This is a genomic window from Mesorhizobium helmanticense, assembly GCF_003034915.1.
In the GTDB taxonomy this organism is placed as follows: Bacteria; Pseudomonadota; Alphaproteobacteria; order Rhizobiales; family Rhizobiaceae; genus Mesorhizobium; species Mesorhizobium helmanticense.
Genome location: NZ_PZJX01000026.1, coordinates 55,040 through 170,382 on the forward strand (window position 1 = coordinate 55,040; position 115,343 = coordinate 170,382).

Genomic DNA, 115,343 nt, shown 5'->3' on the forward strand with positions numbered 1-115,343 from the left:
CTCTTCCATGAATGCCTTTCTGGCCTCGCCGCCGATTGTCGATGCAAGGGTGGGCGGATTTGGGCGCGGACGCAGCGTCGTGCGGGCGCTGGCAACCGGCAGCGACGCCGAGGCGGCGACAATCATGCAGGCCGAAGGCGTCGACGTGGTGTTCGAGCCGGCGCAGTTTTATGGCAATCGGTTTCCGATTCCTGTTGTCTCGTGGATTCCTGATTTCCAGCACCGACGCCTGCCACACCTATTCTCGCGCTCCATGTGGTGGCGCCGCGACTTGGGATTCCGTCTGCAGACATCGGGCAGGCGCATCATCCTTTTGTCGAGCGATGACGCCAGGCGAGACTGCGAGACGTATTATCCTGCAGCACGCGGCAAGACGGCCGTGGTCCGGTTTGCGATCGATCTCGATCCGGCCCCGCATGTCGCACGGCAAGCCGATGTGATCGCGCGCTATGAGCTTCCGGAACGCTATTTCTACCTGCCGAACCAATTCTGGTCGCATAAGAATCATGCGATCGTGATCAAGGCGTTGGCGCACATCGCGGCGAATGGCGGCCTTGAGAAGGTCGCGCCGGTGATCCTGACAGGACGAACCGACAATCCGTACAATCCCCAACATTTCGAACAACTGATGGCCAGCGCCAGGGAGGCCGGCGTGTCGAGTCATTTCCGTCACCTGGGCCTTGTGCCTTACGAGGATGTGTTCGGCCTCAACGCCGCTTCCGATGCTCTCATCAATCCTTCGCTGTTCGAAGGCTGGTCAACCACGGTCGAGGAGGCCAAGGCGCTCGGCACAAGGATGCTTCTGTCGGATATCGGCCTTCACAGGGAACAGGCGCCTAACGCGACGTTCTTTCCTACCGGCGATAGCGCGGCGTTAGCGTCCGCCATGCTCACCGTCTCTCAGGGGCCGGCGCTAGTGCGTGAGACGGCCGAAAAGCTTCGCGCCGATCATGCCGCGCGCCGCCAGATCTATGCGGATGCGCTTCTTGACGCATTTCAGCGCGCCGCTGCGCGTCGCTGATTGCCCTCGGTCATGATCTAACCGTCCAGGCCCCTGCCGACAGTCGCTTTTCACGGCTATAGTTGGATATGGTCCTTTTCGAGCTCACCCTTGTTCTCCTGCTCATCGCCGTCGCGCTGACGGGACTGTCGCGGCGTCTGGAGATTCCCTATCCCTCCCTGCTGGCCTTGGCTGGGGTCGGGATTGCCTTCGTGCCTGGTGCGCCGACGATCGAGATCGACCCGGAACTGGCGCTTGCCCTGTTCATCGCGCCGGTGCTTCTGGATGCTGCATATGACACCTCGTTGCGCGACCTGAAGCGCTACCGGCTGTCGCTGGCGCTGCTGGCGCTTGGCGCCGTTGTCTTCACCACTGCGGTCGTTGCGGTCGTTGGCTGGAAGATGGCCGGTCTACCGATCGCGGCTGCCATCGCCCTTGGCGCCATCGTGGCGCCGCCGGATGCGGTGGCGGCATCTGCTGTGCTCGGGCAATTCAAGGTGCCGCACCGCATCACCGCCATCCTGCAAGGCGAAAGCCTGCTCAACGACGCCACCGCGCTGTTGATCTACCGGATCGCGGTGACAGCAGCGCTCGGCCCGATTCTGTTGAGCAGCGCTGTACCAACGATCCTGCTGTCGACGATCGGCAGCCTTGCTGCCGGTTATGTGCTTGGACGGCTCTCGCTGCTGACGCTCACTCGTATCGAGGATGCGGCCAGCAGCACGGTGGTGCAATTCGCCGGAACATTCGGGGTCTGGATCCTGGCTGACAGGCTCGGCCTTTCCGCCATCATCACCATCGTCGTCTATGCCATGACGATCGCGCGCACAGCACCGCGCCTGATGTCGGCCAGAAGACGGGTCAGCACCTATTCGGTCTGGGAGTCGGCGGTGTTCGTGCTCAACGTGCTGGCCTTCGTGCTGATGGGCCTGCAGGCACGCTCGATCCTCGGCAGGCTCTCCGGCGAAGGGCAGGGCGAGGCCTTTGTCTTTGCTGCAACGGTGCTGGTGGTGGTCGTCGTGGCGCGCCTCGTCTGGGTGACGAGTTACGTTGCGATCATAAGATGGTTTGCCCGCTTTGACGGCGAAGACAAAAGGCGGGATTTGCCGACGTTTGGCGGCGCCATGCTTGTCGGTTGGTGCGGCATGCGGGGGCTGGTGACGCTGGTGGTGGCCATTGCCCTGCCGGCGGACTTCCCCGGCCGCGATCCGATCGTGCTTGCCGCCTTCGCGGTGGTTCTGGGCACGCTGGTGCTGCAAGGGATGACACTGAAGCCGCTGCTGCGCTGGCTCAACTTCGATCCGGACACGACAGTCGATCGCGAAGTGGCGCAAGCGCGCGTTGTCATCATGGAGGCGGCCCTCAAAGTGTTGAGCGGCAAGACGTCGAATGCGGCTGCCGCCGTGCGCGAGCAATATACGGCCCAACGCGCGATTGCCGAAAACCCTGAGAACGCGCAGGCGGCAACGGAGTACGACCGGCTGCGCCTCTATGCCATCAACAGCCAGCGCGACGCCCTGGAGGAACTGCGCCGCAACGGGACGATCGGCGACGAGGCCTATCACCGGTTGGAGGAAGAGATCGACTGGTCGGAACTGGCGGCTTCGCCGGCGGGGCGGTTCCAGCCGCTGACGACTTAAAGCGCAGACAATCCGCCTCTTGGCCCAGCCCGCCATTTGCCCGGTGCATTGCGTCGTTATCGCCTAACCGCTACAGCCATCAGGAAATTGAGCCGGGTAAGCAATGAAGCTGGTCAGCTACAACATCCAGTACGGGTTCGGCAGCGATGGGCGCTATGACCTCGCGCGCTGTGCCAAGGTGGTTGCCGGCGCCGACATCATCGCGCTGCAGGAGGTTGAACGACACTGGCTGCGCACAAATGAAGACGACCAGCCGGCGCTTCTTTGCCAACTGCTGCCCGGCTACCACTGGGTCTATGGGCCGGGCTTCGACATGGATGCCAGCGAACAGCGTGATGGCCGCATCGTCAACCGGCGGCGGCAATTCGGCACGATGATCCTGTCGAAGCTGCCGATCGCCTGGTCGCGCCTGCATACGTTGCCCATGCGCCGCACGCTGCGTCCGCTCAACACCCGCAACGCCGCGCTTGAATGCATGATCCGCACGCCGGCCGGCCCTGTACGTTTCTTCTCGCTGCATCTGGCGCATATCGCCGCCGAGGAGCGGCTGGAGCAGATCGACTATCTGCTTGCCGAGCATCGCCGGTCGTCGCTTGAAGGTGGACCGTGGAGCGGTGTCGACGACGAGCCCGCGCGCAACTGGAGCAATGGCGAACCGGCGCCGGAAAACCCGCTGGCGGCGATCTGGATGGGCGACTTCAACATGGAGCCGGACAGCGCCGAATACCGGCGCATCGCCGGCGGTACGCCATACCACCGAGGCGCGGCCTACCTCGACGGCTTCGTCGATGCCGCCGCCGTCGCCCGGGAGCCGGCGGCGGACTTCCATACCCATGAGAAGATCATCGAAGGCAAGTTGGCAAAGCGCCGGCTCGACCATTGCTTCGTCGGCGGCATGTTTGCTGGACGCGTGCGCTCGGTCAGTGCCGATATCGGTGAAATCGTCTCGGACCATTTTCCGCTGCGGATCGACATCGACTTGGAAACGCCGCTCGCATTGCCTGGCGGCGGATGAGCTTGAAATGACGCTTTTCGTCTTCCTCGCGGTGCTCGCCGCCGCAGCCATGCACGCGATCTGGAACGCGCTGGTCAAGGTCCATCTCGACCGCTTCCTGTCGATCACGCTGATGACGCTCGGCATGGGCGCGGCGGCGCTGGTGGCATTGCCCTTTGTCGAGGTGCCGCAAGCACAGGTGTGGCCATATATCATCGCCTCGGTGATCTTCCACATGGGCTACAGGACGTTCCTGATCGGCGCCTACAAGGCCGGCGATTTCGCCCAGACCTATCCGCTGGCGCGCGGTACCGCGCCGCTGCTGACGGCTCTCGGCGGCATTGTGGTCGTTGCCGAGCTTCCGGCGCCGCTGGCCATTCTCGGCATTGTTCTTCTGTCGGCCGGCACACTGGTGCTGTCGTTTCGCGGCGGCGCGCATCTGGAGCGGCTGAACCTGCGCGCCGTCGGCTTTGCGCTGGGGACATCGATCTTCATCGCCAGTTATACACTGTCCGACGGCAGCGGCGCGCGGCTGGCAGCGACGGCCTCGAGCTATGCGGCATGGCTGTTCGTCTGCGATGCGCTGGGGGCGCTGGTGCTGTGTGTCATCTTCCGCGGGCCGCAGGCGCTGCCGGTGCTGGCGCGCGACTGGAAGGCGGGAGCGTATACCGGCGTGCTCAGCGGCGCTGCCTACTGGATCGTGATGTGGGCGATGACCAAGGCGCCGATCGCCTCGGTGGCCTCGCTGCGCGAGACATCGATCCTGTTCGCCATGATGATCTCGGTGTTCGCGCTTGGCGAGAAGATGACGGCATGGCGTGGCGCGGCCGTACTCAGCATCGTTGCCGGCGTCGTGGCGCTCAGGCTTGGCTGAGCATGATCCCGAAAAGTTGCAGACTTTTCGGAAAAAGATCATGCGTAAAAAAGCCGCCAATACTTCAGCCGAGCACCGTCATCACCTGGCCGCGCCTTTCCGGGCTGAAGCGGATGACGACGATGATGCAGACGGCGACCACGCCGGCAAAAAGGGCCAACGCGTATCCGTAGCTGCTGCCGGGGCTCTCGGCGATGCCCGCCTGATACGGACCGCCATAGGACGCCGCAAGGTTGCCGGCCTGGTAGATGAAGCCGGGCAAGGTCGCACGCACGGCGCCGGGCGAAAGCTCGTTGAGATGGACCGGGATGACGCCCCAGGCGCCCTGGACCGCGACCTGCATGACAAAGGCGCCGATGGCCAGCATGAAGGGGGTGGTGCTGTAAGCCCACAATGGAATCGACGGCAAGGCGATCAGGCAAGCGATGGTGATCGCATTGACGCGGCCGATCTTCTCGGAAAGCGCGCCGAACGCCAGGCCGCCGACGATGGCGCCGATGTTGGCGACGATGGTGATCCAGCTCACCGTATGGGGATCGAAGCCGTGCTGCTTCTTCAGGAAGGTTGGATAGAGATCCTGCGTGCCATGGCTGAAGAAATTGAAGAACATCATCAGCACGACGGCATAGAGGGCGACGCCCCAGTGCTTCTGCAGCGTTTCGAGGAGCCCTGGTCTGGCCGCCTTCCGGGCATCGACGAATGCCGGCGATTCCGGCACATGCGAGCGGATGAACAGGACGATCAGAGCCGGCACGAAGCTGAGCAGGAACATGGCGCGCCAGCCGATCGTGTAGCCAGCGATCGTGTGCTGATAGAGCAGCCCGTAGACCACTGCCGCCAGCAGGTAGCCGGCCGGGTAGCCGCATTGCAGGATCCCCGAAACCATGCCGCGCGCGCTGGGCGGGATGGATTCCATGGCCAGCGAGCTGCCAAGCCCCCACTCACCGCCCATGGCGATGCCGAACAAGGCGCGCAGCGCCAGGAAGATGCCGAGATTGGGCGAGAAAGCGGCCAGCGCGCCGATCACCGAATAGCTGACGATGTTGAGCATGAGGATGGGCTTGCGCCCATATTTGTCGGCAAGCATGCCGAAGAAGAATGCGCCGATGAAGCGGGTCGCCAGGGTCAGGAACAGCGCCTTGGAGACCGCCGGTACGTCGGTCCGAAATTCAGCTGCAATATCGGTGAGCAGGAATGTCAGAAGGAAGAAATCGAAGGCGTCGAGCGTCCAGCCCAGAAACGACGCCAGGACGGTTTTCTTCTGCTGAGAATTGAGGTTCAAGGCGTTGCTCCTTTGCCACCCGGAGGCACGATATGTCGCCCGGTTCGCAAAAGAGAACGGCCTGTCAGCCGGTTTTCGATAAACCGGCGGTCACTTTTCCGTAAGATCGAGATCGAACACCATCAGCCCATCGGTGCCGCCTTCGAGCGCCGCGACCAGTCGTGCGCCGGCCCGCTGATGCGCTTCGTGCACGAGATAGGCATCGCGTGCCGCGCTGTCGCGAAAGTCGATGGTGAAGCCGTGGCCGAAGCCGCGTGCGAACGGCTCGGGGCTGACATTGGCGCTGAACTCGACCTCGGCCATGCCTGAGATCACCGAGCGCAGTGCTTCGAGGTCGGCATGGATCGCCGCGCGCTCGGCGTCGGGAACGTCGTTGCGGAATCTGACGAAGACACAATGCCTGATCATTTTTCTACTCCCTACACTGCGCAGCGCATGACCCTGAAAACCGGAATCGGTTTTCGGAAAGGATCATGCGCAAAATCAAAGTGCTACAGCGTCGTTTGCGCGTCCATAGGACGCGCGGCGCAGTAGTTGCCTGAGAAGACCGCCGGCGGCAGCGGCTCGCGGCCGAGGATCAGGTCGGCGCCCTTTTCGCCGACCATGATCGTTGGCGCATTGGTGTTGGAGGAAGGGATGCGCGGCATCACCGAGGTGTCGCAAACCCGCAAGCCCTCGATGCCGCGCAACCTGAGATCGGGCGTCACCACGGCCATATCGTCGTGGCCCATGCGGCAGGTGCCGACAGGGTGGTGATCGGTCTTGGAGCTGCGGCAGGCATAGTCGAACAGCTCCTCGCCGCTCTGCAGGGCAGGGGCCGGCAGCACTTCGCGCAACACGTAAGGGGCAAGCGCCTTCTGCCGCATGATCTCGCGCGCCAGCCTTAGCCCCTTGATCGACATGTCGCGGTCGTAAGGGTCCGACCAGTAGTTCGGGTCGATCAGAGGATGGTCGGCCGGGTCGGCGCTTTTCAGCCGCACCGTGCCGCGCGAGCGCGGGCGCAGGAACGCCGAGTTCAACGTCACGCCGGGATTCCTCAGCTTCTCGACGCCGGCCTCGATGCCGGAGCCGAGGCCGAGATGGAACTGGATGTCGGGCGAGGCAGCAGTCGGATCGGCGTACCAGAAGCCGCCGGTCTCAAACAGGCTGGAGGCGACCGGGCCTTTCTTCAGCAGCAGATACTGCAGGCCGGCCCAGGCGGTCCGGTGCAGCTTGGCGTAGTTGTCATAGGTGTGGTCGCCGGTGCATTCGGCGATGACAAACAGGTCGAGATGGTCCTGCATGTTGGAACCGACGCCGGGTAGGTCATGGACCGGCGTCACGCCAACCGATTTCAGGTGGTCGGCCGGGCCGATGCCGGATTGCATCAGCAGCTTCGGCGAGCCGATGGCGCCGGACGAGATGATCACTTCGCGTTCGGCGCGCAGGATTTTCTTCTCGCCGCCCGGCCTGTCGACGATCTCGACACCGATGGCGCGGCCTTTCTCGATGACGATGCGCGTCACCAGAACATCTGTTCTGACAGTCAGATTCTTGCGCGCGCGGATCGGCCTGAGATAGGCGACCGAAGCGGAGGAGCGTTTGGCGTCCTTCTGCGTCAATTGATAATAGCCGACGCCTTCCTGGCTGATACCATTGAAATCCGGGTTGAAGGGGATGCCCATCTCCTGGCCGGCGCGGAAATAGGCCTCGCAGATCGGCAGCGGCGCAATCGGATTGGAGACGCCGAGCGGACCCTGGTCGCCATGAAAATCGTTGGCGTAACGCTGGTTGTTCTCGGCGCGCTTGAAATAGGGCAGCACGTCGCGATAGCCCCAGCCGGCAAGGCCTTCCTCCTTCTACCAGGCGTCGTAGTCGCGGGCGTTGCCGCGCGTGTAGATCTGGGCGTTGATCGAGGAGCCGCCGCCGATGACCTTGGCCTGCGTGTACCAGAAGACGCGGTCCTTCATGTGCTTTTGCGGCACCGTCGACCAGCCCCAGGAGGCGATGCCCTTGGTCATCTTGGCGAAGCCGGCCGGCATATGGATCAGCGGATGCCAGTCCTTGCCGCCGGCTTCGAGCAGCAGCACGGAGTTCGAGGGATCCTCGCTTAGCCGGTTGGCGAGAACGCAACCGGCCGGGCCGGCGCCAACGATGATGTAGTCGGTCATGGCGTCACCTGTTCACAGCCTCGGCACGGACAGCGCGCCGTCGACATTGATGATCGATCCCGTCGAAAAGCCGAGTTTCCCGCTGGCGAGTGCCGCGACCACGGCGCCGACATCGTAAGCCTCACCCCAGCGCCTGGCCGGCACCAGCCCGTCATCGATCAGTGCGTCATATTTGGCAGTGACGCCCGAGGTCATGTCGGTGCGGATAATGCCTGGCCGTACTTCGAATACGCCAATATTTTCGGCTGCGAGCCTGAGCGCCAGGTTCTTCACCCACATCGAAAGCCCGGCCTTGGAAATGCAGTAGTCCGACCGTTCCGGCGAAGCCATTTCGGCGCTGACCGAGGTGACCGTGATGATCGATTTCGCATGATCGCTTGACGTGGCAAGCATTGCCTTGGCGACGGCCTGGCTGAGGAAGACGGTGCCGCGCAGATTGATGCCCAGCGTGCGGTCGAAATTCTCTGGCTTCAGCTCCAGCAGGTCGCCGCGCACGACCGCGCCGACGCCGGCATTGCTGACCAGACAGTCGATGCGGCCGAAGGCGCGCATGGCGGCACCGATAAGCGTTGTGTGATCGGAAAGGTTGGCAATATCACAGCGATGGTAGGCGAACGCTGCACCACGCGTCGTGATGTTCTCTATAAGCCGTTTGGCGGGGTCGTCGGCAAGATCGGCGACCATGATGTCGAAGCCGGCATCCGCGAGCGCCTCGGCGCAGGCCAGCCCAATGCCGCGCGCGCCGCCGGTGACGATGGCCGCCGGGCGGGTCATGCGACAAGCTCCGTCTTGCGGATATGGTCGGCGACGCGCAGTGCTTGCGCGGCGATCGACAAGGCCGGGTTCACAGCCGCCGAGTTCGGCAGAAAGCTCCCGTCGACGACGAACAAGTTCTTATGGTCGAACGAGCGGCAGAACGGATCGAGCGGCGACGTCGCCGGATCGTCGCCCATCTTCACCGTGCCGCACTGGTGCGAAGGCGTGCGCTTGTCGAAGGCGCGAGAGAGCACGATCGGGTAACCGCAGGCGCGAAAATTCTCGCGCATCACCTTGGTCAGCCCGTCGAGCGACTGCATGTTGGAGCGCCGCCATTGCATGACGATGTCCTTGCCGTCGACCATGATGCGGCTTTCCGGATCGGGCAGGTCCTCGCACATCAGGTACCAGTCGACAGCATGGCCGGCCATGAAATCGAGCGCGAATTTGGGTGCGAATTTGACATTGGCCTTGAGGATGTTGCCGTCGATCTTGCCGAGAAGCTGGACGTTGCCGAGCGGCTTGCCGCCCTTGCCGTCGGACAGATAATAGTCGTTCAGCATCAGCGTCTTCTGGTAGACGGCATCATTCCTGCGGCGCGGATCGATCGCCAGCATGGCGCTCGAATTGTGGTTCATGAAGTTACGGCCGACCTGGTCGGAGTGGTTGGCGAGGCCCTTGCCGCTTCCCTTGCCGTTGTTGGGCGAGGGCGAGCGCAACAGGATGACAGCGGAATTGACCGCGCCGGCCGAAAGGATAACCAGCTTCGGCGATACTTTCTTCAGCGCTCCACTCTGGCGGTAGTGTACGGCGGCAACGTTCTTGCCGTCCGCCGAGGCTTCGAGATACTCGACATAGGCGCCGGTCTCGAGCCGGATGTTGGTGTCTGTCAGCGCCGCCGTGAGTGGCCCTGACTGTGCGTCGATCTTGCCCGTGCCGGTGTTAGGGAAAGCATCCCAGCCCGTCTTGCCGTCCTTCAGCCAGGCTTCGATGTCGACGCCGAGCGGCAATGACGCCGGATGCAGGCCAAGGCCTTTCAGCTCGGCGCGAGCGCGGGCAATGGGTGCCTCGTCGGGAACCGGCTTGAACGCATAGGGAATAGAGTGGAACGGCTCGGTCGGATCCTCGCCGAGCGCGCCACGGACGCGAAACAATTGTTCGGCCTTCGAATACCAGGGCTCGAACTCGTCATAGGAAAACGGCCAGGCCGGCGACACGCCGCCGAAATGTTCCATGGCGAAGAAATCTTCACGGCGGTAACGGATCAGCACGGCGCCGTAGAACTTCGAATTGCCGCCGACATAGTAATAATTGCCGGGGTTGAAGGCGGCACCTCCGGCCTCGCGCCACATCTCCTTTGGCCGGTAGTGGCCGTCGACGAAGATGGCGCGGGTGTCGCGCGTATGCGGTGTCGCCGGCAGCTTCTCGCCACGCTCCAGCATCAGGATCGAAGCGCCGCTGCCGGCCAGGCCCGAGGCGATCGTGGCGCCGCCGATGCCGGAGCCGATGATGACGATGTCCGGGTTGCTCATGGCGCTAAAGGATGCGGTTCTCGGTCGCCGGGTCGAAGAACACCGCCTTGGTCAGGTTGAAGGCGAGCGGCGTCATCGTTCCCGGCTGGATCTTGGCGTCGGCGCGCAGCCGCGCCACCACGGCCTTGCCGCCGAGATTGGTGACGGCGAAAGTGTCGGAGCCGGCCGGCTCGATCACCTCGATATGGCAGTCGGCGGTGGCGATGTTCGAGGCGTTGCGCTCGGCCCCTTCCGGATCGGTCAGCGCTTCGGGGCGGACACCGAAGATGACCGGCTTGCCCTGGAATGCCGAGAGGCCTGCCGGCGGTTTGGCGAGCGGCAGCGAGATCGGCTCGCGCCCGTCGCGCTGCAGCACCACCGACAGTCCGCCGCCATTGCCGCCGATCGTCGCCGGCACCAGGTTCATCGCCGGAGAGCCCATGAAGTCGGCGACGAAGATATTGGTCGGATTGTTGTAGATCTCGGCCGGCGTGCCGAACTGCTGCACCTCGCCGTCGCGCATCACTGCGATCTTGGTGGCCAGCGTCATCGCCTCGATCTGGTCATGGGTAACATAGACGATCGTGGTGCCGGTGGTGGCGTGCAGGCGCTTGATCTCGATGCGCATGTCGACACGCAGCTTGGCGTCGAGATTGGACAAAGGTTCGTCGAACAGAAACAGCTTGGGGTCGCGTACCAGCGCGCGGCCCATGGCGACGCGCTGGCGCTGGCCGCCGGAAAGCTGGCTCGGCTTGCGCTGCAAGAGGTGGCCGATCTGCAGCACCTTGGCCACCTTGTCGATCGCCTTCTGGCGTTCGGCAGCGGGTACGCCGCGCATCTCCATGCCGAAGGCGATGTTTCCGGCCACCGTCATGTTCGGATAGAGCGCATAGCTCTGGAACACCATGGCGATGTCGCGCTTCGACGGATGCAGATCGTTAATCGTGCGGCCATCGACGCGGATCTCGCCTTCGGTGATGGTTTCCAGACCGGCGATGGTGTTGAGCAAGGTCGACTTGCCGCAGCCGGACGGACCGACCAGCACGAGGAAGCCGCCCTTTTCGAGATCGACGTCGATGCCTTTCAGGATCTCGACCGATCCGAACCGCTTCTTCAGCCCATCAATTTCCAGAAAAGCCATCCGATTATCCTTTGACGGCGCCGGCCATCAGGCCGCGCACGAAGTAGCGGCCAGCGAGCACGTAGACGAGGAGGGTCGGCAGTGCCGCGATCATCGCGGCCGCCATGTTGACGTTGTATTCGACGACGCCGGTCGAGGTGTTGACGACGTTGTTCAGCGCCACCGTCATCGGCATGGAGTCGCCGGTGCCGGCATAGGCGGAGGCGAACAGGAAGTCGTTCCAGATGTTGGTGAACTGGTAGATCACGGTGACGACGAAGATAGGCATCGAGTTCGGCAGCATGATGCGCCGGAAGATCTGGAAGAAGGAGGCGCCATCGACCTGCGCCGCCTTGATCAGTTCGGTCGGGAACGCTTCGTAGTAGTTGCGGAAGAACAGCGTGGTAAAGCCAAGGCCGTAGACGACGTGGACGAAGACCAGGTTGACGGTCGGATTGCCCAGCCCGAACGTCAGTCCGGTGGCATTCTGCAGCGTCACGCCAAAACGGCCGAGGCTGCCGAGGATCGTCGCCATCGGCAACAGCACCGACTGGAACGGGATGAAGCAGGCAAACAGCATCAGCCCGAACACCAGCGTGTGGCCGCGGAAGCGCCATTTGGTCAGGACATAGCCGTTGAGCGCGCCGAGCAGCGTCGAGATCAGCACCGCAGGAACCACCATCTTGATGGAGTTCCAGAAATAGCCCTTGATGCCGGCGCAGGTCAGGCCGACGCAGGTCTCGCCCCACGCTTTCAGCCATGGCTCGAAGGTCGGCGCCCTGGGCAAGGACAGCATGTTGCCGTTCTGGATCTCATCCATGGTCTTGAACGAGGTCACCAGCATGACGAACAGCGGCATCAGGTAGAACAGCGCGAACAGCGCCAGGAGCCCGTAGATGACGATGCGGTTCAGGGTCTTGGTGTTGGTGCCGCCGGTATCCTGGCGAGCGGTCGTGGTGACGACGCTCATCGCGGCTTCTCCCTGAGCTCGGAATAGAGATAGGGGACGATGATCGCGGTGATGGTCATCAGCATGATCACGGCGCTGGCCGAGCCGACGGCCATCTCGTTGCGCTTGAAAGTGTACTCATACATGAAGTTGGACGGCAGCCAGGCCGAGCCGCCCGGGCCGCCGCTGGTGAGTGCTACGACCAGATCGTAGGACTTGATGGCAAGGTGCGCGAGCACGATGAAGGCCGAGAGGAACACCGGCCTGAGCAACGGGATGACGATGCGGCGGTACAGCTGGAAAGTGGTGGCGCCATCGATCTGCGCCGCCTTCATGATCTCGCCGTCGATGCCGCGCAGGCCGGCCAGGAACATCGCCATGATGAAGCCGGAGGCCTGCCAGACGCCGGCGATGACCACCGTGTAGATGACGAAATCCTTGTTCTTGATCCAGTCGAAATGGAAGCTCGTCCAGCCCCATTGATGCAACGTCTGCTCGAGGCCGAGACCGGGGTCGAGGAACCATTTCCAGGCAACACCGGTGACGATGAAGGACAGCGCCATCGGGTAGAGATAGATAGGCCTCAGCATGCCTTCGCCGCGGATCTTCTGATCGAGCAGGATCGCCAGGAACAGGCCGAGCGCCAGGCAGATGAAGATGTAGAGAAAGCCGAAGATGCCCATGTTGGTGATCGAGGTGTACCAGCTCGACGGCGGATCGCTCTCGAAGGTCCAGCGCCAGAGCCGCTGATAGGCGCGCGGCCCGGTGATCGCGTAGGACGGGAAGGTCTTGGAATTGGTAAAGGACAGATAGATCGTCCACAGGATGAAGCCGTAGACGAAGACGATGGTGGCGGCGAAACTCGGCGCCAGCACGATCTTCGGCAAGGCGTCCTGCAGGCGCGAGCGCACCGAGGCGCTCGGGCGGCTGTCATGCTCCGGCGTCAGCGTCATACTGGTTTCAGCAACAGTGCTCATCGGTTCATCCCGTTTCGTGCGCCTGTCCCGGCGAGGCCAGGGACAGGATAGCGCAAGCGGAGCCCTGGGATCGCGGATTGGCCGGCACATAAGTGCGCAGACCAGGACAGCCGCCACCATGCCCCAAGGGAGGCCTTCCCCACTGGCGGGGAAGGCCTGTGACGTGGCGAACGCTTACTTGGCGTCGTCGATCGCCTTGACCAATTCGGTCACGGCTTCGTCCGAGGTCTTGATCTGACCATGGACGAATTTCGAGACGACGTCCTTGTAGGCATTGGCAACCGCCGGAGGCGCGCCATAGCCTTGCGCCAGCGAGCCGAACAGCGTGCCGCCTTCATTGGCGGCCTTCAGGTCGGCCATGCCCTTTTTTCCGCAAGCGTCGAAGTCGGTGTCAGGCACGTCGGTGCGGGCCGGAACCGAACCCTTGACGACGTTGAAGGCCGACTGGAAGCTCTTCGACAGCGTGGCGGTGGCGAGTGCCACCTGGGCGGCCTTGCGGTCGTCCGGGACGTTGAACATGCCGAACATGTCGGAGTTGTAGATCACGCTGCCATCGGTGCCGGGGAAGCGATAGCAGAGGAAGTCGGTGCCCGGGGCCTTCTTGGCGGCGTTGAATTCGCCCTTGGCCCAGTCACCCATGACCTGCACCAGCGCATCGCCCTTGATGACCATGGCGGTGGCGAGGTTCCAGTCGCGGCCCGAGAAGTTCGGGTCGACATAGGTGACCAGCTTGGCGAGGTTGTCGAACGACTTCTTCATCGTGTCGGACTTCAAGGATTCCTCGTCGAGGTCGTTGAAGGCCTTCTTGTAGAACTCGGGTCCGCCGGTCGACAGCACGACCGAGTCGAACATGGTGGCTTCCTGCCAGTTCTGGCCGCCGAGAGCGAGCGGGATGACGCCAGCCGCCTTGGCCTTGTCGAGCAGTGCCACGAAATCGTCGAAGGTCTTCGGCTCGGTGCCGCCGATCTTGTCCATCACCGCCTTGTTGATCCACAGCCAGTTGACCGAGTGGACGTTGACCGGAGCCGCGACCCACTTGCCGTCATAGACCGAGAACTTCTGCAGGGCCACTGGGACGGACTTGTCCCAGCCTTCCTTTACCGCCGTCTCGGTCAGGTCGCCCATTACGCCGGCGGCGGCATAATCGAGCACGGTGTAGCCGAGCATCTGTGAGGCCGTCGGATAGTTGCCGGCCGCGACCATTGCCTTCAGCGCGGTCATGGCGGCGTCACCGCCGCCGCCGGCCACCGGCACGTCCTTCCAGGCATAACCTTCCTTGGACAGATCCTCCTTGAGCACGTTTAGGGCAGCCGCTTCGCCGCCCGACGTCCACCAGTGCAGCATCTGCACTTCCTTGACGTCCTCGGCATGGGCCGCGAAGGCAAGGCCCGATGCGAGAGCCGTTCCGATAAGCAGTTTGCGCAACATGTACTTCCTCCCTTGTTGCATTACACGACCGGCGGATGTCCGCCGGGTACTTCCCAACTCAGCCGAGCCACCATCCGGTGCGCTGGCCGCGATGAAACTGGATCGTCTTTTCCTCGGTATAGTCCTCGACGGCGCGTTTGCCGAGTTCGCGTCCGAGACCGGACTGCTTGTAGCCCCCGAAAGGCAATTCGGGATAACCTTCCATGAACGTGTTCACCCAAACGGTTCCCGAACGCACATTCCGCGCCACCGACATGCAGGTGTCGATGCTGGCGCTCCACACGCCCGCCGACAAACCATAGGGCGTGTTGTTGGCGATGCGCAACGCCTCTTCAATCGATTCAAAGGTGAGCACGGAGAGCACCGGACCGAACACTTCCTCGCGCGCGATGGCCATGTCCTCGGTCACGCCACGGATGATGGTCGGGTCGAGGTATTGGCCGGCGTTGGACGTCAACTGCTTGCCGCCGCTGTAGATATCGCTGCCGTCGCTTGCGGCCGCCGTTACATAGCCAGCTACCTTGGCCAGATGGTCCGGCGAGATCATCGCGCCGACCTTGGTGCGGTCGTCCAGCGGATCACCCACGGTCACCTTGGCGGCGAGCGCCTTGACGGCACCGAGGAAGTCGTCGGCAATCGCCTCATGCACGATCAGCCGGCTGCCGGCATTGCAGCATTCGCCGGCGTTGAAGAAGCCGCCGAACACCGCCGCGTCGGCGGCGGCTTCGAGGTCGGCATCGGGAAAGACGATCTGGCCGTTCTTGCCGCCGAGTTCCATCGAGACCTTCTTCAGCGATTGCGCGGCTGAGGCCATCGTCATTTTGCCGACACGGGTGGAGCCGGTGAACGACACCATCTCGACCAGGGGATGGCTGACCATCGGCGCACCGACATCACTGCCCAAACCAGCGAGGATGTTGACGACGCCATCGGGCAAGCCCGCCTGCATCAGGATGTCGCCAAGCACGAAGGTCGAGGCAGACGTCATTTCGCTCGGCTTGACGACGGCCGTGCAGCCGGCGGCGAGCGCGAAGGGCAGTTTCTGGCTGACGATCAGGAACGGGAAATTCCACGGCGTGATGATCGAGACGACGCCGATCGGCTCGCGCAGCACAACGCCCAGCATGGCGTCGCCAAGATTGGCGTAGGAGTCGCCGGAGAGCGTGCGGGCGAGCGATGCGGCATAGCGCCAGATGTCGACGGCGCCGCCGATCTCGCCACGCGCCTGGGCGATCGGCTTGCCGGACTCCAGCGCATCGAGCCGGGCGATCTCCTCCAGCCGGGCTTCGATCAGGTCCGCCGCCTTGAGCAGGATCGTGGCGCGCTCGCCCGCTTTCATACGCGGCCATGGGCCGGTCTCGAATGCCTTGTGGGCGGCGATCACCGCAGCCTCGACATCCGCCTCGCCAGCCTGCGCATAGCGCGAAACAGTGAAGCCGTGGCCGGGACTCTTGCGCTCCAAAGTACGACCGTCGCGGGCGTCGACATGCTTGCCGTCGATCAGCAGCCGGTAGCTCTTCGGCGCTGTGGATGCCTCGGCGGGCATGGCGATGTTGAGGGGCAAGTTCATGTGATTTCTAGATTCCGCCTGTTGCTCTAAGATCTTGAAAACGCTGGTTTCTGCTTGGTCTTGAAAGCGCCGACGCCGGCCTTGAGGTCACCGGTCATGGCGATGAAGCCGCTGGCCAGCGCTTCCGTCGCGGCGGCACTTTCCTCGCCTTCCGCGACCGCAATCATCAGCTTGGCAGCCTCGGTCGCCAGTGGCCCGCGCTCGGCGATTTTTTCTCCCCACGCCTCGGCTTCGGCGCGTGCCTTGCCGGCCTCCATCACGCGGTCAACGATGCCCAGGGCGAGCGCCTCCGAGGCGAGAAAGACCTCGCCGCCGAGCGTCATGCGGCGCACGATCTGGGCGCCGAAGCGGCGCACCGCACGCTGCGTGCCGGACCAGCCGGGGACGACGCCGATCGAGGTTTCGGGAAAGCCGAGTTTGACCTGCGCTTCGGCGAGGCGAAAATCGCAAGCGGCCGCCAGTTCCAGTCCACCGCCCAGCGCATGGCCGGACAGCACGGCAATGGTCGGCTGCCTGAGCCGCGCCAGCCGGTCGAAGACACGGTGGCCATAGCGCACCCATTGCGCCTGGAAATCGGCGGCGCTCATTTGAGCCCAGGCCTCGACATCGCCGCCGGCGCAAAAGCCCTTGCCTTCACCGCAGAGCAACACGACACGCACGCCATCCGCGGCTTCGGCCTCGTCGAGTGCCGCCTCCAACGCTCGCAGCATCGGAATGTCGAGGGCGTTGAATTTCTCCGGGCGGCGCAGCGTGACGATGCCGATGGCGCCGTCTATCTCGAAGGTGACAAGAGGCTCAGCCATGCGCGCCTCCAAGCGAGGCGCCGCCATTCAACGACAGGCCTATAGGCCGGTCCCGATAGAGCGCGTCAGGCGTTACTTTCAGGTCGTTGGCGACACCGAGCGGGATCTCGGCCTGCGCCAGCACGTCACGCTCGAGGTCGATGCCGGGTGCGAGTTCCGTCACCATCAGCCCATCCGGTGTCAGCTTCATCACGCAGCGTTCGGTGACGTAGGTGATGTCCTGTCCTTGGGCGACGGCGCGCTTGCCGGAGAAGGAGATGTGCTCGACCTCGCCGACCACCTTCTTGACCTTGCCTTCGTGGTCGATACGAATGCCGCCATCGGCCAGCGACAGCTTGGCGCCGGCATTGAAGAAGCCGGAGAAGACGATCTTTTTAGCCCGCGCGGTGATGTCGACGAAGCCGCCGGCGCCGGCGGTGACATGCGGCCTGGCCGAGAGCTTCGACACATTGACCGAGCCGTGGCGATCGATCTGCAGGAACGACAGCAGCGAGGCGTCGAAACCGCCGGCCTGGAAATAGATGAACTGGTGCGGCGAAGGCATGAAGGCATCGGCATTCGACGAGCAACCGAATTTGAAATCGAGCAGCGGCACGCCGCCGACGGCACCCTGTTCGATCACCCAGGTGACCTTGCCGTGCTGGCCTTCCTCGAGAAGGATGCGCGGCACGTTGGCCGAGATGCCGAAGCCGATGTTGACGGCCATGCCGTCGGCAAGCTCCATGGCGACGCGGCGGGCGATCACCTTCTGCACGTTCATCTCGGCATTGCGGAAGCTCGACAGCGGCCGGAAGATCTCGCCCGAGATTGCCGGGTCATAAGGGGTCAGCGTCGTCTGCAACTGGTCGGGCGCGACCACGATGTGGTCGACCAGCACGCCGGGCACGCGCACGTCATGCGGCTTCAGCGTGCCGTTCTCGACGACGCGCTTGACCTGCGCAATGACGATGCCGCCATTGTTGCAGGCGGCGAGCGCCTGTTCCAGCCCGCCGAGATAGGCGCCCTCATGCTCATAGGTCAGGTTGCCGCGCTCGTCGGCCGTCGTGGCGCGGATGATCGAAACATGCGGCACGATCGAGCGGAAATAGAGCCATTCCTCGCCGTCGAACTGTTGCACGGACACGATCGGCTCGCTGGCGGCGTCGTTCATGGCGCAGCCCTGGTGACGCGGGTCGGCGAAGGTGTCGAGGCCGACCTTGGTCAAAACGCCGGGCCGCTTGGCGGCGGCCTCGCGGTGCATGTCGAACAGGATGCCGGACGGCACGTTATAGGCGGCGACCGAATTGTCGCCGATCATCCGCCAGATCAGCGGCGGTTCCGAAGAGGAGGGGCCGGAGGGATAGGATCCACATAGTGTGCGCTTCAACAGGCCGGGCTTGGCCAGATGATCGATACCTTTAATGCCGTACATGTCGCCGGCAGCGATCGGGTGCAGCGTCGTGATACCCTTCGGATGGCCCTCCGCATCGAAGCGTTCGCCGATGGCGGCAAGCACCGCGTCCGGGCAGCCGAGGCCGCTCGACGAGGACACCGAGACGACCATACCGTCCTTGATCAAGCTGGCGGCCTGCGCTGCGGAGACGAGCTTGCTCATGCCGCGTCTCCCTTACGCCGATCGGGACCACAGCTGTCCCTGACCACGAGGTTGACCGCGCCGATATGGTCCTCGGCGCGCGTGGTGCGCGACTGGATCATCTTCAGCATGACATGGGCGGCGCGCTCGCCAAGGCCTGCCGAATCCACCGCAACGCTGGTCAGCGCCGGCATGTAATGCTGTGCCTCGATCACGTCGTCGAAGCCGACGACGGCGAAATCCGCTCCGGGTTCCAGTCCGCGCTTGCGCAGCGCCAGCATGACGCCGAAGGCGACCGCATCGTTGAAGCACAATGCCGCGGTCGGCGGTTCGGTCATGGCGAGCGCCGTTTCCAGGCAGGCAATGCCGCCCTTGCGGCTGGTCTCGCCCTCGACGACGATCGTATCGCGTTTGGCGATGCCGAGCGCCTCGCACGCTTCGCGAAAACCACCGAGACGCTCGTGATAGACGACCAGATCGGACGAGCCGCCGAAGAAAGCCAGCCGGCGATGGCCCTTGCGGATCAGATGGGCGGTGGCGAGCCAGGCGCCGCGATGATTGTCGGGCGCGATCACGGGGATGCGGCTTTCAGGCAAGCGGCGCATGGCGAAGACGACCGGAAGGCCCACGCTCTCCAGCCGCCGGAAGGCGCCCGGCGTAGTGCCGCGCGCCGGCGAGACGATGAGACCGGCGACGCCCTGTTCCATCAGCGATTTCAGCACTTCTTCCTGGCGCACCGGGTTCTCGGCCGTGTTGGCGATGAAGGGGACGATGCCGGCCGACTGGAAGACGCGTTCCATGCCGACAGCCATTTCGGCAAAAAAGGGGTTGGTCAGGTCGTTGATGACCATGCCGATGACATTGGAATGGGCCTTGCGCAGATTGGCGGCGCCGCGGTTGTAGACATAACCGACATCCTCGATCGCCTTGCGTACCTTGACCGCGGTCTCAGGCCGGATCAGCCCGCTGCCCTGGAGCACGAGCGACACGGTCGACTTGGACACGCCCGCCTCGCGGGCAATGTCGAGTATCGTCGCCTTGGCCCTGCTGGCCATCCAGATGCATCCTCCCGCTATTTTTCTTGATCGAATTTATTGGAACGTTCTAATCCCTGCGGCGGATTTGAGTCAACCGGGATTTTCCTGACTTCAAAAAATTGACGCACGGCAACTAAAAATGCGCTGCCACCCAAGGCTTGCTGTGCTGCGACGCAGCACTGGGCATTGGTGGGGTCGATAATTCTAAAGGTTCTTGATTTATTGGAACGTTCCATTTATAGCGCGGTCAAGGGAGAACATCATGGATATCACCTTGCCCGGGGAGGGCGATCGCAGCAGCCGCTACCGCCTGGTCGGCCAGCCGGCGCATCCGGTCGCCGGCGCCAGGTTTTCGCGCATCGCCTATGCTGCCGCCCATGTTGTCGCCGATCCGTTTGCCATGACCGATCCGTGGTCCAGGCCGGCGATTGACTGGGAGCGCACGATGGCGTTCCGCCATCATCTGTGGCGGCTCGGCTTCCGCATCGCCGAGGCGATGGACACCTCGCAGCGCGGCATGGGTTTTGACTGGGCGAACGCCAGGGAACTGATCCGGCGCTCTATCGCCGAGGCACGCACCGTGCCGGGCGCCGATCTCGCCTCGGGCGCCGGCACCGACCATCTGGCAGCGGGTGCCGCCAGAGATCTCGATCACGTCATCGCAGCCTATGAGGAGCAGTTCGGCTTCATCGAGGGCTTGGGTGGCAAGGCGATCATGATGGCCAGCCGCGCGCTGGCCTCCGTGGCCAAGGGTCCCGAAGACTATGTCAACGTCTACGACCGCATCCTTGGCCAAGCCTCCGGCAAGGTCATCCTGCACTGGCTGGGTGACATGTTCGATCCGGCGTTGAAGGGCTACTGGGGCAGCCACGATTTCGAGCCGGCGCTCGACACAGTCGTCGCCATCATCGAACGCCATGCAAGCAAGGTCGAGGGGATCAAGATATCGCTGCTCGACGCCGACAAGGAAATCGCGCTCAGGAACCGGCTGCCGGAAGGAGTGCTCATGTTCACCGGCGACGACTTCAATTACCCTGATATGATCGCCGGCGATGGCGAAAGACACTCGCACGCGTTGCTCGGCATTTTCGACGCCATCGCGCCTGTCGCCAATGCAGCGCTGGCGAAGCTCGCCGACGGCGACCGCGCCGGCTATGACGGGCTGATGGCGCCGACAGTGCCGCTGTCGCGCAAGATCTTCGAGGCGCCGACCGAATATTACAAGGCCGGCATCGTCTTCATGGCCTGGCTGAACGGTCACCAGTCGCATTTCTCGATGGTCGGTGGCATGCAGTCGGCGCGCGGCATTCGCCACTATGCCGATGTCTTCCGCCTTGCCGACCAGGCGGGATTGTTGGCCGATCCGGAACTGGCCATTGCAAGAATGAAGAGCCTGTGCGCCGTGGCGGGCGTCTGAGCGCCATACCCGCAGGATACCCGGCCGCTGATTTTGCTCTGTTTGGCGATTTGCCTTGTCTGGGCAAATCCGTATGCGCTATGCGTCCCACGCAAGGCCCACCCGGCGTGCCGACGCCGATGGGTCTGGCTGCCGTTCTGCATAGGGATACGCCAATGAATTTCGAACTTCGGGGCAAGCGTGTTTTCGTGGCCGGGCATCGCGGCATGGTCGGCTCCGCCGTCCTGCGCAGGCTGGCTGATGAGGATTGCGAGGTCCTGACGGCATCCCGCGATGAACTCGATCTTCAGGACCAGGCCGGCGTGCGGCGCTGGATGGCCGATCGCAGACCGGACGCGGTGGTGATGGCGGCGGCCAAGGTCGGCGGCATCCTGGCGAACAACCGGCTGCCGGTCGATTTCCTGCAGGACAATCTCGTCATGCAGACCAATGTCATCGAGAGCGCCTTCCGCAACGAGGTGCAGAAATTGCTGTTTCTCGGTTCGTCCTGCATCTATCCGAAGTTCGCGGCGCAGCCGATCTCCGAGGACGCCTTGCTGACCGGTCCGCTCGAGCCCACCAACGAATGGTATGCGATCGCCAAGATCGCGGGGCTGAAACTGTGCCAGGCCTATCGGCGCCAGTACGGCGTCGACTACATTTCCGCGATGCCGACCAATCTCTACGGTCCGGGCGACAATTTCGACCTCTCCACCAGCCATGTCGTGCCGGCGCTGATGCGCAAGGCACACAAGGCCAGGCGCGCCGGCGACAAGACCCTGGAGGTCTGGGGATCGGGCACGCCGATGCGCGAATTCCTGCATGTTGACGATGCCGCCGACGCCATGGTCTGGCTTCTGAAGAATTATAGCGGCGACAGCCATGTCAATGTCGGCTCGGGCGAAGACATCACCATTGCCGAGCTGGCCCGCACCGTGCTCTCCGTCGTCGGCGCCAATGCCGTGCTTACATTCGATTCGACGAAGCCGGACGGCACGCCGCGCAAGCTGATGGACGTGTCGCGCCTGTTTGCCACCGGCTGGCGCCCGCAATATTCGCTTCGCAGCGGCTTGGAACAGACTTATGGGTGGTTTCTCCAGCATATTGAGACAGGCGATCTCCGCCTCGGGGCGGCGTGATCCTCAATCAACTCTGATTGCCGCCACCAGGGATGACGGCTTGGGTGGCCGGCTTCTGGCCATGGCCAATGCAAAGTCGCTCGCGGACGCGCTCGGATACCGTTTCGGGTTCACCTGGAAAGCCATCAGAGACAAGGAATTTCATGTCATCGACGGGGTGGAGAAGATATTCTCGGCCGAGTTCATCGAGAAATACTGGCTGGGCAAGAAAATCAAGAGATCCGATTTTGCCAGCCTCGAAAAGACCGCCTTCACACGGTCCAGGCTGGATGCTGCATCGGTAAAACGGAATTTCCGCGGCTGGATCTGCAACGAATTTCGCGTTCTGGAAGCATTTCAGGACGAGGGCGCTGAAACAATCCGACGGTCCGAGACCTTGCGAGGTTTTGGCTTTTCCGGGAATGTGAAACAGGCGCTCGACGCCGCCGACAGATGCCGCTTTCCCAGCCCGATGGCGGCACTGCATCTTCGTAGCGGCGATATCGTCCGCGGCAAGTACCGCGCAAGCCTGGGTTTTGCGAACAAGGTGGTCCCTTCCACCTTGGCCAGGTCGATCGTGTCGGAACTCTCGTCGAAGGGCCTCTCGACCCTGCTGATCGGCGAGGATCGCGCCACGCTCGAATATCTGAGATCCGAAACCGGAGCCTTGCTGACCGATGATTTCGGGGCGAGGGAATTCGACGATCCGACACTCAAGGCATTTTTTGAGATGCGGCTCATGGCGCGATGCCAGAAAATCTATGCCGGGAGCAGTGTCTTTGCGACGGTGGCGTCGGTGATGGGTGATATTCCCTCTACCGAGACAACGACATTGTTCGACAGTTCCCGAGCCGCCGAAATCATCCTCGGCGAATTGGAGGCTCATCAGTCGGACTATCATCCGCTGGAGGCCGCCTTCGGCTATCAAGCCGCTTTCCTCAATCTGGAGGACCGGATCAGTTCCGCGCGGGCGAGAGAAATTCTGGAGAAAGCCTACGGGCTCGATCCGGAAAACGATGTCTACGTTCTGAAGATAGCCGCGTCCTATTTTCGTGAAAATGACTGTCGTTCAGGCGAGGCAATTCTGAAGTCGCTCATGACCAGGGAATTTCTCGTCTCTTCTGAAATGCCTCTGAGGGCCATGAAGGTTCTAACCACCCGTCTGTGCAGCGGCCATGCCATGTCAAAGGATTTTGAACCTTTCCTTGCGGCGGGACGGGCGGGCTATCCTTTTGCCGCGGCGTGTTCGGCGCACATTCTGCATCGTGCATTTGGGGAGTTGAAACCCGCGCTGCAGATGATCGCACAATCGTTGAACACGGAACCGACAAATACATTGTTCAAGAAAATCAGAAGATCCATACGGCCAATCACCCCGCGCAAGTCCGGCCTGTTGCCGAAAGCACGGTTGCAACTCTGGAAGGCCGGGATCAGGATTTAGCCCCTTGGGTGCCCCAGCTCGCCGGGATGGACTCCACCATTCTCCCGGGATTATCTGCCAGACATGCCGATCAGCCCGCCTGAAAGCTGGGAACGACCTCGCAAGACGCTCATCATAGCGAGCATGCCGCGAAGCGGCAGCAATCTTCTTTGCAGCAAGATTTCCAGCACCGGCGTGCTGGGCAATCCAGGCGAATATTTCCGCCATTGGGATACCCCCGAGGTGACGACGGTGGCTCGCTGTCTGCTGGCGGCCAGCGAGGGCAAAAGCGAAAATGGCGTCGTCGCCTTCAAGCTGTTTCCCGAACATTTCGACAGGCTGCAAAAGGATATCCGTCTCACGGAATGGTTTCCCGATCCGGTTTGGGTCCATCTTGAAAGACGCGATCTGCTCGGCCAGGCGATTTCGCTGGCCAAGGCCATGCAGGATGGAGTGTGGACCAGTGGCGAGAATGCGGTAAAAGACGCCGAGTATACGGCCGAGAGGATAGAGGCCGCGCTTGCCAAGATCATTGCCGGCAACGGGCGCTGGTCAGCCTATTTCGCCAGAAGCGGCATCGAACCGCTGCATATCTTCTACGAAGACATCCACGATGATTTCGACAGCGTCTGCCAGCGCGTGGGCGGACTTCTGGGTCTTGGAGCTCCCGTGCCCGCGACGGCAAAGGTGGATATGCAGCGACAGCGCAACGCGCAAAGTGACGACTGGCGGCGGCGGTTTCTCGCCGAGGCCGGCGACCGGAATAGTTTCCCGGCAGTGGTCAAACCGATGGGAAATCGCGCGCGCAAGAAATCCGGATGGACGTTCTGGAGGAGGTAGGCTAGCGGTTGCACGCAATCCGAGAGGCAGCGGCAACAGACGATGCAATGAGGCTTGGACCGGATGGTGGGCGTGACAGGGTCACTCACCAATCAGCTAAACTATTGAAAAGCCTACAGAACCGGCCAGCATCTGAAAGAAACGAGTGCCGTGTGCAACGGATGTGACTCGCTATGGTCGGTGCTTGGAATTCTCCGCTTGAGTGAGCCGGCACAGCGCGGCTACGGAGTAGCGGAGCGAGAGTGGTTTCGCCGCTTTGAAGTGACAGGCTTAAGGCGAAATTGGCTGGTGTCCGTGTTGTCGTCAGCTCGCCTGGCCGTGTTGCTGTTTCTAAGTGCTCTGTTCGGTTCAGCGGCCTGGTTGTTGCAGGGCGTCGGCCATTTTTACGGCGGCGCCAACGAAGGGCGGCGCGGTTCGCTTAGACTAGAGGCACGCAGTACGAGAACAAACCTGCGGTTCTTTGCGCCAGATCAAAGAGGCTTCACCCAACGCCGCATAGTTTCGGGTCAGTAGCAAAAGGGCGGGCCCGCCAACGCGATTGCAAACGGGAGGATAAAATGATGGGTAGTGGTGTCTTGGGGGCGGCCACCGCAGTCGTGCTCCTAGCCCTGTCGGCGCTCCCCACAGCACCAGCCATTGCACAAGAGCAGGTGGCGGCCGCTGATGCAGCGAATGCGGCCGGGTTGTCGCCCGAGCCTTTGAGTGCCGACGAGATGGAGGTTCTAGTGGCACGCATCGCGCTCTATCCGGACGAGCTTGTGGCGGTGATTACGGCAGCAGCACTTTTTCCCCTGCAGATTGTCGAGGGCGCTCGGTATCTCGACAAGTACGAGAAGGACAAGAGCCTGAAGCCTAAGGAGAGCTGGGACGGTTCTGTCGTGTCGCTGTTGAACTATCCCGAAGTCGTCACAATGATGAGCGACGACCTCGAATGGACGCAAGCACTCGGGGACGCCATCGCATATCAGCAGAAGGACGTGCTGATCGCCATCCAGCAGTTGCGCGATGAGGCGGTTGCCAAGGGTGTGATCAAGACCGACGACAAGATCCAGGTGGTCGAGGAGAACGACAACGTCGTCATAAAGTCTGCCAGCCCGGAGGTGATCTACGTCCCTCAGTATCCGCCGGAGATGCTCTACGAGCCCGGCTATGCGTGGGAGCCGATCCGCTACTATCCCGAGCCGTATCCATATTACTGGTATCCAGGGGCGACGTTCTTTGCCGGAGCTGTGACAGGGGCCATCTGGGCTGCCGCCGTCGATTGGGACGACTGGGGCGTCTGGGGCGGCCGCTGGGACGGTGGCGACATCGACATCGATTGCAACAACTGCTTCAACAACCGCAACTTCAACGGCAAGGTCAACTTCAACGATGTCGACTGGAGGAATGTCGACCGCGACAAGATCAACATCGATCGCGATCAGTTGAACAAGTTCGACCGCAGCGAGATCAAGAACAAGGTCAAGGCGAACGGCGACAACGCCATCCGAGATCGCGCCAAGGATATCAAGAAGCGGGACCAGGTCGCCAACAGGGGACCGGGCAAGACGTCCGGAACCAGGGATGTCCGCAAGAGCACGCTCGACGGGCTGAAGGGCCAGGGCGGCCAAGCTGCAACCAGGCCGGCCACCAAAGCGAATGTGGATCGCCCGGCTGCCAAACCCACCGCCAACCGTCCTGCCACGACGCCGGCAAAGGCCACGCGCCCGGCTGGCAAGCCGAAACCTGCCCACAAGGTCGACAACCGGCCGAAGAAGCCGTCCGGCCTTGGCAATCCAGCTCGCGGCAAGTCGACCAAGGTTAGTTCCAACCGTGGCCACAAGTCGATGGGTGGGGGCAATCGCGGCGGCGGTGGCCACAAGCAGATCAGGCGCCCCAGTGGCGGCGGCGGTGGCGGCGGGCGCCGGCGTTAAGACAACGGGAGGATAGCGATAATGACCAGGATATTCAGCACTGCCCGTTTCATGGGCCTTCGTGAAAGCGTTTGCACCGCCGCGATCGTCTTTGGCCTCGCGCTCTCTCTGCCACCGCTCGCCTACGCGCAGGAGTCGCAGATGGCGGCGACGCCGGACGTCGCCGTCCCGGAGATCGAATCGTTTGCGGCGGCGACCGAACCGCCGGCCTTCGAAACGCCTGAGGCGGCATTGGGGGCATTCAAACAGGCGCTGGCGGCGGAGGGCAGCGACGCCGTGGCCGGTGTGCTCGGCCTCGACGCGGCAAAACTCAAGGCCGACAAGAATACCGACGATGCGCTCGCCGCGATCAGGGAGGGCGCCGCCAAGCAGTTGTCGCTCAGCGGCGAAGGTAGCCGCCGCACGGTCATGGTCGGCGAGAAGCTCTGGCCGCTGCCCTTCCCGATCGTCAAGGGCGAGGACGGCAAATGGGCCTTCGATACTTTTGACGGGCTCGAAGAGATCGTGAACCGCCGCGTCGGCGAGAATGAACTCGCGGCGATCGAGACGATGCGCGCCTATGTCGACGCGCAGGAGGACTATGCATCGCTGGATCGCGACGAGGACGGCGTCGAGGAGTTCGCGCAAAAACTCGTCAGCACGGAAGGCACGACCGACGGCATCTACTGGCCGGCCAACGACGTCAACGGCGAAAGCCCCGCCGGCGATCTCGACCAGTCCGAACTCGACGACGCCGCCAGGGGCGAAGGCTATTTCGGCTACAAGTACAAGATTCTGACCGGCCAGGGCGACCAGATAGCCGGCGGCGCTTACGACTATATCATCAACGGCAACATGATCGCCGGCTTCGGCCTCATCGCCTGGCCAGCCAAATACGGAGAGACGGGAGTGAAGACCTTCGCCGTCAACCAGCACGGTGTCATCTACGAGACCGACCTCGGCCCGGCCACCACGGCGATCGTCAAATATATCGACCGCTTCAACCCGGATGACACATGGGGGGTCGTGGCCGATTGAACGGTTCAACACTTTGGTTGCCGGTAGGTCGACTTTCCAGGGTACGCACAATGGCAGTCGCACGGCAGAATTCTTCGCCAGATGGCAAAAACCTCAGTCGCTGGCCAAACCCTCCCATCTGGAAAACGATGGACGCATTGGAGTTCGCATCAGCGTTCGGTGAACGACGAATTTTTTCATGAGGTATTTCAAGATCGTCGACTGGTCGGTTTGTCGGCTGGCGCACGAATGTTCCCCTTGGGTGTTCCACCGCAAGATCGTGCAGGCTGGCCTAATGACTTTAAACCGGATGGTGGGCGTGACAGGGATTGAACCTGTGACCCCTGCAATGTCAATGCAGTGCTCTCCCGCTGAGCTACACGCCCATCCGAAGCCGCGCATACACCATTTTTGGTCCAGCGCGTCAATAGCCCGAAAAGGGAAAGAAAACCTCGCCGTGTCGCGTCGTTGAAGGCGCGCCGAAACCCTGCGGGAAGCGCGTCAGGCGGCCTGCAGCATCTTTTCGACCTCGTTGACGAGGTCGCGCAGGTGGAACGGCTTGGACAGCACCTTGGCGTCTTTCGGCGCCTTGGAATCGGGATTGAGCGCGACGGCTGCGAAACCGGTGATGAACATGACCTTGAGGTCGGGATCGATCTCGGTGGCGCGGCGGGCGAGCTCTATGCCGTCCATCTCCGGCATGACGATATCGGTCAACAGCAGCGAGAAAGGCTCTTCGCGCAGACGCTCATAGGCGCTGGCGCCATTGTCGAAGTCGCTGACCTGGTAGCCGGCGCGCTCCAATGCCTTGACGAGGAACCGGCGCATATCGTCGTCGTCTTCCGCCAATAGAATGCGTGCCATTGTAACCCGTCCGAATCACCCGCCCGAGATTGCCGTGGGGCAAGCCCGTTAACCATCCTGTATATGAGGATGTGACGGTAAACATCAAGTGAACGAAGACAGATGCGATCCGCATTTAACAAGGTGGCCCGGATGCTGAAATGCTGGACATGCGCCCGGTGAGATGGCACTTTCCAATGATGATGCATTGGTGTTTCCGGGTTCGTTCAAATTGAAAACGGCAGCCGAGGATTTTTCGGTCGTTCCACCCTTCGAAATCCGGTCGGGCGCCGAGCAGCGCGTCCCCTTCCTCTTCAACTCGCCGCATAGCGGCCGCTACTATCCCGACCGCTTCCTGGCGATGGCGCGGCTGGACCGCAACGCCATTCGCCGGTCCGAGGATTGCTATGTCGAGGAATTGTTCGGCGGCGCCGTCGCGCTCGGCGCGCCGATGCTGGCGGCGAACTTCCCGCGTGCCTATCTCGACGTCAACCGCGAGCCGTGGGAGCTCGATCCGCGCATGTTCGCCGAACCGGTGCCCTCCTTCTGCAACATCCGCTCGGCGCGGGTGGCGGGCGGGCTGGGCACCGTGCCCAAGCTGGTGGGAGAGGGGCTCGACATCTATTCCGGCCGTTTGCCGCTGGCGGAGGCGGTCGCGCGCATCGAGGCCGTCTACAAGCCCTATCACGAGACGCTGAAACGGCTGTTGACCAGGACCCATGCGCGGTTCGGCTATGCCGTGCTGATAGACTGCCACTCGATGCCGGCAAGCATCCGGGTCGGCGACAACGGGCTGCGGCCGGACTTCATCGTCGGCGATCGTTTCGGCATCTCCGCCTCGCCGGCGTTGACCGAGACGGCGATCGGCCTGCTCATCGGCATGGGCTATACCGTCGCCCACAACAAGCCCTATGCCGGAGGCTTCATCACCGAGCATTATGGCCGCCCGGCGCGCCATCTCCATGCGCTGCAGATCGAGGTCAATCGCGGGCTCTACATGAACGAGCGGACGTTCCAGAAATCCGCCGGCTTCGACGCACTCGCCGACGATCTGGCACAATTCTCGGCCGATCTGATGGCGATGCCCGACCACCATTTCGTCGATCTTCCGCTTGCCGCAGAATGACCAAATAAAAGTTTCAAGTGCTGGTCGGGAAAGACGCCTGGTCCGCCGGATGCCGCCCTGAAAAAAAGACCGCATCGTTCGCACGACACGGTCGAAGTCTAGGGAGGAAACGCCCAAGGAGGGCATGAACAGGAAAACCTGTTCGAGAACAAATCTATTGTGCGCTGCACAAATGTCAAGCTGTCTCCCGGGTTTTTAAATCACTCTGATGTGGAAATTGCATTTCGGTGCCGCCTGCGTGACATTGAGGCAACAGTTGTCGATGCGCAAATGTCTCTGCACGCCCTTGTCTTGGCGGAAAACCGCAGGCAAATGACAGGTCCGGCATGCTGCAACGCGGGAGAATCAGTTGGACATCAGCATCGATTTCATGCGCCGCATTGCAGATGCCGCCGCCGCCGAGACCTTGCCGCGTTTCCGCAGCCAAGGCGCTGTTGTCAACAAGGAAGCAGGCAGCTTCGATCCGGTCACCGAGGCCGACCGCGAGGCCGAGCGGGTCATCCGGGCGTTGATATCGGCGGAATATCCAGATCATGGCATCCTTGGCGAGGAGCATGGCAGCGAGAACACATCCAGCCGGCATGTCTGGGTGATCGATCCGATCGACGGCACACGAGCCTTCATTTCCGGCCTGCCGGTGTGGGGAACTCTGGTCGGGCTGACGGTCGACGGCGATGCCGTTGCCGGCATGATGTCGCAACCCTTCACCGGCGAACTGTTCTACGCCAATGCTTCCGGCGCCCACTATGAGGGGCCGGGCGGACCGCGAAAACTGGCGACGCGCAAGACAACCGATCTCGCCGAGGCGACGCTGTTCACCACGACGCCGGCGCTGTTCAAGGGCGAGGCGCGCCAGCGTTACGACCGCTTCGAGACAACGGTCCGGCTCGCCCGCTACGGCACTGACTGCTACGCTTTCGCCATGGTCGCAGCGGGCAGCGTCGACATCGTCGCCGACCCCGGACTGAAACCCTATGATATCGTCGCGCTGATCCCGATCATCGAGAAGGCCGGCGGCGTCGTCACCACCTTCGACGGCGGACCGGCCGAGAAGGGCGGCGACATCGTGGCCGCGGCGACGCCGGAGCTTCATGCCGCGGCGATGGCGGCGCTGCGCGGCTAACGCCGAGGCGATTGCCAGTACTCCTGACAGCAGGATGTCAGTAGCCTTCTGCTATGGAACGATGTCACCAGAGGGAGAAAGACATGCCAACGCAATCAGCAGCCGGCCGTTCCGGCGATGGCCCGGCAGACGGCCGGACCGACTTCGATTTCTTTTTCGGCCGCTGGGACGTCAGTCATCGAAGGCTGCAAGCGCGGCTTGCGGGTAATACGAATTGGGACGAGTTCGGCGGGACATGCGATGTGCGCCGGATCCTCGGCGGTCTCGGCAATGTCGACGATAATGTCATTGAATTGCCCGGCGGCGCTTATCTTGCCGCTACGGTGCGGACCTTCGATCCAGCGACGGGACAATGGTCGATCTGGTGGATCGACGGCCGCAACCCCTCGAGCATCGATGTGCCGATGCGCGGCCGCTTCGAGGCGGGCGCCGGTACGTTCCTGTGCGACGACGTTTTCGACGGCCGCAAGATCCAGGTTCGTTTCCTCTGGTCGCGGATGACGGAAAAGTCGGCGCGCTGGGAGCAGGCTTTTTCGCCCGATGGCGGCAAGACCTGGGAAACCAACTGGATCATGGATTTCGCTAGAGCAGGATGAATTGAAATCGAGTCGGTCATCCTGCTCTAAGTTTTTGTTTTTGCGCATGATCTTGTCCGAAAAGTCTGCAACTTTTCGGGATCATGCTCTGGGCAAGCGTAAACTGATGCCGGATCGTGGCTGATCAAGCCGCGTCGTCGGTTCCGGGGATGAAGGCATCGAAGGCAGCAAGGAACTGCTCGCGGTAGAGGTCGGCTTCCTGAAGGATTTCATGGCGCGCGCCATCGATCATCAGCAAGGAGCCGAGACGCAGACGCCTGGTGTAGGCTTCCACGGCCCTGGTCGAGACGACTTGGTCGGCGCCGGCGGCGATCACCAGCAACGGAACCTGGATCCTGGCCATGAAGTCCGGATCGCTGATGATTTCGGATGCTTCCGCTGCCGCTTTCAGCCAGCGGATCGTCGGGCCGCCGAGCGCCAGTTGCGGATGGGCTTCGTAGAGCAAGGTGTTGCGTCGGTACCGCTCCGGATCCGATGTCACCTTGTTGGTGGCAAAGGGCGCGGTTTCCTTTGGCCGCGGACCCCAGGCGGCATAGAGCCGGCCAAGGCCGAGGTAACAGAACAGCGTACAGACGCGGCGAACTGTCGTTATCGATACCGGCAGGTCGGGTACGGTCAGGAATGGCGCGATCAGCACCATGCGCCGCACGCGGTTGACCATCGAGGGCGCGGCAAGCAGCGTGATCACCGCGCCGGCCGAATGCGCCAATATGTAATATGGCCCGCGGCAATCGGGTAGCACGATCTCCTCGAAGAACTGTTCCAGATCGCTGGTATAATCGAAGAAGCTCCTGACATAACCGCGCTGGCGGTCGCCGATCAGCCGCTCGGAATCGCCCTGGCCGCGCCAGTCGAGGGTGGCGACACCGAGGCCGCGCCCGGTAAGATCGCCGATGGTCTCGAAGTATTTTTCGATGCACTCGTTGCGCCCGGTCAGCACCACCACGGTGCCCTTCATCGGGCGGGTGGTGGCGGCAAACAGGCCATAGCGGATTTTCTTGCCGTCGCGTGCGGTGAAGAAGCCGCCGGACGCATTTTCCGGTATCGGATTGCCCGGAATTTCGTGGAAGAGGTCCGTCATTCGGCGCTTCGTTGTTTGCTGTCCCGGCCGATCCTGCCGAGACGTCGGCATGGTGATAGACGGCCATGCACCAAAAGCAAAGGCGTTGCGGGGAGATGGAAAGGCAACGAATGAGGCCGGAAGCAGCCTGCGGCGGGCTTCCGGCCTCTGTCGATCCGGGAGGAAGGGACGTTACACCCGGTTCGGCCTCGTCGCGGCACCGCATCCGGTTGCCGCTGTTTCTTGATCCTGGAAAACAATCTAGCTCTGCCTAGCTGAACGTCCGCCGAAGCCTCGGTTCATCTGCCGTTCATCAAGGCTCGAAACCCAGCGGTTTTTCGCCGGCAGGAAAATCTTGAAATGCTCCTGCCTGCTCCCCAAATGTCGGATGCGGCCGCCAATGTTGGGGCCGCTGGCCCACTCGAAACGCCTCAACGGGTTTCGCACCGGCCATACGCAAACCATGTTGCTCAACAGGAGAACACACCATGCGTCACGTTGATTTTTCCCCGCTTTATCGTTCGACCGTCGGCTTCGACCGGCTGTTCACCATGCTCGATTCGCTTGCGCAGCCCGACGGCGCGCAGACCTATCCGCCCTACAACATCGAGCGTACCGGTGAGGATTCCTACCGCATCTCGATGGCTGTCGCCGGTTTCTCGGACGAGGAAATCTCGATCGAGGCCCACCGCAATGTGCTGACCGTCAAGGGCGAGCGCAAGGAAGAGGGCAATGGCGAAGGTTCCGAGCTGCTCTACCGCGGTATCGCTTCGCGCGCCTTCGAGCGCCGCTTCCAGCTTGCCGACCACGTCGATGTCGTCGGCGCCACGCTGAAGAACGGCCTGCTCTTCGTCGACCTCAAGCGCAACATCCCCGAGGAGCTGAAGCCGCGCAAGATCGCGATTACCGCGTCTTCGGGCAAGGCCAAGCAGATCGAGGCCAAGACCGCTGCCTAATCGCGGTTGAGTGTAAAGTCTCTGAGAAGCGGCGCCGGAAGGCGTCGCTTCTTGTTTGCCCTGGTGCCTGTGCCACCCCCAACCGATGGTACTGGCCCTTTCACGGCAGCCCTTGCCTGATCATGAAGGGCGATGTCTGATTTTTCCCTGGTGCTGACAGGTACCGTCGCCGTCACCTTCCTGCTGGCCGGCATCGTCAAGGGGGTCACCGGCATGGGCCTGCCGACGCTGGCGATGGGACTGCTGGGCACGGTCATGCCGCCTGTCACCGCCGCCTCGCTGCTGATCGTTCCCTCCTTCGTCACCAATGTCTGGCAGTTGCTGGCCGGGCCGAGCTTCGCGTCGATCCTGCGCCGGCTCTGGCTGATGATGGCCGGCATCACAATCGGCACGCTGGCTGGCTCATGGCTGCTGGCCAGCGACAATGTCAAATGGACGACGACCGGCCTGGGTGCCGCCCTGGTGCTCTATGCCGTCTACACCTTGCTGGCGCGACAACTCAGTATTCCCTCGGGGATTGAACGCTGGTCGTCACCTGTCATCGGTTTTCTCACAGGCCTTGTCACCGGCGGCACAGGGGTCTTCGTGGTTCCAGCCGTGCCCTACATCCAGGCGCTGGGGCTGAGCCGGGACGACCTCATCCAGGCGCTCGGCCTATCGTTCACCGTGTCCACAATCGCGCTGGCCGCCGGCCTTGGCTCGCATGGAGCCTTCCGGGTCGAGCATATGGCGCTGTCGTCGCTGGCCGTCGTGCCGGCTTTGCTCGGCATGTGGCTCGGCCAACTGCTCAGGCAGCGGATCAGCCCGGCGACCTTCCGGCGCTGGTTTTTGATCCTGCTGATGCTGCTTGGCCTTGAACTGCTGGCGCGGCCTTTCCTGGCCTAGATGTGCGCGTCGCATCTGGATGGATTCATGCGGCGCGCTTTCGGTTCTTGGATTCCGTGTTTGCCGGATCATGCCGCTATCAGCGCCTCGAATTGCGCAAGGTCCTTGTCGGTTGTGGCAAAGCTGGTGACGAAGCGATAGAGCGCTTCGTCCTCACCTATATGGCCGTCGAAACCAAGCGGCCTGTGCCAGTCATAGAAGGCGGCTCCCGCCGCTTGCAACCTCTCGACCTCGGCCTTTTTCATCACCGCGAAGACCTCGTTGGCTTGTGGCAGCCAGGCCAGACTAGCGGATGAAGAATCCTCGATCGCCGCCGCAAGCCGAGCCGCCATGGCGTTGGCATGCCGAGCCGTGTCAAGCCACAGGCCATCTTTGAAATAAGCGTCGAACTGTGCCGCGACAAAACGCGATTTCGAGAACAATTGCGCTGCGCGCTTGCGCAGGAAGGCCAGTTCCCCGGCGCGGTCAAGATCGAAGAGCACGATCGCTTCGGCACACCAGCAGCCGTTCTTGGTGCCGCCGAAGGAGAGGATATCGACGCCGCGCTTCCAGGTCATTTCCGCCGGCGTCGTATCCAGCGCGACCAGCGCATTGGCAAAACGGGCGCCGTCCATATGCACCGGCACCTTGTAATGCCTGGCGATCGCCGAAATCTTGTCGATCTCGTCCAACGTGTAGACGGTACCAACCTCGGTCGACTGGGTAATCGAAACCGCCATCGGCCGTCCCCAATGGACGATTTCCGGTGCGTAACGGCCAATCGTGTTTTCCAGATTGTGCGGGTCGATCTTGCCAAGAGCACCGTCGATGGCACAGAGCCGCGAGCCGCCGCTAAAATATTCCGGCGCGCCGCATTCATCCTCGATGACATGCGATTCGCGATGGCAGAAGGAAATGCCCCCCGGTTTGTTGTAGGTGGTCAGCGACAGTGAATTGGCGGCGGTGCCGGTCGCCACGAAGAACACCGCAACCTCGCGTTCGAAAATCTCGCTGAAGCGTTGATAAACCGCCTGGTCGAGCGCACCGTCGCCATAGGCGGTGGAAAAGCCGCCGGCTGCGCCCGACAGGCCGGCAACGATATTGGGATGGGCGCCTGCCCAATTGTCGGAAGCGAAGAACATGCATCTGCCTGTGTTTTGGGGAAATCTGCATGAAGTTGACCGGTTTCACAGGCCGACCGCAAGAGGCCAGACGTCGGAAAACCGTTAAAGCCAGCCTGTCCGGCAGCCAGCGGCTGACGACTGAAGCTTACGTTTTCCTTCGCCTCCACGTAATTTTCTGTCGCCGAACGGCCAAGTTTTTTGTGAATCGGTCTTGTGCGCGTCCAGGATTTCTGTCATAAAAATTTAGGACAGTAGTGCTGTCTTATTTTGTCGCACAAATCAGGCTGGAGTGGCGTATCATTGGCCTCTCCGGCTATTGCCGCGAGCGACAGGTAGACGGTCCGGCTCTGGCCTGTACGAATACCATATGCGATGCATGCGGAAAGCCGCATGGTTCGGCAAGGATTTCGCAAGACGTGCCGCAAGGATGGAGGGGAGCCATGCGCTTCCCGACGCAAACCAGCGCCCAGAGGGCGCCGAATGGAGGACAGGATGATGACGGAATTGACGCCATCTGCGATCAACGGCCAGGCCGCGCAGACGAACGCGGCAGCCGTCAAGAATACGTCCATCACCACTGGCCTGACCAAAATTGGGCGAACCGCCAACGGCTTCGCCGCCCAGGGCCTTTACGATCCGCGCAACGAGCATGATGCCTGCGGCGTCGGCTTCATCGTCAACATGAAAGGCGTCAAGTCGCATCAGATCGTCAAGGACGGACTTGCCGTGCTTGAAAACCTGACGCATCGCGGCGCCGTCGGCGCCGATCCGCTCGTCGGCGATGGCGCCGGCGTGCTGGTGCAGCTTCCCGACCGTTTCTTCCGCGAGGAAATGGCGGCCCAGGGCATCGAACTGCCGCCAGCGGGTCAATACGGCGTCGGCCACTGGTTCATGCCGCAGGACGCGGCGCTTCGCGCCCATATCGAGGACATCATCGCCGAATCGGCGCAGTCCGAGGGACTTCCGCTGATCGGTTTCCGTGACGTACCCGTCGACAATTCGTCCCTGTCGAAGGCTCCGGATATCGTCGCGTCCGAGCCGTACCATCGGCAGGTCTTCATCGGGCGCACGACCGACATTACCGATGACGAGGAATACGAGGCCAGGCTCTATCTGCTGCGCAAGGTCATATCGGGCCGCATCTACGCCGAGAACGACAACAAGGACATCGGTTCCTACTGCGTGTCGCTGTCGGCGCGTACCATCGTCTACAAGGGGATGTTCCTGGCCTATCAGGTCGGCGCCTATTACAAGGACCTGACCGATCCGCGCTTCGAGACGGCGCTGATCCTGGTCCACCAGCGCTTTTCGACCAACACTTTCCCGTCGTGGAAGCTGGCGCATCCCTATCGCATGGTCGCCCACAATGGCGAGATCAATACCGTGCGCGGCAACAACAACTGGATGGCGGCGCGTCAGGCATCCGTCGATTCCGAACTGTTCGGCAACAACATCTCGAAGCTCTGGCCGATTTCCTATGACGGCCAGTCCGACACCGCATGCTTCGACAATGCGCTCGAATTCCTGTTCCAGGGCGGGTACAGGCTCAGCCACGCCATGATGATGCTGATCCCAGAAGCCTGGGCCGGCAACAAGCTGATGGATGCCGATCGCAAGGCCTTCTACGAATACCATGCGGCGCTGATGGAGCCGTGGGACGGGCCAGCGGCGGTTGTCTTCACCGATGGCCGCCAGATCGGCGCTACGCTCGACCGCAACGGACTTCGTCCGGCGCGCTACATCGTCACCGATGACGACCGTGTCATCATGGCTTCCGAGGCCGGCGTGCTGCCGGTGCCGGAGGAGCGGATCGTCAAGAAGTGGCGGCTGCAACCCGGCCGCATGCTTTTGATCGACCTGGAGAAGGGCCGCATCATCTCCGACGAGGAGATCAAGTCGGAGATCGCGACCAAGCACCCCTACAAGAGCTGGCTCGCCAATACGCAGCTTATCCTGGAAGATCTGAAGCCGGTCGAGCCGCGCGCGCTGCGCAAGGATGTCTCGCTGCTCGATCGCCAGCAGGCCTTCGGCTACAGCCAGGAAGACACCAAGCTTTTGATGTCGCCGATGGCGACGACCGGCCAGGAAGCGGTTGGATCGATGGGCACCGATACGCCGATTTCGGCGATGTCGGACAAGTCGAAGCTGCTCTACACCTATTTCAAGCAGAACTTCGCCCAGGTCACCAATCCGCCGATCGATCCGATCCGCGAGGAGCTGGTGATGAGCTTGGTTTCCTTCATCGGGCCGCGGCCGAACATCTTCGACCTCGTCGGCAATTCGCGCCGCAAGCGGCTCGAAGTGCGCCAGCCGATCCTGACCAATGGCGATCTCGAAAAGATCCGCTCCATCGGCCATACCGAGGATCGTTTCGACACCAAGACGATCGACATCACCTATGGCTCGAACGAGGGCGCGGCCGGCATGCAGGGCGCCATCGACCGGCTGTGCGAGCGCTCCGAGGCAGCGGTCGCCGGCGGCTACAACATCATCATCCTATCCGACCGCCAGCTCGGGCCGGACCGCATCGCCATACCGGCGCTGCTGGCGACGGCCGCGGTGCATCACCACCTGATACGCAAGGGGCTACGCACCTCGGTCGGGCTCGTGGTGGAATCCGGCGAGCCGCGCGAGGTGCATCATTTCTGCTGCCTCGCCGGCTACGGCGCCGAAGCGATCAATCCCTATCTCGCCTTCGACACGCTGCTCGACATGCACAAGCGTGGCGAATTGCCGGCCGAGGTCGACGCCTATGAAGTCGTCTCCCGCTACATCAAGTCGATCGGCAAGGGCATTCTCAAGGTGATGTCCAAGATGGGCATCTCGACCTACCAGTCCTATTGCGGCGCGCAGATATTCGACGCCATCGGACTGAAGTCGGATTTCGTGCAGCAGTATTTCACCGGCACTGCGACGCTGATCGAGGGCGTCGGGCTGGACGAGATCGCGGAAGAGACGGTCCGCCGCCACTCCGACGGTTTTGGCAACGACCCGGTGCTGCGCAACAGCCTCGAGGTCGGCGGCGAATACATGTTCCGCATGCGCGGCGAGGCGCATATGTGGTCGCCCGATGCGGTTGCCACCTTGCAGCATGCCGTGCGCCAGGGCTCGTGGGAAACCTTCAAGGAATATTCCGCCCAGATCGACAGTGCGACGGCCCGCGCCCAGACCATTCGCGGCCTGTTCAAGATCAAGCTCGCGGATGAGACCGGCCGCAAGAAGGTCGCGTTCGACGAGGTCATGCCGGCGGCCGACATCGTCAAGCGGTTCTCGACAGGGGCGATGTCCTTCGGCTCGATCTCCCGGGAGGCGCATACCACACTGGCGCGCGCCATGAATGCTATCGGCGGCAAGTCGAACACCGGCGAGGGCGGCGAAGAGGCCGACCGTTATCTGCCGCTGCCGGGCGGCGGCAAGAACCCCGAGCGCTCGGCGATCAAGCAGGTCGCCTCCGGCCGGTTCGGCGTGACGGCGGAGTATCTGGTCAATTCGGACGTGATGCAGATCAAGGTCGCGCAGGGCGCCAAGCCTGGCGAGGGCGGCCAGCTGCCCGGCCACAAGGTCGATGCGACCATCGCCAAGGTCAGGCACTCGACGCCGGGCGTCGGCCTGATCTCGCCGCCGCCGCATCACGACATCTATTCGATCGAGGATCTGGCGCAGCTCATCTACGATTTGAAGAACGTCAATCCGGCGGCGGATGTCTCGGTCAAGCTGGTGTCCGAAGTCGGCGTCGGCACCGTCGCGGCCGGCGTCGCCAAGGCGCGCGCCGACCACATCACCATATCGGGCTATGATGGCGGCACCGGCGCCTCGCCGCTGACCTCGCTCAAGCATGCCGGCAGCCCGTGGGAAATGGGCCTTGCCGAGACACACCAGACGCTGGTGCTCAACGGCTTGCGCAGCAGAGTGGCGCTGCAGGTCGACGGCGGCCTGCGCACCGGCCGCGACGTCATCATCGGCGCCCTGCTTGGCGCCGACGAGTTCGGCTTCTCGACCGCGCCGCTGATTTCGGCCGGCTGCATCATGATGCGCAAGTGTCACCTCAACACCTGTCCGGTGGGTGTGGCGACGCAGGATCCGGTGCTGCGCAAGCGCTTCAAGGGCACGCCCGAGCACGTCATCAACTTCTTCTTCTATGTGGCGGAAGAGGTGCGCGAACTGCTCGCCGAAATGGGCTTCACCCACATCGACCAGATCATCGGCGACACCGACCTGCTGCAGAAGCGCGACGTGATCGAGCACTGGAAGGCGCGCGGGCTCGATTTCGGCAAGATGTTCTTCAAGCCGGATGCGCCGCATCACGCTGTGCACTGGACCGAGCGGCAGAAGCATCCGATCGACGATGTGCTCGACCGCAAGCTGATCGAGCTGGCAAGGCCGGCGCTGGAAAGCCGGCAGCCTGTTACCATCGAGCTGCCGATCCGCAATGTCGATCGCTCGGCGGGTGCGATGCTATCGGGCGAAGTGGCCAAGCGCTTCAAGCACAAAGGGCTGCGCGAGGACACGATCTCGGTCAAGCTCACCGGCACGGCGGGGCAATCCTTCGGCGCCTTCCTGGCGCGCGGCGTCTCGTTCGATCTGATCGGCGCCGGCAACGATTATGTCGGCAAGGGCCTGTCGGGCGGGCGCATCGTCATCCGTCCGCCGGAAGAGGCCAAGATCGTCGCGGCCGAATCCATCATCGTCGGCAATACGGTGCTCTATGGAGCGACCGAGGGCGAGGCCTATTTCGCCGGCGTCGCCGGCGAGCGTTTCGCGGTGCGCAACTCTGGCGTGGCCGCCGTCGTCGAAGGCGTCGGTGACCATGGCTGCGAGTACATGACCGGCGGCATCGTCGTCGTCATCGGCCAGACCGGCCGCAACTTCGCCGCCGGCATGTCGGGTGGCGTCGCCTATGTGCTCGACGAGGCAGGCGATTTCGCCGAGCGCTGCAATATGGCGATGGTCGAGCTGGAGCCGGTTCCGGAAGAAGACGATCTGATGGAAAAGCTGCTGCATCATGGCGGCGACCTCGATCACAAGGGTCGCGTCGACGTGTCAGGCGACATGACCAGCCATGACGAGGAACGGCTCTATCAGCTGATCTCGAACCACGTCCACTATACGGGTTCGGTGCGCGGCCGCGAGATCCTCGACGACTGGACGACTTTCCGGCCGAAATTCCGCAAGATCATGCCGGTCGAATACCGCCGCGCGCTGATCGAGATGGAACGCATGCGCATGGGCGTGGCAGCGGAATAGATTTTGCGACGGCCGGGAAGCCTGGCTTCCCGGCACGGGCCTCATCAACAATCCTGACCTCGGGCTGAAGGTTGCCATGGCTGCCTCAAGAGGTTAACCGGTGCGGCGGCAAGTTAGATTTCCGGCCGCACCATCTGGACAGCAGGAACTGGACTATGGGCAAGGTAACAGGCTTTCTCGAGATCGACCGGCAGGTGCACAAGTACCAGCCGGCTTCCGACCGCATCCGGCATTTCCGCGAATTCACGCTGCCGATGTCGGACAAGGAGGTCGAGAAACAGGCCGCGCGCTGCATGGATTGCGGCATTCCGTTCTGCCATGGGCCGACCGGCTGCCCGATCCACAACCAGATCCCGGACTGGAACGACCTCGTCTACAAAGGCGACTGGGACAATGCGATCCGCAACCTGCATTCGACCAACAATTTCCCGGAATTCACCGGCCGCATCTGCCCGGCGCCTTGCGAGGAAGCCTGCACGCTGAACCTCGAGGACATCCCGGTCGCCATCAAGACCGTCGAGCAGGCGATCGCCGACAAGGCCTACGAGACCGGCCATATCAGGCCCTATCCGCCGGAGAAGAAGACGGGAAAGCGCGTCGCCGTTATCGGCTCGGGACCGGCCGGCATGGCGGCGGCCCAGCAGCTCGGCCGCGCCGGCCATGACGTGCATGTCTATGAGCGCGAGAGCCGGCCCGGCGGGCTGATGCGCTACGGCATCCCCGACTTCAAGATCGAGAAGCACTATATCGACCGGCGCATCGAGCAGATGCAGGGCGAGGGCGTCAGCTTCTACTGCGGCGTCAATGTCGGCGTCGACAAGAAGGTGGAGGAATTGCTCGCCGAATATGATGCGGTGCTCTATTGCGGCGGTTCGGAAACGCCGCGCGCCGCCGATATTCCCGGCGATGATCTTGAGGGCGTGCATGACGCGATGCCCTATCTGGTGCAGCAGAACAAGCGCGTCGGCGGCGAAGCGATCCAGTCGGTGGCGTGGCCCTCGCCCCCGATCGTCGCCGGCGGCCAGCATGTCGTCGTCGTCGGCGGCGGCGACACCGCCTCCGATTGCGTCGGCACCGCCTTCCGCCAGGGCGCCGTGCGCGTCACCCAGCTCGACATCCGCCCGCAGCCGCCGGAGAAGGAAGACAAGCTCGCGGTCTGGCCCTATTGGGCGACCAAGATGCGTACGTCATCCTCGCAAGCCGAGGGCGCGGAACGCGAATTCCAGGTAGCGACACTGGAGTTCATCGGCGAGGATGGCCAGCTGACCGGCGTCAAATGCTGCGAGGTCGATGAAAAGCGCAAGCCGATCGCCGGCACCGAATTCGTCATCCGCGCGGATCTGGCCTTCATCGCCATCGGCTTTGCCGGCCCTGCCGCGGCTGGCGTCGTGCAGGAACTGGACGGGCAGATGAAGATCGCCACCGATGCCCGCCGCTCCAGGAATGTCGAGGCCAACGACCGCGACTACAGGACCAGCGTCGAACGGCTCTACGCGGCGGGCGACGTGCGCCGTGGCCAGTCGTTGGTCGTCTGGGCGATCCGCGAGGGCCGCCAGGCGGCGCGTGCGATCGACGAGGCGCTTATGGGATCGACCGTCCTGCCACGCTGAGATCGTTTGGAAACCCTACTCCTGCGGCCATCTGCGGGCGTTTCCGCCGTATCAAGGATTGATGGCTGTCGTCTTGTCGCTTCCAGCGGCTGCCGTCGCGGGATTGACCTTGGGCGGCCAGGAAAAATCGTCGGCGCGGCCGGGCGAGGCTTTGAGGGCCTTGCCCTCGACGGCGAACTTTTCGCCGGGTCTGTCCGCCTTTTTCAGTGGGGCGGCGCCGAGAAGTTCCGAGCCGCCGTCGAGCGCCGGATCGCTGAGCAGCATCGGTACGGTTCGGTCAACTTCCATGGGCGCAGCCGCCGGCGCCTCCACGGGAGCGCCGGCCGGCGCGGCGGCGGTCGTGACGCCCCCCGGCGCACTCAGCCCCAGGATCTTCAGCAGCGGTTTTTCCGCATAGAAAGCGAGCTTGCGTTTGCCGGCCTTCGACACGTTGATGCCGTCATCGGTGCGCAGGCGCACCGCCTGGCCGTTGATATCTGGCCCGCTGATGACGAAGGCGCCGTTCTCGTCGACGAAACCGTCCCAGATGTCGACGAATTCGCCGCCGTGAGTTTCGGCCGCCGACCGGTAGATGTCGTTGAAAGCCAGCATGTCGGAGGTCATCTTCGCCACCCGGAAAGGCGGCATGCCGACCCACAGATAGGGAACCTTGGTCGACGCGATGGCCTTGCCGAGCGCCTCGGTCCGGCGCTCGTACTCCTTGGTCCAGTTCTCCGATCGCGGCTGTTCGCGCACATCGTCGACGCGCATTTGCTGACGGTCGTTGGAACCAAGCATGACGACCACGGCCGCGGGCTTTTCGGTCTCGATCAGCGATTTGATCTGTTCGGGCCAGTTGTAGACGTCGTCACGCACGAGGCCGGACGAACCATTGCCGCGGACGACGATCCTGACGCCAGCGTTTTGCGCAAAAGCGGCATCCAGCCCTTCGGCAAGGCCGCTCGCCATGAAATCGCCGACTACAAGGACAGTGCGGGCATCCGGCGCCTTCTCGACAATGGGGGTTGTTGGCTCAGCTGGTCGGCGCGACGCGGCGCGAGGTTTTCTTGCCTTCGTGGGTGGCCTGGCTCGCTGGATTTGCCGCGGTGGCGGCTCGATCCGCTCGCTCCGGCGCGGAAACAACAGATCGCGCAGCGACCAGCCACGGCTTTCTTCCTGCGCCATGGCCGGTGTGTGAAAGGCGCCGGCGATGCCCGCCACCAGGACGACAATGGCCAGAGCGAGTACCGGCACGCGACGAAGGATCACCCGGATGCGCGCAGCCGAAACCAATCACCCTCTCCATCCCTGGGCGCATGGCCCGAAAGCGGATTTCGGAAGGGCCATGCGCGCGAATTAACGTGCTACAGCGTCCTCTGCGCGTTCGAAGGGACGCACGCTGTAGACGGCTCTATTTCTGCCTGAGCCATTTGAGCACTTCCATGCTCGGATGTCCGTCCTGGGTCAAGCCGGCCTTCGCCTGGAAGGCCATGATGGCGGCTTTCGACCCGTCGCCGATCTTGCCGTCGAACTTGCCCGAATAGTAGCCGTGCTCGGAAAGCCGTTGCTGGAGCTCCTGCCTTTCCTCGAAGGAAAGCTTGGTGAAGGGCCGCTTCCAATCCTGCACAAGCCCGCCATAGCCGGCGATATCATCGGCAAGAAGCCCGACGGCAATCGCGTATTTGTCGGCATTGTTGTAGCGCTTGATGACCGAAAAATTCTTGATCATCAGGAAGGTCGGTCCACCGCGGCCGCCGGGCACCTTCAACGTCGCCTTGTCCGCGCCATTCCTGAACGGCTTGCCGTTGGCGCGCTTGACACCCAGCGCTTGCCATTGCGACAGCGACATCGATCCTTTCGGGAATTTCTTGCCGTCCGGAAGGACGACTTCATAGCCCCAGGTCTTGCCGGCCTGCCAGCCGTTCTTCCTGAGCAGATTGGCGGACGTTGCCAATGCGTCGGGAATAGAATTCCAGATATCGCGCCTGCCGTCGCCGTCCATATCGACCGCGTAGGACTGGTAGCTGGTCGGAATGAACTGGGTATGGCCCATCGCGCCTGCCCATGAGCCGACCAGATGGCTCTCGTCGATGTCGCCCCTCTGCAGGATCTTCAATGCAGCGATCAACTGGGTGCGGGCATATTTCGAGCGCCGGGGATCGGCATAGCCGAGCGTTGCCAACGAACGCACGACATTGCGGATGATATCGTCGCGCTTGAGGGTTTCGCCATAGTTCGATTCCATCGACCAGATGGCCAGCAAGACGTTGCGGTCGACGCCATACTTGGCCTCGATCCTGTCCAGCCACGGCTTCCATTTCCTGGCCATCTGCTGGCCGACGGCGATCGACTGGTCATGGACGCGGTTGTCGAAATAGTCCCAGGCGGGCGCCGTGAACTCGGGCTGAAAGCGTGCTTTCTCCAGCACCTCCGGGTCGGCATCCTTTATGCCCCTGAATGCCTGGTCGTAGACAGCGCCGGAAACGCCACTCTGCACCGCGGTTGCGCGGAAGCTGGCAACCCATTGGCGGAAACCGGCGTCGGCAAAAGCCGACCCGGCTGGCATCAGCAAGGCAAGCGAGAGGCCGGCGGCCGCCACGACGCTTGTCAGGCGCCTTGCTGCTTTGCGTAGGGACATCTTTTTCCTCCTTTTTCGTCACAGGAAGATCATTCATCGCCGAAGCCGGTTAGGATTTAGTTTACCATAGGTGCCGTTGGGAACGAAAAGACAGGTCGATGCTTTAGGGATTGCAAATTTTCATCGGATAGTCGGTAATCCCCGATTTCGGCATGAAAATGTCTGCAAGAGGTTGCCGACGAGGCTAGCAAGGATAAATGGCAGCATGAAAAGAGTTCGCAAGGCAGTTTTCCCGGTCGCCGGCCTCGGCACGCGGTTTCTCCCGGCCACCAAGGCCATCCCCAAGGAAATGCTGACCGTCGTCGACAGGCCGGTCATCCAGTATGTGGTGGACGAGGCGCGCGAAGCCGGCATCGAACATTTCATCTTCGTGACCGGCCGCAACAAGGCGGTCATCGAGGATCATTTCGACGTCCAGTTCGAACTCTATGACACGCTCGCCCAGCGCGGCAAGGACGACCAGCTCGCCCGCCTGCAACGGTTGCAGCCCGGGCCGGGGCAGACCAGCTTCACCCGCCAGCAGGTGCCGATGGGCCTCGGCCATGCCGTCTGGTGCGCGCGAGAGCTGGTCGGCGACGAGCCGTTCGCGCTGTTGTTGCCCGACATGATAATGCAGTCGGAAAAGAGCTGCATGAAGTCTATGGTCGAGCTCTACGAGGAGACCGGCAACAACATCATCGCGGTCCAGGAATGCGACCCGGCCGAAGCCCATAAATATGGCATTGTCGGCCGCGGCGAGGACACGCATCATGGGTTCCGCATCACCGAGATGGTGGAGAAGCCGAAGGCAGGCACCGCACCCTCCAATCTCTACATCAACGGACGCTACATCCTGCAGCCTGAGATATTCGGGATCCTCGAAAGCCAGGAGAAGGGCGCCGGCAACGAAATCCAGCTCACCGATGCGATGCTGAAACTGGAGAAACAGCAGCCGTTCTACGGTTACCATTATCAGGGGCGCACCTTCGATTGCGGATCGCCTGAGGGCTTTGTCGAGGCCAATGTCGCCTTCGCGCTGTGGCGCAGCGATATGAATGCGAGCATGGCGGGCGTCATCCGCACACTGCTCGACGAGTTGAAGCCGTCGGAACGCATGGGCGCTGCTTTTTAGGGCCACTCGTCGATGCCGGTCGGCTTGCCTTACCGCTGGACCTTCACGCCAAGGAATATGCTGTTGGCCGTGTAGTCGCGGCCCTCCAGGTTGCTGGTCAGCTTTTCGGTCCTGACGCGGGTGGTGAGGCCGGCATAGCGGTTCAGCCACCATGTCAGCCCGGCCTCGGCGCTCAGCGTCAGATCATGGCCGTCGGAGCCTATGTAATCACGCCAGTCCGCGCCAAGGGCGGCGTTCCCGGTCAGGTTGGCACGGATTAGCCGCTCGCCGGTGAGGCGGCCGGAATAGAGGATGTCGCCGCTTTCTCCGGCGGTCGTCGAGTCCTCGATGGTCGTCTGTCCAGTGAGACCGATTATGGTGCCGCGCTCGGGCGACCATTTGAGGTCGGCGTTCACCGTAGCGCCCGAAATCGCCTGCAGTCGGTCGTCGTCGATGGCTTCCCTGAGCCAGCCGGCCGAGAATTCGCCGGCAAGCTTCTCACCCATGTCGAGTTCGACGCCGGCCCGGGCGCCGAGCCGTGTCGAGGATCGTTCGTACCCGCTGCTATCGACGCGCTGATCATAGAGCCGGCGGCCGACCTCGACCTCGGTGAAGGGCGTGATGGCGGGAGAGATCTCGTAGCCGGTGCGCAAAGTCGTCGTGTAAAGGGTGGAATCGCGGTCCTTCTGCGACACGACGGTGCCGTCCGAAAGTTTGGCATCGCCATAGATGTCGTGGGAGACGGCACCGGTCAGCGCGAAGCGCATCTTGCCGGCGTCCTTCTCGACGGCGAGGCTGCCGTCGAGAGTCTGGCGTATCGGCTGCGAGTTGACGCCGGCAATGGCGTCGGGCGAGGAGGCCGATTCCGGCGCAATCTCGTAACCGAGCTTGGCGATGGCGCGCAGTTCATTGTCGAGGTCGACGTTGAGCGCGCCTTCGATGCGGCCGCGCGCCTCATTGATCTTCTGGCCCGAAACGGTGTTGCGGAAAATGCCGTAGCCGTCGATGGTGGCCGAATTCTCCGCCCAGTCGGAGACGGCGTTGAAGCGCAACGCCGTTTCCGACAGCAGTGCGGACTTGCCGCCATTGCTCGAATCGGCATTCGACGTGGCCGTCAGGCCCTGCTCCAGCGTCGGCCTGATCACGAAGGAGCCGAACCTGAGGCCAGTGGCGGCGAAGGGGTCGTCCTCCACCTTCTTGTCCTGGCCCTCGATCGCCTCGGTACGCTCGGCGCCGGGGTCAAGCTGCAGCCTGTCGGCGGAATCAATGGTCAGGGCGCGGCGATTGGTGTCCTGATCCGTCTCGGCGGTGTCGGTGTCATCCGTCGTGGCCGTGGTTGTTGCGTCGACGGTGGTTTTCTTTGTCTTCTTGCTGTCGGCGGCCCCGTCCTGCGCCTTGTCTTCATCGGCAGCGCGTTGCCTGGCGCTCGCCGAGCGGCGTGGCGGGACGGGGGCGGGGTTGTCGGCAAACGGGTCGTCAGCGGCCGCGGGTGGATCGAAAATACTGCCGGTCGCCGATGCCGTGCCCGTGCCATCGTCCGGTACGGCGCCGGGACTGGCCGGTTGATAGGTGGGTGCCGGCGCGTCCCCCTGGGCGGTCGCGCCGGTCGCCCGATCCTGGGAACCGGCCATGCTCATTTGTCTGGTCTTGCGCTGCTGGTCGGCCAGGATAGCCGATTCCGAAACCTCGCCGCGCAGCTCGGTCTCCTGGGCGTAAGGCAGCGTCGGCCGCAGCAAGGCAAAGACGCTGGTCGCCAGCAACAAGGCGCAGACCGCCTTGCCCTTGCGTCCTCTTTTCTTTTCGGGCTGGGCCTTGGACATTGCCACCACTGCTTGCGCCGCGCCTGCGCGCCATACTTACCGAACCGTAAATGGGGATGGTTAACGGAGGGTTGAGGTGGCGGCCGACTAACCCGGTCGCGCGCCTATGATCCAAGGGATTCACGCGCGGCGCTGCACGCATGAGGCGGCAATTCCGTTGGACAGGCGCGCGGCAAAGCGCTAATCGCATCAGCCATGCATGCGGGATCCCCAGAGAAGAAGCCGCTCGACAGGCAAGCTTCAATCGCTTCGGCGCTCAGAACGGTGGCAACCGAGCAGGCTGGTATCGCAGCACTGGCGTCCGAGCTCGAAAACGGGCTTGCCGAACCGTTCGCGCGCGCCGTCGACATGGTGTCGCGGATCGACGGCCGCGTCATCGTTACCGGCGTCGGCAAGAGTGGCCATATCGGCTCCAAGATCGCCGCGACGCTCGCTTCGACCGGCACGCCCGCCTTCTTTGTCCACCCTGCCGAAGCCAATCATGGCGACCTCGGCATGATCGCCAGCGACGACGCCATCATCGCCATGTCTTGGTCGGGCGAGAGCAGGGAACTCATGGGTATCGTCGCCTATTCCAGGCGTTTCTCGATCCCGCTGATCGCGGTCACTTCCGGGGAGACATCGGCGCTGGCGCGCGAGGCGGATGTGGTGCTTCTGCTGCCGCGTGCGCCGGAAGCCTGCCCGCACGGCCTGGCGCCGACGACATCGACACTGCTGCAACTGGTGATCGGCGATGCGCTGGCCATCGCGCTGCTCGAGGCGCGCGGTTTCACGCCCGATCATTTCCGCACCTTCCACCCCGGTGGGCAACTCGGCGCCAACCTGACACAGATCCGTGACATCATGCATGTCGGCGAGCAACTGCCGCTGGTGCCCTCCGGCACCGGAATGCAGGAGGCGATCCTCGAATTGTCGCGCAAGGGTTTTGGCTGCGTGGCGATCACCGGCGCGGACGGTGCGCTGGTCGGCATCATCACCGACGGCGACATCAGGCGCCATATCGGCGGCAATCTTCTGGCGATGAGCGTCGATCAGGTCATGACCAGGGAGCCGAAGACGGCCGGACCCGATACGCTGGTGGCGACGGCGCTGCAGACGATCAATAACTCGGCCATAACCAGCCTGATGGTGGTAGAAGGCAAGCGTCCGGTCGGGCTCGTGCACCTGCACGATCTGCTGCGCATCGGTGCGGCCTAGCTCTTTTCAGCTCAGACGGCCTCGACGGTCAGCTCCAGATCCGTATCGGCGGCGCCGGTTACGCGCACCTGCGTGCCGGCCGGCAGATCCGGGCCCGAAACGCGCCACAGCGTGTCGCCCAGGCGGATGCGGCCGCGGCCGTTCTTGATCGGCTCGGCCAGCGTCGCCATCCTGCCGACCATCTGCGCGCCGCGACGGTTGAGCAGCGGCTGGTCGGTCGGGTCATGGCGCCCGCCCATCAGTTTCTTGCCGAGATAGGCCGATATCAGCGACAAGGCGAGGAAGGCGAGAACCTGAATTTGCCAGGTCCAGAAGCCTGCGTCCCAGATAAGCAAGGAGACCGCGCCGATCAGCAGCGCGGCGATGCCAATCCACAGCATGAAGACGCCCGGCGCGACAATTTCCATCGCCAGGAGCACGAAGCCGAGAACCATCCAGTTCCAGGGACCGAGTTCGGAAATGATACGGTCGAACATGGGATCGGCCTCAATTTTCGCGTGGGCGAACCACCGGCGGGCGGGCCGCCTGCCGCTGCGTGCCGGTGGAATCCTCGCCCCTGAAGACCTCCCTGGCGATCTCGCCAATGCCGCCGAGCGTACCAATAAGCGATGAAGCTTCCATCGGCATCAATACGACCTTGCTGTTTGTGGCAGAACCGATCTTGGCCAACGCTTCGGTGTATTTCAGCGCGACGAAATAGTTGAGCGCCTGCACGTCGCCCTTGGCGATCGCCTCCGACACCACCTGTGTGGCACGAGCTTCGGCCTCGGCCGAGCGTTCGCGCGCCTCGGCGTCGCGGAAGGCGGCTTCCCTGCGGCCCTCGGCCTCCAGGATCTGCGACTGCTTGAGACCTTCGGCGTCGAGGATCTGCGCGCGCTTGTTGCGTTCGGCCATCATCTGGCGGCCCATCGATTCGACAAGATTGGCCGGCGGATTGATGTCCTTGATCTCGACGCGGGTGATCTTGATACCCCAGGGATGCGCCGCCTCGTCGACGACGCGCAACAGGCGCTCGTTGATCGCGTCGCGGTTCGACAAAAGCTCGTCGAGGTCCATCGAACCCATCACGGTGCGAATGTTGGTCATCGTCAGGTTGAGGATGGCGTTCTCGAGGCCAGAGACCTGGTAGGCGGCCTGCGCGGCGTTGAGCACCTGATAGAAGGCGACGCCGTCGACGGCGACGGTGGCGTTGTCGCGGGTGATGATTTCCTGCGTCGGAACGTCGAGCACCTGCTCCATCATGTTCATCTTGGCGCCGACACGGTCGACGAACGGCACGATGAGGTTGAGACCCGGGCTCAATGTCTTGGTGTAACGGCCGAAGCGTTCGACGGTATAATTGTAGCCTTGCGGAATTGTCTTGATGCCTTTGAAAAGCACGAGCACGACAAGAGCGACAAGAACAAGAAGCGAAATATCGAAACCACTGAAATCCATTTGGCTCTCCCTCAGACGCCTGCGCAACCAGCCGCATCAAACACTTAAGTGTGTTTCAGGAACGTTACAATCAGGTGATCGTCGATTGTGGCGCATGGCGGCACGGGCCGTCGGCTCAGCTGCTCGCTCAGACCCAGCCCGACAGTTCGCGCCGCACCATCGCCTCGATCACCGCCATCCCCTCGGCACTGTCGTTGAGACAAGGGATGTGCGCGAATTTCTGGCCGCCGGCATGATGGAAGGTTTCGGCCGCCTCGCGGCCGATCTCGTCCAGCGTCTCGATGCAATCGACGGAAAAGCCGGGGTTGACGATGGCGATCGATTTCACACCTTCCCTGGCCAGTTTCTCGACCGTCTTGTCGGTGTATGGCTGCAGCCATTCCTGGGCGCCGAAGCGCGACTGGAAGGTGGTGATCAGCTTCTTGTCGCTCCAGCCGAGCCTTTCACGCAGCAGCCGCGTCGTCTTGAGGCAGTGACAGTGATACGGATCACCCTTTTCGAAATAGGGTTTCGGAATGCCGTGATAGGAGGTTATGACCACCTCCGGTTCGAAATCGAGCCCCGCAAGATGACGCTCGATCGAACGGGCAAGCGCCTCGATATAGACCGGCTCGTCGTAATAGGGCGGCACGCTGCGGATCGCCGGGGCACGACGCATCTTCATCAGGGCGCGAAACAACTGGTCATTGGCGGTAGCGGTCGTCGTTGCCGAGTACTGCGGGTACAGCGGGAAAGAGAGAATGCGGTCGCAGCCTTGCGCGACCAGCCTCTTGGCCACGCTTTCGGTCGAAGGGTTGCCGTAACGCATCGCCCAGTCGACGACGACATCGGGCAGGTCGCGCAACGCTTCGGCCAGCTTTTCGGCCTGAGCGCGGGTATAGGTGCGCAACGGCGACTCGTTACGCTCGTGGTTCCAGATCCTGGCGTAATTGGCGCCTGATTTTTTCGGTCGCGTGGTCAGCACCAGCCCATAGAGGATCGGGTACCAGATCGCCTTGTTGAGCTCGATGACGCGCTGATCGGACAGGAACTCCCGGAGGTAGCGCCACATCGGCTTGAAATCGGTGCCGTCGGGCGTGCCAAGATTGACCAGCATGACGCCGATCTTGCCTGCCTTGACTGGCGGATGTCCGGCCGGCAGCGGGCCGAGGGCTTTTGCGGCCGTGGGATCGACAGGGCTGGAAAGCGTCATAAGGGGTCTCCGGACATCCGCGAAACTAGCGATGCCGTGCGGGTTTTCAATGCAGCGTCTGGCCGCACTTTACCTCAAGAGCAGAAAACCCGCCCGGTTTCCCAGGCGGGTGCCGTTAATTCGGATTGCCGAAGTGCTACTTGCCGGCGGTTGGAATGACCAAGGTTGTGCCGATCGGGAGATGGCGCGGCTCATAGCCCTTGTTGGCGCCGGAGATCAGTTTCCACTTGGTGCCGTCGCCATAGGCCTTCACCGCCAGATCCCAATAGGTATCGCCGGCAACGATCACATGGCTGCTTTCGGCCGGCGCGGCCTCGGCTGGCTTTGCCGGTTCGGCCGGTGCTGGAGCTGTCTCCGCAGGGGCGGGGGCCGGCGTAGCCTCTGCCGGCGCAGGCGTCGCCGGAGCTGGTGTTGTTTCTGCAGACACGCTTGGCGGCGTCGTGGCGATATCGCCAGAACCGGCCGGCAATGCAGGCATCGCCGGTTCAGCGGGTGCTGCCGGCTCCGCCGGTTTCGCCGGCGCGGCCGGAGCAGGCTCCGCCGGCTTGGCTGGTTCAGCAGCCGGCGCCGCGGGAGCAGCCGCAACGTTCGCCGCGATCTCGGTGACGCGGCCATCGAGCTTCGGCGTATAGGGCCGGTGCGTGCCAAGATAATCGGCGACCACCTGTTCGAGGCCCGGACCATAGTCGTAGGCGTTCTTGGCCTTGTCGGCGAAGATCTTGTAGCCGTCGCCGCCCTGGCGGACATAGTTGTTGGTGGCGACCAGATAATCCTTGTCCGGATTGATCGGCGTCCAGGCGCCGCCTTCCATGACCTCGACCGACTTGACGCGACCGGCATTGGGCGCGACCGATTTGTCGAACGAATATTTCAGGCCGGCAACCTGCGGGAAGCGGCCGGCGCCGTCCTCGACCTGGCTGAGGCCGCTTTCGAGCCCGGCGACCAGGTCCTTGCCGGAAATCTGGAAGGTCGCCAGCGTGTTCTGGAACGGCAGCACGGTCAGCACCTCGCCCATGGTGACGGTGCCCTGGTCGATCGAGGCGCGCAGGCCGCCGCCATTCGAGATGACGATCTCGACGCCCTGGCCCTTGACGCGGTCGAGAATGGCGTCGGAGACGAGATTGCCCATCTCGCATTCGCGGGTGCGGCAATTCTCGCGGCTGCCGTCGATCGCCTTGGTGGTCTCGGCGACTTCCTTGTTCTTCAAGGCCTCGATCGGCGCGCCGAGTTCCTTTATGCGTGCAAGCACGGCGGGATCGGGGGTGATCGACTTGTCGAGATAGATCGGATCGCCACTGGCCTGCTTGACGACGCCATTGTCGTCGAACACGACTTTGAACTCGCCGAGATATTTCGAATAGGACGCCGCCTGGACGACGGGTACCTTGTAGCCGTCCGGATTGTCGACCATCGTCGGGTAGGGGCCTTCGGCCTTCGGGTCGGTGTTGGACAGCAGTGAATGGCTGTGGCCGCCGACCACCACGTCGACACCCGGGATCTTGGCGATGACATCGCGCTCGCGCCTGTAGCCGATATGGGTGACGGCGATGATCTTGTTGACGCCTTGCGCTTTCAGCTTCTCGACCTCTGATGTGATCGACTTGACGTCGTCCTCGATGGTGATATTCGGGCCGGGGGTGGCCAGTTCCGGCGTGTCGTTGGTGACCGCGCCGATGATGCCGATCTTCTGGCCGCCGACTTCGACGACGATCGACGGTTTGACGCGGTCGCCGAGCTTGGACTGCGCATTGGCCTTCACATTGGCGCCGAGCACCGGAAACTTGATCATGTCGAGGAACGGCGCGAGCGCGGCCTCGCCATCGTCGAACTCGTGGTTGCCGAGTTCCATGGCGTCGAATTTCATCTGGTTGAGGAACTCGCCTTCGACCTTGCCCTTGTAGGTCGTGTAGAAGAGCGAGCCCTGGAAATTGTCGCCGGCGCTGAGCAGCAGCACGTTCTGGCCTTCGAGTTTCTTGCGTTCCTGGGCGATCGCCGTGATCAAGCGCCCGGCGCCGCCGATGCACTCGCCTTTGGTCTCTTCCTCGGCCGAGCAGGTCGATTCATATTTGTTGTTGCCTTCGATGCGGCTGTGCCAGTCGTTGATGTGCAGGATGTTCAGCGTGTAGTCGGCAAAGGATGCCCCGGCCGACAGGCCAAGCGTGGACGCCGACAGGGCGGCAATGGCAGCGATCTTCTTCATTATTTGTCTCCCGGGTGACCTGATCAAGCGTTTAACGCCCTTGCTTGACTGGAGCATAACAGCCAGCTTTTTCGTCATGTTCACATCGCGTTTCGGTCGATGCAAGCGGAATCGGGATCAGCTTTGCCGGCGCAAAAAAGGACGGCGAGCCAAGCTTGCCGTCCCTTTATGGAAGCAATTCAGTACAGCGCTCAGATGCGCCGCGTCAGCACGAAATTCTGTCCGCTGCCGCTGGTGCAATTGAGCTGCGAGGTGGAGATCAGCAGGCAGTTGAAGCTGATCGGCGTCTGGCGGATCAGCGAGGTGCCATGGATCTCGACCGAAGTGCCGCTGGTCATGGTGTAGCTGCCATCGGCAAGCTTCTGGCCGGTATCGGTGGCGACGGTCTTGAAGCTGCCGCCGGCAAAGGTCGACAACCCCGTGCCCTGCGCATCGATCCAGGAGCCTTCGACTCCCTTTGAAGAGATTGCCGGCGGCTCGCTCGGGCCGGTGGTGGTGCAGGCCGCCAAGGCGACGGCTGTGGCCGCGGCAATGCCGGCCGAAAGCAATTTTCGCGCGATCGTCATGAAAAACCCTCTCCTCGAGCATCGGACCGAAAATCTGTTCGATTTTCGGAAAGCACGATGCGTACATCCAAAGTGCTGGAGCGTACTTTCCAATGGACGCACATCGCTCCAGGCCGCTTCCTTCAATCGCCCGATTTCCGGGCGATTGCAAGGCGGTGCGGTATGCTCGTGGGAGCGCTATCGAACGAGGATGTTGCGGAATTGCCACGGGTCGTTTTTGTCGAGATCTTCCGGGAACAGGCCGGGGCGATTATCGAGCGGCGTCCAGTCGGTATAGTAGCCCTTGACCGGTCCGAGATAGGGGGACTGCACTTCCAGGCAGCGCTTGTAATCCATCTCGTCGGCCTCGACGATGCCGGCTTCAGGATTTTCCAGCGCCCAGACCATGCCGGCCAGCACCGCCGAGGTAACCTGCATGCCGGTCGCGTTCTGGTAGGGCGCCAGCTTGCGCGCCTCTGCCAGCGACAATTGCGAGCCGTACCAATAGGCGTTCTTGTCGTGGCCGTAGAGCAGCACGCCGAGCTCGTCGACGCCGTCGACCAGCTCGTTCTCGTCGAGCACGTGGTAAGCGGCCTGCGGCTTGCCGGCGGCGCCGAAGATCTCGTGCATCGACAGCACGGCATCGTTGCAGGGATGGTAGGCGTAGTGGCAAGTTGGCCGGTAATGCACCTTGCCCTTCTTGCCGCGCACGGTGAAGAAATCGGCGATCGAGATCGCCTCATTGTGCGTTACCAGGAAGCCGTATTGCGGCCCCGGCGTCGGGCACCAGCTGCGCACACGGGTGTTGGCGCCGGGCTGCTCCAGATAGATCGCGGCCTTGGAGCCATGCTTGTGCTTCCTGGCGTTCTTGGGCATCCACTTCTCATGCGTGCCCCAGCCAAGCTCGGCCGGCTGCATGCCTTCCGAAACGAAGCCCTCGACCGACCAGGTGTTCCAGAACACGTCCATCGGCTTCGGCTTCTTGGTGCGCTGGGTGTCACGCTCGGCGATGTGGATGCCCTTGACGCCGGCCTTCTTCATCAGTTTGGCCCAACCCTCGCGATCGGTCTCGGCCGGTTCGGAAAATTCCAGCCCGAGATCGGTGGCGAGGTTAAGGAGCGCCTGCTTGACGAACCATGAAACCATACCGGGATTGGCGCCGCAGGTGGAGATCGCGGTCGTTCCGCCGGGATGCTTATGCTTTTCCTCGATCAACGCTTCGCGCAATGCATAGTTGGTGCGGCTGGCATTGTCGGCCTCGGCGTCGAAGTAGAACCCGAGCCATGGCTCGACGACGGTGTCGATGTAGAGCACGCCGAGCTTGCGGCAAAGCCGCATCAAGTCCACCGATCCGGTGTCGACCGATAGGTTGACGCAGAAGCCCTGGCCGCCGCCCTTGGTCAGAAGCGGCGTCAAAAGCTTCTTGTAGTTCTTCTGCGTTACCGCTTCCTGGACGAAGGCGATGCCGCGATCGTCGAGCAGCTTACGATCGGTATCGCGCGGGTCGACGACCGTCATGCGCGACTTGTCGAACTTGAAATGGCGTTCGATCAGCGGCAGCGTTCCCCGTCCGATCGAGCCGAAGCCGATCATCACGACAGGGCCGGTGATTTCACCGTAAACGGGCCAGTTTTCATTCGCCATTTTATCGAACACTCCTCAAAATACAGGGAAAAATCCGGCATTTTCCGCCGGACGGCCAAGCGCTACACCACAGATCATTGTCATAAACCAGTGAAAAGCGCCAACCGCCGGCTAGGCCGCATTCGCCATGTGGTTAAGGAAGGCAACCAGCCGGTCGCGGTCCGATGTCATGCCCTTGTAGTCGAGTTGGGCCTCGTCGAGGGCCAAGAGTTGCGCGGCGAAAGATGCTGCCAGCCTTGCCCGATCGGGATGGCGCGCCAGCACGCTGAGCGGATCGAGATGGATGCGAATGGTGAACAGGACGTCACGCGAGGCGGGAAGTTTCCTGAGCGTCTGCCGCTCGACACGGATGAAGGCGCGGGCATCGATGTCGCCATCCGGAAATCTGGAGGGGCGGCTGGCGGTGCGGTCGATGCGCTCGAGGTTCGAGAGGGGATGGTAGAGCGCATCGCCGGCCTGGATCGACCAGTTGTAGCGCTCGACGGCCTGGCCCTGAAGACCGTCGAACATGCGGTTGATAAGGTCGGCCGGTCGCGTGCCAGGGCCGAAGCCCGGCACCGGTGCGTGGATTTCCTGCAGCGGCCTGCCGAATTTTTCGATCAGCGACCACGAGGATGGAAAGCAGAGCGAGCCGGCAACCAGCCGCCAGCCACTCTCGTCACGGCGCATCAGGATCAGATCTTCCTGGACAAGCAGCGAGGCTGCGACAAGCGGCGCATCGCTGAAGCCGCCGGCAGTTCCGGCCTCAGTGCCGATCACCTCGATCCCGGTGCCAGAGCGTCGATAGACGTCCGGATGCTTCGCCAGCAAATGCGCGCCGAGCAGATCAAGCACCTCGCGCTGGGCGTCGCGCGTGCTGTCCTCCTCGACAAAGACGCTGCCGGGGATTTCGGTATACAGCCGGCGCTTTTCGGCGAGATGAGGCAGCAGATGCCCATCGACCTCGATCCAGCTATCGAAGTCGAGCGGCTTCAGCCCGATGGCAAAAAGCTTCGAGGAGCCGTCATAGGGCGTGTGGGCGGGGATGCTCATGCCTTTTATATGGGAGCCCAATCGGATCGCGTCAGCCCAGCCGCGCCGGGATCAATCCGCGCAGCGAATTGCCGACGAACAGCGCCTTGGCCGACTTGAGATCGTCCAAAGTGTAGATCGCTTCTCGGGCGCGGCCTTGATCCAGCAGCTCACCGCGCAGGACACCAGGGAGCAGGCCGCAATCGAGCCGCGGCGTCGCCAGCGCGCCGTCGCCGAAATCGGCGAAGAGATTTGATATCGTGCCTTCGCAGATTTCGCCGCGTTCGTTGGCCAGCAGCACTTCGTCGGCTCGGCTGATCAGATATTCGGCGCGCGCCCGCTGGTAGGTTCCGCGGCGGCTGGTCTTGTGGCGCAGCAGCGTATCGTTCGAATCGAGCCGTACCCGCGACAGTTGCAGCCGCCAGACCTTGTCGGCGGCGAGCGGCTCGAAGGGTACGGCCGACGCCGTCGCCTTGCCATTGCGCGACAGGACGAGGCGTGTGCGCAAGGCGATGCCAGGCCGGTCGATGACGTTTGTCAGCACCTCGCCGACCTTGCGCGGATCGCAGGCAAAGCCCAGTTCGCTTGCCGAGCCGTAAAGGCGCGCAAGGTGGCGGTCGAAACGCAGGAAGCCCTGGCCGGGCTCCCAGCGCATGGTCTCGATCAGCTCGAAATCGGCGGCGTTCCCGTCGCGAAGCGCGCTTTCAGCAGACACTCCTGATACTCCTCCTCGGCCGTCGAATCGAAGACGACGCCGCCGCCGACATTGTAGACTGCTTCGCCACTGGAAAAGAGCGAGATGGTGCGGATCGCCACCGAAAAGCGCATCGTGCCGCCAGGTGCGATCCAGCCGATGGCGCCGCAATAGACGTCGCGTGGCGCGGTTTCCAGATCGTGCAGGATCTCCATGGCGCTGATCTTCGGCGCGCCGGTGATCGAGCCGCAGGGAAAGAGTGCCGCAAAGACCTCGCGGATTGTCAGGCCGGGCAAAAGCCGCGCCCGCACGCGGCTCACCATCTGGTGGACGGTCGGGTAGGTCTCGATGCGGAAAAGCTCCGGCACCTCCAGCGTGCCGACCTCGCTGATCAGCGAGATGTCGTTGCGCAGGAGATCGACGATCATCCGGTTCTCGGCCTGGTTCTTCTCGTCGTTGGACAAGAACGCCTTCAGCCGCTTGTCCTCTGCCTTGGTCGCGCCGCGCGGGGCAGTACCCTTCATCGGGTGCGTTTCGATCATGCCTTCGGCATCGATCTCGAAAAACAGTTCCGGCGACCGCGACAGAACGACGGGATCGCCGAGCGCAACCAGCGCGCCGTACTTCACCGGCTGGCGTTCGGTCAGCGCGTCGAACGCCGCCAGCGGATCACCCGACCATTGCGCATGGACCGGAAAAGTTAGATTGCCCTGATAGCAATCGCCCTTGCGGATGTGGTCGTGGAGCCGCGCAAAGCGCTTTGCATAGTCTTGCGATGACCAGGCCGCTTTTGCGTCGAAGATCGGGCCGTTGGTTGCAGCAGCGTTGTCGCGCCCGACTGCCTGTTCGACAGGCGCGTCGAAGACGCCCAGGCAGACAAGCGGGGCACGGCGCCCGCCCGGCAGCAGCGGAACGAGCTTCGGTTCGAGCAGATAGCCGGCCTCGTAGGAGAGATAGCCGGCCAGCCATTTGCCAGCATTGTGCGCGGCCTGCGCGGCTTCGAGCGCCGGCAGGAAATCCTGTGCCTCATGCGCCACAAGGATGTCGGCAGGATCGTCGAAGACGAGCTGACGCGCGCTCTTGTCGTTGCGGAAAATTGCAGAGGGCAGGGACATGAGGCTCGGATGCTGCGGCCAATGGCGATCATCGATCGCTCTATATGGGGCCTCGATCCCGCGCAATCGAGGGAACGGCGTCTCAGGACGCAAAGACAGCCGTGATGTAGAAAGCGAACTGGCGGCGCCCCGGGGACGCCGCCAGTTGTCTTGGGTTCGATGCCGGCAGGCAATTCAGGTATTGCTGGCGGTCCCCGCGGTCGGGAAGCGGCGTGCGAATTCCGCTTCGTCGCCGGCGGCGAGCAGCTTGGCCTGCTCGATCCAGCGCTCGCGTTCGATGCGGCCATCGAAGTTCAAGGTCTTCTCGATGCGCACGACGTCGGCTGCCGTCCATGCGGCGATCTGGGCATAGCTCGTGACTCCCAGCCCCTTGAGCAGCTTCTCGTTGGCCGGGCCGATGCCGATCAGCCGGCGCAGATCGTTGGCCTTTCCGGCTGCCGCTGCTGTCGCCTTGCCTGTCGTGGCCTTCTTTGCCGCCGGTGCAGCCTTCTTCGCGGCAGTGCTTGTCTTCGCAACGCCCGATGTCGCCGCCTTCGATGCGCCCGCCTTGGAGGCACTCGCCTTAGGGGCACTTGCCTTGGTCGCACTTGTCTTCGATGCCGCTGCCGCGGGTTTGCTTGGCGCTGGCGTCGACATCAGCGCCGCCGGCGCCTGGGCCGCAGCCTTGGCCGGGCCGGTCCTGGCGGCTTGCGCTTCGGCCAGCCGGCGCTCGAGATCGGCGCGGGTGCGGCCGCATGCATCCAGCTCACCGGTCAGACGATCGGAGTCGGCGCGCAGCCTGTCGCGCTCGCTGCGTGTACGGTCGAGGTCGCCGCGCAGGCTGTCGAGTTCGCCACGCAGTCGTCCCCAGATGAACCAGCCAACCAACACACCTACAAGGAACGCCAGGAGCATGTAGAAAAAAGTGCCCATTGTCTCTCTCTCCAGTCCGGTCCATCTGCCGCGGTCAGGAGCAGCGACCTTGGCGAAGGACCATTCGATGGTGGTTCCGCGGTCCGCGGAACAGCCGGCTTCGATCGAGCTGTCGGCAACCGGCTTTTCCCGCCAAGGCCAACGGCCGCTGTCGCATTCGCCGAAGCGCCGTTGTCGGCCGGAGAATCTTCCGGCCCGAGCCGCGCGCCCGGTTGAGCTTGAGGCGGGACGCTATCATACAGCCCCCGGAAAGCTAACGGAAAAATTCCATAGAAAGTTATTCAAGAACAAATATTCAACGCAAGAATAGAATGGTTTCAATATGCATCGCGGCTAAACTGTTCTGCCTGCCCCGCGCGCTCGCCTGCGGGCATCAATTGTCCAGTGCCTCCAACTCGTCTATCAGGCCGCCGATGACGCCGAGTCCGATCTGCCAGAAGGCAGGGTCGGTGGCATCGAGGCCGAAGGGCGCCAGAAGTTCGGAATGATGCTTGGTGCCGCCGGCGCGCAGCATGGCAAAATACTTCTCCTGAAAGCCACGCTCGGCGTTCTGGTAGACCGCATAGAGCGAATTCACCAGGCAGTCGCCGAAAGCATAGGCATAGACGTAGAAGGGCGAATGGATGAAGTGGGGAATGTAGGTCCAGAAGACCTCGTAACCTTCGCGCAGCTTGATCGCCGGCCCGAGGCTTTCCGCCTGCACTTCCAGCCAGAACTGGCCGAGCCTGTCGGATGTCAGTTCGCCGTTCTTGCGCTCGGCATGCACCTTGCGCTCGAATTCGTAGAAGGCGATCTGGCGCACCACCGTGTTGATCATGTCCTCGACCTTCTGGGCGAGCATGGCCTTGCGCTCGCGCTTGTCGGTGGTCTGCTCGAGCAGCGAGCGGAAGGTCAGCATCTCGCCGAAGACGGATGCCGTCTCGGCCAGCGTCAGCGGCGTCGAAGCCATCAGCGCGCCCTGGCCGCCGGCCAGCACTTGGTGCACGCCATGACCGAGTTCATGCGCCAGCGTCATCACGTCGCGTGGCTTGCCCATGTAGTTGAGCAGCACGTAAGGGTGCGCCGACGGCACGGTCGGATGCGCGAAGGCGCCCGGCGACTTGCCGGGCCTGACCGGCGCATCGATCCAGTTGCGATCGAAGAATGTCCTGGCGATTTCCGCCATGTCGGGGGAGAAGCGCTGATAGGCGGACAGCACCGTGTTCTTGGCCTCGTCCCAGCCGATGACCGCTTGCGGGGTTTCGGGCAACGGCGCGTTGCGGTCCCAATGGTTCATCACGTCCATGCCGAGCCAGCGCGCCTTCATCGCGTAGTAGCGGTGCGACAGGCGTGGATAGGCGTCGCGAACGGCAGAGGCCAGCGCGTCCACCACGCTGCGCTCGACGCGGTTGGCGAGGTGGCGCGAATCGGCAATGTCCTCGAAGCCGCGCCAGCGGTCGGAAATCTCCTTGTCCTTGGCCAGCGTGTTGGTGATCAGCGTGAAGGTGCGCAAATTCTTGCGGAAGGTCGCGGCCAGCGCCTCGGAGGCCCGGCGGCGCACGTCGCCATCGGCGTCCTGCAGCCGGTTGAGCGCCGGCTCCAGCGTCAGTTCCTCGCCGTCGATGTCGAAGCGCAGATCGGTCATCGTCTCGTCGAATAGGCGGTTCCAGGCGCCGCGCCCGGTGATCGACTTTTCGTGGAAGAGCTGCTCGACCCGGTCCTCGAGCTGGTAGGGCTTGTCCATGCGCAGGTCGAGCACCCATGGCCGGTAGTGGGCGAAACCGGGATCGGCGGCGAGCGCGGTCGCGATCGCAACGTCGTCGATGAGGTTCAGTTCGAGCGCGAAAAACAGAAGATGCGCGCTGGCGTCGGTCATCTTCTCCTGAATGTCGCCATAGAGCTTGGCGCGCTGCGGATCAGCCGTGTTGCCGGCATAGACCAGCCCGGCATAGGAGACGATCCGGCCGATCAGTTCCTCCAGCGCCTCATAGGCGGCAAGCGCTTCACCCAGCCTGCCGCCGTCGCCGCGCCCGGCCTCGGCGGCGAGCGTGCCTTTCCAGCGGCTCTCGAAGTCGATGGCATCGGCGGCCGCCCTGGCGATGTCGCGCTTCAGCTCCGGGGCGTCCATGCCCGAATAGAGATCGGCGAGGTTCCATTCCGGCAGGTTGCCGAGTTCCGCCGCGCCCTGACCGGACGCCGCCGCTCGCTGCCGACCAAAAACCATATGCATTGCCATGTATTCAAGAACCAGATTCGAGGGGCCAAAATTCGAGGGGAATGGGAAGCCGGTCAAATCCTAAGGAATTCGTTCACCGGGTTTTTTGAAACCTTATTTAGAACCCTGTGCCAAGATGATCCATAGGGCGCAGTCTCCCTGGGGCATATTGGGTGGCATAGTTGATCCAGTCATGACAGGTTCCATACTCATAGTCGATGACGATCCCGTGCAGCGCAGGCTGCTCGAGGCGGCGGTGACGAAATTCGGCCACACGGCTATTGTCACGGACAGCGGCGAGGCAGGTCTCGACGTTCTCGACGGGCCCAATGCGCGCGACGTGTCGGTGGTCATCCTCGATCTCGTCATGCCGGGCCTCGACGGCATCGGCGTGCTGAAGGCGATGCGTGAGCGCGGCATCAATGTTCCGGTCATTGTGCAGACCGCCCAGGGCGGCATCGAGACCGTCGTTTCGGCGATGCGCCACGGCGCTTTCGATTTCGTCGTCAAGCCCGCCTCTCCCGACAGGCTGCAGGCATCGATCGGCAATGCGCTCAAGGTCGAGGCGGTCGAGGGCGAGGTGAAGCGCACGTCGCGGCGGCGCGGCGACCATTTGACCTTCAAGGATCTGATCACGCACAGCCCGGCGATGGACCGGGTGATCCGCCTCGGCCAGAAGGCGGCCGCGTCGAACATCCCGATCCTCATCGAAGGCGAATCGGGCGTCGGCAAGGAATTGGTGGCGCGTGCCATCCAGGGCAGCAGCGACCGCCGCTCGAAACCTTTTGTCACAGTCAATTGCGGCGCCATTCCCGACAATCTGGTCGAATCGATCCTGTTCGGCCACGAGAAGGGCTCGTTCACCGGTGCCACCGAAAAGCACACCGGCAAGTTTGTGGAAGCGCATTCGGGCACGCTTTTCCTCGACGAGATCGGCGACCTGCCACTCGACGTGCAGGTCAAGCTTTTGCGCGCCGTGCAGGACGGCGAGGTCGATCCGGTCGGCGGGCGCTCGACCGTCAGGGTCGACATCAGGCTGATCTCGGCGACGCACCGCAACCTTCTGCAGCAGGTCAAGGACGGCAAGTTCCGCGAGGACCTGTTCTACCGGCTGAACGTCTATCCGATCTTCGTGCCGCCGCTGCGCGATCGTCGCGACGACATTCCCTACCTTGTCGAACACTTCATGGAAAAGGTCGCGCCCGCCGATCCGCGCCGCCGTCTCAACGGCATCTCGGCCGCCGCACTCACCATGCTGCAGGCCTATGACTGGCCGGGAAACATCAGGCAGCTCGAAAATGCCGTCTTCAGGGCCTCGGTGCTTTGCGAAGGCGATGTGCTGACGGTGGAGGAGTTTCCGCAGATCCGGGCGCAGGTCGATGGCACCGTCAATCTCGATGCCTATGGCGCATTGCCGCCTTCCGCATTGCTCGACCTGGCCACCGAATCACGCGGCGAGGGGCCGGACGAAGACGGCATGGCCGCGACCGGGCCTGATGCGCCGGCCAGGCTGCAACCTCGCTTCGGCACGCTGCGGGCGCTCGACGAACGCGGCAATGTGCGGGCTCTGGCCGACGTCGAACTTGAAATGATAAAGCTCGCCATCGACCACTATAACGGCCAGATGAGCGAGGTCGCCCGCCGCCTGGGCATCGGCCGCTCCACGCTCTACAGGAAGCTCAAGGAACATGGCATCGACCCCGAAACGGGCCGTGTCGACCGGCTCGCCTCCTGATTGTGCCAACGAATCCGCGCATGACGGGTGCGAGGGTTGCACGTCCGTGGCGATGTTCACGGATTGAGGCAATTTGTAACAGATCGTGTTTCGGGCAAGGGCTGAAACATGATCTAAACCAGCGGTTTACCAAGAAACCCTGTGCAATATTTTTGACGGGATATCGCCACGGTGTTACCGCATTTCGGCTTCAATAAGTGATGATTAACCATTAGGATCGATATTCGGATGTGACAACAACGCATCCGTTTGGGCAAATCCGGGGACAAACGGCAGCCTGCAAGGCCTTTTGATTTGAACAAAGTCGAACGACACACAAACGGGCGGCACGATCACATGAGCGCTTGGCCGAAATGGCTGGCAGCGGTGATTTTTGCCTGTGGTTTTCTTGTAGCGGCTGCAACGGGCGCCAGCGCGGATACGCGCTCGCTCAAGCTGTATAACCTCCATACGCACGAGAAGGCGGAGATCGTCTTCAAGCGAAATGGCCGCTACGACCAGTCGGGCCTGAGGAAGATCAACATCATCCTGCGCGACTGGCGCCGCAACGAGCCGACCAAGATGGATCCGCGTCTGATGGATCTGGTCTGGGAGGCTTATCGGCAAAGCGGCGCCACCGACTATATCCAGGTCGTCTGCGGTTATCGCTCGCCGTCGACGAATTCGATGCTGCGCGGCCGCAGCAGGGGCGTCGCCCAGAAAAGCCAGCATATGCTCGGCAGGGCCATGGATTTCTACATTCCCGGCGTGCCGCTGAAGAAACTGCGCGACATCGGCCTCAAGATGCAGGGCGGTGGCGTCGGCTTTTATCCGTCGTCAGGGTCGCCCTTCGTCCACATGGATGTCGGCAATGTGCGCCACTGGCCCGGCATCAGCCGCCAGGAACTGGCGCGCGTGTTCCCCAATGGCAAGACGCTGCATGTGCCGAGCGACGGCAAGCCGCTGCCTGGCTATGCGCAGGCGCTTGCCGCCTATAAGGCGCGCAAGGGCGCCGGCACTCCCAACATCGAACTGGCCAGCGCCGGTGGCGGGTCCAAAAGGTCCGGTGGCTTGCTAGCCGCCTTCTTTGGCGGTGGTGAAGACGAGGCGGATGACAGCGCCGATGTGGCGTCAGCCGCGCCCGCGCCGAAGTCGAAGAGCGTAAAGCTGGCAAACGCGAAGCCGGCCGCCAAGAGCGACAACCTTCCGGGTATTGCCATCGTGTCGCCCAAGGATGCGAAGCGCGCCAATATCCCGCAAATCGCCGATGCGCCTGAGCCGGCTCCGGAACCGGAGCAGGATACGCCGGAGACGATTATCGCTGCCCTGCCGGCGCGCAGCGTGCCGTTGCCTGATTTCGCTCCGCGGCCAAAGGCCGATGTCGGTGCCCAGCCGCCCGAGGACGTTCCCTTCGGCATGGCCGATGCCACCGCCACCACCGAGCAGACGGTGGCGACCGCGCAAGCGCCGGCAAGCGTTCCCTTCGGCATGGCGGACCCGTCCGCTGAGCCGTCAACTGCTGGCGACCCGGCTCAGGTTGCGGCCAACAACGTACCGGTGCCGACCTGGCGTCCCGATCACTCGCTGCCGGCCGACCTTTCGGCGGACGATTTGGCGCCGCAGGACAAGGACGTGCTTATGGCGCTGGCCGGCACGGCCGAGCACGGCAAGACCGCGACCGATGCGTTTTCGGTGCTGCCGACGGCGCGCCCCGACAGCACCCAACCGGATGCGGTCAAGGCGGTTCTTGAAAAGGTCAGCGTCACGGACGGCTACCAGGTCGCTTCGCTCTCCGAACCGGCCCCGGTCTTCAGCGATGCGGCAAGCGCCGACGCGGCATCGCCGCGCGAGGCTGTCGCTGGCCGGCCGGCGGGTTCCGATCCGGCAGCGGCGATCGGCGCAGGTGTGAAGACCACCCGCAAGGAAGCCCGGGCAACTGCTCGCGATTCAAAGCCTGGCCCCAAGGCTCTGGTTGTTGCCGCCGCACCGCAAGCCGCCCGCTGGGCGCTGGGCAGCGGCGAAACTGTCGCGGCCGTTTCCGATGCGACGACGGCGCCGCGCTACGCCTACAACATCGTCCACACCCCACCGAACGAGGTCTACGCGGTCGGCTTCCAGCCTAATGGCGAGATATTGGAGGCCAACCGGTTCACCGGCAATGCCGTCAAGTTCCTGTCGGTCGCCCGCTTCCAGACCAAGTAGCGAACCGAACAAGCCACATACAAAGCCGCGCCGGGCAACCGCGCGGCTTTTTGCTCTTAAGCAGCCCCTGTGTGTGTGCAGCGCCCTTGAAGGTGTGATCGCGGCTCAGGTCTATGACCGTGCACCAGCCGGCGATGCGGTCGACACCAGCGCCGGCCTGCAGGATCACGGCAAGCTAAACTTCCCGTGAGGCTGGAACAGCCGACCTGTTTGCGGGTTAGAATAGGTGCGTTCCAACCTGAGAATACTCATGAAGACCATTCTACTGGGGTCGGTTCTCGCATTGGCGGCGGCTCCGGCCGCCATTGCTCCAACGCAGGCTGCGACGATGATCGTCAAATCCAACGACCATATGCATATGAAAAACCATTGCAGGACCAAAATGGTCACGCACTGGCGGCATCACCGCAAGGTCGTCGAAAAGGTCAAGGTCTGCGGCTGATCCCGCGGCACAAGAGCGAACTGGCCCGATCCGCGAAAGCCGATCGGGCCTTTTTTTCACCGCCGCGTTATCGTGCGAGTTGGCTCGCCGCGCGAGCGAGAGCCTCGATCTCATCCCATCTGCCGGCCTTGACCATGTCGTCCGGCGCCACCCAGGAGCCGCCGACGCAATTGACATTGGGCAGGGCGAGATAGTCGGCGGCGTTCTTGCCGGTGATGCCGCCGGTCGGGCAGAATTTCACATCGGCGAGCGGCGAAGCGAATGCCTTGAGCGAGGCGATGCCGCCCGACTGCTCCGCCGGAAAGAATTTCAGGAAGCGCAGGCCTGCCTCGCGGGCGGCCATGATCTCGCCGGGAGTGATGGCGCCTGGCAGCAGCGGAACCGGGCTGTCTTTCGCCGCCGCCAGAAGCTGAATTGTGATGCCGGGGCTGACGATGAACCTCGAGCCGGCTGCCGCGGCCTCGTCGAACTGGCGTGCGTCCAGAATGGTGCCGGCGCCGACGATGGCGCCCTCGACTTCGCCGGCCACGCGCCGGATCGCTTCCAGCGCATCGGCGGTCCGGAGCGTGATCTCGATCGCCGGCAGGCCGCCACGCGCCAGCGCGCGGGCCAGGGGTACGGCGTCAGCGACATTGGCGATCTTCAGCACCGGAATGACCGGCTGGCCGTTGAGGAGCGACAGGAGTTTCTCGGTCTTGGCTGACATTGGCTTGTCTCTCCGGTGTCGAGGATTTCAACCGATTAGCAGAAGGCGGATTTCGAGTCCACGAAGGCAGGCGTGTCGCGATGTCACGCACGCCAGCAGCCCAGCCTCCCGACGCCCGTGCCTCGTTCACGCTGCCTTGAAATGGCTTTCAGCAGAGTTTAGTGGCTTGGCGATGACAATTTCCAGTCACGATCAACCTGTTCGCGTCGCCGCGCTCTACCGCTTCGCCCGGCTCGATGCCTTTGAGGCGCTGCGGGCGCCGCTTGCTGCCTTCTGCTGCGGGCGAGGCATCAAGGGCACGCTGCTTCTGGCGCGCGAGGGCATCAACGGCACGGTCGCCGGCAGCGAGGCTGATATCGCCGCGCTCATCGACCATCTGGAAGCGATCGACGGTCTTGCCGGTCTCGAGGTGAAATACAGCAGCGCTGCCGTGATGCCGTTTCACCGCATGAAGGTACGGCTAAAGCGCGAGATCGTCACCATGGGTGTCGAAGGTCTCGATCCGGCGGCAAGCGCCGGCACCTATGTCGCACCGGTCGACTGGAATGCGCTGATCTCGGACGCCGACACGATCGTCATCGACACGCGCAACGCCTATGAAGTCTCGATCGGCAGCTTCAAGGGCGCGGTCGATCCGGCCACGAGCAGCTTTCGCGAGTTTCCGGCCTGGGTCCAGCGGCATCGGGCCGAACTCGATGGCCGCAAGATCGCCATGTTCTGCACCGGGGGCATACGCTGCGAGAAGGCGACGGCCTATGTGAAGTCGCTCGGCTTCGAGGACGTGTTCCATCTCAAGGGCGGCATCCTGAGATATCTCGAAGAGGTACCGGCCGAACAAAGCCTCTGGCAAGGTGAGTGCTTCGTCTTCGACGAGCGCGTCTCGGTATCGCACGGACTGGTCGAGGGCGAGGCCGAACTCTGCCGCGCCTGCCGCCATCCGCTGACCGGGCACGACCTGTTGTCGCCGCACTACACCGCCGGCATATCATGCCCGCACTGTTTCGATGCCCGTTCCGACGAGGACCGTGCGCGCTATGCCGAGCGCCAGCGCCAGGTCGAACTGGCGCAAGCGCATGGCAGAGAGCCGCATATCGGACGTTAGAGCGACGTGCGCCCATTTGGACGCACAAAGTACGCTCTAACACTTTTTATCTACGCATCGTGCTTCCCGAAAATCGATTCCGATTTTCGGGCCGACGCGTCAGGACAGGGTAAATCCTTATCATCCGCCTGCTTCCGCCGTCGTTGGCAAAGCGGCAGCCCGTCATTGTAATGTCGCTATGCGGGGCCTACCTCTTCAACGTCCGCAACCTGCCCGTGCACGTTCGGCCGGGCCAATTCTGGAGGCATTGATGCTCGATCCCAAGAAGCTTCTCGACGATCTGCTTGGTTCGCAAATTCCCGGAACAGGGTCGACCGTCCGTGACAAGGCGGGTCAGGCGGTGCAGATGGCCAAGGACAATCCGCTGGCCGCGGGTGCTCTGGCCGCTGTGTTGCTTGGGACCGGCGCGGGGCGTCAGGTAACCGGTGCCGCGGTCAAGCTTGGCGGCCTGGCCGCGATCGGCGGCCTTGCCTACAAGGCCTACCAGAATTACAAGAGCGGCAGCGCGCCGGCGGAAGCACAAACGGCCGGCGAACCGGAATTGCTGCCGCCGCCCGCCGACACCAGCTTCCACCCCTCGCAGGCGCCGCAAGGCGAGGACGCCTTCACGCTGACGCTGGTGCGGGCGATGATTTCGGCGGCGAAGGCCGACGGCCATATCGATGATGGCGAGCGGCAAAAGATCGCCGGCAAGCTCAGCCTCGCGGGCATCGGCCCCGACGCAGAGAAATTCCTGATGTCGGAGCTGGAGACGCCGCTCGATCTTGATACGCTGGTCGCCGGCGCCCAGACCGATGCGCAGAAGCTCGAACTCTACACCGCTTCGCGCCTGACCATCGATCCCGATACGCGTGCCGAACGGGGCTATCTCGATCTGCTCGCCGGCCGCCTCGGCCTGCCGGATGCACTGGTCGACCATGTCGAGGCGACGGTGTCGGCGGCAAAGGTACCGGCATCGGACGCCAGCCAGACGGCAAAGGCTGCCAGCAAGACCGCACCCAATTCGCGCTGGTAGGCTGCAACCATAGAGGGCCGACTGGCAAGATTTCGCGCTAACGTTTCGTTAACCCGGTAACGTCTCGTTAACCTGGCAAGCGCATGATTTTAGGCAGTCGGATCGGCTTTCCTCCTCCCAAGCCCGGTTCAGATCAGGGCGGCCGCTCCTTGGCCGCCCTTTTTGTCCGGCTTTGCCTCGCCAGCTTGGCTTGCCGCTGGCAGCTTCAGCTTGCCATCGGCGTCATCATTTGCGATGGCACTTCCAGCCATGACCCGGGAGGACGGCGATGACAGCCAAGACAGTTTCCAGAACCGCCATCGTCACCGGCGCCGGCACCGGTATTGGCAAAAGCGTCGCCACGGCGCTGCTCGGGGCCGGCTGGAACACAGTGTTCTGCGGGCGCCGCAAGGAGGTGCTGGACGAGGCGATCGCCGAGGCCGGACCGACCCAGGCCAAGGCATTGGCTGTCGCCTGCGATATCAGCAAGGCCGACCAGGTGGATGATCTGTTCGAGACGGTGGCGGCCGCCTTCGGGCGCGTCGATCTGCTCTTCAACAATGCCGGCATGAGCTACAAGTCGACACCGATCGACGAAATCCCGGTCGACGTGTGGAACGACATTGTCGGGGTTAATCTCACCGGCTCGTTCCTATGCGCCCGCGCTGCCTTCGGCGCCATGCGCAAGCAGCAGCCTATGGGCGGCCGCATCATCAACAATGGCTCGGTGTCGGCCTATGCGCCGCGGCCGGGCTCGGTGCCCTACACCGCGACCAAGCACGCCATTACCGGACTGACCAAGACGCTGGCGCTGGATGGCAGGCCCTATGATATCGCCTGCGGCCAGATCGACATCGGCAACGCGCTGACCGACATGGCGCAGGCGATGACGGTCGGCGTGCCGCAGGCCAATGGCTCGATCGCCGCCGAAGCGGTGATGGACGTTCAGCATGTCGCCGATGCCGTCGTCCATATGGCCAGCCTGCCGCTCGACGCCAATGTGCTGTTCATGACGGTGATGGCGACGAAGATGCCGTTCGTCGGACGAGGGTAGCCGCTCATCCCTGCGATAGCGGCACGCCGGGAAGATACAGCGAAATCGGGCGGATTTCGTAGACGGCGGTCGGATTGACACGGCGAAGATCCCGGGCGATCGCGATCGCGGCATCGCGTGTGGCGCAGTCGACGACATAAAGACCCAGCAATTGCTCCTTGGTCTCGGCGAAGGGGCCGTCGATGATCAATCCGTCGCCCGGCCCGCGCAAGGTCCAGGCATCCTGGGTCGCCCCGAGCCGCGCCGAAGGCCCAAGTGTGCCTTCCCGGTAGAGCCGATCGTTGATCTCGAGCAGATCGGTCATCAGCGCCGCATCCTGCTCCGGCGTCAGCGCCTCGATCGCTTCTTCCACGTGATAGGCAAGGATGGCGTAAAACATCGAGGGTTCCTTTCTCAGGTCGTGAATATCCAAGGACGATCGAAGGGGGCCTTTGCCAAAATGGTCAGCCCGGGTTCCCGTGTCACTTGCCCAGGAAGGCCTCGATCCGCTCCAGCGCGCGCAGAATGTTTTCTTCGGAATTGGCGTAGGAGAGCCTGACATAGCCTTCGCCGAGAATGCCGAAATCAGGACCGCCGATCAGCGCGACGCCGGCATCCTCCAGCAGCGCCGAGGCGAGTTTCTTAGCCTTTCGACCTGTCCTGGAAATGTTGGGGAAGGCGTAGAACGCGCCCTTGGGCGTGATGCAGGAAACGCCGGGCAAGGCATTCAGCCCCTCGATCACCACCTTCCTGCGGCGGTCGAAGGCGCGCATCATCGTGTCGACATCGTCCTGAGGACCATCGATGGCGGCAATGCCGGCATATTGGCTCGGCGCGTTGACGCAGGACCAGCAGTTGACCGCCAGTTTGCGCACCTTGTCGTAGAGGTGGGCGCCCTTGTCGCCGTTCGGCCAGATCGACCAGCCCATGCGCCAGCCGGTCATCGCCCAGGTCTTCGACCAGCCGTTGAGGATGATCAGCCGGTCGCGGATTTCGGGAAAATTGAGCAGCGAGCAATGCGTCTCGCCGTCATAGGTCATGACGTCGTAGATCTCGTCCGAGAGGATGGCGACATGCGGGTGCGCTTCGAGCCCCTTCACGAGCTTCTCGATCTCGGCCCTGGGCGTGACGCCGCCGGTCGGGTTGGCCGGCGAGTTGAGGATCAGGAGCTTGGTCTTCGGCGTAATCAGCGCCAGCGTCTCCTGCGCCGAAAAAGCAAAGCCGTTCTCCTCGCGCATCGGCACCGGCACAGGGGCGGCGCCGGTGAACTCGATCATCGAGCGGTAGATGGGAAAGCCGGGATCGGGATAGAGGATCTCGGCGCCCGCTTCGCCGAACATCAGGATCGCGGCGAACATGGTCGGCTTGCCGCCAGGCAGGATCATCACCGCCTCGGGCGACACCTCGACGCCGGTAGTGGTCAGCGTGCGGCGCACCACCGCCTCGCGCGTCGCCAGCAGGCCGTTGGCCGGCGTATAGCCGTGATGGCCGTCGCGCAGCGCCTTGATCGCCGCTTCGACAATGTGCTGCGGCGTCTTGAAGTCGGGTTGGCCGATGCCGAGATTGATAATGTCGCGGCCCTGATGGGCAAGTGCCGTGGCACGCGCGAGCACCGCGAAGGCATTTTCCTCGCCGAGACGGTCGAAGGCCGCAATCGTGTGGAGCATTTTTCCCATCCCTGTGGTTCTTACTGTGGGCGAGCGTTTTTGTGAGCGTCCGTAGCCAAATGTCAAACGGATTGGAGCCCAGGTGTCGGAAAATATTGGGGTGTCGGAAAATCTCGAGAATTGGCAGCCGCGTCCGCGGCCAGAACGCAGGATCATCGAAGGCCGCTATGTCAGGCTCGAACCGCTGAACGCGGCAAAGCATGGCGACGGCCTCTACGAGGCATCGTCGGTGCCTGACATCGGTGGCCGCTTCGCCTGGCTGCCCGATTATCCGCCGGAAACCCGCGCCGCCTTCCAGCCCTGGCTGGACAAGGTCGAGGCCAGCGAGGATCCACTGTTCTTCAGCGTTATCGACAAGGCCAGCGGCAAGGTCGCCGGGCGTCAGACCCTGATGCGCATCGATCCGGCCTATGGCGTGATCGAGATCGGCAACATCTATTGGGGGCCGCTTATCTCGCGCAAGCCGGCGGCGACGGAAGCGCAGTTCCTGTTCATGCAATATATCTTCGACGAGCTTGGCTATCGCCGCTACGAATGGAAATGCAACAACCGCAACGAACCGTCGAAGCGCGCGGCGGAGCGTTTCGGCTTCAAGTTCGAAGGCATTTTCCGTCAGCATCTTGTGGTCAAGGGCGAAAACCGCGATACCGCGTGGTATTCGATCATCGACAAGGAGTGGCCGGCATTGCGCAGAGCCTATGAGGCATGGCTCGATCCGGCCAATTTCGATGGCGATGGCCAGCAGAAGCGGCGGCTCGAGGATTTCCGCGCCGAGTTCGGGGCGTAACAGGAGCAGGCGGATGGCTCATAGCCACGACCATGGTTCGCAAAAGCACGACCACGGCGCCGGCCATGTGCATGGCTCGACCGACAAGAAGCGCGTCCTGATCGCTGCCTGCCTGACCGCCGGCTTCATGGTCGTGGAGGCGCTCGGCGGCCTCCTCACCGGCTCGCTGGCGCTGCTGGCGGATGCCGGCCACATGCTCGCCGATTGCATCGCGCTCGGCCTTGCCTGGTATGCCTTCCATCTGGCAAGCCGGCCGGCGACCGTTCGCCTCACCTACGGTTTCGGCCGGGTCAAGACTTTGGTCGCCTACACCAACGGCATTGCCATCTTCGCCATTGCGCTGTGGATCGTCTATGAGGCCTGGGGGCGCCTGCAGGCGCCGGCGCCGGTGCTCGGTGGGCCGATGCTGGTCGTTGCGATCGCCGGCCTGGCGGTCAATATCGGTTCCTTCTTCGTGCTGCATGGCGGCGATCGTGAAAGCCTGAACATGCGCGGCGCCATCCTGCATGTGCTGGGCGATCTGCTCGGTTCGGCGGCGGCGATCGTGGCGGCGCTGGTCATCCTGGCGACGGGCTGGACGCCGATCGATCCGATCCTGTCAGTGCTCGTTTCGCTGCTGATCCTGTCCACGGCATGGTCGCTGATGCGCGAAGCCGCCCATGTGCTGCTCGAAGGCGTGCCGGCAAGCCTCGACCGCGACCTGATCGCCAGGGATCTGGAGGGGACGGTCAAGGGCGTGCGCGAAGTGCATCACATGCATGTCTGGTCGCTCGACGGTTCAAGCAACATGGCGACATTGCATGCCTGCCTCAACGAGGGGGTCGACGCCCATAGCGCGGTCAGCGCCATCAAGAAGCGGCTTGCGGCCGAGCATGGCATTTCACATGCTACCGTCGAACCGGAATTCGGCCAGTGCGCCGACAGCCTTCACGAGCATGATGAGCACCGTGAGCACGACCATACGCACGAAGCGGCACCGCATGGTGGCCACTATCACTGATCCAGGAAACTCCATGGCATTGGCAATGAGCTTGATGAACCCCCGCCGCCCGGGAGCCGCGTGATGGATCGCGACACGCGCAATGCGGCGATCGGCGCTGCCTGGGTCCTGCTCTTGTTCGGCATTGCCGCCTACTATCTGCCAACGGTGATGCTGGCGGTCGGCAGCGTTTCGACCGTCCTTGCCGGTGTCGTCGCCGCCGTCTTCATGGTGGCGATTTTTGTCGTGTTCTGGCTGCGTGGCCGCAACCAGCGCAAAAAGGGTCTTTGATATGCGCATTCTGATTACCGGTGCCGCTGGCATGGTCGGCCGCAAGCTCGTCGCCAGGCTGGCAAAGGATGGGACGCTCAACGGCCGCAAGATCGCCGCGCTCGACCTCCACGATATCGTGCCGCCGCAACCGCCGGTCCTGGAAGGCGTCAACGTCGCCATCCATACCGGCGATCTTGCCGCGTCTGGCGCGACGCAAAGGCTGGTCGCTTCGCAACCGGATGTGATCTTCCACCTCGCCGGCGTCGTGTCGGGCGAGGCGGAAGCCAATTTCGACCTTGGCTACCGCGTCAATCTCGACGGCACGAGGGCGCTGTTCGATGCCATAAGGCTGGCGGATTTTGCGCCGCGCGTCGTCTTCACCTCGTCGATCGCCGTATTCGGCGCGCCGTTCCCGGATATCATTCCGGACGAATTCCATCCGACGCCGCTGACCTCCTACGGCACGCAGAAACTGATGGGCGAGGCCCTGCTTGCCGACTATTCCAGGCGCGGCTTCTTCGACGGCATCGGCATCCGGCTGCCGACCATCTGCGTGCGGCCGGGCAAACCGAACAAGGCGGCTTCGGGCTTCTTCTCGGGCATCATCCGGGAGCCGCTGAGCGGCCAGGAGGCGATACTGCCGGTGCCGCGCTCGGTGATGCATACCCATGCCAGCCTGCGCTCGGCGGTGAATTTCCTGATCCATGCGGCAGGGATCGATGGCGGCACTGTCGGGCCGCGCCGCAACCTGACGATGCCGGGTGTCGCCGTCACCGTCGGTGAACAGATCGAGGCGCTGGAACGCATTGCCGGCGTCGAAGCTGTGAAACTGATCCGCGAGGAGCCCGACGACACGATCTGGGCGATCGTGCAGGGCTGGCCGACGCGGTTCGAGGCCCGGCGCTCGCGGGAGCTTGGCTTTGTCGCAGAAGAAAGCTTCGACGACATCATCCGCGCCCATATCGAGGATGAGCTGGACGGCAAGATTTCCGCTTAAGGCGGAACCACTACGCGTCCAGCCGGAGACGCGAAAGGGTGTTACACGCCGCCCGTCAGGCTTGCCGACAAAAGCAGCAGACCAAACAGGAATACGAAGGCCGCGCCGCCAATCTCGACGATCGAGTGGATGCGGTTGCCCATGCGGCCGTCGCCGGCGAAATAGACTGCCCAGTTCTTGGCGGTCACGGCAATCGTCGCCAGCGCCGAAACCGTGATGGCGGTTCCCAGAGACATCGCCAGCACTGACAGCAAGCCGCCGAGCCAGAGCCCGTTGAGCAAAGCGAAGCTCAGCACGATCAGCGCGCCGGAGCAGGGGCGGATGCCGACGGCGGCCACTGCCGACCAGGCCGTGCGCCAGTCGAAGCGATCGCCGGAAAGCAGCGCCGGGTCCGGCGCATGCGAATGGCCGCAGGTTTCACAGACCTCGCCGGCCGCATGATCGTGGTGAGCGTGTGCGCCATGATCGTGGTCATGTGCGCCATGGTCGTGATCGTGGGCATGGTGATCATGCGCGTGGTCGTGATCGCCATGCGCGTGCGAATGGGCATGTGCCGAATGGGCAGCATGCGAATGGCCTGCATGCGAGTGGCCGGCGTGAGCGGCTGAAAGGCTGTAGGCCGGGCCGGCGCCGAACAGGCGCAGGATGGAGGGGCCAAGCTTGCGCCACAGCAGCCAGGCGCCGAACAGGGTGACGAAGACAAAGCTCATGATCTCCATGAACCATGCCGCATCGGTCATCGAGATGGCGGTGCCGCGCAGCACGAAATAGGCGAGCAGCATGACGGCGACTGCCGTCAATCCCTGCAGCAGCGCCGACACGAAGGACAGCAGGATGCCGCGCTTCAGCGCCACTTCGTTCGCCACCATGTAGGACGAGATCACCGCCTTGCCGTGGCCGGGGCCGGCGGCATGGAAAATGCCATAGGCGAAGGAGAGGCCGACGAGCAGCCACAGCTTGCTGCCGTCCTGGCGCATCGCCTTCATGGCCGTCGCCAGCGCGCGGTAGAATTCCTGCTGTTTGAGATTGATCCACATCAGTATGTGGGCGAACGGGCCAGAGGCGCTGGGGGCCATGCCGTCGTTGGTGCCGATGCCGAGCGAGCTCTGGGCGTGGGCGGAGCCAAGGAAATGCGTCATCACCAAGGTGACGGCCAAGAGGCCGAATGCCAAACGCAGGGACGGTTTCGTCACCGGATCTATCCTTCTGGCTGACAGGTCAGTTCAAGCTTGGTGGCAAAGATCTTGCTCATGTCGGTGCCTGTCGGATCGTTGAAGAAAGCGTCCGTCAGGGTCTTCTGGTTCTCGGCGATCGCCTCGTCGGGATCGGGACGAACGACCTTGCTGGTGCAGGTCGACGGCAGACCATCGACCTGCATGTTGGCGTCCTCGGTGAAATCGATCGCCGTGTAGAAGGTCGGATCGTAAACGCCGATATCGATCTTGCCGGCCAGCTTGATCGGCGTCTTCGGCTCGGATTCGAACAGGATGATGAGCTGGTCGTTGTCGAAATTGGCCATCAGATGCGGAGGCGGGTTCATCGGCACGTCCTTGCCGTCGACGGTGACGAGCTGGAAGTAATTGAACTCCGCCAGCGAAGCGTGGACGGTGTCGGCGACATCCTTCAGCTCCTTGTCGTCGAGCTTCAGGTCGGAATTCTTGTCGAACTCCATCATCACAGTACTCGAAAACAGATCGTCGAAGCGCCAGAGATGGCGCAGCGCTTTCACACTTTGGTGATCCGGGCTCAGCACCACTTCGAGGCGGGCCTCGGCGAAGACGTGCGGATGCGCTCCGGCCGGCCCGGCCACGGCAAACGCTGCCGCCATGGCCGAAGCCATCATGGTTGCTTGCCGTTTCAGCTGCATTCTGGGCCGCGATTCCACCGACTTCGGAGAGTTGTGGAGAGTGACCAGAAAGGGGGCGAAAATGGGACCGCGCCGCGACTGAAACGGATCAAGCGTTTTCACGCGTCTTGAACCACTGCACCAGGAAGTCGACGAAGACGCGCACCTTGGCGGGCAAATAGCGCCGATGCGGGTAGACGGCGAAAATGCCTGCGCCCGACAGGATGCGGTCGTCCAGCGCGGCCACCAGCCGGCCGCTCTCGAGGTCGGGTGCAGCGATGAAATCCGGCAGTATGGTGAACCCCAGTCCCGACACGGCGGCAGCTCTTGCCGCCATCGGGCTGTTGACCTCGATCGGACCCGAGACCGAAACGCTCACGGTGTCGTTACCGTCGCCCTTGAATTGCCAATTGTTCAGCCCGCGACCGTTGGTGTCGACGATACAGGGGATGCGAGCCAGGTCCTGGGCCCGCGTCGGCTTGCCATGCTTGACGATCAACTCGGGAGAGGCGCAGAGCCGTACCGAAAACGGCGCCAGGCGCCTGGCGATCAGCGAGGAGTTCTCCAGCCGCGAGATTCGCACAGCGAGATCGAAACCTTCCTCGACCAGATCGACGAAGCGGTCATCGAGATGGATATCGAGCACGATGTCGGGATGCTGCTTGGCGAAGTCGATCAGCGACTGGCCGATCGGTGCGTCGGCAAAGGTGCGCGGCGCCGAAAGCTTGATCCTGCCGCGCACGTCGCCGGAGGATTCGCGCACCGCATCGGCCAGGCTGTCGACCTCGCGCACGATTTCGGAGGCGCGGCGGTAGTAGGTGTGGCCGGCCTCCGTCATCGAGAACTGCCGCGTGGTGCGGTTCAACAGCAGCGCGCCGAGTTCGTCCTCCAGCTCGCGCACATACTTCGACAGCAGCGCCTTGGAGCGGCCGATCTTGCGCGCGGCCGCCGAAAATCCTTCGGCCTCGACCACGTCGATGAAGGCGCGCATGCGGGTCAGCGTGTCCATGTCATGGGCTCCCTGAAGAGGCAGCAAGGATGCGTGCGGAGAGCGCCAGCAAATGCCGGTCGCTGTTCTTCGGCCCCAGCAGCGAGAGGCCGAAGGGCGCGCCGTCTACCTTGCCCAGCGGCAACGTGATCTGCGGAAAGCCCGCCAGGCCGGAAAGGCACAGCAGCCTCAGTGCGCGTTCGCGGTAGGTCTGCAAATCGTCGAAGGCAGCGGCCTTGAGCGGGGCCGCGCCAGGGACGGTCGGCAGCACGAGCACGCCGTCCTCGCCAAGACGCTCGGCAAGTTCGCGGCCGAAGGCATCGCGCCGCTCCGTTTCATGTCGCGCCGTCGCGGCATCTATGGTCGCACCGTGCTCGAAACGTTCCTTGACGAAGGGCCCAAGCATGCGGCCACTCTGCGAAATCCAGGCGCCATGGCTTTGCCAGGCCTCGTATCCCTGCAGCTTGCGGAAGCACCAATAGAGATCGTCGGTGGAATGCGACAGCGGTGCGATCGTGCGCGATGCGCCCATCACCGAAGAAACGCGCTGGACCATGCCGGCATATTCATCGGTCTCTTGCTGGCCGAGCACGAGCCCGTCCAGCGCATCGAGCGCAAGGGGGCGCTGCAAGTCGCGGGGCTGCGGATCGTCGCCGAGCAGCACCTCGCCGACCTTCTCATAGGTCGCCATGTCCCTGGCGAACCATCCGAACGTATCGAAGGAAGGGGCGAGCGGCATGGTGCCGGCGAGCGAGACGCGGCCATGCGTCGTCCTGAGGCCGATCAGGCCGCAGAAAGCTGCCGGCGCGCGGATCGAGCCGCCGGTGTCGGACCCGGTGGCGATGTCGGCAAGGCCGCCGGCGACCGCCGAGGCGGATCCGGATGACGAGCCGCCGGTGATGCGGTCGGGTGCCGCCGGATTGACCGGCGAGGGGAAATGCGCGTTCAGCCCCATCAGGGAAAAGGCGAGCTCGTCGGTCTGCGTCTTGCCGACGAAGCGCGCACCCGAATCAAGCAGCGCCTGGACGGCAGGCGCGGTTGCCGCGGCGGGTGAGGCTTCCTCATATTTCTGCGGATTGCCGCAGCCGGTACGGTAGCCGGCCACGTCGAAAATGTCCTTGACGGCCAGCCGAAGGCCGGCAAGCGGGCCTGATTGCGCATGCGCAACTGGAATCTGGTCGAGGTCGAGAAAAGCGTTCAGGGGGCCGCGAGTGCCTGTCATGCGTTCAATATCCGGATACAGTCTGTCCAACATTGTGCGCTGCTGGAAATTTTACAACCTTGCCTGTCGATTTTTATTGATTGTGAAACCCTTCGCTCTTATATCGCGCTTGCCCAAAGTCGCACGTGCCTGTGGGTGTCCGCCGATCCTCGAATGGTGAGGGCAATCGGTAAGGTAACTGGAGCCAACCCCTCCAGTCGGTTTAGTGGCCAACCACCAAACCGAGGACACCTTGAAGCAACGACGGTGCGGGCCTTTCTGGTGTTCTGCCGGTCGTCCAAAGACCGGGGTTACTGAAGAGGCACACCTTCATTGCCGGCAGTGCGGACGGGTCTCCCATCCAAGCCAAGGCAGACAAAGCGAACCGAGGCCGGGCAAGGCCAAGGTTCACCGCCGCGAGACGGCGATTCGTGGTTCCGGGGTCTCCACCGGCTGGTTCCATGAATTTTCGTCCCGCCTTTGTTTGACCGCGTGTTCGCGAGGCCGAGAGCCTGCGTCCCGCAGCCTTTGTGCGCGCCGCAAGGCGCTGATGGAGAGACCCCGATGGCCACCCAGCGCATCCTTGATTTCCTCGCCACCCGACGTCCGACCGGCCCTTGCCTCGTCGTCGACCTCGATGTCGTGCGCGACAACTTCCGCGCTTTCGAGAAGGCGCTTCCCGATTCCAAGATCTACTATGCGGTGAAAGCAAATCCGGCGCCGGAAATCCTGCGCCTCCTTGCTACGATGGGCTCGTCCTTCGACACCGCCTCCGTTGCCGAAGTCGAGATGGCGATGGACGCCGGTGCGCCGGCGCATCGCATCTCCTTCGGCAACACCATCAAGAAGGAGCGTGACATCGCACGCGCCTATCAGCTCGGTATCCGGCTGTTCGCGGTCGACTGCGTCGAGGAGGTCGAGAAGATCGCCCGCGTGGCTCCCGGCGCCCGCGTGTTCTGCCGCGTCTTGACCGACGGCGAGGGCGCCGAGTGGCCGCTGTCGCGCAAGTTCGGCTGCGTACCGGCGATGGCGGTCGACGTGCTGCGCCATGCCAAGTCGCTCGGCCTCGATGCCTATGGCGTGTCGTTTCATGTCGGCTCGCAGCAGACCGATTTGAACGCCTGGGACCGCGCGCTTGGCGACGCCAAGAAGGTGTTTGCGACGCTCGCCGAGGAAGGCATCGTCCTGAAGATGGTCAATATGGGCGGAGGCTTCCCGACCCGTTATCTCAGGGACGTGCCGGTGGCGCAGGACTATGGCCAGGCGATCTTCTCGGCGCTGCGCAGGCATTTCGGCAACGCGATCCCGGAAACGATCATCGAACCGGGCCGCGGCATGGTCGGCAATGCCGGCGTCATCAAGTCGGAAGTCGTGCTGATCTCGAAGAAGGCCGACAACGACAATGTGCGCTGGGTGTTCCTCGACATCGGCAAGTTCGGCGGTCTCGCCGAGACGATGGACGAGGCGATCCGCTACGCGATCACCACGGCGTATGACGGCACCGAGACCGCGCCTTGCGTGCTTGCCGGCCCGACCTGCGATTCGGCCGACGTGATGTACGAGAAGACGCCGTATCCGCTGCCCCTGTCGCTGACCATCGGCGACGAGGTGCTGATCGAGGGCACCGGCGCCTACACGACCACCTATTCGGCGGTCGCGTTCAACGGCTTCGAGCCTCTCCGATCCTACGTGATCTGACGGCTCGCGAGAGTTGCTCAGATCACCCCAGGTGGGCGCCGTCGCCCGCCCGGGCTCGCCTGTGGAACAGATCTCCGCTCGTGAAGGATCGCGGAAATGGAAATGCCAGTTGAAATCGTAGACCGCTCGCCGGCCTTTTCGATCGTCGCCGAAACCGCTGCCGACATTCCGGCGCGTGAGGCTTTGCTCGATCGCGCGATGGGACCGAAGCGCAGGAAGAAATCATCGGAAAAGCTGCGGCGCGGCCGCCGGCCTTCGGAAGGCCTGGCCTTCGTCGCGCGCGATGCATCAGGTGCGGTCGCCGGCAGCGTGCGGCTGTGGGATCTGGTGCTGGGCGAGGGTGGCCCGGCAGCGCTTCTGCTCGGTCCGCTCGCTGTCGATCCGGCACTCAAGAATGTCGGCATCGGCTCGGCGTTGATGCGCCATGCCGTGGCGGAGGCCGCGCGGCTCGGCCATGCCGCGATCCTGCTCGTCGGCGACGCCCCTTACTATGGGCGTTTCGGATTCTCGGCCGCCAAGACCGGCGCGCTCGCCATGCCGGGACCCTATGAGCGGCACCGTCTGCTGGCTCTGGAACTGGTGGACGGTGCGCTGAGCGGCGCCCAAGGCACGCTGAAGGCCGCGGGGCGCAAGCAGAAGGCGCCGATGGCGCTGACTTTCGCGGCGTAAGCCTTCAGCCGGCTGTAGAAGCAGAAACGCCGCCCATAGAGCGCGTCGCACGACGCGCTTTACTTGTGCATGTCGTTATCCCAAAACCGCTGCGCACTTTTGGGCGACATGCACCGGGCGGCGTTTTTGTTTCATGCGTGAACTGGTCAGCCGATCATCAAAGCGGCTCAGCCGATCAATTGGCTCAGCGCCATGGCGACGCTCATGTCGCCCTCGACCTTGATCTTGCCGGTCATGAACGCCATGGTCGGGTTGAGATCACCAGCAATCAGCGAATCCAGATCGTCGAGCGAAAGCTTTATGGTGCAGTCGGTCGGCGCGTCGTCGGTCGAGATTGTGGCGCCGTCGATGACGATGACGCCGTCAGCGCCGGTATCGAATTTCACGGAACGATCGAACCCGGCACTCGCCACGCGCGATCTGATCTTGTCGGCAATTTCCTGAACGCTCATGCCGTTCTCCTCGTCTCGTTGCGTTTGTCGCGCATTGGCGCTGGGCGCATATAGCTTCGGGTTGACGTTTACGTCAACGCGGTTTCCCGCGACGAAGATGGTCTTATCGACGCATGAAGTCGTGCTGTCCGGCCCACCCGCCGACGGCCGGCATTGCGGTTGCCATGCGATGCCGCCGGGCGTATCAGGCTTTCATTTTCCCTAGATATCGGCGAGCCGCCCCGGTGCTTTCCAGAAACCAACCGCAAGTCTATGCCCGCCGGCTGCGCGCAGTGCTGATCAGGTCGCTGCCGCTGCTCGAGGCGCGCGGCATCGCCGTGGTCCTTCTGGCCGGCGTGGTCGGGGTAATGGCGGGCGTGCTGGTCACCGCGATGAGCCAGATGGTGCAGGACCTGCACGGGCTGCTGTTCGGCGTTCAGCCGGGTGGGCGGCTTTCGGGGATGTTTTCGCTGGAGAGCCCGGTGCAGGCGCTGATCCCGGCGATCGGCGGCATCCTGCTCGGGCTGACCGTGATCTGGCTGAGGATCCGGAAATTCCGCACGCCGGTCGATCCGATCGAAGCCAATGCGCTTTACGGCGGGCGCATGTCCCTGACCGACACGTTCATCATCGCCGGTCAGACGATGATCTCGAGCGGCTTCGGCGCCTCGGTCGGGCTGGAGGCCGGCTACACGCAGGTCGGCTCCGGCATGGCATCGCGGCTGGCGCGGGCCTTCAGGCTGCGCCGCAACGATGTCCGCATCCTGGTCGGCTGTGGTGCTGCCGGCGCGATCGCGGCCGCCTTCGACGCGCCGCTGACCGGCGCCTTCTATGGTTTCGAGCTGGTCATCGGCATCTACTCGGTCGCCAACGTAGCGCCGGTGATGACGGCGGCGATCGCGGCCTCGCTGACCGCCGAGGTCTTCGGCGGCGTTCCGTTTCCGCTGGAGCTCTCGGGCCTGCCGGCGCTCACCGCCAGCCAGTATCTGCCATTCCTGCTGCTGGGATTGCTGGGCGGCGCAGCCTCCATCGCCATCATGCAACTGGTGACCCTGATCGAGCGCGGTTTCGTGCGGCTGTCGATCGATGCCGCGCTGCGCCCCTTCATCGGCGGCTGCATTGTCGGGCTGCTTGGGCTGATCACGCCGCAGGTTCTGTCCAGCGGCCATGGCGCGCTGCATCGCGAATTCGCGATGAATTACGGGCTTGCCGTGGTGACCAGCGTCTTCCTGCTGAAGCTGGCGGCATCGGCGGTCTCGCTGGGCTCGGGCTTTCGCGGTGGACTGTTCTTTGCCTCGCTGTTCCTCGGCGCCCTGCTCGGCAAGATGTTCGCCGAAGTGATGGCCGTCGTTTCGCCGGCAACGGGCATCGATCCCGCCGTCGCCGCCGTCGTCGGCATGACGTCGCTTGCCGTCGGCGTCGTCGGCGGCCCGCTGACGATGACGTTCCTGGCGCTGGAATCGACCCGCGACCTGACGCTCACCGGCGTGGTGCTGGCGGCCTCGATCATGGCGGCGATCCTGGTGCGCGAAACCTTCGGCTATTCCTTCTCGACATGGCGTTTCCATCTGCGCGGCGAGACGATCCGCAGCGCGCATGACGTCGGCTGGATGCGCAGCCTGACGGTCGGCTCGATGATGCGAAAGGATGTCCGCACCATCGATGCCTCGAAAACGCTGGCCACCTTCCGCAAGGAAGTGCCGCTCGGTTCGGCCCAGCGCGTCATCGCGGTCGACGCCGGGCACTATGTCGGCGTGCTGATCGTCGCCGAACTGCATAGCGACCTGTCCGACGGGGAGACGCCGGTGCTATCGCTCGCCAAGTACAAGGACGCCGTCCTGGTGCCGACCATGAACGTGCAATCGGCCGCCGAGACTTTTCAGCGCGCCGGCGCCGAGGAATTGGCCGTGGTCGAGGATTTCACCGACCGCGTCGTCGTCGGGCTCCTGACCGAAGGCCATCTGATGCGGCGTTACGCCGAAGAACTCGACAAGGCGCGGCGGGCTCTGTCGGGCGAGGGGTAGGGCACCTGACAGGCCAGTCTTTCCCTGGTTGGAAAAACCCGAACGGGCACGAGGCGTGCTAATTCGCTCTGGCGGTGAGCCTGACAACGTCGCTGTCGGCCACTCCTTTAATCCGCGACTGAATTTAGCCCGGTGGCGGAGCAGCCACAGTGTGGACATTTCAGCCCACATGGAAAATGATCATGTTGCCATGCACAACACTGCAGTGCTCTGATCTCGACGAGAAGCCTGAGCGTTGAAGCGGATCAACCGACCTCCGGGTCCAGCGAGTGGGGACGCAAATGGACACCCCCGAGAATGGGCAATTGCATCGCGACGCGGGCAGGCGACCCCGTCGATCGGCCGGCTGGCTTACCCGCGCCGCCGTGTCGGCGGCATTCCTGCTCGGCATGGCTTTCAGCAGCACTGCGTTTGCGCAGGACCAGCAGCTACCCGAGGTGACGGCGGCCAAGCCGGTGGTCCGTGAAATCGTCGAAGACGACGAGTTCGTCGGGCGCTTCGAAGCCGTCGACCAGGTCGCCATCCGTTCGCGCGTCAGCGGCTATCTGGACAAGGTCAGCTTCCAGGACGGCGCACTGGTCAACAAGGGCGACCTGCTCTTCACCATCGACCAGCGTCCGTACCAGGCGGCTTATGATGCCGCCAAGTCGCAAGTGGACGTCGCCAAGAGTCTGCTCGAATTCTCCAAGATGCAGCTGGATCGCGCCGACGAACTCGCCAAGACCGGCAATATCTCAACCGCGACGGTCGACGACCGCCGGCGGGAATACCTTTCGGCGCAGGCGCAGATGCAGGGCGCGACGGCTGCGCTGACGACGGCCAGCCTGAACATGGAATTCACCGAGATCAAGGCGCCCTTGTCCGGCCGCATCGACCGCCGGCTGGTGTCGGTCGGCAACCTCGTGCAGCCGGATTCCACCTTGCTGACGACCATCGTTACGCGCGATCCGATCGACTTCTATTTCGACGTCGATGAGCGCCTGTATTTCAGCTACGCCCGCGACGCGAAGGAGCGCGGCGGCAGCATGCAGGAAGGCGCCGGCGGGCTCGATGTGGTGGTTCGCGTCGCCGACCGCGAGGAGGCGGTATTTAAAGGCAAGCTCGATTTTGCCGAGAACCGGATCGACAACGCGACCGGCACCATGCGGGTGCGTGCAACGTTTCCCAACGCCGACGGCGTTCTCCAGCCAGGCATGTTCGGGCGCATCAACGTGCCGGGGTCGCTGCCACATAGCGGGGTGCTGGTGCCCGACGAGGCGATCGGCGCCGATCAGGATCGCCGCATCGTGTTCCTGGTGGATGAGGCCGGGATGGTGTCGGCGAAGCCCGTGCGCACCGGCCCGCTTCTTGACGGTTACCGGGTGATCCGCGCGGGCCTGACCGGCGACGAGACGATCATCGTCAACGGGCTGATGCACGCCAGGCCCGGCACCAAGGTGAAGGTCGAGATGGTAACGTTGCCGCCCAAGGCCGAGACCGCCGGGTTGCCGCAATGAGGTTCGCCCATTTCTTCGTCGACCGTCCGATTTTCGCATCGGTCGTTTCGATCGTCCTGCTGATCCTCGGCGGGATTGCCTATACCCAGCTGCCGATCGCGCAATATCCCGAGATCGCGCCGCCGACCATCGTCGTTCGCGCGCAATATCCGGGCGCCGACGCCGAGACGGTCGCAGCGACGGTGGCAACGCCGATCGAGCAGGAAATCAACGGCGTCGAGGGCATGCTCTACATGTCGTCCTATTCGTCGGGCGACGGGGCGATGGCGCTGACCATCACCTTCAAGCTGGGCACCGATCTCGACCAGGCGCAGGTGCTGGTGCAGAACCGCGTGTCGGTCGCCGAGCCGCGCCTGCCCGAAGAAGTCCGCCGCCTCGGCATCACCACCATCAAGAGCTCGCCCGACCTGATGATGGTCGTGCACATGCTGTCGCCCGACAATACCTACGACCAGCTCTACGTCTCGAACTACGCCCGCTCGCGGGTGCGCGACATACTGCTCAGGTTAGACGGCGTCGGCGACCTCATCATCTTCGGCGAACGCGAATATTCGCTGCGCATCTGGCTCGATCCGGAAAAACTGTCCGCCCTGGGGATGACCTCGGGCGATGTGGTGCAGGCGCTGCGCGACCAGAACGTCCAGGTGTCGGGCGGCTCGATCGGCGCGCCGCCGACCAACACCGGCACGGCGTTCCAGTACACGGTCACCACGCAAGGCCGCTTCAACGACGCACGCGACTTCCGATACGTGATCGTCAAATCGACCGACGACGGCCGCCTGATCTCGCTACAGGACGTGGCGCGCATCGAGCTCGGCGCCAAGGATTACGTCACCAACTCCTATCTCAACGGCAAACCGGCGGTGGCGCTCGCCATCTTCCAGCGGCCGGGCACCAATGCGCTCGCCGCAGCCGCGGAGATCCAGGACAAGATGAAGGAGCTTTCCCGCGACTTCCCGAAGGGATTGAGCTACGACATCGTCTACAATCCGACCGAGTTCGTCGCCGAGTCGATCCAGGAGGTCTACAAGACGATCCTCGAGGCGATGGTGCTGGTCATCATCGTCATCATCGTCTTCCTGCAATCGTGGCGCATGGCGATCGTGCCGATCGTGGCAATCCCGGTGTCGCTGATTGGCACGCTGGCGGTGCTTTACGCCGCCGGCTTCTCGCTCAACATGCTGACGCTGTTCGGCCTCGTTCTGGCGATCGGCATCGTCGTCGACGATGCGATCGTCGTGGTCGAGAACGTCGAGCGCAATATCGCCAGAGGGCTGGCGCCCAATCCGGCGTCGCACCTGACCATGGACGAAGTCGGCACGGCGGTCATCGCGATCTCGCTGGTGCTGATAGCCGTGTTCGTACCGACAGCCTTCATCCCCGGCATTTCCGGGCAGTTCTACCTGCAGTTTGCGATCACCATCGCGGTGTCGACGGCGATCTCGGCATTCAATTCGCTGACGCTCTCGCCGGCGCTGGCCGCACTGCTGTTCAAGCCGCACCACGCCGCGGCGGCGCCGCCGCGCTTTTTCCTGGCGCGGTTCGGACGGGCGCTCGCCGACGGCTTCAATCGCGGCTTCGACAGGGTCGCCCACTGGTATTCGAGCATCGTCCGCGTGCTGGTCGGCTCGTGGATAGCGATCGGCGCCACGCTGGCCGTTTTCGCGGCCCTCATCTACGCCACGGTCTACATGGTGCAGACGGTGCCGCGCGGTTTCATTCCGTCGCTCGACCAGGGCTATGCGATCGTCGTCGTCCAGTTGCCGGACGGCGCCTCGCTGTCGAGGACCGATGCGGTCATCCAGCAGGCGTCGCAGATCATCCAGAAAACGCCTGGCGTCGACTACGCAGTCGCCTTCGCTGGCTTCTCCGGCGCGACCTTCACCAATGCCAGCAATGCGGGCGTGATCTTCGCCAGGTTCAAGCCGTTCGACGAGCGACTGAAAGCCGGCCAGTCGGCGCCCCAGGTCATCGGCAATCTGTTCGGCAGCCTGCAAAGCATCAAGGAAGCCTTCATCATCGCACTGCCGCCACCGCCGATCCGCGGCGTCGGCAATGCCGGCGGCTTCAAGCTGCAGATCCAGGAGCGCAACAGCGCCGACATGCGGCAGATCCTGGCGCTTGCCAACGAAATCGCCGGCAAGGCCAACAAGACGCCTGGGCTGACGGGCGTGTTCACCACGTTCTCCGCGTCGAGTCCGCAATTCTTCCTGGCGATCGATCGCGACAAGGCGCGCATCCTGAACGTGCCGATCCCCAACATCTTCGAGACGCTGTCGATCAATTTGGGCACCGCCTACGTCAACGACTTCAACGCTTTCGGGCGCGTCTACCAGGTGCGGGCGCAGGCCGATCAGGCGTTCCGCCTCGATCGCGCCGACATCTTGAAACTGAAGGTGCGCTCGGCGACCGGCGCGCTGGTTCCGCTCGGCACGTTGATCGAGATCCGCGACGTCACCGGCCCGGCGCTGGTCCAGCGCTACAACATGTACGTCTCGGTGCCGCTGCAGGGCAATGCCGCGCCCGGCGTTTCCACGGGCGACGCGCTGGCATTGATGGAAGGGATCACGGCAAAGACGCTGCCGGCCGGTACCTCCTATGAATGGACCGAGCTCGCCTATCAGGAGCGCAACACCGGCAATGCCGCTGTCTATATCTTCGGACTGTCGGTGCTGTTCGTGTTCCTGGCCCTGGCGGCGCAATATGAAAGCTGGGTGCTGCCGTTCGCCATTGTGCTGGTGGTGCCGCTCGGCGTGCTCGCGGCGTTGCTCGGCGTGTCGTTCCGAGGGCTGGACAACAACATCCTCGTGCAGATCGGCCTCATCGTGCTGATCGGGCTTGCCGCCAAGAACGCGATCCTGATCGTCGAATTCGCGCGGCAGGCGGAAGAACGCGGCCTGTCGGCCGCCGAGGCTGCCGTCGAAGCCTGCCGGCTCAGGCTGCGGCCGATCCTGATGACCGCCTTCTCGTTCATCCTCGGCGTCGTGCCGCTGATGATCGCAACGGGCCCGGGCGCAGAAATGCGCCAGTCGCTCGGCACCGCGGTGTTCTCCGGCATGCTCGGCGTCACCTTCGTCGGCCTGTTCCTGACGCCGGTGTTCTACGTCACGCTCAGGTCGCTGTTTTCACGGCGCAAGCCCCGTGCCGAGGCCGAGCCTTCGGAGCCGGCAGAGGCGCCATCGGAGACGGTCGCCGAGTAGGGTTACGAATTCGCCGCGTATCGCACGTGCTCGCCCCCACTCACCCCCAGCCAGAGGCTACCGGTCCGCGAACGGCGGACTGAAGCAACGCAGCATTTTCCACTTTGAGGCGAAATAATTCTCAACTATGGTCGCTAGGCTTGAGGCATGGGGGAATATTGCCGATGGTTTTATCACGCAGGGGTGTCGTGCTCGGCGGTCTGGCGCTGGTCGCGGTGGGTGCAACCAGCAATATTGTTCAAGCCGCGGCGGCAAAATCCTTTTTCGCCGGTACCGCCAGCGACAACAATTTTGTCTATCGCAAGACCAACTTCGTCAAGATTGACAAGAGATGGCATCGCCAGATCGTCAAGTATTTCAGCAGCGAGCCGGTCGGCACCGTCGTGGTCGATACCCGCCACCACTTCCTCTACGTCATCATGGAGAACAAGACCGCCATCCGCTACGGCGTCGGCGTCGGAAAGGACGGCTTCAAATGGTACGGCCGCGCGACGATCGACCGCCGCGCGCTGTGGCCGCAATGGGTCCCGCCCCCCGAAATGCGTAAGCGCAGGCCGGACCTACCGCCCATGATCGCAGGCGGCGCGTCCAACAATCCGCTCGGGCCGCGCGCGCTCTATCTGTACCGCGACGGCGCCGACATCGGCTACCGACTGCATGGCACGCTGGAGCCATGGAGCATTGGCACCGACGCTTCCAGCGGCTGCATCCGCATGTTCCCGGAAGACATCATCGACCTCTACCAGCGGTGTCCGATCGGCACCGCGGTGGAGGTCCTGCCGCATATCGCCGACCAGGCGCCCGCTTCCACCACTGTCGAATGATTGGCGCATCATGAACCGCATGATTGAAAACACGCGCCGGCTACTCGCCGCCGGCCTGCTGCTGCTGGCCGCATCCTGCTCGACCAGCAACACGCTGGCCCCTTCCACGCCCGACGTCACCAACGCCGAGATTGCCGGCTTCCAGAACGTACAGTCGGGCAGCGAGGAGGATTTTATCCTCAATGTCGGCCGCCGTACTTATTTCACGCAAGGTTCGGCCGCGCTCGATTCTGTCGCCAAGGCCACCCTCGACACCCAGATCGCCTGGTTGGCAAAGCATCCGCGCTGGCTGCTCAAGCTGCAGGGTTTCGCCGACGATCCCGGCGCAAGTGAAACGGCGCTGTCGCAGCAGCGTGCCGATGCGGTGATGGACTACCTCGCCGCCGGCGGCATAGACCGCAACCGCATGTGGGCCAAGGGCTACGGCAAGGACAGGCTTGTCCGCGAGTGCCCCGACACCGCCTGCAGGTCGCAGAACCGCCGCGTTGTGTCCAATTTGCGCGATGTGAGGGACGAGCCCTAGAGGGCCGCTGTTTTGCTCGTCACCAAATCAGAGTATGTCCGGTTTGTAGAGAAAACATACGTTCGACCTGAGGTCGTGAGCGGAGCGACCGCTTTCTCCAGAGTTCGATTCGAAAACAGACCGTCGGCAATCAGACGTGTAGGTCGCTCGCTTCTATGTCTGTGATTGACACAGAAGCAGTCATTGAAAAGGAACCAAACTCGCCGGCTGAACTGGCCAACGATTCTCGTGGATAGCTGTGGTTTTGTCGAGTTTAGGCCAAGTCTTGTCGTCGATCGTAGGGACACGGTTTCCGCGTGCGCCTGGGCAATTGGCGCGCCGAGCCGATCGGCCCGCACGAGCAGGCCATGTACCAGGTCCCCTTCGCCACCGGGATTTTCGCATCGCTGGTTCCATGGTTGATGCTGAACCATGGCGGCCTGAGCATCCTCATCCACCCCAACACCACCAACCCCAAGCGCGACCATCTGGTCGATCCGATTTGGATCGGTCGGGCGTTGGGGGTGAAGGGCGAGGTGCTTGGTGAGGAGGGCGAGGCGGAGGAGGCGCTGGAGGTGAATACGGAGCCGACGCTGGGGGCGTAGGGGGGCGATGATTTATTGTTTGGTAGCGGCCCGATTTAGCCGAGGACAACAGTCTACTGGGAGCCGGAAGCGGAACGTCCGCTTCCGGCGTGCAGACCTGAATAGCTATCTAAGTCCCGATGCTCGCTACGTCTGGGTAGCAGACTCTGACTGCTCATAGTCAAATCTGCTCGATTTGAGTCCTAAATTGAAAGCTGGGCAGATCACGACTCCCAGCTCGTTGGCCGCTAGGTCGATACCTGTCTTTCATCCCGCGCCCAGACAATCCGGCCGTCCCGAATGAAATAGTGGCTGCGGCAGCCTCGTATTCGGCGCACCGACGGATGCAGATCCGCTCTTCCGCCCTTTCCGACTGACGCCACCCAGCTGGGAGTATCGCGCCGGACGAGGCTCAGTCTGACAATCTCGCCGCATCCACAGGGGCAGATAAAGGCTGCAGCCCATGGCGTCTCGTCATCACCGATCAGATAGACCGTACGCGGCCTGGGTTTTTCCGGCATATCCGCCGACATTTCGGCGCGCCAGATGTCACGACCCAGAAGGCGATCAATGAATTGCCAGACGCGACCAAGCAAGGTCATGCCGCCGCGGCCTCAAGGCTGAGCTCAGGCATATCGAGAAGGGGGCGCACATCGCCTCGGCCGACATGTCTGCTGAGCAGCTCGCACGGCTCACCGTCGCCGTGATGGTCGTATATCCCGTGGCTGAGGCTGATCGCGTGAACCGCATACTCCTCATTGGGGTCGAGTCGGAAGGGGTGAAGCCTTGCCAGCAACTCGTTGACGGCCAGCGACGCGATCAAGCTGTTAAGTTGGATTACGGCAGGTCTGTCCTCAGCGACGCCCTTGATGTAGCCCTCCCGGCGCAACTCGCGATAGGTGGCCGGATCTGTCCTCATTAGCCCTGCCGCTCGCACCTGCTCCATAGAGTATACATGTCGGCTGTAGAGGCTAGACCCTCCAGGCTTCAGGTAGTGGACGGTGCCACAGACCTGATCGACCCCTCCTTCGCCATCCGCCTCCAACTTCACGCCAAGATCGAAGTAGGCCAGTCCGTAAAATGTTGCGAGACGATTGAGCATATGGCGACCATCGACGGAATCCATACATCCAAAGACCACATCACAGGACGCGATCGCGCGAATTGCATCGGCAGAAGAAAGTGAGGATGCGAAAACGCTGACGACGGTCCCCAAGCCGAGCTCTTCGATGGATTCCGCCATGAGCTCAACCTTCAGGCGACGTTGCTGAGCATCCACCTTTCGACTGTTTACAATCCGATTGAGATTCTTGTCCTCCACATGATCCGGATCAACCAGGACAAGCTCGGCAACACAATTCCTTGATAGTTGGTCTACTACCACGCTGCCTGTGCCCGAGCAGCCCACAACGCCGATACGAAGACGGCGGAGAATCTCGTAGGTCCCGGCGCCGAAACTTTGCGCGATCCTCCTTGCATGGTCCGGAATTTGTCCATGGCTTTCCTGGTGTGGCCAAAAGCGAAGATCGTCTCCCACAACATTCACGCATGCGAACGGCGAAAAGACTCCATCCTCGCTTACAAGGCGGCCGAACATACGATCACCGTCCAACATGACTGCGCTTCCATGCGGTCCATCGGCCCAGGCATGCACACTGGCAAACAGCTCACGATCCGAGGCGTCGTCAATCTCGGAGAAGCGGTCATAACCGATATGACCGTGGATCTTGATCAGCGACATGCCACGCTTGGACGCTCGAGTGAGCAATTCCGGGAGCATGTCGGTAGGCCAGGTGACGCGATCCGGGGCGCGGTCGCATCTTTCATACGCAATGAGGTGGACCTCACTCACAATGAGGCGATTGCGCCCCTGGTCCAGAGCTCGGCCACAGAGCAGCAAGGCGACCGCCTCGAGACCGTCACCGGGGAAAAGATGGTCCCTTAGGCGCGCATGTTGGCTGTCGTTTAACGTGAGCGAGACCCGCATCGTCATCATCCTTTGCGTAGTTCACGCGCGAGCCAATCATCAATCAGAGCGAAATGCGTCGACAGGCTGTCGAGACCCGGACGCCACGGATTGGCCGAAGTCCGATGCCTGCTCCAACGCTGCCACACCTTTCCATCAAAGCTGTCGTCGCTTGTAGCGGCGATCGCTCGCCCGTCCCTTCTCACCAAGGCCGGGCTAAAATACACCATGTCAATTTGCGCATCCGGATAGCCTGGATCGATCCTGACGTTTATGTCGGCCTTCTCCACCTTGTAGCCCGCAGGGAGCACCCATCCATAGATGATGACGCGCGGTGTTCCCCCTTCCGCCACCAACTCGTAGATCAGCCCTAGGCTTTCAAGCCACTCCTCATCCTCTTGCGGGAGCGAAAACTGGCGCCTGCCGGCGCCGAGCCCCTCCGTCTGATCCAGGGGCAGCGTCACGAACTTTTCAACACCAGGCTCGCGCAGGTCCACGCGCTCGTCCAGTTCGAGGCGCTTGGGCTGGCCCTTGTCCTTGAGATACAGCGCGAAATGTTCAACCGGGACCTTGCCCGCGAGTGTGAGCAGCTCGCGCGCGGTGGGCGTGGGATTGTCTGTTTCGAACTTCTGCTTGTCGATCTGTACCTTATAGGTTTCTTTCTTGTGACCCTTCTGCTCCTCATCCATACTGACCTCCTGTTGTTGCCGATGTGTCCTAGTGCTGCCAAAGCGGGCAAACGCGGACAAAAGACGGGGGTGAACTTTTTCATGATTGATTGTCCGAAACCCCGCAGGCACTCAGCATAGGGAGCCATGGAAGCGACAAACGCCCGTTCCCTGGATGAATATGGTTCCCCCGAAGAGGTTGCGATCGCTCTCGCGGCTCTGGGCGAGGCGGACTTTGCTCGTCTTGGGCGCATCGCCCAACTCCGCGCGCGGGGATTGCCAGGGGTGGAATGGCGCGACATCCTGCATGATGCGATACAGCGCTCGCTGGATGGAACTCGTCGCTGGCCGGTCGATGTGCCGTTCGTGGCTTTTCTTCGCGGCGTGATGAGGAGCATTGCCAGCGAACACTGGCGGCGCCGGATGCTTGATCGGCGCGATGCGCAGCCAGCAAACGACGAAGGCTTCCCTGACCAAATAGAGACGATCGCTTCCGATGAACCAGATCCCGAGCGAAGCGCAATAGCGCGCGATCTGGTCGAACATCTGGAAAGGTTGGTGGCTGACGATCCTGTTCTGTCAGGTATCGTTGCGGGCATCGGTGAGGGACTGGATCCGACAGATATTCAGGCTCGCGTGGGACTCAGCGCCACGGAATACAACAGCGCTCGTCGCCGCCTGCGACGACTGATCACCCGCGCAACACCGGAGATGCTAGGATGAGTGACATCAAAATCAGAGCCTCAGACCGGCTTGACGCGATATTGGCGGAGATGGAGGAAGACATCATTGCCTCGCGCGATCAGGACATACTCGGCTCAGCGGAGCTCAGGTCCCTGGCAAGCCAGGCAAAGGCCGTAGCGGAAGCCACCTTGCGCGCGACGCGCAGCAAGGCGACGTCTCGGCGACAGCAGCCGCGACCGGGAGCCTATGTCGGTCGACCATCCAAGCATCGCGCGACATTGCGTCAGCTTCTCGTTGCCGACTCGCGCGTGAGGAAGATAGCTGGCGTATCCGAGGTGGACGCTCTCAGTGATGATGAGATTGCTTCGATCCTGGAGAGGTCCGCCAAACGAGGCCTGCTGCCACCGGAAGGTGGACAGGAGAACTAAGTTCGCACGAAACCCACTAGAAAGTGCTTTCGAGGTTGAGATGATCAAGATCGTAGAGAAGCCGATAGGCCGTGTGAGCAAGACCCGGCGAAAGCTCGATTCAAGACAAGTGGTGAGCGCTCAGGGCAAACGGGTCAAGGCCGGGCTCGTGAACCCGGAAAGCGCGTCATTCAGCGAAGACCTCCTTGAGTCATTCGCCAGGTCCGTTGCCCGCGCGCGTCGCGAGAACAAACTGATGACCGGGCATGGGAATGGCGACGACGACAAGGGCTAATCCGCCCCGACTGTGGATGGTCGCAGGCCCGAATGGCTCGGGCAAAAGCACCTTCTACGATTCAACGATTATCGACGATTTTGGTCGTTCGGTCTGGATCATCAATCCGGATCTTTTGACTGAGCGTATTGTCGGTAGCGAAGGATTGCCGCTGGAGCAGGCCAATCTTGAGGCCGTCAAGAGAATAATGGTCTGGCTGCGAGCCTCATTGCGCGCACATCAAACCGTCGGCGTCGAGACTGTGCTGTCGACACCCAAATATCGGAAGCTGGTGAGGGCAGCGAAGAGACTGGGGTTCGAATTTCGCTTGATATACATCGTATTGAAATCACCCGAGCTCAACATAGAACGCGTTCGTTTGCGCGTCGCGCGTGGGGGTCACAGTGTTCCACTGGACAGGGTCGTCTCCAGATTTACTCGTTCGCTTGAGCAGCTTCCGTGGTTCGTCGAGCAGGCGGATCTTGCCTATGTTTACGACAACTCGACCGCCAAGCCTAAACTTGTGGCGGAAAAATTGAAGTCAGGTGAGATCGTGCTCGACCCAGAGGCGCCTGAAGTGATACTTTCGGCTATTCGATCAATCGCAACAACGTGACGCCTTAGGAAATTTCTTCGAAGCGCCCTTACTGCCCTTACCGAACTTTGAAGTCGATCTTGCTCGCGCAGCTGCCAGGCGAGTAGAATTTTGGCGTCGACATTGATGAATTTTGCAATCGATCGGAGCGAAATGGCAGATGACCACGGAAATCGCTGTAATTAATCGACTGGGCGTCGCCCTGGCCGCAGATAGCGCCGTGACAATACCTGGCTATGGCGCCGACAAGGTCTTCAACACAGGGGACAAGCTCTTCGAGTTGAGCGAGCGCTACCCTGTAGCTTTGATGGTCAATGGCAGCATGGATTTCCTGGGGGTGCCCTGGGAGATAATCGCGAAGGAGTTCAGGTGCACCACTCCCGACGGCGCGGCGACGCTGACAATCAAACAGTGGATGGAGCGGTTCCTCAATTTTCTGGCTGGCCATCCAACCGTCAAGCCTGGCGATGTGCGTCGATGGCAAGATGGTCTGATTGAAGAGGAACTGGACTCCATCACCGCCATTGTCCGGGACAGACTGGAGGCTGCGGCCGCCGAGGACGGCGAACAGAACATTCATGACGTCCTGCGGGGGCTCTATACAACCGTCATGGCCGAACGTGTGCAGGCGCTGGCGCAGAACCCGCTACTTGAAAGTCTCGCCGGTGTCACCGTAGACGCCATCCTTCCGACCGTTCGTTCAATCGTGGCCGAACTTGAGACGCAACGAATTCCGTTCGACGCCAACGCCGATCAGCGGGAGTTTTTCGCCAATGTCATCGCACAGAGATTGCTCAGCGATCTTGATCGCCTGACTGCTACCGGGCTCATCGTCGCGGGCTTCGGCGGTAAAGACCTTTTTCCTTCACTCTACGCTGTCGACATAGACGGGTTTATCGCTGGCCAACTCCGCTACCGGGCCTCTCATGACGTCACGATTTCGCGTGGCGAGGACACTGGTACGGCGATATCTTTTGCGCAGACCGATGTGGTCGACCGCCTGCTCAAGGGTACGGACAATCGCTTCATTGATGGCGCGCGGGCCTTCATCAAGGAAAATGTGTCCGGAAGCCTGGAGCGGAACTTTACGCGCCTGAAGCTGAAAATCTCGCGATCGGACGGGTCGGAGATCTCGCCCAGCGAGATGGGTGGATTGCTCGGTGACCTGATAGCATCGCAGTTCGAAAGCAAATTTGCAGCCAACCTTCGCACGGAATTTGAACGCAAGTTCAAGGAAACCATAGCGCTGATGCCAAAGCAGGATTTGATTGAGCTGGCGGAAGCGCTAGTTAGTATCACAGCGATTGAACGAAAGGCTTCGGATGACGCGGGAACCGTTGGTGGTCCGATCGATGTGGCGTTGATCACTCGCGCGGAGGGCTTCGTATGGATTAAGCGAAAGCACCATTTCAAGGCCGATCTCAATCCGCGATATATGTGGCGACGGTTCGGGAAGCACACACAGGAGGGATCTGATGAAGAGGAGTAGACCGGCAGTTGGTCCAGCCGGGACGCTCGGTCGGTACAAACTCACCAACCGATACTTTGATGACTCCATTGAGAATCTCACCGCCGAGTCGATCGAGGCCTCGTTAACGGAAATAGAAAAAGCGCTCAGTCTGCGCTATGGGAGCGAGCCGCCGAAACGGGCCGCCAAAAACAGGCATATGCAAACCGACAAAGGCGACCATCCGCGCGCAAAACGGGGTAGCAAATAACCCTTCTCCCAATAGTGAGGCATTTCCCTTCACTGGAGGATTCGAACTGGGCAAGCACGCTACCTGCCGTCGCCCGGTATAGCCTGGACATTCGTACTCCCTTACCTCGCGACGAGCGGACAGGGGGGCGCCCAAGAAGTTGGCGAGACCCTTGGCGATCACCGCGTCCTTGCGTGACGGTGCTCGCTGGCCATAGTGTTCGCGATGTGAGCGGTCCGTCATCAAGTTGACGATCCAAAAGAGCGGATCACATCGCCAATTTGCCGATCTTCACCTTGACCTGCGACACGTCAGCTGGGAATCATCCTGCTCAACAATGCGCCCTCACAAAGAGCGATGTTGGCCATCTAGGCCGGCAGCAATGTCCCTCTTGAGACGCAGTTAATTCGGCCCGAGTGACCGACATGAGGCGCAAAGCTGCCATTCTATGTATACCTCGCGTCCTCTCGCGCCCCACCTATCCCCCAGCCAACCGTGGCAGCAGGAAAATCTCCGCCCCTTGCGGCAGTTCCTTTGACCATGTGTCGCGATAGATCGTCCCGTCGATGGCGACGGCGATGCCCTTCTCGATCAAGGGCTCGAGGCCGGGATACTGTTCAGCCAGCTTCCTGAACAGCTCCCGTATGTCCTTGGCCTCGATCTCGACCTTGCTCTTGCCTCCGGCGATCGCGCCGAGCGATCCCCAGAGCGTTACTTCAACCATCAGCGCCAGGCCCTTATTGGAGCATGATGTTTATCCGACAACCGCTGCGCACTTTTCGGTATCATGCTCTAGCGTTCCGCCTCCAGCGCCGCGAGAATCCGCGGCGGCGACATCGGGATATGTGTCATCCGCACGCCGACCGCGTTCGACACCGCATTGGCGATCGCCGCCAGCGGCGGCACGATCGAGGTCTCGCCGACGCCGCGCACCCCGTAGGGGTGGTTGGGATTGGGGATCTCGAGGATCTGCGTGTCGATCATCGGCAGGTCCGAGCACACCGGGATGCGGTAGTCGAGAAAGCCGGAGTTCTGCAGGCGCCCGTCCTTGCCGTAGATATACTCCTCGTTGAGCGCCCAGCCGATGCCTTGCGCGGCGCCGCCCTGGTACTGTCCCTCGACATAGGTCGGGTGCACCGCCTTGCCGGCGTCCTGCACGACCGTGTAGCGCAGCACCCTGGTGGAGCCGGTCTCGGGATCCACCTCGATATCGCAGATATGGGTGGCGAAGGAGACGCCGGCGCCGTCGGCGACGAGCTCGCTGTGGCCGGCGATGGGGCCGCCCGTCTTGCCCGAGGCGGCCGCGATCTCCCTTAGGGACAGCGCTGCGAGGTTGCCGTACTTCTCGCCTTTGGCAATGGCGTGGCCCTTTTCCCAGACCACGTCCTCGACCGGGATGTCCCACGTCTGCGCGGCGCGCTCGCGCAGGATCTTGATGGCGTTGCGGGCGGCCGAGATCGTCGCCATGGAGGACGAGAAGGTGCCGCGGCTGCCGTCCGTCATGTCATTGTAGCCGAGGCTGGACGTATCGGCGACCACCGCCTTGACATGCTCATATGCGATGCCGAGTTCCTCCGCCGCCACCAGCGACAGCGACGCGCGTGAACCACCCACATCGACGGTGCCAACGGCGAGCGAGACCGAGCCGTCCATGCCGATGTTGAGATCGGTGCAAGTCTGGCCGCCGAAGTTGAACCAGAAGCCGCAGGCCATGCCACGGCCCTGGTTCTTGCCGAGCGGCGCCTTCATGTGCGGGTGGCTCTTCACCGCCTCAAGCGTCGGGCCGATGCCGATCGGGCCGTAGACCGGGCCGTAGGACGATCTGGTGCCTTCCTGCGCGGCGTTTCTGATCCGGAAATCGACCGGGTCCATGCCGATTTCCTTGGCCAGCTCGTCGACCGCGCTTTCCACCGCAAACGCCGCCATCGGCGCCGACGGCGCGCGATAGGCCGCGGTCTTCGGCCGGTTGACCAGCACTTCGTAGCCGACCGTCTTGACGTTCTCGAGCTTGTAGCAGGCAAAGGCCGTCATGGCGCCGATCTCGGCCCACATGCCGGCATAGGGGCCGCAGGAATAGCGCAGCGTCGCCTCGGCGGCGGTGATGGTGCCGTCCTTGCGGGCGCCGATCCTGACGTCGATCGAGGTGGCGCTGGTCGGGCCGGAGGCGCGGAACACCTCGTCTCGCGTCATCACCAGCTTGACCGGGCGGCCGGCCTTGCGCGACAGCGCCAGCGCCACCGGCTCGGCCCAGACATGGGTCTTGCCGCCAAAGCCGCCGCCGATCTCGGAGGAGGTGACGCGCAGCTTGGAGGCTTCCATGCCAAGCAGTTGGGCGCAATGCTGGCGATAGACGAAATGACCTTGCGTGCAGACCCAGAGGTCAGCGGTGCCGTCGGAGCTGACATTGGCCACGCAGGCGTGCGGCTCGATATAGCCCTGATGCGTCTGCTCGGTCTTGAACGAGCGTTCGACGACGAAATCGGCCTGGCCGAAACCTTCATGGATGTCGCCATGGCCAAATTGCGTGCGCTTGGTGACGTTGGAAGGTTTGACGGGCTTTTCCTCAAGCCCCTCGGTGAAGATAGCATCGTTGAGCAAGGGCGCCGTGTGCTTCATCGCCTCGTCGACATCGGTCACATGCGGCAGCACCTCATAGTCGACCTCGATAAGCTTTAGCGCTTGCTTGGCGGTGCGGGCGTCGACAGCGGCGACCGCGGCCACGGCATGGCCGTCATAAAGCGCCTTTGTGCGCGCCATGCAGTTGTCGAGGATGTCGTACATGGCGGCATCGCCGTCGGTGAGGTCGGGCAGGTCGGCCGCGGTGATCACCGCCTTCACGCCGGCGAGCTTCTCCGCCTTCGATGTGTCGATCTTCCTGATCTTGGCGTGGGCGTGCGGGCTTCGGAGCACGCGGCCGACCAGCTGCCCGGCCATGTTGAAGTCGGCGCCATAGCGTGCGCGGCCCGTCACCTTGTCGACGCCGTCGGGACGGATGGGACGCGTGCCGACAGAGGTGAAACTGCGTCCGGAGTAACGTGGATCGAAATTCATCGTCATGCTCCCTTCATCACGCTGGCGGCGTCCTGGACGGCGCGCACGATCTTGTCATAGCCGGTGCAGCGGCAAAGGTTCCCGGCGAGGCCGAAGCGGATTTCCTCCTCGGTCGGATCCGGGTTCTTGGCCAATAGATCCTTGGCCGCGATCAGGAAGCCCGGCGTGCAGATGCCGCATTGCAGGGCTGCGTGCTCGAGGAATTTCTGCTGCAACGGATGCAGCGTGTCGCCATGCGCCATGCCCTCGATGGTCTCGACGCGCCGGCCCTCGGCCTCGGCGCCAAGCACCAGGCACGAGCACACCAGCCGGTCGTCGAGGATGATGCTGCAGGCGCCGCAGTCGCCGGTGCCGCAGCCTTCCTTGGCGCCCGTCAGTCCCAGGCGATCGCGCAGGACGTCGAGCAACGTCTCATCGGGCTGGCAAAGGTACTCGAAATTGTCGCCGTTGATTGTCGTTGAAACTGCTACACCGGCCATCATTTGCCTCCTGCACGCTTATAGGCGGTGATGGCGGCCCGCTTGGCCAGCACACCCGCAACTTTCCTTCTGAATTCGACGGTGCCCCGCTTGTCGTCGATGGGGCGGCAGGCCCCCGAGCAGACCTTGGCGAGCCTCTCCAGCGTCGCTTCGTCCAGCTTGGAGCCATTGAGAACCTCCGCAGCCTCCTCGACCAGAATCACTGTTGGCGCCACCGCGCCCAGTGCCAGGCGGGCCGATTTGACACGTCCTTGCTCATCGAGCGTCAGGTTCACGCCGGCGCTCACCACCGCTATATCCATCTCCGTGCGCGGAATGAAACGCAGATACGCATCGCCCGAATGCGGATGACGCTTGTCGAGCAGAATCGCCTCGATGATCTCGCCCTTGGCCAGCGACGTCTTGCCCGGCCCGGTCGGAACGCTCTCCACGGCAATCGTACGCCTGCCTGCCGGACCGACGACCACCGCCCTGGCGCCGGCGGCCACCAGCGCCGGCACGCTGTCGGCGGCCGGCGAGGCGTTGCACAGGTTGCCGACGATGGTGCAGCGTCCCTGCACCTGCTTCGAGCCGATCAGGTTCGCGGCTTCGACGACGCCGGGCCAAGCCTTCTTGAGGGCCTTGCTCTCGCCCAGCACGGCGCAGGGGACCGCAGCACCTATGCTGAAACCTTCCGACGTTTCCCGGATTTCGCTCAAGCCCTCGATCGCCTTGATGTCGACGATCAGGTCAGGTTCGATAAAGCCGCCTTTCATTCTCACCAGGAGGTCGCTGCCTCCGGCAAGTATGGCGGCCGTGCCGGTCGACCCGGCCAGCAGGCCGGCGGCATCTTCTATTGAAAGCGGACGTATGTAACGCATCGTCTCCCCTTGGTGGTGATAATCAGATCAACCGTTATAGAGCGTCTCTTCGTAATGGCCATCCTGTTCGTGCATTCGCGGATTAGGCCAGGCGCCGAAATTCAATCTCAAATGAACCAGGACTGACCGGCGCCGCCGCGAGCGCACCCTGCCAGTCCTCCGGATCAGTCATTGTGTCCCATAGAGGCTATGTCCCGTCAAATTTATGAACGTCGATACCGGCTCTCGGGCCGGCGTCGGAGAACTTCGGCCGAAGCGCCATTTGCTCGTCCAGCTGAACGCACCGCCAGTCTCTAAAGCGCGTCGCGTTCGACCGGCCTCATGCGACGCACTTTAGGTTCTTGTTTTATGCATGTCGTTACCGCAAAACCGCTTCACACTTTTGCGCGACATGCATTAATGCTCGATCGGGCCTTTCGGCATTACCAGGGCTGTGCCGGCGGTCGTCGGGCGCTCGATCATGCGACGGACGCGGGGCGGCTCGTCACCGCTGTGCAGTGCCCGTATGCGCTCGCCGACGACGGCGTCGGCATGGGTCGCCCGCTTGTTGTGGCGAATATATTCGAGCCATGTCGGCGTGTGGTAGTGCTCGATCCATACGGATGGATTTTCCAAGTCCCGCGCGAGCGTCCAGTTGCGGGCGCCATCCCTGCGGCGGATGCGGCCGCGTTCAGCCATGGTGGCGAGGAATTCCGCTACGTCCTCCTCGCGGATGATGTACTCGATCATGATGGCGATAGGGCCGCTGCGCGGCTTGAGGTCGAGCCCCAGGTGCGGCTCCTTGAAGCGGTTGAGCGGATCGAGATTGAGCACAGCGTGCTGCGGCAGCGGCAAAAGCAGGCCGATGGCGCCGCCCGCCAGCATCGCCACGCTTGCCGCGATCAGCGCGGTTTCGGCACCATGCGTATCGGCGACGACGCCCCAGATCCAGCTGCCGAGCGCGATGCCGCCGAAGGTCGCCGTCTGATAGACCGAGAGCACCCGGCCGACCACCCAGCGCGGCGTCGACATCTGCACCGTGACGTTGAAATGCGACAGCGCGAGTACCCAGCAGGCGCCGCCGACGAGCAGCCCGAGCGACGTCTGCCAGGCATGGTCACTGATGGCGGCATTGAAGGCGCAGAGCGCGAAACCGGCGAATGCCATGCGCACCATCGTCTCGCTGGACAGGAGCTGGCGCAGCCGGACGCTGATCAGCGCGCCGCCGACCGCGCCGATGCCGAAAGCGCCGAGCATGATGCCGTAGGTCAAGGCATCGCCCTTGACGACGTCGCGCGCCACCAGCGGCAGCAGCGCCAGGACCGCGCCGGCGCTGAAACCGAACGCCGAACCCCTGACCAGAACCTTGCCGATGTTGGGCGACATGGCGACGTAGCGCAGGCCGGCACCCATCGCTGCCCCCAAACTCTCACGCGGCAAGGTCGAGACCGGCAGTTCCGGCTTCCAGCGGGCAAGCACGACGATGAGGCCGACATAGCTCAAAGCGTTCGCGGCAAAGGCCGCGGCCGCACCGGCGGCGGCGACGATGATGCCGCCGATCGCCGGGCCGACGCTGCGCGTCAGGTTGAAGCCGAGCGAGTTGAGCGCGACGGCCGCCGGCAGCTTGTTGCGCGGCACCATGTCGCCGACCGAAGCCTGCCAGGACGGATTGTTGAGCGCCGTACCGCTGTCGATCAGGAAGGTGAAGGCAAGCAGCGTCCACGGCGTCATCAGGCCAAGATAGGTGAAGACCGTCAGCAGCACCGAGACGACCAGCATGAAGGTCTGGGCAACCAGCATGACCTTGCGCCGGTTGAAACTGTCGGCGATGGCGCCGGCGACAAGCGCGAACAGCATGATCGGCAAAGTGGTCGAGGCCTGGACGAGCGCGACCTGATAGGACGAAGTGGCAATCGTCGTCATCATCCAGGCGGCGCCGACGCCCTGGATCAGGCCGCCGAAATTCGAGACCAGGCTGGCGGACCAGACGGCGCGGAAGATCCCGTGCCGGAACGGCGCCAGCGCCGAGACGCGTTCGCTGTCCGGCTCGTCGTCGATCATAAATGCCTTCCCGACTTCAAAATGCGCTTCTTCCGGTGAATCGGTCCTCTCACACCGTCCCGTCAAAGTAGAACATCACATCGCAAAGGGCGAACGCATTCTCGAAAAAGATGATGGTCCAACAACAGGATAGCGGAGGCCGGAGCGGTCTGACTGGAACTTGTCCAGCCGCAACCTCGACGTTTGCCGGGCAGCCTCAGCCGGTTATTGAATGCCGTCCCTGATGATCGCCGACACTTCGATCAGCCCTTCGAAATTGTCCGTGCGGCCCTGGCTGATATCCTCGGCCTCACGCAGCAGCCACAGGCCGATGGAAATGAGGTTGGCACGCAATTCCCTGGGCAAGGCATTGTCGCTGGAGCCGAGGTCCTCGACGAAGGTTGTCCAGACGCTGTTGGTGAAATGCAGCGCCTCGATCGCTTGCGTCGAGCCGTGGCCGGCGAGCGCCGCCGCCGACAGCATGTCGATCGAGCGGGTGAGAAGCTGCCTTTCGCGGTTCCTTACTTCGGCCACGGAGCCGATCGGGAGGTCGGCGTGGGAGAATTGATACATTGTTGGCGCTCTATCGTTCCGTTGAGAGTTATCGCGTCAGGCTGAGTTGCCGCAATTCCTGATGCCCGGCTGCTGGCATCGCCAGCGGCCGGACCCGAATACGCATCACTTTCACGAAGGCACACGCAAAGACACGGGGACCGCGTCCAATCGGACCCTTCCAGGGAACGCGAAGCTATCCGCATCCGGCCCCGGAATGGCTCCGGAGCGTAAGACTTTGGGTGGTCGCCGCGCCCCCCTAGGAACGGCTGATTCGGGTACAATCTAACCGCAGACGAATCCGACTTCAAACGCGATTTAATACAGCGGGTTCTTGTGGATTCCCCGCTGACCGAAAGGCTGATCGTGAGCCGGCGGGTTTCTTTCCTACCGATCCTCGAAGCCGGTGAGCACACCGACGGCGTTGATGCCGATCTCCTCGACGGCATAGCCGCCCTCCATGACGAACAGCGTCGGCAGGCCGAGCCTGGCGATGCGGCGGCCGATCCTGGGGTAGTCGGCGCTTTTCAGCTTGAACTGGCTGATCGGGTCCTTCTCGAAGGTGTCGACGCCGAGCGAGACGATAACGACATCGGGTGCGTAAGCGGTCAGCTTGGCACAGCCATCTTCCAGCGAGGTGTTCCAGCCATCCCATGAGGTGCCGAACGGCATGGGATAGTTGAGGTTGAAGCCTTCGCCGGGGCCGGCGCCGCGCTCATCGGCATGGCCGAGGAAGAATGGATATTCGGTCATCGGATCGGCATGCAGGTTGATGACCTGGATGTCGCCGCGGCTATAGAAGATCTCCTGCGTGCCGTTGCCGTGATGGTAGTCGACATCGAGGATCGAGACACGCCTGGCGCCCTGGTCGCGAAACCATTGCGCAACGACGGCGGCATTGTTGATGAAGCAATAGCCGCCCATGAAGGCCGCACCTGCATGGTGTCCTGGCGGACGGCACAGCGCGAAGGCCGACGGCTCGCCGGCCTTGACCAGGGCCGCCGCCGTCAGCGCCACGTCATAGGAAGACTTGATCGCGTCCCATGTGCCTTTGACGAAAGTGGCGCCGCCGTCGAAGGAGTAGAAGCCAAGTTGTGCGTCGATGGTTTTCGGGCGCACGTCACCGCGCAGGCCGCGCGTCGGCCAGGTGAAGGGCATCGCCGAACCGGTCCGGCCCGATGCTTCCCAGAGCGGCCACACCGTCGGCAGGAAATCGATGTAATCGCCCGTATGCACCTTTTTCGCGGCAGCCAGATCGTGGCTCTCTGGTGGCAGGATCGGGCCGAGCTTTTCGCTTTCCACGCGGGCCTTGATGAACTCGGCGCGCGACGGCTTTTCGAAGGCGGGCACGATGGCGCCCGAAATCAGTTCCACATTGCCGGCGTGGCCGGCGTGAAGCGGCGAAAAAACAGTCTTCATGAAAATCCTTCCGTGGCGAGGCGGAGCGACCGTAACCATGTGGCGCCATCTTTCACAAGTCGCTGGGCCAAGCGGCTATGGCTTGCTGGCACGGTGGCTGGTCGTCTAGCGTGCCGGAATTGCAGTCAACCCGCAGGCAATCATGAGTTCAACCGCCGATCTGATCGTCATCAATGGCCGCGTTTTGACCATGGATGAGGACGACCCGGTGGCTGAGGCGGTTGCAATCGGCGGTGGCGTGATCCTCGCGGTCGGCGAGCGCAAGACGATCGAGGCCCTGACGGACCCCTCCACCAGGATTGTCGATGCGCAGGGTGGCTCGGTCGTGCCGGGCTTCATCGAAGCGCATATGCATCTGTTTTCGGGCGCGGCTGAACTCGCCCATCTGCAACTCGCCGGCGTTGCCGGTTTCGACGCGCTGCAAAAGGCGATCCGCGCCTATGCGCAATTCCGGCCCGACGCAAGAATGCTGGTCGGGCAAGGCGTCGACTATACCGTGCTCGGCGCCGAACGCGTGACGCGCCATCATCTCGACGCCATCTTGCCAGATCGGCCCTTCTGCATGGCGGCGCCCGACCATCACACGATGTGGGCCAACACCAAGGCGCTGGAGATGGCCGGCATCCTGCAGGGGCGTGTGCTCGGTCCCGGCAACGAGATCGTCATGGGCGCCGATGGGCTGGCCGAAGGCGAATTGCGCGAAGGCGAGGCGTTCGGCCCGGTGCTCGATCTTGCCGGCGAAAGCCGGGTCCGGCTGGGGTTGGCGACCGGAGGCGAGCCGGACCCCTTGCCGACGCCGGCCGAGCGTGCCGCCGATCGCGACATCATGCGGCGCGGGCTCGCCTGGTGCGCGCGTCACGGCATCACGTCGATCCAGAACATGGACGGCAATCTTTACCAACTCGAACTGCTTGCCGAGATCGAAGCCGAGGAAGGCCTGCCCTGCCGCGTCAAGGTGCCGTTCCACTACAAGAACTTCATGACGCATGACATGCTCGACAAGGCGTCGCTCATGACCGAACGCTATCAGGGCGAATGGCTGTCGTCGGGCATGGTCAAGGTGTTCTATGACGGCGTGCTCGATTCATGGACGGCTGTCATGGTCGAACCCTATGCGGATCGGCCGGATTGGGTGGGCGAGCCGCTATTTACGCCGCAGCAGTTCGCCGAACTCGCCGTGGCGGTCGACAGGCGTGGGTTGCAGATCGCGGTGCACGCGATCGGTGACGGCGCGGTGCGCGCCGTGCTCGACGGCTACGAAGCAGCGATCACGAAAAATGGCGGGCGCGACAGCAGGCATCGAATCGAGCACATCGAAGTCATTACCGCTGCCGACGTGCCGCGTTTCGCCGAACTCGGCGTCATTGCGTCGATGCAGCCGCCACATCCGCCCGGCGCCATGGACTTTCCCCTGGAGCCGACCGTGTCGCGCATCGGGCCCGCGCGCTGGCCGTTGAGCTATGCCTGGCGGACGCTGAAGAATGCCGGCGCGCGCGTCGTCTTCGCCTCGGACTGGCCGGTGTCGCCGATCGATCCGATCCTGGGCATGCAGGCGGCAATCTTGCGCAAACCTTGGGCAGAAGGCGATCCCGACCAGAGTTTTTCGCTGCATGAAGCGCTCGCCGGCTACACGGTCGAGGGCGCCTATGCGGAATTCACAGAACATCGCAAGGGCCGCCTGAAGTCAGGCTATCTCGCCGATCTGGTGGTGCTTTCCGCCGATATCGAGGCCACCGCGCCTGACGCCCTGCATAGGGTGCGGCCGGTGACGACCATCTGTGGCGGCAAGGTCACCTATCAGGCCTGAGCGTGGCACGGGAATTGCGTTCTGAACCGGGATTCAGATGTATGCTTGCCAAGCTGCGCGCCGTGTGCTGACAATCGAGTGGGAACCGGATCCGCCAGGAAGAGCGGACATAAGAATGGGGTAATCGTGCCGGAACAGCCGGGTAGAAGTGCAATTGACGTTCGTGGCGTCCGCAAGGTATTCGGTACCGGGGAGTCACAGGTCGCCGCTCTCGACACGGTTTCGGTGTCGATCCGCGAAAATGAGTTCTTCACGCTGCTCGGGCCCTCCGGCTGCGGAAAGACGACGCTGCTTCGGCTGATCGCCGGATTCGATTTCCCGAGCGCCGGCGAGATACTGCTGCATGGCCAGGACATCGCGTCGCTGCCGCCGTTCAAGCGGCCGGTCAACACCGTGTTCCAGTCCTACGCGCTGTTTCCGCACATGACGGTGGCCGAAAATATCGGCTTCGGCCTGGAGATGCTCGGCAAGCCGAAGGCCGAGATCAAGGCGCGCGTCGCCGAGATGCTGAAGCTGGTCAAGATGGAGGCGCTGAGCGGCCGCCGCACCAGCCAGATCTCCGGCGGCCAGCAGCAGCGCGTGGCGCTGGCGCGGGCACTGGCGCCGCAGCCGAAAGTGCTGTTGCTCGACGAGCCGTTGTCGGCGCTCGACTACAAGCTGCGCAAGGAGATGCAGATCGAGCTGAAACGGCTGCAGCACGAGACCGGCATCACCTTCATCTTCGTCACCCACGACCAGGAAGAGGCGCTGACGATGTCGGACCGTATCGCAGTGATGTCGTCGGGCAAGATCCTGCAGGTCGGAACGCCCTGGGACATCTACGACAAGCCGGCGGAGCGTTTCGTTGCCGACTTCATCGGCGAAAGCAATTTCCTGACCGCTGCCATTGCCGATATCGGCAATGGCAAGGCACGCGCGACGCTCAAATCCGGCGCGACGATCGAGGCCACCGTGGCTGAGGGCTTTCAGCCGAAGGACAACGCCACCGTGGTGGTCAGGCCGGAACATGCCAAGCTGACCAGCGGCAAGGGCGACCTGTCGGGCACCGTCGAAAACATCGTCTATTTCGGCACCGACACGCACATCCATGTTCGCCTGGACAGCAGCGAGGCCTTCACTGTGCGCCAGCAGAACACGCGCAGCGCAGGCTGCGGTTTCGAGCGGGGAGACAAGGTCGGCATTTCGATCGGCAACGATGCCGCACAAGTGCTGAGGGACTGATGGCGAGCGCGGAAGAAGTCGCCAAGGAAGCCGAACGCAGAGATATCCGCGATCGGTGGCTGCTGTCGGCGCCGGCACTGATCATCATCTTTCTGGCGGCGACCGGCCCGCTGCTGATCGTCGTGATCTATTCCTTCCTGACGCCGGGGCCCTATGGCGGCGTGGTGTGGAAATTCTCCACCGATGGCTGGCTGTCGGTGCTGATGCAGCGCGACATCTTCGACGACACTCTGGCCTTCGCCGATGCGCATTTGTCGATCTTCTGGCGTTCGATAAGCCTGTCGTTCTACACCACCGTGCTGACGTTGTTCTTCGGCTTCCCCACAGCCTATTTCATCGCCACGCGACCGCCGAAGACGCGCGAGGTCTGGGTTTTCCTCGTCACCATTCCGTTCTGGACGAATCTCCTGATCCGCACCTTCGCCATGCAGCAGGTGATCCGCAACGAAGGGCTGGTCAACACGGCGCTGATGGCGCTCGGCATCATCAAGCAACCGCTGCAGATCATGAATACCGACGCCGCCATCTTGCTCGGCATGATCTATATCTACCTACCTCTGATGGTGCTGCCGATCTACGCCTCGATGGAGAAGCTCGACTTCCGGCTGGTCGAGGCCGGATATGACCTCTACGCCGGTCGCTGGCAGGTTCTGCGCCGCATCATCTTCCCGTTGATCAAGCCCGGCGTCATAGCCGGCTCGATACTGGTCTTCATTCCCTCGCTTGGCGCCTATGTCATTCCGCGGGTGCTGGGCGGCGGCAAGAACATGATGCTCGGCAACCTGATCGAACTGCAGTTCGGCGCGGGCCGTAACTGGCCGCTTGGCGCGGCCATCTCAATTACGCTCATGGTGCTGGTGATGATCGCGCTCCTGTTCTACGTGCGCAACGCATCCGGGTCGGAGGGCGCCCATGGCTAAGCGTCCGTTCGACATCCAGGCGCAACCCGGCTTCGGGTTCATGGCGCTTCTGACCTTCTTCGCGCTCTATCTGCCGATCGCGGCGCTCGTCACCTATTCGTTCAACACGGCGGATTCGCTTTCGCGCTGGGATGGCGTCTCACTGCGCTGGTTTATTTCGGCCTGGCACAATTCGGCTGTGCAGGACGCCTCCGTCCGCTCGCTCGTGCTGGCGGTCTCGGCCGCGGCGCTGTCGACGATCGCCGCCACCATGGCTGCTCTGGCCACGACCCGCACGCGGCCCTATCCCGGCCTTACCTTCAAATACGCCTTCATCAACCAGCCGCTGATGGTGCCGGAGATAGTCACCGGCGTCGCGCTCCTGATCGTGTTCTCGCGCATCAAGGTCTGGACGGGTTACTCAGGACTCGGTTACTTGATCGCCGCGCACACCGCCTTCTGCATCCCGTTCGCTTACCTGCCGATCCGGGCGCGGCTGGACAGCATGGACCTGACGCTGGAGCGCGCAGCCGCCGACCTATACGCCACGCCCTGGAAAGCCTTCCGTTTCGTGACGCTGCCGCTCTTGAGGCCGGCCATCATCGCGGGCTTCATGCTCGCCTTCGTCATTTCGCTCGACGATGTGGTCATCACCGAATTCGTCAAGTCCGGCGGCCAGGATACGCTGCCCACCTACATGCTCGGCCAGTTGCGGCGCGAAACGAGCCCGGAAATCAATGCGATCGCCACGGTATTCCTGGCGCTGTCGGTGGTGCTCGTAACCGCGTTCTACTTCGTCAATCGGCGCAAGCCATGACCAACGATTGCCAAACGGGAGAATAGCAATGAAATGGAAGACCACGGCTACCACGGCGGTATTCGCAATGTTTGCCTTTGCGGGCAGCGCGTATGCGGAAGGCGAACTCAACATCTTTAATTGGGGCGACTACACTAGCCCCGAGATGATCAAGAAGTTCGAGGATACCTATAAGGTCAAGGTGACGACCACCGACTACGACTCCAACGACACCGCGCTAGCAAAGGTACGCGCCGGTGGTCATGGCTTCGACATTGTGGTGCCGTCGGCCAACTACGTGCCGATCTGGGTGAAGGAAGGGCTTCTGCTTGAGGCCCGGCCCGACCAGATGGCGAACTTCAAGAATGTCGACGAGCGCTGGGTGAACGTTCCCTGGGATCCGGGTCGTCATTATACGGTTCCGTGGCAGTGGGGCGTGACCGGCATCGGCGTCAACACAAAGGTCTATGACGGCGACATCAACACCTCGGCCATCTTCCTCGATCCGCCGAAGGAACTGGTTGGCAAGATCAATGTCGCGCCGGAAATGAACGACGTGCTGTTCGCCACCATCAAGTATCTGGGCGGCGACTGGTGCACGGACGACAAGGAACTGCTCAAGAAAGTGCGCGACAAGCTGGTGGAGGCCAAGCCGAAATGGCTGGCCATGGATTATAGCGTGACCGAGAAGCTACCGGCCGGCGACTATTCGGCCGTCTACTACTGGAACGGCGCCATCATGCGCTCGCGCATCAAGAACCCCGACATCAAGTTCGGCTACCCGAAGGAGGGCTTCCCCTTTTTCATGGACAGTGTTGCCATCCTCAAGGATGCCAAGAATGTCGACAACGCCAAGCTGTTCATGAACTTCATCATGGATCCCGAGAACGCCGCCATGATCTCCGCCTTCGCCAAATATGCCAACGGCATCAAGGGCTCGAAGGCATTCATGCCAGCCGACATGAAGGATGCGCCCGAACTGGTGGTACCGCCAGAACTGGAGAAAGCGGGCGAGTTCCTCACCCCTTGCTCGCCCGAGGTGCAGCAACTCTACACGCGCATCTGGACGGACGTTCAGAAATAGCGGCACTCCGCCTTCTTCCGCGCGAGCGGGAAGACGGCGGGTCAAGGGCCGGATGAGGGGTAGCGCTGAATTCGCAGCGTTCGCGCCGCCCCTCACCTGGCCTGCTGGCACTGCCCTTCGCCATGGCGTCGGGCGTTCGTCACTCGAAAGGCCCAATCGGGGGCTTTCTCGTCCGCTGTGCAGACCGCTCCTCATCCAAGTGAACGGAAGAGCGGCATGCGGCGGCAAGGAAATTCTCATGCAGTCATACCGCAACAGCGAGCCGGCGCCGCCTATCATGCAGGGGTCGCCGCCCAAGATGGCGCCGCCGAGACTCGACTGGGACCGGCCGCCCTGGAACCGCTGGGCGTTCCAGCATATCCGCGAGCTCCTGCCGACCGTCGAGGTCTGGCGCGGCAACGGCCATCGCCACCGGCTCGAGCGGGCCGAGGTCGATCTCGATCAACTGCCGGTCAGCGACAGCACCGGCGCGCCGACGACGCTGGCCGGGCTGCTCGATGAAACCTACACGGACGGCTTCCTGGTGCTCCGGGACGGCAAGGTCGCCTATGAGCGCTATTTCAACGGCATGACCGACCGCACGCTGCATTTGTCGCAGTCGATGGCAAAGTCGGTCACCGCATCTGTATTCGGCATATTGGTGGGGCGCGGCCTGATCGATCCGGCCTTGCCGGTGACGACCTATCTGCCGGAGCTTGCCGCAACAGGCTGGGCGGGCGCCAGCGTGCAGCATGTGCTCGACATGACGAGCGGGGTGCGTTTTTCCGAGGAATACACCGATCCCTATTCCGATGTCGGCCAGGTCGATGTCGCCTCCGGCTGGAAGCCCGTGCCGCCGGGCAGCGATCCGGCCTTCCGGTGGCCATCGCACATTTTCGAATTGATCGTCGGGCTCAAGGAGACAAGCAGGCCACACGGTGCCGCCTTCGAATATCGCTCGATCGAGACCGATGTGCTGGCCTTCATCATGGAGCGGGTGAGCGGCAAGCGGCTCGCGCGATTGATTTCGGAAGAACTCTGGCAAAAGCTCGGCGCGGACGAAAGCGCCTGCTTCACCGTCGACAGTGCCGGCTATGCGCTGGCCGATGGCGGCTTCAACGCCACGCTGCGCGACTATGGCCGTTTCGGCCAGCTGATCCTCGACAATGGTGGCGGCGTGGTGCCGGCCGACTGGATCGAAGCGACGCGCAACGGCGGGCACGGGCCGGATTTCAATGACAGTCTGCCGGAAGGCAGCTACCGCAACCAGTTCTGGATCGAGGATCCGCGCTCGCGCGCGCTGATGTGCCGGGGCGTGTTTGGGCAATTGATCCATATCGACTGGGACACAAGAATGGTCGTGGTGAAGCTTTCGACCTATCCGGATTTCAGCAACATCGCCTATTCGGTGGCGACGCTGAAGGCCGTGCACGCCATCGCCAAAGCATTGGCCTGAGCCTCAGACAACGAAAATCCGGAAGGACCATCATGACCGGCAAGACCGCGTTCGAGACCAGGCATGGCTTTGCCCGCAATAAGGTGCTGCTTTCCAATTGGCGGGAAAGTCCGTTCAGCCGCTGGTCGTTCCAGAATGTCGGCGAGCTGGTGCCGAGCGCGCCCGTTGCCGCGGCTGCGGGTGTAAGCGAGGGGCCGGCGCAAGATCTGACCGGACTGCTCGGAGAAAAGGTCGCCTTGGCGGGCGGACCGGAGAGCGTTGCCGCTTTCCTGAAGCGCTCCGATACCGACGGGCTGACGATCATGAAAGGCGGCAGGATCGTCGGCGACTGGTTCGCGCCGCATATGGATTTCGGCGCCCGCCATATCGTCTTCTCGATCAGCAAGTCGCTGACCGCCATTGTCGCCGGCATATTGGAAGGCGAGGGGACTTTCGATCCGGAGGCTCCGGTGACGCGGTACATCCCGGAAGCCGCCGGCTCGGCCTATGGCGAGGCCAGTGTGCGCCATGTTCTCGACATGAGCGTCAGCCTCGATTTCGAGGAGGCCTATCTCGACCCCGAAAGCGCCTTTGCCCGCTATCGCCGCGCGACGCTGTGGAATCCGGGTGGCGGAGCGGAAAGCCTGGCTGCCTTCATCCTGACGCTGCCACGTCTCGCCGAGCCGCACGGCCAGACCTTTCGCTATCGTTCGCCCAATTCGGACCTGCTCGGCATCCTCGTCGAACGCGCGTCCGGCCGACGTTTCCCCGAGCTGATGCGCGAGAAATTGTGGCTGCCGCTCGGGGCGGCCAGCGAAGCCTCGGTCACGGTGGATATGGAAGGCACAGCGCGCACGGCCGGTGGCATTTCGGTGACGCCGCGCGATCTCGCCCGTGTCGGCGAGATGATGCGGCAAGGCGGCACGGCCTTTGGCCGCCGTGTGGTGCCGGAAGCCTGGGTGCGCGATACTGTCGAAACAGGCGGCAGCTCGGAAGCCTGGCAGCGTGGCACGATGGCGTTCTTGTTTCCGCAGGGACGCTACCGCAACAAATGGTACCAGACGGGGGCTGAAAGCGACGCCTTCTGCGGCATCGGCATTCATGGCCAATGGCTCTATGTCAATCCGAGGGACGAGGTGGTGATCGCCAAGATGTCGTCGCAGCCGCTGCCGGTCGAGGATCCGCTCGATCTCGATATGGTGGCTTTCTTCGAGGCGCTGAGCCGGATGGTCTGACCCTGACGGGCAGCTGGCAATATAGCTTTCCTGTGGACCCGCCGCGTTGGTGAAAACGTCGCGGTTGGCGCAGCCATTCTCTGCGCCTATGGTCGCCGCTCTTTTCGGCACAGCAGCAGGAACGACATGGCATCCGACATCAAGCGCATTGCAACGATCATTGCGGCCGAGATTGGTGCCCGGCCCGAGCAGGCCGCCGCGGCGATCGGCCTGCTCGACGAGGGCGCGACGGTGCCGTTCGTGGCGCGCTACCGCAAGGAGGTGACCGGCGGGCTCGACGACACGCAGTTGCGCGACCTTGCCGAGCGGCTCGCCTATCTGCGCGAACTCGACGCGCGCCGCGACACCATCCTCGGCTCGATCCGCGAGCAGGGCAAGCTCACCGAGGAGCTTGAAGCCAAGATCGCCGCCGCGGCCACCAAGGCCGAGCTCGAGGATATCTATCTGCCCTACAAGCCGAAGCGCCGGACCAAGGCCGAGATCGCGCGCGAGCGTGGGCTGGGACCGCTGGCCGAGGCCATCCTCGCCGACCGCGCATTGGTGCCGGCGGAACTGGCGCTGGCCTATGTCGGCAACGAGATTGCCGACGCCAAGGCGGCGCTTGAAGGCGCGCGCGACATTCTCTCCGAGCAGTTCGCCGAGAATGCCGATCTGGTCGGCAAGCTGCGAAGCTACATGAAGGAACGCGCCTTCCTGCGCGCCCGCGTCGTCGACGGCAAGCAGGAGGCTGGCGCCAAATTCTCCGACTATTTCGACCATGTCGAGCGTTGGGCCAATGTGCCCGGCCATCGCGCGCTGGCGATGCTGCGCGGCCGCAATGAGGAGATGCTGGCGCTCGACATCGAGGTCGATGCCGACGATGCTTCGCCGGTGAAGCCGGTCGAGCGCATGATCGCCAATGCCTATGCCATTGGCGGCAGCCAGCCGGGCGACCGCTGGCTGATGGAAGTGGCCGGCTGGACCTGGCGCATCAAGCTGTCGCTGCACCTGACGCTCGACCTGATGCGCGACCTGCGCGAGCGGGCCGAGGAGGAGGCAATCCATGTCTTCGCCCGCAATCTGAAAGATTTGCTGCTTGCCGCACCCGCCGGCTCGCGCGCCACGATGGGGCTCGACCCCGGCATCCGGACCGGCGTCAAGGTGGCGGTGGTCGACGGCACCGGCAAGCTTGTGGCGACGACGACGGTCTATCCGTTTCCGCCGCGCAACGATGTGCGTGGCACGCAGGCCGAACTGGCGAAGCTGGTTCGCCTGCACAAGGTCGAGCTGATTTCGATCGGCAACGGCACCGGCAGCCGCGAGACGGAAAGACTGGTCGCCGACATGCTGTCCGAGATGCCGGCGGATGCCGGCCCGAAGCCGCTCAAGGTGATCGTCAGCGAGGCGGGCGCCTCGGTCTATTCGGCCTCAGCGGCTGCGGCGGCGGAGTTTCCCGGTCTCGACGTGTCGCTGCGCGGCGCGGTGTCGATCGCCCGGCGCTTGCAGGATCCACTCGCCGAACTGGTCAAGATCGAGCCGAAGTCGATCGGTGTCGGCCAGTATCAGCACGATGTCGACCAGTACCGGCTCGGCCGCTCGCTGGAAGCCGTGGTCGAGGATGCCGTCAACGCTGTCGGCGTCGACCTCAACACGGCATCGGCGCCGCTATTGGCACGCGTGTCAGGCCTTGGCGCGTCGCTGGCCGAAGCGATCGTTGCGCATCGCGATGCCACCGGCCCCTTCGCCAGCCGGAAGGATCTTCTCAAGGTTTCTCGCCTCGGACCTCGCGCGTTCGAGCAATGCGCCGGCTTCCTGCGCATTGCGAACGGCAGCGAGCCGCTCGATGCCTCGTCCGTGCATCCGGAAGCCTATGGCGTGGCGAAGAAGATCGTCGCTGCCTGCGGGCGCGATGTGCGTTCGCTTATGAGCGATAGTGCTGCGCTCAAGGCTCTTGATCCGCGCGTTTTCGTCGACGAGCGCTTCGGCCTGCCGACCGTGCGCGACATCCTGGCGGAGCTGGAAAAGCCCGGCCGCGATCCGCGTCCCGGCTTCAAGACCGCGACCTTCGCCGATGGTGTCGACGACATCAATGATTTGAAGCCCGGCATGCTGCTTGAAGGCACCGTCACCAATGTCGCGGCCTTCGGCGCCTTCGTCGATATCGGCGTGCACCAGGATGGGCTGGTGCATGTCTCGCAACTCGCCGATCGCTTCGTCAAGGACGCGCATGAGGTGGTCAAGGCCGGCGACGTGGTCAAGGTGCGCGTCGTCGAAGTCGACATCAAGCGCAAGCGCATCGGGCTTTCGATGCGCAAGG

Annotated in this window: 98 protein-coding genes, 1 tRNA gene and 1 pseudogene (2 of these 100 running past the window's edge); 50 read left to right on the forward strand and 50 right to left on the reverse strand. The window is 62.9% G+C overall.

The window, feature by feature from the left end; translation table 11 throughout:
• The 4 genes from C9427_RS12795 to C9427_RS12810 form a co-directional block, all read left to right on the forward strand.
• A protein-coding gene (locus tag C9427_RS12795) for a glycosyltransferase family 4 protein (RefSeq protein WP_107649530.1) crosses the window boundary here: on the forward strand, positions 1-1,021 show its 3' portion. 152 nt of this gene lie to the left of the window's left edge; 1,021 of the gene's 1,173 nt are visible here — the last part of the coding sequence; the start codon falls outside the window, past its left edge; it ends in the stop codon at positions 1,019-1,021.
• Positions 1,022-1,089: 68 nt separating this feature from the next.
• On the forward strand, positions 1,090-2,640 hold the full coding sequence (locus C9427_RS12800; RefSeq protein ID WP_107649531.1) for a cation:proton antiporter: 1,551 nt from the start codon (positions 1,090-1,092) through the stop codon (positions 2,638-2,640).
• A 103-nt stretch (positions 2,641-2,743) separates the two neighbouring features.
• Entirely contained in the window at positions 2,744-3,655 is a 912-nt protein-coding gene (locus tag C9427_RS12805; protein ID WP_107649532.1) for an endonuclease/exonuclease/phosphatase family protein, read from the forward strand.
• A gap of 7 nt (positions 3,656-3,662) precedes the next feature.
• Positions 3,663-4,508 carry an EamA family transporter gene (locus tag C9427_RS12810; RefSeq protein WP_107649533.1) on the forward strand — a complete coding sequence of 282 codons (846 nt, stop codon included), beginning with the start codon at positions 3,663-3,665 and terminating at the stop codon, positions 4,506-4,508.
• 64 nt (positions 4,509-4,572) lie between these two features.
• Here C9427_RS12810 and C9427_RS12815 read toward each other — a convergent pair whose 3' ends face one another.
• From C9427_RS12815 to C9427_RS33790, 14 genes and pseudogenes are all read right to left on the reverse strand, one after another.
• On the reverse strand, positions 4,573-5,790 hold the full coding sequence (locus C9427_RS12815) for an MFS transporter (protein ID WP_107649534.1): 1,218 nt from the start codon (positions 5,788-5,790) through the stop codon (positions 4,573-4,575).
• A 90-nt stretch (positions 5,791-5,880) separates the two neighbouring features.
• Entirely contained in the window at positions 5,881-6,198 is a 318-nt protein-coding gene (locus C9427_RS12820) for a Dabb family protein (RefSeq protein WP_107649535.1), read from the reverse strand.
• An 83-nt stretch (positions 6,199-6,281) separates the two neighbouring features.
• Positions 6,282-7,940: pseudogene (locus C9427_RS12825) on the reverse strand (GMC family oxidoreductase).
• A 12-nt stretch (positions 7,941-7,952) separates the two neighbouring features.
• Complete coding sequence (locus tag C9427_RS12830) at positions 7,953-8,714, reverse strand: 3-ketoacyl-ACP reductase (RefSeq protein ID WP_107649536.1); 762 nt, start codon at positions 8,712-8,714, stop codon at positions 7,953-7,955.
• Complete coding sequence (locus C9427_RS12835) at positions 8,711-10,228, reverse strand: GMC oxidoreductase (protein WP_107649537.1); 1,518 nt, start codon at positions 10,226-10,228, stop codon at positions 8,711-8,713. The genes C9427_RS12830 and C9427_RS12835 overlap by 4 nt, the downstream gene beginning before the upstream one ends.
• Before the next feature lie 4 nt (positions 10,229-10,232).
• Entirely contained in the window at positions 10,233-11,348 is a 1,116-nt protein-coding gene (locus tag C9427_RS12840) for an ABC transporter ATP-binding protein (protein ID WP_107649538.1), read from the reverse strand.
• A gap of 4 nt (positions 11,349-11,352) precedes the next feature.
• Entirely contained in the window at positions 11,353-12,297 is a 945-nt protein-coding gene (locus C9427_RS12845) for a carbohydrate ABC transporter permease (RefSeq protein ID WP_107649539.1), read from the reverse strand.
• Positions 12,294-13,253 (reverse strand): carbohydrate ABC transporter permease, encoded by a 960-nt coding sequence (locus C9427_RS12850; RefSeq protein ID WP_107649540.1) that lies wholly within the window; start codon positions 13,251-13,253, stop codon positions 12,294-12,296. Before C9427_RS12850 ends, C9427_RS12845 begins: the two co-directional genes overlap by 4 nt.
• Before the next feature lie 174 nt (positions 13,254-13,427).
• A complete protein-coding gene (locus C9427_RS12855; protein WP_107649541.1) occupies positions 13,428-14,681 on the reverse strand; it encodes an ABC transporter substrate-binding protein in 1,254 nt (417 codons plus the stop codon).
• A gap of 58 nt (positions 14,682-14,739) precedes the next feature.
• Positions 14,740-16,251 carry an aldehyde dehydrogenase family protein gene (locus C9427_RS12860; RefSeq protein ID WP_107649542.1) on the reverse strand — a complete coding sequence of 504 codons (1,512 nt, stop codon included), beginning with the start codon at positions 16,249-16,251 and terminating at the stop codon, positions 14,740-14,742.
• Between the two features lie 26 nt (positions 16,252-16,277).
• On the reverse strand, positions 16,278-17,054 hold the full coding sequence (locus tag C9427_RS12865; RefSeq protein WP_107649543.1) for an enoyl-CoA hydratase/isomerase family protein: 777 nt from the start codon (positions 17,052-17,054) through the stop codon (positions 16,278-16,280).
• Complete coding sequence (locus tag C9427_RS12870; protein WP_107649544.1) at positions 17,047-18,648, reverse strand: acyl CoA:acetate/3-ketoacid CoA transferase; 1,602 nt, start codon at positions 18,646-18,648, stop codon at positions 17,047-17,049. Before C9427_RS12870 ends, C9427_RS12865 begins: the two co-directional genes overlap by 8 nt.
• On the reverse strand, positions 18,645-19,682 hold the full coding sequence (locus C9427_RS12875; protein ID WP_107649545.1) for a LacI family DNA-binding transcriptional regulator: 1,038 nt from the start codon (positions 19,680-19,682) through the stop codon (positions 18,645-18,647). Before C9427_RS12875 ends, C9427_RS12870 begins: the two co-directional genes overlap by 4 nt.
• A gap of 17 nt (positions 19,683-19,699) precedes the next feature.
• On the reverse strand, positions 19,700-19,900 hold the full coding sequence (locus C9427_RS33790; protein ID WP_146172534.1) for a hypothetical protein: 201 nt from the start codon (positions 19,898-19,900) through the stop codon (positions 19,700-19,702).
• A 26-nt stretch (positions 19,901-19,926) separates the two neighbouring features.
• Between C9427_RS33790 and C9427_RS12880 the strand changes: the two genes are divergently transcribed.
• The 6 genes from C9427_RS12880 (at position 19,927) to C9427_RS12905 (ending at position 27,368) form a co-directional block, all read left to right on the forward strand.
• The gene (locus C9427_RS12880; protein ID WP_107649546.1) at positions 19,927-21,081 is read left to right on the forward strand and encodes a dihydrodipicolinate synthase family protein; all 1,155 of its coding nucleotides are present in this window, start codon (positions 19,927-19,929) and stop codon (positions 21,079-21,081) included.
• Positions 21,082-21,236: 155 nt separating this feature from the next.
• Positions 21,237-22,199, forward strand: a complete 963-nt coding sequence (gene fcl / locus C9427_RS12885) for a GDP-L-fucose synthase (RefSeq protein WP_107649547.1) — start codon at positions 21,237-21,239, stop codon at positions 22,197-22,199.
• Entirely contained in the window at positions 22,144-23,619 is a 1,476-nt protein-coding gene (locus tag C9427_RS12890) for an O-fucosyltransferase family protein (RefSeq protein WP_245437064.1), read from the forward strand. Before fcl ends, C9427_RS12890 begins: the two co-directional genes overlap by 56 nt.
• Positions 23,620-23,682: 63 nt before the next feature.
• Entirely contained in the window at positions 23,683-24,438 is a 756-nt protein-coding gene (locus tag C9427_RS12895) for a Stf0 family sulfotransferase (protein WP_107649549.1), read from the forward strand.
• A 557-nt stretch (positions 24,439-24,995) separates the two neighbouring features.
• On the forward strand, positions 24,996-26,351 hold the full coding sequence (locus C9427_RS12900; protein WP_107649550.1) for a DUF3300 domain-containing protein: 1,356 nt from the start codon (positions 24,996-24,998) through the stop codon (positions 26,349-26,351).
• Between the two features lie 51 nt (positions 26,352-26,402).
• Positions 26,403-27,368: a DUF2950 family protein gene (locus tag C9427_RS12905; protein WP_107649551.1), complete on the forward strand. Its 966-nt coding sequence runs from the start codon at positions 26,403-26,405 to the stop codon at positions 27,366-27,368.
• 290 nt (positions 27,369-27,658) lie between these two features.
• Here C9427_RS12905 and C9427_RS12910 read toward each other — a convergent pair.
• Together C9427_RS12910 and cpdR are read right to left on the reverse strand one after the other, a co-directional pair.
• Positions 27,659-27,733: transfer RNA gene (locus C9427_RS12910), tRNA-Val, on the reverse strand.
• 115 nt (positions 27,734-27,848) lie between these two features.
• Positions 27,849-28,211, reverse strand: a complete 363-nt coding sequence (gene cpdR / locus C9427_RS12915; RefSeq protein WP_006199474.1) for a cell cycle two-component system response regulator CpdR — start codon at positions 28,209-28,211, stop codon at positions 27,849-27,851.
• 163 nt (positions 28,212-28,374) lie between these two features.
• Between cpdR and C9427_RS12920 the strand changes: the two genes are divergently transcribed.
• From C9427_RS12920 to C9427_RS12930, 3 genes are all read left to right on the forward strand, one after another.
• Entirely contained in the window at positions 28,375-29,316 is a 942-nt protein-coding gene (locus C9427_RS12920; protein ID WP_107649552.1) for an N-formylglutamate amidohydrolase, read from the forward strand.
• Positions 29,317-29,665: 349 nt separating this feature from the next.
• Positions 29,666-30,439 (forward strand): histidinol-phosphatase, encoded by a 774-nt coding sequence (gene hisN / locus C9427_RS12925; protein WP_107649553.1) that lies wholly within the window; start codon positions 29,666-29,668, stop codon positions 30,437-30,439.
• 83 nt (positions 30,440-30,522) lie between these two features.
• Positions 30,523-31,035, forward strand: coding sequence for a DUF1579 domain-containing protein (locus C9427_RS12930; protein ID WP_107649554.1), 513 nt, complete (start codon positions 30,523-30,525; stop codon positions 31,033-31,035).
• A 124-nt stretch (positions 31,036-31,159) separates the two neighbouring features.
• Here C9427_RS12930 and C9427_RS12935 read toward each other — a convergent pair whose 3' ends face one another.
• On the reverse strand, positions 31,160-32,116 hold the full coding sequence (locus C9427_RS12935) for an alpha/beta fold hydrolase (protein WP_107649555.1): 957 nt from the start codon (positions 32,114-32,116) through the stop codon (positions 31,160-31,162).
• A gap of 467 nt (positions 32,117-32,583) precedes the next feature.
• Between C9427_RS12935 and C9427_RS12940 the strand changes: the two genes are divergently transcribed.
• Positions 32,584-33,051 carry an Hsp20 family protein gene (locus C9427_RS12940; RefSeq protein ID WP_107649556.1) on the forward strand — a complete coding sequence of 156 codons (468 nt, stop codon included), beginning with the start codon at positions 32,584-32,586 and terminating at the stop codon, positions 33,049-33,051.
• Positions 33,052-33,183: 132 nt separating this feature from the next.
• Positions 33,184-33,936 carry a sulfite exporter TauE/SafE family protein gene (locus C9427_RS12945; RefSeq protein WP_107649557.1) on the forward strand — a complete coding sequence of 251 codons (753 nt, stop codon included), beginning with the start codon at positions 33,184-33,186 and terminating at the stop codon, positions 33,934-33,936.
• 68 nt (positions 33,937-34,004) lie between these two features.
• On the opposite strand, the gene C9427_RS12950 is transcribed toward C9427_RS12945, so the two are convergent.
• Positions 34,005-35,057 (reverse strand): threonine aldolase family protein, encoded by a 1,053-nt coding sequence (locus C9427_RS12950; RefSeq protein WP_107649558.1) that lies wholly within the window; start codon positions 35,055-35,057, stop codon positions 34,005-34,007.
• A gap of 477 nt (positions 35,058-35,534) precedes the next feature.
• On the opposite strand from C9427_RS12950, the gene gltB reads away from it, so the two are divergent.
• Entirely contained in the window at positions 35,535-40,283 is a 4,749-nt protein-coding gene (gltB, locus tag C9427_RS12955; RefSeq protein ID WP_107649653.1) for a glutamate synthase large subunit, read from the forward strand.
• A 155-nt stretch (positions 40,284-40,438) separates the two neighbouring features.
• On the forward strand, positions 40,439-41,893 hold the full coding sequence (locus C9427_RS12960; RefSeq protein WP_107649559.1) for a glutamate synthase subunit beta: 1,455 nt from the start codon (positions 40,439-40,441) through the stop codon (positions 41,891-41,893).
• A gap of 51 nt (positions 41,894-41,944) precedes the next feature.
• Here the strand turns inward: C9427_RS12960 and C9427_RS12965 are convergent, their stop codons facing one another.
• Entirely contained in the window at positions 41,945-43,165 is a 1,221-nt protein-coding gene (locus C9427_RS12965) for an SGNH/GDSL hydrolase family protein (RefSeq protein ID WP_107649560.1), read from the reverse strand.
• Between the two features lie 118 nt (positions 43,166-43,283).
• Positions 43,284-44,510, reverse strand: a complete 1,227-nt coding sequence (locus C9427_RS12970; RefSeq protein WP_107649561.1) for a lytic murein transglycosylase — start codon at positions 44,508-44,510, stop codon at positions 43,284-43,286.
• A gap of 205 nt (positions 44,511-44,715) precedes the next feature.
• Here C9427_RS12970 and galU point away from each other — a divergent pair, with 205 nt between their 5' ends.
• Positions 44,716-45,621, forward strand: a complete 906-nt coding sequence (gene galU, locus C9427_RS12975; protein WP_107649562.1) for a UTP--glucose-1-phosphate uridylyltransferase GalU — start codon at positions 44,716-44,718, stop codon at positions 45,619-45,621.
• A gap of 29 nt (positions 45,622-45,650) precedes the next feature.
• Here galU and C9427_RS12980 read toward each other — a convergent pair whose 3' ends face one another.
• Complete coding sequence (locus C9427_RS12980; RefSeq protein WP_167434335.1) at positions 45,651-47,420, reverse strand: outer membrane beta-barrel protein; 1,770 nt, start codon at positions 47,418-47,420, stop codon at positions 45,651-45,653.
• Positions 47,421-47,615: 195 nt separating this feature from the next.
• Here C9427_RS12980 and C9427_RS12985 point away from each other — a divergent pair, with 195 nt between their 5' ends.
• The gene (locus tag C9427_RS12985) at positions 47,616-48,617 is read left to right on the forward strand and encodes a KpsF/GutQ family sugar-phosphate isomerase (protein WP_107649563.1); all 1,002 of its coding nucleotides are present in this window, start codon (positions 47,616-47,618) and stop codon (positions 48,615-48,617) included.
• Positions 48,618-48,628: 11 nt separating this feature from the next.
• Here the strand turns inward: C9427_RS12985 and C9427_RS12990 are convergent, their stop codons facing one another.
• From C9427_RS12990 to C9427_RS13040, 11 genes are all read right to left on the reverse strand, one after another.
• Positions 48,629-49,093 (reverse strand): NfeD family protein, encoded by a 465-nt coding sequence (locus tag C9427_RS12990; RefSeq protein WP_107649564.1) that lies wholly within the window; start codon positions 49,091-49,093, stop codon positions 48,629-48,631.
• Positions 49,094-49,103: 10 nt separating this feature from the next.
• Positions 49,104-50,054, reverse strand: coding sequence for an SPFH domain-containing protein (locus tag C9427_RS12995; protein ID WP_107649565.1), 951 nt, complete (start codon positions 50,052-50,054; stop codon positions 49,104-49,106).
• Positions 50,055-50,181: 127 nt separating this feature from the next.
• Positions 50,182-51,246, reverse strand: coding sequence for a ferrochelatase (gene hemH, locus C9427_RS13000; protein ID WP_107649566.1), 1,065 nt, complete (start codon positions 51,244-51,246; stop codon positions 50,182-50,184).
• Positions 51,247-51,382: 136 nt separating this feature from the next.
• Positions 51,383-53,446, reverse strand: a complete 2,064-nt coding sequence (locus tag C9427_RS13005; RefSeq protein ID WP_107649567.1) for a bifunctional metallophosphatase/5'-nucleotidase — start codon at positions 53,444-53,446, stop codon at positions 51,383-51,385.
• A gap of 191 nt (positions 53,447-53,637) precedes the next feature.
• Positions 53,638-54,012 (reverse strand): outer membrane lipoprotein Omp10, encoded by a 375-nt coding sequence (gene omp10, locus C9427_RS13010; RefSeq protein WP_107649568.1) that lies wholly within the window; start codon positions 54,010-54,012, stop codon positions 53,638-53,640.
• Positions 54,013-54,189: 177 nt separating this feature from the next.
• On the reverse strand, positions 54,190-55,635 hold the full coding sequence (locus C9427_RS13015) for a homospermidine synthase (RefSeq protein WP_107649569.1): 1,446 nt from the start codon (positions 55,633-55,635) through the stop codon (positions 54,190-54,192).
• Between the two features lie 111 nt (positions 55,636-55,746).
• Positions 55,747-56,667: a heme-dependent oxidative N-demethylase family protein gene (locus tag C9427_RS13020; RefSeq protein WP_107649570.1), complete on the reverse strand. Its 921-nt coding sequence runs from the start codon at positions 56,665-56,667 to the stop codon at positions 55,747-55,749.
• A gap of 31 nt (positions 56,668-56,698) precedes the next feature.
• Positions 56,699-57,361, reverse strand: a complete 663-nt coding sequence (locus tag C9427_RS13025; protein WP_107649571.1) for an aminotransferase class IV family protein — start codon at positions 57,359-57,361, stop codon at positions 56,699-56,701.
• A complete protein-coding gene (locus C9427_RS13030) occupies positions 57,310-58,455 on the reverse strand; it encodes an aminodeoxychorismate synthase component I (protein ID WP_107649572.1) in 1,146 nt (381 codons plus the stop codon). Before C9427_RS13030 ends, C9427_RS13025 begins: the two co-directional genes overlap by 52 nt.
• A 174-nt stretch (positions 58,456-58,629) precedes the next feature.
• Positions 58,630-59,367, reverse strand: a complete 738-nt coding sequence (locus C9427_RS13035) for a proton-conducting membrane transporter (protein WP_107649573.1) — start codon at positions 59,365-59,367, stop codon at positions 58,630-58,632.
• A gap of 373 nt (positions 59,368-59,740) precedes the next feature.
• Positions 59,741-61,576 (reverse strand): M3 family oligoendopeptidase, encoded by a 1,836-nt coding sequence (locus tag C9427_RS13040; protein ID WP_167434336.1) that lies wholly within the window; start codon positions 61,574-61,576, stop codon positions 59,741-59,743.
• 178 nt (positions 61,577-61,754) lie between these two features.
• Here C9427_RS13040 and C9427_RS13045 point away from each other — a divergent pair, with 178 nt between their 5' ends.
• The 3 genes from C9427_RS13045 (at position 61,755) to C9427_RS13055 (ending at position 65,919) form a co-directional block, all read left to right on the forward strand.
• Positions 61,755-63,296: a sigma-54-dependent transcriptional regulator gene (locus C9427_RS13045; RefSeq protein WP_107649574.1), complete on the forward strand. Its 1,542-nt coding sequence runs from the start codon at positions 61,755-61,757 to the stop codon at positions 63,294-63,296.
• A 336-nt stretch (positions 63,297-63,632) separates the two neighbouring features.
• Positions 63,633-65,477, forward strand: a complete 1,845-nt coding sequence (locus C9427_RS13050) for a peptidoglycan L,D-endopeptidase MepK (protein WP_107649575.1) — start codon at positions 63,633-63,635, stop codon at positions 65,475-65,477.
• A 250-nt stretch (positions 65,478-65,727) separates the two neighbouring features.
• A complete protein-coding gene (locus tag C9427_RS13055) occupies positions 65,728-65,919 on the forward strand; it encodes a hypothetical protein (protein ID WP_107649576.1) in 192 nt (63 codons plus the stop codon).
• A 67-nt stretch (positions 65,920-65,986) separates the two neighbouring features.
• Here C9427_RS13055 and C9427_RS13060 read toward each other — a convergent pair whose 3' ends face one another.
• Entirely contained in the window at positions 65,987-66,625 is a 639-nt protein-coding gene (locus C9427_RS13060; RefSeq protein ID WP_107649577.1) for a 2-dehydro-3-deoxy-phosphogluconate aldolase, read from the reverse strand.
• A gap of 172 nt (positions 66,626-66,797) precedes the next feature.
• On the opposite strand from C9427_RS13060, the gene trhO reads away from it, so the two are divergent.
• The 3 genes from trhO to C9427_RS13075 all read left to right on the forward strand — a co-directional run bounded on the left by trhO (position 66,798) and on the right by C9427_RS13075 (position 69,775).
• A complete protein-coding gene (gene trhO, locus C9427_RS13065) occupies positions 66,798-67,727 on the forward strand; it encodes an oxygen-dependent tRNA uridine(34) hydroxylase TrhO (protein WP_107649578.1) in 930 nt (309 codons plus the stop codon).
• A gap of 250 nt (positions 67,728-67,977) precedes the next feature.
• On the forward strand, positions 67,978-68,742 hold the full coding sequence (locus C9427_RS13070) for a tellurite resistance TerB family protein (RefSeq protein ID WP_107649579.1): 765 nt from the start codon (positions 67,978-67,980) through the stop codon (positions 68,740-68,742).
• Between the two features lie 268 nt (positions 68,743-69,010).
• Positions 69,011-69,775, forward strand: coding sequence for an SDR family oxidoreductase (locus C9427_RS13075; RefSeq protein WP_107649580.1), 765 nt, complete (start codon positions 69,011-69,013; stop codon positions 69,773-69,775).
• A gap of 4 nt (positions 69,776-69,779) precedes the next feature.
• On the opposite strand, the gene C9427_RS13080 is transcribed toward C9427_RS13075, so the two are convergent.
• Both C9427_RS13080 and C9427_RS13085 read right to left on the reverse strand, forming a co-directional pair.
• Positions 69,780-70,154: a YciI family protein gene (locus C9427_RS13080; RefSeq protein WP_107649581.1), complete on the reverse strand. Its 375-nt coding sequence runs from the start codon at positions 70,152-70,154 to the stop codon at positions 69,780-69,782.
• 82 nt (positions 70,155-70,236) lie between these two features.
• Positions 70,237-71,421, reverse strand: coding sequence for a pyridoxal phosphate-dependent aminotransferase (locus C9427_RS13085; RefSeq protein ID WP_107649582.1), 1,185 nt, complete (start codon positions 71,419-71,421; stop codon positions 70,237-70,239).
• A gap of 100 nt (positions 71,422-71,521) precedes the next feature.
• Here C9427_RS13085 and C9427_RS13090 point away from each other — a divergent pair, with 100 nt between their 5' ends.
• The 4 genes from C9427_RS13090 to denD all read left to right on the forward strand — a co-directional run bounded on the left by C9427_RS13090 (position 71,522) and on the right by denD (position 74,457).
• Positions 71,522-72,208: a GNAT family N-acetyltransferase gene (locus C9427_RS13090; RefSeq protein ID WP_107649583.1), complete on the forward strand. Its 687-nt coding sequence runs from the start codon at positions 71,522-71,524 to the stop codon at positions 72,206-72,208.
• A 13-nt stretch (positions 72,209-72,221) separates the two neighbouring features.
• Positions 72,222-73,208 (forward strand): cation diffusion facilitator family transporter, encoded by a 987-nt coding sequence (locus C9427_RS13095; RefSeq protein ID WP_107649584.1) that lies wholly within the window; start codon positions 72,222-72,224, stop codon positions 73,206-73,208.
• Between the two features lie 63 nt (positions 73,209-73,271).
• Positions 73,272-73,478 carry a hypothetical protein gene (locus C9427_RS13100; protein WP_097572168.1) on the forward strand — a complete coding sequence of 69 codons (207 nt, stop codon included), beginning with the start codon at positions 73,272-73,274 and terminating at the stop codon, positions 73,476-73,478.
• A gap of 1 nt (position 73,479) precedes the next feature.
• Positions 73,480-74,457 (forward strand): D-erythronate dehydrogenase, encoded by a 978-nt coding sequence (denD, locus tag C9427_RS13105; RefSeq protein WP_107649585.1) that lies wholly within the window; start codon positions 73,480-73,482, stop codon positions 74,455-74,457.
• A 41-nt stretch (positions 74,458-74,498) separates the two neighbouring features.
• Here the strand turns inward: denD and C9427_RS13110 are convergent, their stop codons facing one another.
• From C9427_RS13110 to C9427_RS13125, 4 genes are all read right to left on the reverse strand, one after another.
• Complete coding sequence (locus tag C9427_RS13110; RefSeq protein WP_107649586.1) at positions 74,499-75,659, reverse strand: nickel/cobalt transporter; 1,161 nt, start codon at positions 75,657-75,659, stop codon at positions 74,499-74,501.
• Positions 75,656-76,324 (reverse strand): DUF1007 family protein, encoded by a 669-nt coding sequence (locus C9427_RS13115; protein ID WP_107649587.1) that lies wholly within the window; start codon positions 76,322-76,324, stop codon positions 75,656-75,658. Before C9427_RS13115 ends, C9427_RS13110 begins: the two co-directional genes overlap by 4 nt.
• Before the next feature lie 88 nt (positions 76,325-76,412).
• The gene (locus tag C9427_RS13120; protein ID WP_107649588.1) at positions 76,413-77,312 is read right to left on the reverse strand and encodes a LysR family transcriptional regulator; all 900 of its coding nucleotides are present in this window, start codon (positions 77,310-77,312) and stop codon (positions 76,413-76,415) included.
• A gap of 1 nt (position 77,313) precedes the next feature.
• Positions 77,314-78,513 carry an amidase gene (locus tag C9427_RS13125; protein ID WP_107649656.1) on the reverse strand — a complete coding sequence of 400 codons (1,200 nt, stop codon included), beginning with the start codon at positions 78,511-78,513 and terminating at the stop codon, positions 77,314-77,316.
• 543 nt (positions 78,514-79,056) lie between these two features.
• On the opposite strand from C9427_RS13125, the gene odc2 reads away from it, so the two are divergent.
• Together odc2 and C9427_RS13135 are read left to right on the forward strand one after the other, a co-directional pair.
• A complete protein-coding gene (odc2, locus tag C9427_RS13130; RefSeq protein WP_097572163.1) occupies positions 79,057-80,190 on the forward strand; it encodes an ornithine/lysine decarboxylase in 1,134 nt (377 codons plus the stop codon).
• A gap of 96 nt (positions 80,191-80,286) precedes the next feature.
• Positions 80,287-80,859, forward strand: coding sequence for a GNAT family N-acetyltransferase (locus tag C9427_RS13135; protein WP_107649589.1), 573 nt, complete (start codon positions 80,287-80,289; stop codon positions 80,857-80,859).
• A 167-nt stretch (positions 80,860-81,026) separates the two neighbouring features.
• Here the strand turns inward: C9427_RS13135 and C9427_RS35405 are convergent, their stop codons facing one another.
• Positions 81,027-81,311 carry an SCP2 sterol-binding domain-containing protein gene (locus tag C9427_RS35405; RefSeq protein ID WP_107649590.1) on the reverse strand — a complete coding sequence of 95 codons (285 nt, stop codon included), beginning with the start codon at positions 81,309-81,311 and terminating at the stop codon, positions 81,027-81,029.
• Positions 81,312-81,535: 224 nt separating this feature from the next.
• On the opposite strand from C9427_RS35405, the gene C9427_RS13145 reads away from it, so the two are divergent.
• The 6 genes from C9427_RS13145 to C9427_RS13170 all read left to right on the forward strand — a co-directional run bounded on the left by C9427_RS13145 (position 81,536) and on the right by C9427_RS13170 (position 89,941).
• On the forward strand, positions 81,536-83,314 hold the full coding sequence (locus C9427_RS13145; RefSeq protein ID WP_107649591.1) for a chloride channel protein: 1,779 nt from the start codon (positions 81,536-81,538) through the stop codon (positions 83,312-83,314).
• 389 nt (positions 83,315-83,703) lie between these two features.
• Positions 83,704-84,810, forward strand: a complete 1,107-nt coding sequence (locus tag C9427_RS13150; protein ID WP_167434340.1) for an efflux RND transporter periplasmic adaptor subunit — start codon at positions 83,704-83,706, stop codon at positions 84,808-84,810.
• On the forward strand, positions 84,807-88,010 hold the full coding sequence (locus C9427_RS13155) for an efflux RND transporter permease subunit (RefSeq protein WP_107649593.1): 3,204 nt from the start codon (positions 84,807-84,809) through the stop codon (positions 88,008-88,010). The genes C9427_RS13150 and C9427_RS13155 overlap by 4 nt, the downstream gene beginning before the upstream one ends.
• Positions 88,011-88,174: 164 nt before the next feature.
• Positions 88,175-88,834 (forward strand): L,D-transpeptidase, encoded by a 660-nt coding sequence (locus C9427_RS13160; protein ID WP_107649594.1) that lies wholly within the window; start codon positions 88,175-88,177, stop codon positions 88,832-88,834.
• Positions 88,835-88,844: 10 nt separating this feature from the next.
• The gene (locus tag C9427_RS13165) at positions 88,845-89,357 is read left to right on the forward strand and encodes an OmpA family protein (protein WP_107649595.1); all 513 of its coding nucleotides are present in this window, start codon (positions 88,845-88,847) and stop codon (positions 89,355-89,357) included.
• Between the two features lie 296 nt (positions 89,358-89,653).
• The gene (locus C9427_RS13170; protein ID WP_107649596.1) at positions 89,654-89,941 is read left to right on the forward strand and encodes a DOPA 4,5-dioxygenase family protein; all 288 of its coding nucleotides are present in this window, start codon (positions 89,654-89,656) and stop codon (positions 89,939-89,941) included.
• A 227-nt stretch (positions 89,942-90,168) separates the two neighbouring features.
• On the opposite strand, the gene C9427_RS33795 is transcribed toward C9427_RS13170, so the two are convergent.
• The 3 genes from C9427_RS33795 to C9427_RS13180 are packed head-to-tail and all read right to left on the reverse strand — an operon-like array spanning position 90,169 to position 92,575.
• On the reverse strand, positions 90,169-90,522 hold the full coding sequence (locus C9427_RS33795) for a ubiquitination-like system serine protease family protein (RefSeq protein WP_146172535.1): 354 nt from the start codon (positions 90,520-90,522) through the stop codon (positions 90,169-90,171).
• Positions 90,519-91,907, reverse strand: coding sequence for a HesA/MoeB/ThiF family protein (locus tag C9427_RS13175; RefSeq protein WP_107649657.1), 1,389 nt, complete (start codon positions 91,905-91,907; stop codon positions 90,519-90,521). The genes C9427_RS33795 and C9427_RS13175 overlap by 4 nt, the downstream gene beginning before the upstream one ends.
• A 5-nt stretch (positions 91,908-91,912) precedes the next feature.
• Positions 91,913-92,575: a multiubiquitin domain-containing protein gene (locus tag C9427_RS13180; RefSeq protein ID WP_107649597.1), complete on the reverse strand. Its 663-nt coding sequence runs from the start codon at positions 92,573-92,575 to the stop codon at positions 91,913-91,915.
• A gap of 126 nt (positions 92,576-92,701) precedes the next feature.
• Here C9427_RS13180 and C9427_RS33800 point away from each other — a divergent pair, with 126 nt between their 5' ends.
• From C9427_RS33800 to C9427_RS13205, 5 genes are all read left to right on the forward strand, one after another.
• Positions 92,702-93,277, forward strand: a complete 576-nt coding sequence (locus tag C9427_RS33800; protein WP_146172536.1) for an RNA polymerase sigma factor — start codon at positions 92,702-92,704, stop codon at positions 93,275-93,277.
• Complete coding sequence (locus tag C9427_RS13190; protein ID WP_107649599.1) at positions 93,274-93,666, forward strand: hypothetical protein; 393 nt, start codon at positions 93,274-93,276, stop codon at positions 93,664-93,666. Before C9427_RS33800 ends, C9427_RS13190 begins: the two co-directional genes overlap by 4 nt.
• A gap of 40 nt (positions 93,667-93,706) precedes the next feature.
• Positions 93,707-93,940: a hypothetical protein gene (locus tag C9427_RS13195; protein ID WP_107649600.1), complete on the forward strand. Its 234-nt coding sequence runs from the start codon at positions 93,707-93,709 to the stop codon at positions 93,938-93,940.
• Entirely contained in the window at positions 93,918-94,535 is a 618-nt protein-coding gene (locus tag C9427_RS13200; protein WP_107649601.1) for an ATPase, read from the forward strand. The genes C9427_RS13195 and C9427_RS13200 overlap by 23 nt, the downstream gene beginning before the upstream one ends.
• 139 nt (positions 94,536-94,674) lie before the next feature.
• Positions 94,675-96,003 (forward strand): hypothetical protein, encoded by a 1,329-nt coding sequence (locus C9427_RS13205; protein ID WP_107649602.1) that lies wholly within the window; start codon positions 94,675-94,677, stop codon positions 96,001-96,003.
• 686 nt (positions 96,004-96,689) lie between these two features.
• Here the strand turns inward: C9427_RS13205 and C9427_RS13210 are convergent.
• The 7 genes from C9427_RS13210 to C9427_RS13240 form a co-directional block, all read right to left on the reverse strand.
• Positions 96,690-96,935: a MoaD/ThiS family protein gene (locus tag C9427_RS13210; RefSeq protein ID WP_107649603.1), complete on the reverse strand. Its 246-nt coding sequence runs from the start codon at positions 96,933-96,935 to the stop codon at positions 96,690-96,692.
• Positions 96,936-97,003: 68 nt separating this feature from the next.
• Positions 97,004-99,262: a xanthine dehydrogenase family protein molybdopterin-binding subunit gene (locus C9427_RS13215; protein WP_107649658.1), complete on the reverse strand. Its 2,259-nt coding sequence runs from the start codon at positions 99,260-99,262 to the stop codon at positions 97,004-97,006.
• A 2-nt stretch (positions 99,263-99,264) separates the two neighbouring features.
• Positions 99,265-99,741 (reverse strand): (2Fe-2S)-binding protein, encoded by a 477-nt coding sequence (locus C9427_RS13220; RefSeq protein WP_107649604.1) that lies wholly within the window; start codon positions 99,739-99,741, stop codon positions 99,265-99,267.
• Positions 99,741-100,601 carry an FAD binding domain-containing protein gene (locus C9427_RS13225; RefSeq protein WP_107649605.1) on the reverse strand — a complete coding sequence of 287 codons (861 nt, stop codon included), beginning with the start codon at positions 100,599-100,601 and terminating at the stop codon, positions 99,741-99,743. Before C9427_RS13225 ends, C9427_RS13220 begins: the two co-directional genes overlap by 1 nt.
• Before the next feature lie 396 nt (positions 100,602-100,997).
• On the reverse strand, positions 100,998-102,641 hold the full coding sequence (locus C9427_RS13230) for an MFS transporter (protein ID WP_107649606.1): 1,644 nt from the start codon (positions 102,639-102,641) through the stop codon (positions 100,998-101,000).
• Positions 102,642-102,845: 204 nt separating this feature from the next.
• The gene (flaF, locus tag C9427_RS13235; RefSeq protein WP_107649607.1) at positions 102,846-103,193 is read right to left on the reverse strand and encodes a flagellar biosynthesis regulator FlaF; all 348 of its coding nucleotides are present in this window, start codon (positions 103,191-103,193) and stop codon (positions 102,846-102,848) included.
• Between the two features lie 366 nt (positions 103,194-103,559).
• Positions 103,560-104,591 (reverse strand): histone deacetylase family protein, encoded by a 1,032-nt coding sequence (locus C9427_RS13240; RefSeq protein WP_107649608.1) that lies wholly within the window; start codon positions 104,589-104,591, stop codon positions 103,560-103,562.
• Between the two features lie 142 nt (positions 104,592-104,733).
• On the opposite strand from C9427_RS13240, the gene C9427_RS13245 reads away from it, so the two are divergent.
• The 8 genes from C9427_RS13245 to C9427_RS13280 form a co-directional block, all read left to right on the forward strand.
• Positions 104,734-106,398, forward strand: a complete 1,665-nt coding sequence (locus C9427_RS13245; protein ID WP_107649609.1) for an amidohydrolase — start codon at positions 104,734-104,736, stop codon at positions 106,396-106,398.
• Positions 106,399-106,524: 126 nt separating this feature from the next.
• On the forward strand, positions 106,525-107,619 hold the full coding sequence (locus tag C9427_RS13250) for an ABC transporter ATP-binding protein (protein WP_107649610.1): 1,095 nt from the start codon (positions 106,525-106,527) through the stop codon (positions 107,617-107,619).
• Positions 107,619-108,539 (forward strand): ABC transporter permease, encoded by a 921-nt coding sequence (locus C9427_RS13255; protein ID WP_107649611.1) that lies wholly within the window; start codon positions 107,619-107,621, stop codon positions 108,537-108,539. The genes C9427_RS13250 and C9427_RS13255 overlap by 1 nt, the downstream gene beginning before the upstream one ends.
• Entirely contained in the window at positions 108,532-109,335 is an 804-nt protein-coding gene (locus C9427_RS13260) for an ABC transporter permease (RefSeq protein ID WP_107649612.1), read from the forward strand. The genes C9427_RS13255 and C9427_RS13260 overlap by 8 nt, the downstream gene beginning before the upstream one ends.
• A 28-nt stretch (positions 109,336-109,363) precedes the next feature.
• Complete coding sequence (locus C9427_RS13265; protein ID WP_107649613.1) at positions 109,364-110,398, forward strand: ABC transporter substrate-binding protein; 1,035 nt, start codon at positions 109,364-109,366, stop codon at positions 110,396-110,398.
• A gap of 238 nt (positions 110,399-110,636) precedes the next feature.
• The gene (locus C9427_RS13270) at positions 110,637-111,833 is read left to right on the forward strand and encodes a serine hydrolase domain-containing protein (RefSeq protein WP_107649659.1); all 1,197 of its coding nucleotides are present in this window, start codon (positions 110,637-110,639) and stop codon (positions 111,831-111,833) included.
• Positions 111,834-111,865: 32 nt separating this feature from the next.
• Positions 111,866-113,047 (forward strand): serine hydrolase domain-containing protein, encoded by a 1,182-nt coding sequence (locus C9427_RS13275; protein ID WP_107649614.1) that lies wholly within the window; start codon positions 111,866-111,868, stop codon positions 113,045-113,047.
• 126 nt (positions 113,048-113,173) lie between these two features.
• On the forward strand, positions 113,174-115,343 hold the 5' portion of the coding sequence (locus C9427_RS13280; protein ID WP_107649615.1) for a Tex family protein. 149 nt of this gene lie beyond the right edge of the window; only the first 2,170 of its 2,319 coding nucleotides appear in the window; its start codon is at positions 113,174-113,176; its stop codon lies beyond the right edge, outside the window.

Bases quoted from the DNA above. Each gene is read 5' to 3' on its own strand.
- C9427_RS12800 (WP_107649531.1), top strand. From the start codon at position 1,090: ATGGTCCTTTTCGAGCTCACCCTTGTTCTCCTGCTCATCGCCGTCGCG.
- C9427_RS12805 (WP_107649532.1), top strand. From the start codon at position 2,744: ATGAAGCTGGTCAGCTACAACATCCAGTACGGGTTCGGCAGCGATGGG.
- C9427_RS12810 (WP_107649533.1), top strand. From the start codon at position 3,663: ATGACGCTTTTCGTCTTCCTCGCGGTGCTCGCCGCCGCAGCCATGCAC.
- C9427_RS12820 (WP_107649535.1), bottom strand. From the start codon at position 6,198: ATGATCAGGCATTGTGTCTTCGTCAGATTCCGCAACGACGTTCCCGAC.
- C9427_RS12830 (WP_107649536.1), bottom strand. From the start codon at position 8,714: ATGACCCGCCCGGCGGCCATCGTCACCGGCGGCGCGCGCGGCATTGGG.
- C9427_RS12835 (WP_107649537.1), bottom strand. From the start codon at position 10,228: ATGAGCAACCCGGACATCGTCATCATCGGCTCCGGCATCGGCGGCGCC.
- C9427_RS12840 (WP_107649538.1), bottom strand. From the start codon at position 11,348: ATGGCTTTTCTGGAAATTGATGGGCTGAAGAAGCGGTTCGGATCGGTC.
- C9427_RS12845 (WP_107649539.1), bottom strand. From the start codon at position 12,297: ATGAGCGTCGTCACCACGACCGCTCGCCAGGATACCGGCGGCACCAAC.
- C9427_RS12850 (WP_107649540.1), bottom strand. From the start codon at position 13,253: ATGAGCACTGTTGCTGAAACCAGTATGACGCTGACGCCGGAGCATGAC.
- C9427_RS12855 (WP_107649541.1), bottom strand. From the start codon at position 14,681: ATGTTGCGCAAACTGCTTATCGGAACGGCTCTCGCATCGGGCCTTGCC.
- C9427_RS12860 (WP_107649542.1), bottom strand. From the start codon at position 16,251: ATGAACTTGCCCCTCAACATCGCCATGCCCGCCGAGGCATCCACAGCG.
- C9427_RS12865 (WP_107649543.1), bottom strand. From the start codon at position 17,054: ATGGCTGAGCCTCTTGTCACCTTCGAGATAGACGGCGCCATCGGCATC.
- C9427_RS12870 (WP_107649544.1), bottom strand. From the start codon at position 18,648: ATGAGCAAGCTCGTCTCCGCAGCGCAGGCCGCCAGCTTGATCAAGGAC.
- C9427_RS12875 (WP_107649545.1), bottom strand. From the start codon at position 19,682: ATGGCCAGCAGGGCCAAGGCGACGATACTCGACATTGCCCGCGAGGCG.
- C9427_RS33790 (WP_146172534.1), bottom strand. From the start codon at position 19,900: ATGGAACGTTCCAATAAATCAAGAACCTTTAGAATTATCGACCCCACC.
- C9427_RS12880 (WP_107649546.1), top strand. From the start codon at position 19,927: ATGGATATCACCTTGCCCGGGGAGGGCGATCGCAGCAGCCGCTACCGC.
- fcl (WP_107649547.1), top strand. From the start codon at position 21,237: ATGAATTTCGAACTTCGGGGCAAGCGTGTTTTCGTGGCCGGGCATCGC.
- C9427_RS12890 (WP_245437064.1), top strand. From the start codon at position 22,144: ATGGGTGGTTTCTCCAGCATATTGAGACAGGCGATCTCCGCCTCGGGG.
- C9427_RS12895 (WP_107649549.1), top strand. From the start codon at position 23,683: ATGCCGATCAGCCCGCCTGAAAGCTGGGAACGACCTCGCAAGACGCTC.
- C9427_RS12900 (WP_107649550.1), top strand. From the start codon at position 24,996: ATGATGGGTAGTGGTGTCTTGGGGGCGGCCACCGCAGTCGTGCTCCTA.
- C9427_RS12905 (WP_107649551.1), top strand. From the start codon at position 26,403: ATGGGCCTTCGTGAAAGCGTTTGCACCGCCGCGATCGTCTTTGGCCTC.
- cpdR (WP_006199474.1), bottom strand. From the start codon at position 28,211: ATGGCACGCATTCTATTGGCGGAAGACGACGACGATATGCGCCGGTTC.
- C9427_RS12920 (WP_107649552.1), top strand. From the start codon at position 28,375: ATGGCACTTTCCAATGATGATGCATTGGTGTTTCCGGGTTCGTTCAAA.
- C9427_RS12930 (WP_107649554.1), top strand. From the start codon at position 30,523: ATGCCAACGCAATCAGCAGCCGGCCGTTCCGGCGATGGCCCGGCAGAC.
- C9427_RS12935 (WP_107649555.1), bottom strand. From the start codon at position 32,116: ATGACGGACCTCTTCCACGAAATTCCGGGCAATCCGATACCGGAAAAT.
- C9427_RS12940 (WP_107649556.1), top strand. From the start codon at position 32,584: ATGCGTCACGTTGATTTTTCCCCGCTTTATCGTTCGACCGTCGGCTTC.
- C9427_RS12945 (WP_107649557.1), top strand. From the start codon at position 33,184: ATGTCTGATTTTTCCCTGGTGCTGACAGGTACCGTCGCCGTCACCTTC.
- C9427_RS12950 (WP_107649558.1), bottom strand. From the start codon at position 35,057: ATGTTCTTCGCTTCCGACAATTGGGCAGGCGCCCATCCCAATATCGTT.
- gltB (WP_107649653.1), top strand. From the start codon at position 35,535: ATGACGGAATTGACGCCATCTGCGATCAACGGCCAGGCCGCGCAGACG.
- C9427_RS12960 (WP_107649559.1), top strand. From the start codon at position 40,439: ATGGGCAAGGTAACAGGCTTTCTCGAGATCGACCGGCAGGTGCACAAG.
- C9427_RS12970 (WP_107649561.1), bottom strand. From the start codon at position 44,510: ATGTCCCTACGCAAAGCAGCAAGGCGCCTGACAAGCGTCGTGGCGGCC.
- galU (WP_107649562.1), top strand. From the start codon at position 44,716: ATGAAAAGAGTTCGCAAGGCAGTTTTCCCGGTCGCCGGCCTCGGCACG.
- C9427_RS12980 (WP_167434335.1), bottom strand. From the start codon at position 47,420: ATGTCCAAGGCCCAGCCCGAAAAGAAAAGAGGACGCAAGGGCAAGGCG.
- C9427_RS12985 (WP_107649563.1), top strand. From the start codon at position 47,616: ATGCATGCGGGATCCCCAGAGAAGAAGCCGCTCGACAGGCAAGCTTCA.
- C9427_RS12990 (WP_107649564.1), bottom strand. From the start codon at position 49,093: ATGTTCGACCGTATCATTTCCGAACTCGGTCCCTGGAACTGGATGGTT.
- C9427_RS12995 (WP_107649565.1), bottom strand. From the start codon at position 50,054: ATGGATTTCAGTGGTTTCGATATTTCGCTTCTTGTTCTTGTCGCTCTT.
- hemH (WP_107649566.1), bottom strand. From the start codon at position 51,246: ATGACGCTTTCCAGCCCTGTCGATCCCACGGCCGCAAAAGCCCTCGGC.
- C9427_RS13005 (WP_107649567.1), bottom strand. From the start codon at position 53,446: ATGAAGAAGATCGCTGCCATTGCCGCCCTGTCGGCGTCCACGCTTGGC.
- omp10 (WP_107649568.1), bottom strand. From the start codon at position 54,012: ATGACGATCGCGCGAAAATTGCTTTCGGCCGGCATTGCCGCGGCCACA.
- C9427_RS13015 (WP_107649569.1), bottom strand. From the start codon at position 55,635: ATGGCGAATGAAAACTGGCCCGTTTACGGTGAAATCACCGGCCCTGTC.
- C9427_RS13020 (WP_107649570.1), bottom strand. From the start codon at position 56,667: ATGAGCATCCCCGCCCACACGCCCTATGACGGCTCCTCGAAGCTTTTT.
- C9427_RS13030 (WP_107649572.1), bottom strand. From the start codon at position 58,455: ATGTCCCTGCCCTCTGCAATTTTCCGCAACGACAAGAGCGCGCGTCAG.
- C9427_RS13035 (WP_107649573.1), bottom strand. From the start codon at position 59,367: ATGGGCACTTTTTTCTACATGCTCCTGGCGTTCCTTGTAGGTGTGTTG.
- C9427_RS13040 (WP_167434336.1), bottom strand. From the start codon at position 61,576: ATGCATATGGTTTTTGGTCGGCAGCGAGCGGCGGCGTCCGGTCAGGGC.
- C9427_RS13045 (WP_107649574.1), top strand. From the start codon at position 61,755: ATGACAGGTTCCATACTCATAGTCGATGACGATCCCGTGCAGCGCAGG.
- C9427_RS13050 (WP_107649575.1), top strand. From the start codon at position 63,633: ATGAGCGCTTGGCCGAAATGGCTGGCAGCGGTGATTTTTGCCTGTGGT.
- C9427_RS13055 (WP_107649576.1), top strand. From the start codon at position 65,728: ATGAAGACCATTCTACTGGGGTCGGTTCTCGCATTGGCGGCGGCTCCG.
- C9427_RS13060 (WP_107649577.1), bottom strand. From the start codon at position 66,625: ATGTCAGCCAAGACCGAGAAACTCCTGTCGCTCCTCAACGGCCAGCCG.
- trhO (WP_107649578.1), top strand. From the start codon at position 66,798: ATGACAATTTCCAGTCACGATCAACCTGTTCGCGTCGCCGCGCTCTAC.
- C9427_RS13070 (WP_107649579.1), top strand. From the start codon at position 67,978: ATGCTCGATCCCAAGAAGCTTCTCGACGATCTGCTTGGTTCGCAAATT.
- C9427_RS13075 (WP_107649580.1), top strand. From the start codon at position 69,011: ATGACAGCCAAGACAGTTTCCAGAACCGCCATCGTCACCGGCGCCGGC.
- C9427_RS13080 (WP_107649581.1), bottom strand. From the start codon at position 70,154: ATGTTTTACGCCATCCTTGCCTATCACGTGGAAGAAGCGATCGAGGCG.
- C9427_RS13085 (WP_107649582.1), bottom strand. From the start codon at position 71,421: ATGCTCCACACGATTGCGGCCTTCGACCGTCTCGGCGAGGAAAATGCC.
- C9427_RS13095 (WP_107649584.1), top strand. From the start codon at position 72,222: ATGGCTCATAGCCACGACCATGGTTCGCAAAAGCACGACCACGGCGCC.
- C9427_RS13100 (WP_097572168.1), top strand. From the start codon at position 73,272: ATGGATCGCGACACGCGCAATGCGGCGATCGGCGCTGCCTGGGTCCTG.
- denD (WP_107649585.1), top strand. From the start codon at position 73,480: ATGCGCATTCTGATTACCGGTGCCGCTGGCATGGTCGGCCGCAAGCTC.
- C9427_RS13115 (WP_107649587.1), bottom strand. From the start codon at position 76,324: ATGCAGCTGAAACGGCAAGCAACCATGATGGCTTCGGCCATGGCGGCA.
- C9427_RS13120 (WP_107649588.1), bottom strand. From the start codon at position 77,312: ATGGACACGCTGACCCGCATGCGCGCCTTCATCGACGTGGTCGAGGCC.
- C9427_RS13125 (WP_107649656.1), bottom strand. From the start codon at position 78,513: ATGACAGGCACTCGCGGCCCCCTGAACGCTTTTCTCGACCTCGACCAG.
- odc2 (WP_097572163.1), top strand. From the start codon at position 79,057: ATGGCCACCCAGCGCATCCTTGATTTCCTCGCCACCCGACGTCCGACC.
- C9427_RS13135 (WP_107649589.1), top strand. From the start codon at position 80,287: ATGGAAATGCCAGTTGAAATCGTAGACCGCTCGCCGGCCTTTTCGATC.
- C9427_RS35405 (WP_107649590.1), bottom strand. From the start codon at position 81,311: ATGAGCGTTCAGGAAATTGCCGACAAGATCAGATCGCGCGTGGCGAGT.
- C9427_RS13150 (WP_167434340.1), top strand. From the start codon at position 83,704: ATGGCTTTCAGCAGCACTGCGTTTGCGCAGGACCAGCAGCTACCCGAG.
- C9427_RS13155 (WP_107649593.1), top strand. From the start codon at position 84,807: ATGAGGTTCGCCCATTTCTTCGTCGACCGTCCGATTTTCGCATCGGTC.
- C9427_RS13160 (WP_107649594.1), top strand. From the start codon at position 88,175: ATGGTTTTATCACGCAGGGGTGTCGTGCTCGGCGGTCTGGCGCTGGTC.
- C9427_RS13165 (WP_107649595.1), top strand. From the start codon at position 88,845: ATGAACCGCATGATTGAAAACACGCGCCGGCTACTCGCCGCCGGCCTG.
- C9427_RS33795 (WP_146172535.1), bottom strand. From the start codon at position 90,522: ATGACCTTGCTTGGTCGCGTCTGGCAATTCATTGATCGCCTTCTGGGT.
- C9427_RS13175 (WP_107649657.1), bottom strand. From the start codon at position 91,907: ATGCGGGTCTCGCTCACGTTAAACGACAGCCAACATGCGCGCCTAAGG.
- C9427_RS13180 (WP_107649597.1), bottom strand. From the start codon at position 92,575: ATGGATGAGGAGCAGAAGGGTCACAAGAAAGAAACCTATAAGGTACAG.
- C9427_RS33800 (WP_146172536.1), top strand. From the start codon at position 92,702: ATGGAAGCGACAAACGCCCGTTCCCTGGATGAATATGGTTCCCCCGAA.
- C9427_RS13190 (WP_107649599.1), top strand. From the start codon at position 93,274: ATGAGTGACATCAAAATCAGAGCCTCAGACCGGCTTGACGCGATATTG.
- C9427_RS13195 (WP_107649600.1), top strand. From the start codon at position 93,707: ATGATCAAGATCGTAGAGAAGCCGATAGGCCGTGTGAGCAAGACCCGG.
- C9427_RS13200 (WP_107649601.1), top strand. From the start codon at position 93,918: ATGGCGACGACGACAAGGGCTAATCCGCCCCGACTGTGGATGGTCGCA.
- C9427_RS13205 (WP_107649602.1), top strand. From the start codon at position 94,675: ATGACCACGGAAATCGCTGTAATTAATCGACTGGGCGTCGCCCTGGCC.
- C9427_RS13210 (WP_107649603.1), bottom strand. From the start codon at position 96,935: ATGGTTGAAGTAACGCTCTGGGGATCGCTCGGCGCGATCGCCGGAGGC.
- C9427_RS13215 (WP_107649658.1), bottom strand. From the start codon at position 99,262: ATGAATTTCGATCCACGTTACTCCGGACGCAGTTTCACCTCTGTCGGC.
- C9427_RS13220 (WP_107649604.1), bottom strand. From the start codon at position 99,741: ATGGCCGGTGTAGCAGTTTCAACGACAATCAACGGCGACAATTTCGAG.
- C9427_RS13225 (WP_107649605.1), bottom strand. From the start codon at position 100,601: ATGCGTTACATACGTCCGCTTTCAATAGAAGATGCCGCCGGCCTGCTG.
- C9427_RS13230 (WP_107649606.1), bottom strand. From the start codon at position 102,641: ATGATCGACGACGAGCCGGACAGCGAACGCGTCTCGGCGCTGGCGCCG.
- flaF (WP_107649607.1), bottom strand. From the start codon at position 103,193: ATGTATCAATTCTCCCACGCCGACCTCCCGATCGGCTCCGTGGCCGAA.
- C9427_RS13240 (WP_107649608.1), bottom strand. From the start codon at position 104,591: ATGAAGACTGTTTTTTCGCCGCTTCACGCCGGCCACGCCGGCAATGTG.
- C9427_RS13245 (WP_107649609.1), top strand. From the start codon at position 104,734: ATGAGTTCAACCGCCGATCTGATCGTCATCAATGGCCGCGTTTTGACC.
- C9427_RS13255 (WP_107649611.1), top strand. From the start codon at position 107,619: ATGGCGAGCGCGGAAGAAGTCGCCAAGGAAGCCGAACGCAGAGATATC.
- C9427_RS13260 (WP_107649612.1), top strand. From the start codon at position 108,532: ATGGCTAAGCGTCCGTTCGACATCCAGGCGCAACCCGGCTTCGGGTTC.
- C9427_RS13265 (WP_107649613.1), top strand. From the start codon at position 109,364: ATGAAATGGAAGACCACGGCTACCACGGCGGTATTCGCAATGTTTGCC.
- C9427_RS13270 (WP_107649659.1), top strand. From the start codon at position 110,637: ATGCAGTCATACCGCAACAGCGAGCCGGCGCCGCCTATCATGCAGGGG.
- C9427_RS13275 (WP_107649614.1), top strand. From the start codon at position 111,866: ATGACCGGCAAGACCGCGTTCGAGACCAGGCATGGCTTTGCCCGCAAT.